Origin of the sequence: Streptomyces sp. NPDC057099 (assembly GCF_042671245.1) — a bacterium.
Taxonomy (GTDB): domain Bacteria; phylum Actinomycetota; class Actinomycetes; order Streptomycetales; family Streptomycetaceae; genus Streptomyces; species Streptomyces purpurascens.
In genome coordinates this window covers 397593-512935 of the sequence record NZ_JBHUTX010000002.1, presented here as the reverse complement: position 1 = coordinate 512935, position 115343 = coordinate 397593, and the positions used below count along the sequence as shown (strand labels likewise).

Annotated in this window: 99 protein-coding genes and 1 pseudogene (2 of these 100 cut by a window edge); 68 read left to right on the top strand and 32 right to left on the bottom strand. The window is 71.9% G+C overall.

Annotated elements, in window-relative coordinates; translation table 11 throughout:
* The 7 genes from argG to ACFT4A_RS04655 form a co-directional block, all read left to right on the top strand.
* A protein-coding gene (gene argG / locus ACFT4A_RS04685; RefSeq protein WP_382825931.1) for an argininosuccinate synthase crosses the window boundary here: on the top strand, positions 1-1200 show its 3' portion. 255 nt of this gene lie to the left of the window's left edge; 1200 of the gene's 1455 nt are visible here — the last part of the coding sequence; its start codon lies off the left edge, out of view; it ends in the stop codon at positions 1198-1200.
* A 197-nt stretch (positions 1201-1397) separates the two neighbouring features.
* A complete protein-coding gene (locus tag ACFT4A_RS04680) occupies positions 1398-1787 on the top strand; it encodes a DUF4333 domain-containing protein (RefSeq protein ID WP_382825929.1) in 390 nt (129 codons plus the stop codon).
* Positions 1788-1825: 38 nt separating this feature from the next.
* Positions 1826-2584, top strand: coding sequence for an ATP-binding cassette domain-containing protein (locus tag ACFT4A_RS04675; RefSeq protein ID WP_382825928.1), 759 nt, complete (start codon positions 1826-1828; stop codon positions 2582-2584).
* Positions 2585-2727: 143 nt separating this feature from the next.
* A complete protein-coding gene (locus ACFT4A_RS04670; protein ID WP_382825926.1) occupies positions 2728-3051 on the top strand; it encodes a hypothetical protein in 324 nt (107 codons plus the stop codon).
* 51 nt (positions 3052-3102) lie between these two features.
* On the top strand, positions 3103-3927 hold the full coding sequence (locus ACFT4A_RS04665; protein WP_382825925.1) for a hypothetical protein: 825 nt from the start codon (positions 3103-3105) through the stop codon (positions 3925-3927).
* On the top strand, positions 3834-4493 hold the full coding sequence (locus ACFT4A_RS04660; protein WP_382825965.1) for a DUF1775 domain-containing protein: 660 nt from the start codon (positions 3834-3836) through the stop codon (positions 4491-4493). The genes ACFT4A_RS04665 and ACFT4A_RS04660 overlap by 94 nt, the downstream gene beginning before the upstream one ends.
* Positions 4494-4577: 84 nt before the next feature.
* The gene (locus tag ACFT4A_RS04655) at positions 4578-5222 is read left to right on the top strand and encodes a TetR/AcrR family transcriptional regulator (RefSeq protein ID WP_382825923.1); all 645 of its coding nucleotides are present in this window, start codon (positions 4578-4580) and stop codon (positions 5220-5222) included.
* A gap of 56 nt (positions 5223-5278) precedes the next feature.
* On the opposite strand, the gene pntB is transcribed toward ACFT4A_RS04655, so the two are convergent.
* Both pntB and ACFT4A_RS04645 read right to left on the bottom strand, forming a co-directional pair.
* On the bottom strand, positions 5279-6712 hold the full coding sequence (gene pntB, locus ACFT4A_RS04650; RefSeq protein ID WP_382825921.1) for a Re/Si-specific NAD(P)(+) transhydrogenase subunit beta: 1434 nt from the start codon (positions 6710-6712) through the stop codon (positions 5279-5281).
* A 6-nt stretch (positions 6713-6718) separates the two neighbouring features.
* Entirely contained in the window at positions 6719-8275 is a 1557-nt protein-coding gene (locus tag ACFT4A_RS04645) for a Re/Si-specific NAD(P)(+) transhydrogenase subunit alpha (RefSeq protein ID WP_382825919.1), read from the bottom strand.
* 314 nt (positions 8276-8589) lie between these two features.
* On the opposite strand from ACFT4A_RS04645, the gene ACFT4A_RS04640 reads away from it, so the two are divergent.
* Positions 8590-10119, top strand: coding sequence for an MFS transporter (locus tag ACFT4A_RS04640; protein ID WP_382825963.1), 1530 nt, complete (start codon positions 8590-8592; stop codon positions 10117-10119).
* Between the two features lie 6 nt (positions 10120-10125).
* Here ACFT4A_RS04640 and ACFT4A_RS04635 read toward each other — a convergent pair whose 3' ends face one another.
* Positions 10126-10602: a VOC family protein gene (locus ACFT4A_RS04635; protein ID WP_382825917.1), complete on the bottom strand. Its 477-nt coding sequence runs from the start codon at positions 10600-10602 to the stop codon at positions 10126-10128.
* A gap of 137 nt (positions 10603-10739) precedes the next feature.
* Here ACFT4A_RS04635 and ACFT4A_RS04630 point away from each other — a divergent pair, with 137 nt between their 5' ends.
* The 6 genes and pseudogenes from ACFT4A_RS04630 to ACFT4A_RS04605 all read left to right on the top strand — a co-directional run bounded on the left by ACFT4A_RS04630 (position 10740) and on the right by ACFT4A_RS04605 (position 14367).
* Positions 10740-10970, top strand: coding sequence for a hypothetical protein (locus tag ACFT4A_RS04630; RefSeq protein ID WP_382825915.1), 231 nt, complete (start codon positions 10740-10742; stop codon positions 10968-10970).
* Positions 10930-11298 (top strand): hypothetical protein, encoded by a 369-nt coding sequence (locus ACFT4A_RS04625; protein ID WP_382825914.1) that lies wholly within the window; start codon positions 10930-10932, stop codon positions 11296-11298. Before ACFT4A_RS04630 ends, ACFT4A_RS04625 begins: the two co-directional genes overlap by 41 nt.
* An 84-nt stretch (positions 11299-11382) precedes the next feature.
* Positions 11383-11482, top strand: a pseudogene (locus ACFT4A_RS04620) (RICIN domain-containing protein); the annotation flags it as partial.
* A 52-nt stretch (positions 11483-11534) separates the two neighbouring features.
* Positions 11535-12944, top strand: coding sequence for a family 43 glycosylhydrolase (locus ACFT4A_RS04615; protein ID WP_382825962.1), 1410 nt, complete (start codon positions 11535-11537; stop codon positions 12942-12944).
* A gap of 62 nt (positions 12945-13006) precedes the next feature.
* Positions 13007-13933: a polysaccharide pyruvyl transferase family protein gene (locus ACFT4A_RS04610; RefSeq protein ID WP_382825912.1), complete on the top strand. Its 927-nt coding sequence runs from the start codon at positions 13007-13009 to the stop codon at positions 13931-13933.
* A 113-nt stretch (positions 13934-14046) separates the two neighbouring features.
* The gene (locus tag ACFT4A_RS04605) at positions 14047-14367 is read left to right on the top strand and encodes a DUF3040 domain-containing protein (protein WP_382825910.1); all 321 of its coding nucleotides are present in this window, start codon (positions 14047-14049) and stop codon (positions 14365-14367) included.
* Positions 14368-14380: 13 nt separating this feature from the next.
* On the opposite strand, the gene ACFT4A_RS04600 is transcribed toward ACFT4A_RS04605, so the two are convergent.
* A complete protein-coding gene (locus ACFT4A_RS04600) occupies positions 14381-14968 on the bottom strand; it encodes a D-glycero-alpha-D-manno-heptose-1,7-bisphosphate 7-phosphatase (protein WP_382825909.1) in 588 nt (195 codons plus the stop codon).
* Positions 14965-15966 (bottom strand): glycosyltransferase family 2 protein, encoded by a 1002-nt coding sequence (locus ACFT4A_RS04595; RefSeq protein ID WP_382825907.1) that lies wholly within the window; start codon positions 15964-15966, stop codon positions 14965-14967. Before ACFT4A_RS04595 ends, ACFT4A_RS04600 begins: the two co-directional genes overlap by 4 nt.
* Positions 15967-16187: 221 nt before the next feature.
* Here ACFT4A_RS04595 and ACFT4A_RS04590 point away from each other — a divergent pair, with 221 nt between their 5' ends.
* From ACFT4A_RS04590 to ACFT4A_RS04580, 3 genes are all read left to right on the top strand, one after another.
* The gene (locus ACFT4A_RS04590; protein ID WP_382825905.1) at positions 16188-16628 is read left to right on the top strand and encodes an SRPBCC family protein; all 441 of its coding nucleotides are present in this window, start codon (positions 16188-16190) and stop codon (positions 16626-16628) included.
* Between the two features lie 72 nt (positions 16629-16700).
* Positions 16701-17507 carry a helix-turn-helix domain-containing protein gene (locus tag ACFT4A_RS04585; protein WP_382825903.1) on the top strand — a complete coding sequence of 269 codons (807 nt, stop codon included), beginning with the start codon at positions 16701-16703 and terminating at the stop codon, positions 17505-17507.
* Between the two features lie 102 nt (positions 17508-17609).
* Positions 17610-18584 (top strand): methyltransferase, encoded by a 975-nt coding sequence (locus ACFT4A_RS04580; protein ID WP_382825961.1) that lies wholly within the window; start codon positions 17610-17612, stop codon positions 18582-18584.
* A gap of 12 nt (positions 18585-18596) precedes the next feature.
* On the opposite strand, the gene ACFT4A_RS04575 is transcribed toward ACFT4A_RS04580, so the two are convergent.
* The 5 genes from ACFT4A_RS04575 to ACFT4A_RS04555 all read right to left on the bottom strand — a co-directional run bounded on the left by ACFT4A_RS04575 (position 18597) and on the right by ACFT4A_RS04555 (position 25277).
* Complete coding sequence (locus ACFT4A_RS04575) at positions 18597-19748, bottom strand: XdhC family protein (RefSeq protein WP_382825901.1); 1152 nt, start codon at positions 19746-19748, stop codon at positions 18597-18599.
* A 43-nt stretch (positions 19749-19791) separates the two neighbouring features.
* Entirely contained in the window at positions 19792-21249 is a 1458-nt protein-coding gene (locus ACFT4A_RS04570) for an NCS2 family permease (protein WP_382825900.1), read from the bottom strand.
* A 121-nt stretch (positions 21250-21370) separates the two neighbouring features.
* Positions 21371-23803, bottom strand: coding sequence for a xanthine dehydrogenase family protein molybdopterin-binding subunit (locus ACFT4A_RS04565; protein ID WP_382825899.1), 2433 nt, complete (start codon positions 23801-23803; stop codon positions 21371-21373).
* A 2-nt stretch (positions 23804-23805) separates the two neighbouring features.
* Complete coding sequence (locus ACFT4A_RS04560; protein WP_382825897.1) at positions 23806-24387, bottom strand: (2Fe-2S)-binding protein; 582 nt, start codon at positions 24385-24387, stop codon at positions 23806-23808.
* Positions 24387-25277, bottom strand: coding sequence for an FAD binding domain-containing protein (locus ACFT4A_RS04555; RefSeq protein WP_382825895.1), 891 nt, complete (start codon positions 25275-25277; stop codon positions 24387-24389). Before ACFT4A_RS04555 ends, ACFT4A_RS04560 begins: the two co-directional genes overlap by 1 nt.
* A gap of 378 nt (positions 25278-25655) precedes the next feature.
* Here ACFT4A_RS04555 and ACFT4A_RS04550 point away from each other — a divergent pair, with 378 nt between their 5' ends.
* Positions 25656-27332 (top strand): PucR family transcriptional regulator, encoded by a 1677-nt coding sequence (locus ACFT4A_RS04550; protein WP_382825894.1) that lies wholly within the window; start codon positions 25656-25658, stop codon positions 27330-27332.
* 164 nt (positions 27333-27496) lie between these two features.
* Positions 27497-28261 (top strand): hypothetical protein, encoded by a 765-nt coding sequence (locus tag ACFT4A_RS04545; protein ID WP_382825892.1) that lies wholly within the window; start codon positions 27497-27499, stop codon positions 28259-28261.
* 107 nt (positions 28262-28368) lie between these two features.
* On the opposite strand, the gene ACFT4A_RS04540 is transcribed toward ACFT4A_RS04545, so the two are convergent.
* Positions 28369-29193, bottom strand: a complete 825-nt coding sequence (locus ACFT4A_RS04540; RefSeq protein WP_382825890.1) for a GntR family transcriptional regulator — start codon at positions 29191-29193, stop codon at positions 28369-28371.
* A 111-nt stretch (positions 29194-29304) separates the two neighbouring features.
* On the opposite strand from ACFT4A_RS04540, the gene ACFT4A_RS04535 reads away from it, so the two are divergent.
* Complete coding sequence (locus ACFT4A_RS04535) at positions 29305-30156, top strand: (2Fe-2S)-binding protein (protein ID WP_382825888.1); 852 nt, start codon at positions 29305-29307, stop codon at positions 30154-30156.
* A 271-nt stretch (positions 30157-30427) separates the two neighbouring features.
* Positions 30428-31468, top strand: a complete 1041-nt coding sequence (locus tag ACFT4A_RS04530) for a DUF2637 domain-containing protein (protein WP_215117730.1) — start codon at positions 30428-30430, stop codon at positions 31466-31468.
* A 70-nt stretch (positions 31469-31538) separates the two neighbouring features.
* Here ACFT4A_RS04530 and ACFT4A_RS04525 read toward each other — a convergent pair whose 3' ends face one another.
* Positions 31539-32021 carry an ATP-binding protein gene (locus tag ACFT4A_RS04525; protein WP_382825885.1) on the bottom strand — a complete coding sequence of 161 codons (483 nt, stop codon included), beginning with the start codon at positions 32019-32021 and terminating at the stop codon, positions 31539-31541.
* Positions 32022-32451: 430 nt separating this feature from the next.
* On the bottom strand, positions 32452-33075 hold the full coding sequence (locus ACFT4A_RS04520) for a hypothetical protein (RefSeq protein ID WP_382825883.1): 624 nt from the start codon (positions 33073-33075) through the stop codon (positions 32452-32454).
* A 231-nt stretch (positions 33076-33306) separates the two neighbouring features.
* On the opposite strand from ACFT4A_RS04520, the gene ACFT4A_RS04515 reads away from it, so the two are divergent.
* Positions 33307-34581, top strand: a complete 1275-nt coding sequence (locus tag ACFT4A_RS04515) for a helix-turn-helix domain-containing protein (protein WP_382825882.1) — start codon at positions 33307-33309, stop codon at positions 34579-34581.
* A gap of 6 nt (positions 34582-34587) precedes the next feature.
* Here ACFT4A_RS04515 and ACFT4A_RS04510 read toward each other — a convergent pair whose 3' ends face one another.
* Together ACFT4A_RS04510 and ACFT4A_RS04505 are read right to left on the bottom strand one after the other, a co-directional pair.
* Entirely contained in the window at positions 34588-36330 is a 1743-nt protein-coding gene (locus tag ACFT4A_RS04510; RefSeq protein ID WP_382825881.1) for a pyruvate dehydrogenase, read from the bottom strand.
* Positions 36331-36396: 66 nt separating this feature from the next.
* Positions 36397-37347, bottom strand: coding sequence for a protein phosphatase 2C domain-containing protein (locus tag ACFT4A_RS04505; protein WP_382825880.1), 951 nt, complete (start codon positions 37345-37347; stop codon positions 36397-36399).
* Positions 37348-37864: 517 nt separating this feature from the next.
* On the opposite strand from ACFT4A_RS04505, the gene ACFT4A_RS04500 reads away from it, so the two are divergent.
* The gene (locus ACFT4A_RS04500; RefSeq protein WP_382825878.1) at positions 37865-38173 is read left to right on the top strand and encodes a hypothetical protein; all 309 of its coding nucleotides are present in this window, start codon (positions 37865-37867) and stop codon (positions 38171-38173) included.
* 239 nt (positions 38174-38412) lie between these two features.
* Positions 38413-38895 carry a DUF456 domain-containing protein gene (locus ACFT4A_RS04495; protein WP_382825876.1) on the top strand — a complete coding sequence of 161 codons (483 nt, stop codon included), beginning with the start codon at positions 38413-38415 and terminating at the stop codon, positions 38893-38895.
* 21 nt (positions 38896-38916) lie between these two features.
* Here ACFT4A_RS04495 and ACFT4A_RS04490 read toward each other — a convergent pair whose 3' ends face one another.
* The 4 genes from ACFT4A_RS04490 to ACFT4A_RS04475 form a co-directional block, all read right to left on the bottom strand.
* Positions 38917-39402 (bottom strand): methylated-DNA--[protein]-cysteine S-methyltransferase, encoded by a 486-nt coding sequence (locus ACFT4A_RS04490; RefSeq protein ID WP_382825875.1) that lies wholly within the window; start codon positions 39400-39402, stop codon positions 38917-38919.
* Entirely contained in the window at positions 39402-40817 is a 1416-nt protein-coding gene (locus ACFT4A_RS04485) for a bifunctional transcriptional activator/DNA repair enzyme AdaA (RefSeq protein ID WP_382825873.1), read from the bottom strand. Before ACFT4A_RS04485 ends, ACFT4A_RS04490 begins: the two co-directional genes overlap by 1 nt.
* A 76-nt stretch (positions 40818-40893) precedes the next feature.
* The gene (locus tag ACFT4A_RS04480; RefSeq protein WP_382825871.1) at positions 40894-44073 is read right to left on the bottom strand and encodes a lantibiotic dehydratase; all 3180 of its coding nucleotides are present in this window, start codon (positions 44071-44073) and stop codon (positions 40894-40896) included.
* 35 nt (positions 44074-44108) lie between these two features.
* Positions 44109-44399, bottom strand: coding sequence for a hypothetical protein (locus ACFT4A_RS04475; RefSeq protein WP_382825869.1), 291 nt, complete (start codon positions 44397-44399; stop codon positions 44109-44111).
* Between the two features lie 147 nt (positions 44400-44546).
* Between ACFT4A_RS04475 and ACFT4A_RS04470 the strand changes: the two genes are divergently transcribed.
* The gene (locus tag ACFT4A_RS04470; protein WP_382825867.1) at positions 44547-47423 is read left to right on the top strand and encodes a BTAD domain-containing putative transcriptional regulator; all 2877 of its coding nucleotides are present in this window, start codon (positions 44547-44549) and stop codon (positions 47421-47423) included.
* Here ACFT4A_RS04470 and ACFT4A_RS04465 read toward each other — a convergent pair.
* From ACFT4A_RS04465 to ACFT4A_RS04445, 5 genes are all read right to left on the bottom strand, one after another.
* Positions 47411-47848, bottom strand: coding sequence for a hypothetical protein (locus tag ACFT4A_RS04465; RefSeq protein ID WP_382825866.1), 438 nt, complete (start codon positions 47846-47848; stop codon positions 47411-47413). The two genes, ACFT4A_RS04470 and ACFT4A_RS04465, sit on opposite strands and share 13 nt — an antisense overlap.
* A gap of 77 nt (positions 47849-47925) precedes the next feature.
* Entirely contained in the window at positions 47926-49032 is a 1107-nt protein-coding gene (rsgA, locus tag ACFT4A_RS04460; protein WP_382825864.1) for a ribosome small subunit-dependent GTPase A, read from the bottom strand.
* Positions 49033-49237: 205 nt separating this feature from the next.
* Entirely contained in the window at positions 49238-50731 is a 1494-nt protein-coding gene (locus ACFT4A_RS04455; protein ID WP_382825862.1) for a cellulose binding domain-containing protein, read from the bottom strand.
* A 233-nt stretch (positions 50732-50964) separates the two neighbouring features.
* Entirely contained in the window at positions 50965-52290 is a 1326-nt protein-coding gene (locus tag ACFT4A_RS04450) for a radical SAM protein (RefSeq protein WP_382825860.1), read from the bottom strand.
* 203 nt (positions 52291-52493) lie between these two features.
* The gene (locus ACFT4A_RS04445) at positions 52494-53501 is read right to left on the bottom strand and encodes a hydroxyacid dehydrogenase (RefSeq protein WP_382825859.1); all 1008 of its coding nucleotides are present in this window, start codon (positions 53499-53501) and stop codon (positions 52494-52496) included.
* 172 nt (positions 53502-53673) lie between these two features.
* Here ACFT4A_RS04445 and ACFT4A_RS04440 point away from each other — a divergent pair, with 172 nt between their 5' ends.
* The 9 genes from ACFT4A_RS04440 (at position 53674) to ACFT4A_RS04400 (ending at position 65426) form a co-directional block, all read left to right on the top strand.
* Entirely contained in the window at positions 53674-54930 is a 1257-nt protein-coding gene (locus ACFT4A_RS04440; protein ID WP_382825857.1) for a D-arabinono-1,4-lactone oxidase, read from the top strand.
* 235 nt (positions 54931-55165) lie between these two features.
* Entirely contained in the window at positions 55166-56413 is a 1248-nt protein-coding gene (locus ACFT4A_RS04435) for an ROK family transcriptional regulator (protein ID WP_382825855.1), read from the top strand.
* A 221-nt stretch (positions 56414-56634) separates the two neighbouring features.
* Positions 56635-57900: an ABC transporter substrate-binding protein gene (locus ACFT4A_RS04430; RefSeq protein WP_382825853.1), complete on the top strand. Its 1266-nt coding sequence runs from the start codon at positions 56635-56637 to the stop codon at positions 57898-57900.
* 20 nt (positions 57901-57920) lie between these two features.
* Positions 57921-58886 carry a carbohydrate ABC transporter permease gene (locus ACFT4A_RS04425; protein WP_382825851.1) on the top strand — a complete coding sequence of 322 codons (966 nt, stop codon included), beginning with the start codon at positions 57921-57923 and terminating at the stop codon, positions 58884-58886.
* Positions 58883-59779 (top strand): carbohydrate ABC transporter permease, encoded by an 897-nt coding sequence (locus ACFT4A_RS04420; RefSeq protein ID WP_382825849.1) that lies wholly within the window; start codon positions 58883-58885, stop codon positions 59777-59779. The genes ACFT4A_RS04425 and ACFT4A_RS04420 overlap by 4 nt, the downstream gene beginning before the upstream one ends.
* A 12-nt stretch (positions 59780-59791) precedes the next feature.
* Complete coding sequence (locus tag ACFT4A_RS04415; RefSeq protein ID WP_382825847.1) at positions 59792-62659, top strand: glycoside hydrolase family 2 TIM barrel-domain containing protein; 2868 nt, start codon at positions 59792-59794, stop codon at positions 62657-62659.
* Positions 62660-62817: 158 nt separating this feature from the next.
* Positions 62818-63813, top strand: a complete 996-nt coding sequence (locus ACFT4A_RS04410) for an ATP-binding cassette domain-containing protein (protein WP_382825960.1) — start codon at positions 62818-62820, stop codon at positions 63811-63813.
* Between the two features lies 1 nt (position 63814).
* Positions 63815-64618, top strand: coding sequence for an ABC-2 family transporter protein (locus ACFT4A_RS04405; RefSeq protein ID WP_382825846.1), 804 nt, complete (start codon positions 63815-63817; stop codon positions 64616-64618).
* Between the two features lies 1 nt (position 64619).
* Positions 64620-65426 carry an ABC transporter permease gene (locus ACFT4A_RS04400; protein WP_382825844.1) on the top strand — a complete coding sequence of 269 codons (807 nt, stop codon included), beginning with the start codon at positions 64620-64622 and terminating at the stop codon, positions 65424-65426.
* On the opposite strand, the gene ACFT4A_RS04395 is transcribed toward ACFT4A_RS04400, so the two are convergent.
* Complete coding sequence (locus tag ACFT4A_RS04395; RefSeq protein WP_382825842.1) at positions 65416-66735, bottom strand: MFS transporter; 1320 nt, start codon at positions 66733-66735, stop codon at positions 65416-65418. The genes ACFT4A_RS04400 and ACFT4A_RS04395 overlap by 11 nt on opposite strands.
* A 99-nt stretch (positions 66736-66834) precedes the next feature.
* On the opposite strand from ACFT4A_RS04395, the gene ACFT4A_RS04390 reads away from it, so the two are divergent.
* From ACFT4A_RS04390 to ACFT4A_RS04380, 3 genes are all read left to right on the top strand, one after another.
* Complete coding sequence (locus tag ACFT4A_RS04390) at positions 66835-67908, top strand: endo-1,4-beta-xylanase (protein ID WP_382825840.1); 1074 nt, start codon at positions 66835-66837, stop codon at positions 67906-67908.
* 50 nt (positions 67909-67958) lie between these two features.
* Positions 67959-68582: a hypothetical protein gene (locus tag ACFT4A_RS04385; RefSeq protein WP_382825838.1), complete on the top strand. Its 624-nt coding sequence runs from the start codon at positions 67959-67961 to the stop codon at positions 68580-68582.
* A gap of 129 nt (positions 68583-68711) precedes the next feature.
* Positions 68712-70031, top strand: a complete 1320-nt coding sequence (locus tag ACFT4A_RS04380) for a jacalin-like lectin (protein WP_382825836.1) — start codon at positions 68712-68714, stop codon at positions 70029-70031.
* A 24-nt stretch (positions 70032-70055) separates the two neighbouring features.
* Here the strand turns inward: ACFT4A_RS04380 and ACFT4A_RS04375 are convergent, their stop codons facing one another.
* Both ACFT4A_RS04375 and ACFT4A_RS04370 read right to left on the bottom strand, forming a co-directional pair.
* Entirely contained in the window at positions 70056-71060 is a 1005-nt protein-coding gene (locus ACFT4A_RS04375; RefSeq protein ID WP_382825835.1) for a ketopantoate reductase family protein, read from the bottom strand.
* 21 nt (positions 71061-71081) lie between these two features.
* Positions 71082-72353: an acetyl-CoA carboxylase biotin carboxylase subunit family protein gene (locus tag ACFT4A_RS04370; RefSeq protein WP_382825833.1), complete on the bottom strand. Its 1272-nt coding sequence runs from the start codon at positions 72351-72353 to the stop codon at positions 71082-71084.
* A gap of 354 nt (positions 72354-72707) precedes the next feature.
* Between ACFT4A_RS04370 and ACFT4A_RS04365 the strand changes: the two genes are divergently transcribed.
* From ACFT4A_RS04365 to ACFT4A_RS04230, 28 genes are all read left to right on the top strand, one after another.
* Positions 72708-74087 (top strand): LLM class flavin-dependent oxidoreductase, encoded by a 1380-nt coding sequence (locus ACFT4A_RS04365; protein WP_382825832.1) that lies wholly within the window; start codon positions 72708-72710, stop codon positions 74085-74087.
* Between the two features lie 9 nt (positions 74088-74096).
* Entirely contained in the window at positions 74097-75266 is a 1170-nt protein-coding gene (locus ACFT4A_RS04360; RefSeq protein WP_382825831.1) for a pyridoxal phosphate-dependent aminotransferase, read from the top strand.
* The gene (locus ACFT4A_RS04355; RefSeq protein WP_382825829.1) at positions 75256-76230 is read left to right on the top strand and encodes a 3-methyl-2-oxobutanoate hydroxymethyltransferase; all 975 of its coding nucleotides are present in this window, start codon (positions 75256-75258) and stop codon (positions 76228-76230) included. Before ACFT4A_RS04360 ends, ACFT4A_RS04355 begins: the two co-directional genes overlap by 11 nt.
* Positions 76227-77552: a diaminobutyrate--2-oxoglutarate transaminase gene (ectB, locus tag ACFT4A_RS04350; RefSeq protein ID WP_382825828.1), complete on the top strand. Its 1326-nt coding sequence runs from the start codon at positions 76227-76229 to the stop codon at positions 77550-77552. Before ACFT4A_RS04355 ends, ectB begins: the two co-directional genes overlap by 4 nt.
* On the top strand, positions 77549-78517 hold the full coding sequence (locus ACFT4A_RS04345; protein WP_382825826.1) for a diiron oxygenase: 969 nt from the start codon (positions 77549-77551) through the stop codon (positions 78515-78517). Before ectB ends, ACFT4A_RS04345 begins: the two co-directional genes overlap by 4 nt.
* A gap of 1 nt (position 78518) precedes the next feature.
* The gene (locus ACFT4A_RS04340; RefSeq protein WP_382825824.1) at positions 78519-79748 is read left to right on the top strand and encodes an MFS transporter; all 1230 of its coding nucleotides are present in this window, start codon (positions 78519-78521) and stop codon (positions 79746-79748) included.
* A complete protein-coding gene (locus ACFT4A_RS04335) occupies positions 79741-80478 on the top strand; it encodes a TSUP family transporter (RefSeq protein WP_382825822.1) in 738 nt (245 codons plus the stop codon). Before ACFT4A_RS04340 ends, ACFT4A_RS04335 begins: the two co-directional genes overlap by 8 nt.
* Before the next feature lie 48 nt (positions 80479-80526).
* Complete coding sequence (locus ACFT4A_RS04330; protein WP_382825821.1) at positions 80527-81399, top strand: NAD(P)-dependent oxidoreductase; 873 nt, start codon at positions 80527-80529, stop codon at positions 81397-81399.
* Positions 81396-82688 (top strand): ATP-grasp domain-containing protein, encoded by a 1293-nt coding sequence (locus ACFT4A_RS04325; protein WP_382825819.1) that lies wholly within the window; start codon positions 81396-81398, stop codon positions 82686-82688. Before ACFT4A_RS04330 ends, ACFT4A_RS04325 begins: the two co-directional genes overlap by 4 nt.
* Positions 82689-82692: 4 nt before the next feature.
* Complete coding sequence (locus tag ACFT4A_RS04320; protein WP_382825818.1) at positions 82693-83250, top strand: pyridoxamine 5'-phosphate oxidase family protein; 558 nt, start codon at positions 82693-82695, stop codon at positions 83248-83250.
* A gap of 170 nt (positions 83251-83420) precedes the next feature.
* Positions 83421-84146 (top strand): sensor histidine kinase, encoded by a 726-nt coding sequence (locus ACFT4A_RS04315; RefSeq protein ID WP_382825817.1) that lies wholly within the window; start codon positions 83421-83423, stop codon positions 84144-84146.
* A gap of 20 nt (positions 84147-84166) precedes the next feature.
* Positions 84167-84844, top strand: coding sequence for a response regulator (locus tag ACFT4A_RS04310; protein ID WP_382825816.1), 678 nt, complete (start codon positions 84167-84169; stop codon positions 84842-84844).
* A complete protein-coding gene (locus ACFT4A_RS04305) occupies positions 84844-85809 on the top strand; it encodes a hypothetical protein (protein WP_382825814.1) in 966 nt (321 codons plus the stop codon). The genes ACFT4A_RS04310 and ACFT4A_RS04305 overlap by 1 nt, the downstream gene beginning before the upstream one ends.
* Positions 85810-85851: 42 nt before the next feature.
* Positions 85852-87078, top strand: coding sequence for an MFS transporter (locus ACFT4A_RS04300; protein ID WP_382825812.1), 1227 nt, complete (start codon positions 85852-85854; stop codon positions 87076-87078).
* Between the two features lie 65 nt (positions 87079-87143).
* Positions 87144-89789 carry a WD40/YVTN/BNR-like repeat-containing protein gene (locus ACFT4A_RS04295; protein ID WP_382825810.1) on the top strand — a complete coding sequence of 882 codons (2646 nt, stop codon included), beginning with the start codon at positions 87144-87146 and terminating at the stop codon, positions 89787-89789.
* A 44-nt stretch (positions 89790-89833) separates the two neighbouring features.
* Complete coding sequence (locus tag ACFT4A_RS04290; RefSeq protein ID WP_382825809.1) at positions 89834-90448, top strand: RraA family protein; 615 nt, start codon at positions 89834-89836, stop codon at positions 90446-90448.
* Between the two features lie 220 nt (positions 90449-90668).
* On the top strand, positions 90669-92234 hold the full coding sequence (locus ACFT4A_RS04285) for an amino acid adenylation domain-containing protein (protein ID WP_382825808.1): 1566 nt from the start codon (positions 90669-90671) through the stop codon (positions 92232-92234).
* Positions 92235-92274: 40 nt separating this feature from the next.
* Positions 92275-93684 (top strand): citrate/2-methylcitrate synthase, encoded by a 1410-nt coding sequence (locus ACFT4A_RS04280; RefSeq protein ID WP_382825806.1) that lies wholly within the window; start codon positions 92275-92277, stop codon positions 93682-93684.
* The gene (gene acnA, locus ACFT4A_RS04275; protein ID WP_382825804.1) at positions 93681-96227 is read left to right on the top strand and encodes an aconitate hydratase AcnA; all 2547 of its coding nucleotides are present in this window, start codon (positions 93681-93683) and stop codon (positions 96225-96227) included. The genes ACFT4A_RS04280 and acnA overlap by 4 nt, the downstream gene beginning before the upstream one ends.
* On the top strand, positions 96224-97603 hold the full coding sequence (locus ACFT4A_RS04270; RefSeq protein WP_382825802.1) for a DUF6025 family protein: 1380 nt from the start codon (positions 96224-96226) through the stop codon (positions 97601-97603). The genes acnA and ACFT4A_RS04270 overlap by 4 nt, the downstream gene beginning before the upstream one ends.
* Positions 97600-98607 (top strand): mandelate racemase/muconate lactonizing enzyme family protein, encoded by a 1008-nt coding sequence (locus ACFT4A_RS04265; protein WP_382825801.1) that lies wholly within the window; start codon positions 97600-97602, stop codon positions 98605-98607. The genes ACFT4A_RS04270 and ACFT4A_RS04265 overlap by 4 nt, the downstream gene beginning before the upstream one ends.
* A 1-nt stretch (position 98608) precedes the next feature.
* Positions 98609-99568 carry a D-2-hydroxyacid dehydrogenase family protein gene (locus tag ACFT4A_RS04260; RefSeq protein WP_382825799.1) on the top strand — a complete coding sequence of 320 codons (960 nt, stop codon included), beginning with the start codon at positions 98609-98611 and terminating at the stop codon, positions 99566-99568.
* Positions 99569-99631: 63 nt separating this feature from the next.
* Positions 99632-100987 (top strand): LLM class flavin-dependent oxidoreductase, encoded by a 1356-nt coding sequence (locus tag ACFT4A_RS04255; RefSeq protein WP_382825797.1) that lies wholly within the window; start codon positions 99632-99634, stop codon positions 100985-100987.
* The gene (locus ACFT4A_RS04250) at positions 100984-101496 is read left to right on the top strand and encodes a flavin reductase family protein (protein ID WP_382825795.1); all 513 of its coding nucleotides are present in this window, start codon (positions 100984-100986) and stop codon (positions 101494-101496) included. Before ACFT4A_RS04255 ends, ACFT4A_RS04250 begins: the two co-directional genes overlap by 4 nt.
* A gap of 3 nt (positions 101497-101499) precedes the next feature.
* On the top strand, positions 101500-102732 hold the full coding sequence (locus ACFT4A_RS04245) for an acetyl-CoA carboxylase biotin carboxylase subunit family protein (protein WP_382825794.1): 1233 nt from the start codon (positions 101500-101502) through the stop codon (positions 102730-102732).
* 64 nt (positions 102733-102796) lie between these two features.
* A complete protein-coding gene (locus ACFT4A_RS04240; RefSeq protein WP_382825792.1) occupies positions 102797-104053 on the top strand; it encodes an ATP-grasp domain-containing protein in 1257 nt (418 codons plus the stop codon).
* A 208-nt stretch (positions 104054-104261) separates the two neighbouring features.
* Positions 104262-104852 (top strand): TetR/AcrR family transcriptional regulator, encoded by a 591-nt coding sequence (locus ACFT4A_RS04235; RefSeq protein WP_382825791.1) that lies wholly within the window; start codon positions 104262-104264, stop codon positions 104850-104852.
* The gene (locus tag ACFT4A_RS04230; RefSeq protein WP_382825789.1) at positions 104845-105819 is read left to right on the top strand and encodes a phosphotransferase enzyme family protein; all 975 of its coding nucleotides are present in this window, start codon (positions 104845-104847) and stop codon (positions 105817-105819) included. The genes ACFT4A_RS04235 and ACFT4A_RS04230 overlap by 8 nt, the downstream gene beginning before the upstream one ends.
* Here ACFT4A_RS04230 and ACFT4A_RS04225 read toward each other — a convergent pair.
* Complete coding sequence (locus ACFT4A_RS04225) at positions 105816-106577, bottom strand: isocitrate lyase/phosphoenolpyruvate mutase family protein (RefSeq protein WP_382825787.1); 762 nt, start codon at positions 106575-106577, stop codon at positions 105816-105818. The two genes, ACFT4A_RS04230 and ACFT4A_RS04225, sit on opposite strands and share 4 nt — an antisense overlap.
* Before the next feature lie 95 nt (positions 106578-106672).
* Between ACFT4A_RS04225 and ACFT4A_RS04220 the strand changes: the two genes are divergently transcribed.
* Complete coding sequence (locus ACFT4A_RS04220) at positions 106673-106825, top strand: hypothetical protein (RefSeq protein WP_382825785.1); 153 nt, start codon at positions 106673-106675, stop codon at positions 106823-106825.
* Between the two features lie 13 nt (positions 106826-106838).
* Here the strand turns inward: ACFT4A_RS04220 and ACFT4A_RS04215 are convergent, their stop codons facing one another.
* Complete coding sequence (locus ACFT4A_RS04215) at positions 106839-108185, bottom strand: RNA-guided endonuclease InsQ/TnpB family protein (protein WP_382825783.1); 1347 nt, start codon at positions 108183-108185, stop codon at positions 106839-106841.
* A 770-nt stretch (positions 108186-108955) separates the two neighbouring features.
* On the opposite strand from ACFT4A_RS04215, the gene ACFT4A_RS04210 reads away from it, so the two are divergent.
* Entirely contained in the window at positions 108956-109276 is a 321-nt protein-coding gene (locus ACFT4A_RS04210; RefSeq protein WP_382825781.1) for a hypothetical protein, read from the top strand.
* Here ACFT4A_RS04210 and ACFT4A_RS04205 read toward each other — a convergent pair.
* Positions 109266-110963, bottom strand: a complete 1698-nt coding sequence (locus ACFT4A_RS04205) for a DUF2264 domain-containing protein (RefSeq protein ID WP_382825779.1) — start codon at positions 110961-110963, stop codon at positions 109266-109268. The genes ACFT4A_RS04210 and ACFT4A_RS04205 overlap by 11 nt on opposite strands.
* A gap of 117 nt (positions 110964-111080) precedes the next feature.
* On the bottom strand, positions 111081-112124 hold the full coding sequence (locus tag ACFT4A_RS04200) for a rhamnogalacturonan acetylesterase (protein WP_382825777.1): 1044 nt from the start codon (positions 112122-112124) through the stop codon (positions 111081-111083).
* A 189-nt stretch (positions 112125-112313) separates the two neighbouring features.
* Between ACFT4A_RS04200 and ACFT4A_RS04195 the strand changes: the two genes are divergently transcribed.
* Positions 112314-113981: a rhamnogalacturonan lyase B N-terminal domain-containing protein gene (locus ACFT4A_RS04195; RefSeq protein WP_382825775.1), complete on the top strand. Its 1668-nt coding sequence runs from the start codon at positions 112314-112316 to the stop codon at positions 113979-113981.
* A 15-nt stretch (positions 113982-113996) separates the two neighbouring features.
* On the opposite strand, the gene ACFT4A_RS04190 is transcribed toward ACFT4A_RS04195, so the two are convergent.
* Positions 113997-115343, bottom strand: the 3' portion of a protein-coding gene (locus ACFT4A_RS04190) for an RICIN domain-containing protein (RefSeq protein ID WP_382825773.1). Its footprint extends 66 nt past the window's final position; the window shows 1347 of its 1413 coding nt (coding positions 67-1413); its start codon lies beyond the right edge, outside the window; the stop codon is at positions 113997-113999.

Sequence of the window (115343 nt, the reverse complement as noted above, 5' to 3'; positions counted from 1 at the left end):
ACCTGCGGCGCGTTCCACATCCGCTCGGGCGGGCGGGCGTACTTCAACACCACGCCCCTGGGCCGTGCCGTCACGGGCACGCTCCTGGTCCGGGCGATGCTCGAGGACAACGTCCAGATCTGGGGCGACGGCTCGACCTTCAAGGGCAACGACATCGAGCGGTTCTACCGCTACGGCCTGCTCGCCAACCCGCACCTCAGGATCTACAAGCCCTGGCTGGACGCCGCGTTCGTGACCGAGCTCGGCGGCCGCAAGGAGATGTCCGAGTGGCTGCTCGCCCACGGGCTGCCCTACCGGGACAGCACGGAGAAGGCGTACTCCACCGACGCCAACATCTGGGGCGCCACCCACGAGGCCAAGACCCTGGAGCACCTGGACACCGGCGTGGAGACCGTCGAGCCGATCATGGGCGTCCGGTTCTGGGACCCCGAGGTCGAGATCACCACCGAGGACGTGACGATCGGCTTCGCCGAGGGCCGCCCCGTGACGATCAACGGCAAGGAGTTCGCCTCCCCCGTCGACCTGGTCATGGAGGCCAACGCCATCGGCGGCCGGCACGGCCTGGGCATGTCGGACCAGATCGAGAACCGGATCATCGAGGCCAAGAGCCGCGGCATCTACGAGGCGCCCGGCATGGCCCTGCTGTACACCGCCTACGAGCGGCTGGTCAACGCGATCCACAACGAGGACACCCTCGCGCAGTACCACGCCGAGGGACGGCGGCTCGGCCGGCTGATGTACGAGGGCCGCTGGCTGGACCCGCAGGCGCTGATGATCCGCGAGTCGCTGCAGCGCTGGGTGGGCGCGGCCGTCACCGGCGAGGTGACGCTGCGGCTGCGGCGCGGTGAGGACTACTCGATCCTCGACACGACCGGCCCGGCGTTCAGCTACCACCCGGACAAGCTGTCGATGGAGCGCACCGAGGACTCGGCCTTCGGCCCGGTGGACCGGATCGGCCAGCTCACCATGCGCAACCTCGACATCGCCGACTCGCGCGCCAAGCTGGAGCAGTACGCGGGCATCGGCCTGATCGGCACCGGCAGCCCCACCATCGGCGCCTCGCAGGCGGCCGCGACCGGGCTCATCGGCACCATGCCGGAGCTGCCCGAGGGCGGCGCCGAGGCCATCGCCTCCCGCGGCGAGGTCTCCGAGGAGGACGCGTGGCTGGACCGCGCGGCCATGGACTCCGGCACGGACTGACCAGACCGGCAGCACGCAAGGGCCGGCTCGACACCGTTCGGTGTCGGGCCGGCCCTTTCGCATCGGCCGAACGGCCGAGGGCCCGTGCTGCCATGCTCCCGGGGTCCGGCCGAACGGCCGAGGCGCGTGCCCGCGCTTCCGGACGAGAGTGGAGCAACTTCCTCTACCGGACCCTGACCCCGAACCAGGAGCACGAGATGCAGCGCGGATTCCTCGTCGGTGCCGTCGGCGGTGTGACCGCCGTGGCCGCCGTGGGCGGTCTCGTCACCTGGCAGCTGGCCTCGAAGGACGTTCAGCACACCACGATCGACACCATCCCCCGCACGTTCTACGTGAAGGTGGACGGCCACCTGGCCGTGGAGCGGACCATCCTCGAGGCCCGTATCGACGGCTGGTACCACCCGCTGCCGTGGGTCGGGAAGGACATCCACGACGTGTCCTGCCCGGCCCATCTGAAGGCGGTCGCCGGTGCGACGGAAACCTGCACGGCCCGGGCCGATGGCGGGCGGATCTCGATCCCCGTACGCGTGATCAAGGTGGAGGGAGACCCCGCGACACCGCGGGTCACCTGGAAGTTCGAGCGCTGAACCGTTTCGCTGACACCCACCCGGGAGCACACCGCGTCATGAGCGTCGTCCTGGCCGGTCACGGCCTCACCAAGAAGTACGGTTCCACCACCGCGCTGGCCGGCGTGGACGTCGAGGTCGCCGAGCGCGACTCGCTGGCCATCATGGGCCCGTCCGGCTCGGGCAAGTCCACCCTCCTGCACACCCTGGCCGGGATCATCAGGCGGGCGGGCGTCGAGGCGACCGTCCGTACGGTGGACGACGGCGGCTTCGACACCGTGCTGCTCGGCAACACCGGTGTGGTCGCCCGGGTCCCGGGCGGGTCCGAGCGGAGCGACGCGGCCGTCACCGCCCTGGCACCCGTCGGGCAGGGGCGCTTCCCGGTCTCGCAGGACTATGTGTCCGCACCGGACGAGACCATCACCGACCGCGTCGCCACGGTCAGCACCGCCACCCTGCTCCTGAGCTTCCTCGTGGCGACGGCCTCCGCCGGCCTGACCGCCGCCGCGGGCGTCCTGGACCGGCGCCGCGTCTACGGTCTGCTGCGGCTGTCCGGCACCCCGCTGAGGGTGCTGGACCGGGCCCGGGTCCGTGAGACGGTCCTGCCCCTGGTGGTCCTGGCCGGAGGCACCACCGCGATGGGCGTGTTCGGCGGCTACCAGCTCAACCAGGCGGCCGACGCCACCGTCGACAGCTCCGGCGCGCTCCAGCTCGCCGTCTGCGTGACCGCCGGAGCGCTGGCCATGCTCGCCGCGATCGGGGGCAGCAGGCCCCTGCTGCGCAGGGTGACGGCGAACCCGGCGCAGACGGCGGACTGACGAGGCGAGAGGCCACGACCGGCCCGCGGCATGACTTCCACACGCCCCGCCGGTGCTCCCACGCCCCCTCGGCAGCGGCCTCCGCCCGCACACCCTCATGCCAGTCTGTAGCTGACTGATTACTCAACGTCAGGAGCTGTCTCATGAGCATCAAGCACGCCACCGTGACGACCACGGCCCTGCTCACGCTGCTGGGCACTCTGTTCTCCGCGACGGCGACCGCCGCGGCGCCGCCCCAGGGGGACTTCACGGCCAGAGGCGTGAAGATTCACACCGGCTACAGCACCACGTCCTCCGTGCGAGGGCACGGCAATCCCGGCGACGGCTACACGTGGATGGGCGGGCAGAGCAACGCGGAGAGCGTGCCCTGCCCGGACGGCTCGGTGAAGGACCACTGGACGTACGTCCACAACAACCGGACCGGGGTCGAGGGCTACGTCTCCGACTGCTTCATCAGGGAGTACTGACCTCCCGCTACCCGTCTGAACAGCCCTTCCGTACCCGACGTATACGACGGGGTGAGCGTCGGTGCGAGTGTGCGGGCGGGCATGTTCGCCCTCGTCGGCAGCGTGCTCGCGGCTCTCGGGCATCACACCGTCGCCGAGGGCACGGTGCCCTGGCGGCTCGTCGCCGGGTTCGGCCTGGTGCAGTTCGCGGCCGTCCGGCCCGTCGCCCGCCGTCGACTCTCCCTGCCCACCGTGGCCGCGGCCACCCTCGCGGCGCAGGGGGTCCTGCACGCCGGACTGACCCTCGCGGGCGGCGCCCACGCCACCGGGGCGGGTCATGCCGGGCATCAGGGGACGGGTGGCGGCGACGGGCACACCTGGCACCAGGTCTCGGCCGGTATGACGGCCGCCCATGTCGTCGCCGCGCTGGCGGCGGGCTGGCTGCTGCACCGGGCCGACGCCGCGCTGACGGCCGCGTTCGCCGCCGTCCGCACCGTGCGGCGCGTCGCCGCCGCCGTCATGGCCCGCGTACGGCAGGCCCTGCTGCCCGGCGGCGGCGCCGGTGGCGCGCCGCCCGTCGTGCCGCTGCTCGGCCGCTTCGACCCGCCGTCCGCCCCACGGACACGAACGCTGGACCACGCGCTGGTGCGCAGGGGTCCGCCGGGACGTCTTCACGTCCCGGTCGTCCCCTCATCCGGGCCGCGGCTTCGCCGTGCCCGGCCGCACCAGCAAGGAGTTCCCGCATGTCCACGTACCACTACGCCTGTGCCGTACGGCGCGTCGCCGTCGTCGGCGCGGCCGTCATCACCCTCGCCCTCACCGCGGCCGGAACGGCCTCGGCCCATGCCGAGGTCGAGGCCGACAAGCCGCAGGCCCTGGCCGAGAACGTCACCCTGACGTTCGTCTCCGAGGCAGAGTCCGACGCGGCGGGCTTCACCCGGCTCCGGGTCGTCCTGCCCAAAGGCATCGCACCCGCCGACGTGACACTCGCCGAGGCGCCCGAGGGCTGGAAGCTGAAGCCCGGCGGCGACGGATACACCATCGGCGGCCCGGCCCTCGATACGGGCGTGGACGCCGAGCACAAGATCAAGGTACGGCGGCTCCCCGATGCCGCGGAACTGGCCTTCAAGACGGTCGAGACCTACAGCGACGGCGAGGTCTCCCGCTGGATCGAACTGCCGAAGGGCGACACGGAACCGGCCCAGCCCGCGCCCGTTCTGAAGCTGAAGGCGGCGGCGCCGGGCGCGAAGCCCACCGCCTCCAGCCCCCGCCCCAGCTCCAGCCCCGCCTCTCCCGAGGCCTCGGCTCCGGCTCCCTCCGAGGTCTCGCCCGCCGGCGACACCACCGCGGCCGAGGGCGACGGTCCGTCGCCGGGCCTGGTCGCGGGCGGCGCGCTGGTGGCCCTGCTCGGCGTCGGAGGCGGCGCGTGGTGGCTGGTGAAGCGCCGCACCAGCACCTCCTGAAGAAGTTGAACGTCTTTAGGGTGGAGCTGTGAAAGGGGCCTTCGAGGATCTCGGAGGCCCCGCACCAGCGGGAGAGGCAGACACATGACCAGGCCGCAGACGGCACGCAGGAAGCGTGCGAACGGGGTGGAGTCGCGTCAGCGGATCCTCGACGCGACGGTGGAGATCGCCGGCGAGCGAGGCTACGAGGGCACCTCCATCGCCGCCGTCAGCGCCAAGTGCGGACTGCCCGCCAGCTCGATCTACTGGCACTTCAAGGACAAGGACGACCTCATCGCCGCCGTCATCGAGCGCAGCTTCGAGACCTGGCTGCGGGCCGTCGAACTGCCCGGTGAGGAGACCGGCACACCCCTGGAACGCCTCACCACCATGGCGGCGAACATCGCCAGGTCCCTGGTCGACGCACCCGACTTCCCGCGCCTGGGACTGATGCTCGCGCTGGAGCGACGGCCCGTGGAACCCCGGGGCCGCACGGTCTTCCTCCAGGTCCGCGAGATCGCCGCCCGGCGGATCGCCGAGACGCTCGGGGCCCTCTTCCCGGACCTGGAGGAGGAATCCGTCCGCACCCTCACCACCTACACCGTCGCCGGTGCCGACGGCCTGTTCGTGCACCACCAGGTCCACGGCGAGGCCGTGGACCTGGTGGCGATGCTCGAACTGCACGCACGGTTCGTGTACGAGGCGGCGGGCCGCCTGTCGGCGGAGGCAGGGCAGGCTCGGCGACCGTAAAGGGCCGCCGGTAGACAGCTGTGCCCCGCCGGACCTCGCCGGCGGGGCACCGTTGTTCACCGCGTGGTGCCGGCCATCTCCGGGACCGGCGCGTCGAGGGCGTCCAGGCCGCGCAGGATGTCCTCCACCCGCTGCTTGGCGTCGCCGAAGAGCATCTGGGTGTTCTCCCGGAAGAACAGCGGGTTCTGCACTCCGGCGTATCCGGCGGCCATCGACCGCTTGAAGACGACCACGTTGGCCGCCTCCCACACGTGCAGCACCGGCATGCCGGCGATGGGGCTCGACGGGTTGTCGGTGGCGGCCGGGTTGACGGTGTCGTTGGCGCCGATGACCAGGACGACCGAGGTGGCGGCGAAGTCGTCGTTGATCTCGTCCATTTCGAGGACGACGTCGTAGGGCACGTTCGCCTCGGCGAGCAGCACGTTCATGTGCCCGGGCAGCCGGCCGGCGACGGGGTGGATGCCGAAGCGCACCTCGACGCCCCGCTCGCGCAGCTTGCGCGCCAGCTCGGCGACCGGGTACTGGGCCTGGGCGACCGCCATGCCGTAACCCGGGGTGATGATCACCGAGGAGGCGTCGCGCAGGAGTTCCGCGGTCTCCTCGGCGTTGATCTCCCGGTGTTCGCCCTGCTCGCCCTCGTCGGCGGCGGCCGCCGGGGCTCCGAAGCCGCCCGCGATCACCGAGATGAAGGAGCGGTTCATCGCCTTGCACATGATGTACGACAGGTAGGCACCGGAGGAGCCGACCAGCGCGCCGGTGACGATCAGCAGGTTGTTGGCGAGCAGGAAGCCCGAGGCCGCCGCCGCCCAGCCGGAGTAGCTGTTCAGCATGGAGACGACCACCGGCATGTCCCCGCCGCCGATGGAGGCGACCAGGTGCGCGCCGAGGGCGAGCGCGACCACGGTGACGGCGATGAGCAGGCCGATGTTCGGCTGGGCCACGAACGCGACGGTGAGCGCGACGAAGGCGACCAGGGCACCCACGTTGAGGATGTGCTTGCCGGGCAGCGTCAGCGGGTTCGACTTGATCCGCGCGGACAGCTTCAGATACGCGACGACCGAGCCGGTGAAGGTGACGGCGCCGATGAACACCCCGATGAACACCTCGGCGTGATGGATGCCCAGCAGCGAACCGCTGAGCCCGGGATCGACGTCGAGGTAGCCGTTCCAGCCGACGAACGTGGCGGCGAGGCCGACCAGGCTGTGCATGATGGCGATCAGCTCCGGCATGCCGGTCATCTCGACGACCCGGGCCCGCCACAGTCCGATGCCCGCGCCGACGGCCGTGGCGACGGCGATCAGCACGAGACCGGTGGCGGTGATGCTCCGGGAGGCGAGACCGACGGTGGCGGCCAGGGCGATGACCATGCCCGCGATGCCCCAGACGACTCCCGAGCGGGAGGTCCGGTGCTGCGAGAGGCCGGCCAGGCTGAGGATGAACAGCAGCGCGGCGACGACGTAGGCGGCCTCTGCGGCCGTGACTGTGGTCATCCGTGATCAGCCCTTCGAGAACATGCCGAGCATGCGGCGGGTGACGGCGAATCCGCCGAAGATGTTGATGCTCGCCAGCAGGATCGCGGCGAACGACAGCACGGTGACAGCCGTGTGCCCCTGCCCGATCTGCAGCAGCGCGCCGACCACCACGATCCCGGAGATGGCGTTGGTGACCGACATCAGCGGGGTGTGCAGCGCGTGGTGCACATGGCCGATGACGTAGAAACCGATGACGATCGCCAGGACGAACACCGTGAAGTGGCCGATGAGTTCACTCGGCGAGAAGGCCGTCACCAGGAAGAGGGCGAGCGCTCCGGCACCGACGAGGGCGTACGGCGCCCACGCGGGCCGGGCGGGCTTCGCCGGGGCCTCCGAGGGCACGGCCACGGGTTCCGGGGCCTGTGCCGGGGCGGGCGCGGCGGACACCTGGACCGGGGGCGGGGGCCAGGTCTTCTCACCCTCGCGGACCACGGTCATCGCCCGCTGCACCACGTCGTCGAAGTCGAGGACGAGCCGGCCGTCCTTGCCCGGGGTGAGCAGCTTCATCAGGTTGACGATGTTGGTGCCGTACAGCTGCGACGCCTGCGCGGGGAGCCTGCCGGGCAGGTCGGTGTAGCCGATGATCGTCACGTCGTTGTCGGTGACGACGGCCTTCCCGGCGACCGTGCCCTCGACGTTGCCGCCCTGGGCCGCGGCCATGTCGACGATGACGCTGCCGGGCTTCATGCGCGCGACGTCCTCGGCGGTGACCAGCCGGGGCGCGGGGCGGCCCGGGATGAGCGCGGTGGTGATGATGATGTCGACGTCGGCGGCCTGCTCGGCGTACAGCCGCGCGGCGAGCTGGTTGTAGTCGTCGGAGGTGGCCTTGGCGTAGCCGTCGGTGCTCACCTCCTGCTCGGCGCTCACCGTCAGGAACTCGCCGCCCAGCGAGCGGACCTGCTCGGCGACTTCGGGCCGCGGGTCGGTGGCCCGGACCACGGCGCCGAGGCTGCGGGCCGCGCCGACGGCCGCGAGTCCGGCCACACCGGCGCCGGCCACCAGCACCTTGGCGGGCGGCACCTTGCCCGCGGCGGTCACCTGGCCGGTGAAGAACCGTCCGAAGGCGTGCGCGGCCTCGACCACCGCCCGGTATCCGGCGATGTTCGCCATCGAGCTGAGCACGTCCAGGGACTGGGCGCGCGAAATGCGCGGCACGGCGTCCATGGCGAGCACGGTGATCGGCCGCCGCGTCAGTTCCTCGACCAGTTCGGGGTTGAACGCGGGGCTGATGAGCGCGATCAGGGTCGCCCCGTCGCGCAGCCGGCCGATCTCCTCGCTCGAGGGGCCGTTGACCTTCAGTACGATCTCCGCCGACCACGGGTCCCCGAGGCGGGCTCCCGCCTCCTCGTAGGCCGTGTCGAAGAAGCGGGACGAGGCTCCCGCTCCCGGTTCGACCACCACGTCGTATCCGAGCGCGACAAGTCTCCCCACGGTGGCCGGCGTCGCCGCCACCCTGGTCTCGCCCGCAGTGGACTCGGCGGGTACGCCGATCCGCTGGGGTTCCGGTTCCGCTGGGGCCATCGTCTGCCTCTCTCGTCGTTTTCTCGTCGTTCGGCTGCCTGTCCTCCTTGGTGCCCGCATCCTGCACCTTCGACGCGGCAACTGTGGCGGACCGTGGTCACATGGCCGAGGAGGTCGTCCTCACACCGCCCAGGGGTTGCCGCCGGACGCGTTTGGGGGTAATGAAGTGGCGCGCGGGGCCGGAGTTGCCTTGTGATGCGCCATGACACGGCCCGGCGCAGACTGAGGGCGTGAGCAGCACGCGCCCGGGGCGCGGCGAGGCCTCGCCCCCCTCCCGATCAGCGCCGCAGCAGCAGACTGTGGCGCTGGCGGCGATGATGTTCGCCGTCGCCATGACCTTCATCGACCAGACCATCGTGTCGATCGCGGCTCCGGACATCGTCCGCGAGCTGAACCTGTCGTCCTCCGGCATGCAGTGGGTGGTGAACGCCTATCTGCTGGCCCTCGCGGCGTTCTTCGCCCTCGGCGGGCGCCTCGCGGACCTCTACGGGCCACGCCGGATCGTCGTGATCGGCACGGTGGTGTTCGTCGTGTCGTCGGTGCTGTGCGGCTGTGTCCCCGAGGGCAGCGCGGCGCAGACCTGGATGATCGTGTTCCGCGCCACCCAGGGGTTCGGGGCGGCACTGCTCTTCCCCGCGGCTCTGGCCGTGGTGGTGGCGGTGTTCCCGGTCGAGAGACGCGGTCGCGCCCTCGCCCTGTTCTTCGGTGTCTCCGGCGCGCTGACCGCGCTCGGCCCGCTGCTGGGCGGCTGGCTCACCAACTGGACCTGGCGCGCCGTCTTCTGGGTCAACGTGCCCGTGGCGATCGTGGCGCTGGTCCTCACCGCGCTGGCGCACATCGCCGACCGGCGGCGGTCCGGCACGCTGGACGTCCGTGGGGCCGCCCTGATCGCGGTCGGCATGGGGCTGAGCGTCCTCGGCTTCCAGCAGGCCTGGTCCTGGGGCTGGGACTCCTGGGCGACCTGGCTCTGCATCGCGGGCGGCCTCGCGGTGCTCTACGGCTTCGTCCGGTTCGAGCGCGACGTGGAGCATCCGCTGATCGACCTGCGGGTCTTCAAGGACAGGGCGTTCGCCGTGGACGCGGCGGTGCTGTTCTTCTCGATGCTCGCCTTCGTCCCGCTGTTCTTCTTCACCTCGGTGTACGCCCAGGTGTCCCTGAGCGCCTCGCCGAACCAGGCGGCCCTGTTCCTGCTGTACTTCTTCATCGGCTTCGCGATCGCCTCGCAGTGGGGCGGCCGGATCCTCGACAAGCGGGGCGCACGCCCGGCGCTGAAGCTGGGCACGGTGGTGGGCTGTGTCGGGTTCGCCCTGTGGGCGAACAAGCTCACCGACCTGTCCATGCACGACCAGTGGCCGTACGCGGCCCTCGCCGGAGCCGGTATCGGCTTCATCCTCGCGCCGGCCTCCACGGACGCCGTCAACCGGTCCATCGGCGCCTCGTACGGCGAGGTCACCGGCATCACCCAGACGGTGCGCAACTACGCGGCGAGCGTGGGACTGGCCGTCTACGGCACGATCCTGACGCACGTGACGACCGACAAGGTGGTGCAGACCCTGCAGTCCCGGGGCATGTCCACGGACGACGCGAACACCGTGGCCCGTGACATCACCGAGTCGATCACGGGCAGCGGCGACTCCCAGCCGCCCACCGGCACCGGTCCCGCCGCCGAGGCCACCCGGGACGCGATGAGCGCCATCCGCATGGACTTCGCCGAGGCCAACCAGTGGGTGTTCTACGGCATGGCCATCGCCCTGGGCATCGGATACCTGTGCGCCCTGCGGCACCCGGGCGGCCGGCCGACCTCGGACGCGACGGTGGAGGAACCGGTCGGGCAGGCCCGCTGAGGGTCGTCAGGTGAACAGGTCGGTCGTCCGCGCCTGGATCTCCTCCGGCGTCAGCTCCTCGATCGGCTGGGAGATCATCCAGAGATGGCCGAACGGGTCGGCGAGACGGCCGCCGCGCTGCCCGTAGTGCTGGTCGGCGACGGGGTACACCACCGTCGCCCCGCCCCGCAGCATGGCCTCGGCGACGGCGTCGGCGTCGGACACGTCGAGTGCCATGATCACCGGGGAGCCACCGAGGGAGGGCGGCGCCGGGTCGCCGTCGTCGGCGTCCTTGACCGCGATCACGGTGCCGCCGAGACGCAGCATGGCGTGCACGATCCTGCCCTCGGGGTCGGTGTACCGCTCGATCTCCTCGGCGGCGAGCGCGGTCCGGTAGAAGTCGATCGCCCGGGGGCCGTCGGAGACCACGAGCCGGGCGTAGAGCCGGGTGACGGCCGGGGTGTCGGATGGGGTGTCGGATGGGGTGTCGGGTGTGTTCGTCATGCCTTCACGATCGCGGGTCCCGGGGTCCGTGGATTGCGGGAAGCGGCCGTCCGGGCGGGGCCGTCACCCGCCGAGCGGAACGTGGTGGCGCTCCGGCGGCATGGTCTCCTTGCAGTCCGTACGCGATCACGCCCGAGGTGGAGACCTCGATGGAACCCGGCGCCGCCCTCGATCCGCTGGACCTGAAGCTGCTCGGCGTCTCGGACCAGACCGTCGCGCGGCGTTACCGGGGGCTGCGCACCCGCGCGCGGCCGAGGGTGCTCGGCGTGACCGACGAGAACCGTCTCGGCCGCAGCAGCTGGATCGCGGCTGCGCTGCACCCGGGACGTGGCCGAGCAGCTCGCGGGCGCGCTCGCCCGTCGCCCTGACACCTCGTACGTCAGCCTGAACTCCGGCGGCACGGAGGTGATGTGCACGATGAAGCCGCGCAGCCGGGAGGCCCGCGACGAGCTCCCCTTCGACCGGCTCCAGCGCACCCCGCGGGTCACCTCGGTCAACGCCCACTGCGTCCCGCACGCCTTCTACGGCGGCGCCCTCGGCTGGCTCAACAAGGCCGACGCCCTCTCCCCCGACGAGGAGGCGGCACTGCGCCCGCCGCCCGTCGCGACGGCCACGGGCCCGGTCGCCCTAAACATCCTCGCCGCGACCCTGCACCGCATCAAGCAGCTCTCCTACGAACCGAGACCGAACCGTTGACGGAGGCACGGGCCCCACTTATCTTCTGACCGACTTCATGGCCGGATTCACGAACTGCGTTCGAAATTACGGACATTGGACACCGACGTGGCGAACTGCCGGTACCGCGGACGACACCGACGTACGGCAGTGGACGTGGCTGAACAACAACTGCCAGCAGTGGCGCCTCGTCCCCGCGACCTGACGTGGACTGGAGAACTCCCTTGAGACGCAACGCCGTTCGCCTGCTCCTGGCGATGCTGGTCGCCCTCGCACCCTGCCTCGCGGGCGCGCCCGCGCACGCCGCCGTGCCCGACTCGCCCGCCGTCACGTACACCAACCCGATCGCGGAGAAGCGGGCCGACCCGCACATCGTCAAACACACCGACGGCTACTACTACTTCACCGCGACCGTCCCCGAGTACGACCGCATCGTGCTGCGCCGGGCGACCACGATCCAGGGGCTGAGGACGGCCCCCGAGACCACCATCTGGACCAAGCACGCCAGTGGTGTGATGGGGGCCCACATCTGGGCGCCGGAGATCCACTTCATCGACGGCAAGTGGTACGTGTACTTCGCGGCGGGCGCCAGCAATGACGTGTGGGCGATCCGGATGTACGTCCTGGAGGGCACGGGCGCCAACCCGCTCACCGCCGGCTGGACCGAGAAGGGCCAGATCAGGACCCAGTGGGAGAGCTTCTCCCTGGACGCCACCACCTTCGTCGTGAATGGCGTGCGCTACCTGGCGTGGGCGCAGCGCGACCCCGCCGTGAACAACAACACCGACATCTACCTGGCGAGGATGGCCAACCCCTGGACGATCACCGGCACTCCGGTGATGCTGTCGCGGCCCACCCACTCCTGGGAGACCGTCGGCTACAAGGTCAACGAGGGCCCGGCGGTCGTCCAGCGCGGCGGCAAGGTGTTCATGACGTACTCCGCCAGCGCCACCGACAGCAACTACTGCCTGGGCATGCTCACCGCCTCCGCGAGCGCGAACCTGCTCAGCCAGGCGTCCTGGTCCAAGAGCCCCACCCCGGTGTTCGCCGGCAGCGCCGCGACCAGCCAGTACGGTCCGGGCCACAACTCCTTCACCGTCTCCGAGGACGGCAAGAGCGACGTCCTCGTGTACCACGACCGCAGCTACAAGGACATCAGCGGCGACCCGCTGAACGACCCCAACCGCCGCACCCGCGTGCAGAAGGTGTACTGGAAGGCCGACGGCACGCCGGACTTCGGGATCCCCGTGGCCGACGGGGTCACCCCGCAGCGCTTGTCGTCGTACCACTTCGCGGACCGCTTCGTCCGGCACTGGGAGTACCGCGCCCGCATCGAGGCCGGTGTCTCCCCGCTCGCCGACTCGCAGTTCCGCGTCGTCGGCGGTCTGACCGGCAGCGGCACGGTCTCGCTGGAGTCGGCCAACTTCCCCGGCTACTACCTGCGGCACAGGAACTTCGAGGTGTGGCTGGAGAGGAACGACGGCAGCGCGGGGTTCGCCTCCGACGCCGCCTTCCACCGGCGCGCCGGGCTCGCCGACTCGGCAGGGGTGTCGTTCGAGTCGTACAACTACCCGGGGCGATACGTCCGCCACGGGGAGTACCTGCTGAACGTGCAGACGGTGAGCACGGCGACCGACCGGGCGGACGCCACCTTCTACACCCAGTGACGGCAGGTTAAATGCGCGTAATGCCCTGATTGTGTTCCCGGTGGGAGGGGCACTCAGGGCATGTGCGCATACAAGACGGCGAACGACCGCGCAGGGTTCTGCTGGCCGGGTGGTTCAGCTTCCGGGACAGGGAGGCGACCGCCGGGGACGTGCTGGCCCTGCGCCGGGTGGAGGACGTGCTGCGGGGGACGGGCATCCCCTACGACGTCGCCTGGAGTCCGGGTTTCCGTCCGGAGGCCCTGCATCTGGAGCGGCTGTGGCCCGAGGACTACACCCACCTGGTGTTCGTGTGCGGCCCCTTGCACGGGCCGCAGGTCGAGGAGCTGCACCGGCGGTTCGCGCACTGTGTGCGGATCGCCGTGGGCACTTCGGTGATCGACCCCGGCAGCACAGCCGTGACCGGCTTCCACCGGGTACTGCCGCGGGACGCTCCCGACCGTGAGCCGGTGGAGGATCTGGCGGCCCGCGCCCCGGACGTGCCTGCCCGGCCCGTCGTCGGGGTGATCCTCGCGCACGGGCAGCACGAGTACGGGCAGCTGAGGCGGCACGGGCAGGTGGCCGAGGAGGTGACGCGGTGGCTGGCCGGGAAGGACTGCGGCAGGCTGGAACTGGAGACGCGGCTCGACGCGCACGACTGGCATCTGAGTGCGACGCCGGCGCAGCTCCAGTCCGTGCTGGCCCGGATGGACCTCGTCGTCACGGACCGGCTGCACGGGCTGGTGATCGCGCTGCGGGTCGGCACGCCGGTGCTGGCCGTCGATCCGGTCGCGGGCGGCTCCAAGCTGACCGCGCAGGCCCGTGCCTGCGGCTGGCCCGCGCTGGTGGCCGCCGAGCGGCTGGACGTGCGGCAGTTGGACCGCTGGTGGGACTGGTGCCTGACCGGCGGCCGGGTGACCGCACGGCAGATCCGCGACGGATTCCGCGAGGGCACCGTGCCCGACAGCGCGGACCGGCTCGTCGAGGCGCTGGCACGGCCGGTCGCCGGTTAGCTCCGTGACCTCACGGGGCATCCGCATCTACGTTCCCCGCTGAACTTCCCCGCTTCCCCCGCCGCACGTCCCCCCGGGAGGAGAGACGGTCCGGCCGACCGGAAGGAGAAAGCGTGTCCATCGGCCGACTTCCCGATCACGAGCAGCGCATCCTCGACGAGATGGAACGCGCCCTGCGCCGCGACCGCCGCCTCGACCGCCGGCTGCGCACCCTGCGGGTGCGCCGTCGCCCCGACCCCGCCCTCGTCCTGGCCCGCCTGGCCGGCTACCGCCCCCGCGTCTGGACCGCGATGGTCCTGTTCGCGGTGTCGGTCGGCCTGTTGGTGGCCGGGATCGTCACCTCCGAACCAGGGGTGATCTGGGCGTTCGCCGCCCTGTGCCCCCTGACCCTGTACGCGACGTTCCGGCTGATGTGCCGGTGGTGCGGGACCTGAGCGTCCGCCGCCCCTAACCGGGATCGGCCGTGAAGGCCTGCCGGATGGGGCGTTCGTCGGCGAGGACACGGCCCTTGGGCGGTCCGTCGAGGAGCGCGCGGGCGGCGGTCAGCAGGTCCGGGGCGACGTGGTCCGCGCGTACGGTCTCGTCGGGGCGGGTCCGCGCGGTCGGGACGAGGACGCCACGGCAGCCCGCCCGGTGTGCGGCCTCCGCGTCGGCTCCGGTGTCGCCGATGACGACGAGGTCGGCGGGCCGGGCGCAGATCCGCCCGGCCGCCCACAGCACCAGGCCGGGCCGGGGTGTGCGGCAGTGGCAGCCGTCGTCGGGACCGTGCGGGCAGACGGCGAACACGTCGAAGGGGCCGAGGAGTTCGTCGACGCGGTGATCGACGCGGCGCACATCGGCGTCGGTGAGCCGCCCGCGCGCGACGCCGGGCTGATGGGTGAAGACACCGGTGCGGATGCCGCGCTCGCGCAGCAGGGCGAGCGCCTCCCGGGCGCCTTCGACGGGGCGTACGCGGCCGGGGTCGGCGTTGTCGGGGACGTCCTCGACGAGCGTGCCGTCGCGGTCCAGCAGCACGGCCGTCACCTGACGCCTCACGAGGTCACCTCGTCCTGCCAGGCGGGGGCGTGGCGGTGGCGCCAGGCGCCGGTCAGCCGGTGCCAGGTCGCGGCGGGCGGGATGAGCACGCTGGTCGCCATCATGGTCGTCACCTCGTGGCGGGTGCGCGGGCCGAGCGCGATACGGGTCCGGGCGAACTCCGCCGTGCCGGCCGCCCAGCCGAGCGCGCAGGCCGTCGCGGCCCGTCCGTGCCCGGCGGCGGCGAGGGCGCACGCGGCGACACCCGCGGTCGTGATCGCCGCGTGGGTGCGGATCCGGCCGCGCGGCGCGACGGCCTTGTCCCACCAGTCGGGCCCGTGCAGATGCCGCATGAGGGCGTCGTCGGCGTTGCCGCGCTGCTGGCGCACCGAGACCCAGCGGGAGGCGGGGTGCACGGGGTGCCGTGTGGTGCGGCGGCCCTGCCGGATGCGCCAGCCCGAGTCGAGTACGCGCAGCGCGAGGTCGGCGTCCTCGCGGAAGGCACGCCGGAAGCGTTCGTCGAAGCCGCCGACCTGCTTGAGCGCCTCCGTGCGGTACGCCATGTCGGAGGTGATCCAGTGGGCGCGGGCGAGTCCGGCCGTGCCGCGTTCCCAGTCGGTGGGGCGGCGTTCGCCGGGCAGCGGGACGGCGATGACGCCCTGGACGCCCGCGATGTCGGGCGACGCCTCGGCCAGGTCCTCGGCGAGCTGATCGCACCAGTGGGGCCCGACCTGCACATCGTCGTCGAGGAACACGGTCCACGGCGCCGTCACGGCCCGCAGTCCGGTGTTGCGGGCGGCGGCGGGCCCACGACCACCGCCGCCCAGCACTGTGGTGCGCCCCCGCAGGTCGCCCAGCACGCTCAACGGGTGCTCCAGTTCCCCTGGGCCCGGGTCGGTCCGGTCGTCGACGAGGACGATCTCACCGGGCCGCGGCCCGGTCGCGGCGGCGAGCGCCGCGAGACAGTCGGCGAGGGTGTCCCGTACGAGAGTCGGGATCACGACGGCGTACGAGGTCATACGGCTGTGCTCCGTCCCGGGCGGCGTGCGGGGCCTTAGGAGCTGGCGAGTGCCGCGATGCGACCTTCTCAAACACCAGGTCAGCCCCGTCGGGAGTCTTCCGGGCCACTATGAACCGCGCGTATACCCGCCCCCGTGCGGCCCCGGGTCCGGTATGGGCCGAGTGGGTGAGCCGTACCCGAGCGGGCCGCTGGACAGCGTGGGTTCCCTACGATCGGGACGTGGCGAACATCCTGCTCGAACGGACGGTCCCGCTCCCCCTCGACGAGGCGTGGCGGCGGATCACGGAGTGGCGGCGGCACGGGGACGGGGTGCCTTTGACGCGGGTCGGCCCGGTCCCGGCCGGTCCGACCCGCGTCGGCACGGTCGTCCTGGCCCGCACGGGCGTCGGACCGCTGTCCTTCGACGACCCGATGGAGGTCACGGTGTGGGAACCCCCGGAGAACGGGGCCCAGGGGATGTGCCGTCTGGAGAAGCGGGGCCGTGTGGTGCTGGGCTGGGCGGAACTGCAGGTCCGGCCGGGACCCGGCGGCCGTGCCCGCGTGGTGTGGCGCGAGGAGATCCGCATCCGGCTGCTGCCCTCGCTCTTCGACGGCGTGGTGGCGAGCTCGGCACGGTATGTGTTCGGCCGTGCGCTGAACCGCCTGCTGAGACAGGCGTGAGGGGCGCCGGGAGCGCTTCCGTCCGGAACTTTCGTCCAAGACAGACGCCCGGATGTCGGCGACCGTGGAGACATGCGCAGCTACGAAGCGGAGACCGAGCCCGGCTGGGACGTCGTCCTCCCCCGCGGTGACCTGTCGCTCGGCGGTGTCCGGATGGCCGGGTTCCGTGAGCGGGCCGCCGGTGGGCTGGACTTGCGGGTGCTGCCTCAGCCCGCGGTGATCGTCGTCATCGGGCTCGGGGACGAACCGTTCTCCGTCGAGGGCGCCACCGGGCACCGGCCGTTGCGGAGCCTCGTCGCCGCGCTGTCGCCCGGCCCGGCCCGGATCCGCGGTGCCGGTGTCGAGTGCGTCGAGATGAGCCTGTCGCCCCGGACCGCGTATGCGCTGCTGGGTGTCTCGCCGCGCGAGCTGGACGGATCCGTCACCGGGCTCGAGGACCTCTGGGGGCGGGAGGGGCGACGGCTGCGGGAGCGGATGGCCGAGACCTCCGTCTGGGAGCACCGTCTCGCGCTCGTGGACGAGTTCCTCGCGGGGCGGGCCGCGCGGGCACCGGCGATGGCGCCCGAGGTCGCCGCCGTCTGGGAGACCATCGTGGCCCGGCGGGGCCGGGTACGGGTCGAGGACCTGGCGGCCTCCTGCGGCTGGAGCCGCAAGCGGCTGTGGTCCCGGTTCGGAGACCAGATCGGCCTCACCCCGAAGCGCGCCGCCATGCTGGTCCGCTTCGACCACGCCGCCCGGGCACTCGGCGCCGGCATCAACGCCGCCGACGTCGCTCTGGCGTGCGGGTATGCCGACCAGCCCCATCTCCACCGCGACGTCCTGGCCTTCGCGGGCTGCACGCCCACCGCCCTGGCCGGCCGCACCGCATCCGCAGGCTGACCGGCCCCCACCACCCAGGAGGAAGATCCCGTGGCGAACACCCACGTTCTCGCGCCCGACCTGACCGACCGTGACCTGCTCGTACGGCTCGTCTTCGGCAGCATGGCCGCCCAGACCGTCCGTGCGGCCGTCCGGCTGAGGATCGTCGAGCTGATCGGCGACACACCGCGTCCGGCCGCCGACGTGGCCGCCGACGCGGGAAGCGCGCCCCAGCCGATGACCCGGCTGCTGCGCGCTCTGGCCGGCCTCGGACTGCTCGAGGAGCACGCCCCCGGCACCTTCGCGGTGACCCCCGCGGGCGCCCTCCTCGACTCCAACCGCCCGGACTCGCTGACCTCCTTCGTGCGGATGTTCACCGAGCCGGCGATCATCCGCGCCTGGGAGCACCTGGACGACAGCGTCCGTACCGGCGATGTCGCGTTCGACGCCGTCTTCGGCACGGACTTCTTCAGCCATCTCGCCGGGCAGCCCGAGCTGTCCACGATGTTCAACGCGGCGATGAGCCAGGCCACCGCGGAGACCGCCGCCGCGCTGCCGGGCGCCTTCGACTTCGGCCGGTTCGGCTCGGTCACGGACGTCGGCGGCGGGGACGGCACGCTCCTGGCCGGCCTCCTCGCCGCGTTCCCCGGTCTCAAGGGTGTCGTGTACGACACGGCCGAGGGACTGGCCCAGGGGCAGGAGACCCTGGGCCGGCACGGGCTCACGGAACGCTGCTCCCTGGCAGCAGGGGACTTCTTCCGCTCGGTTCCCAGGGGCTCGGACCTCTATCTGATGAAGAGCATCCTGCACGACTGGCCGGACGACCGGGCGGTCACGATCCTGCGCCACTGCCGCGCGGCGCTGCCTCCCGGCGGACGCGTCCTGATCCTGGAACCCGTGCTGCCCGAGGCCGTCGGGACCGACGGTGACGGGGGCACGTATCTCAGCGACCTCAACATGCTGGTGAACGTGGGCGGCAGGGAACGCACCCGCCAGGACTTCGAGGACCTGTGCCACGCCGCCGGGCTGTCCCTCGTCACGGTCACCCCACTGCCGGAGGCGGAACCGTTCTCGCTCCTGGAGGCCGAGGCGCGCTAGCCGCCGAGGACCTCAGGCCACCGTCCCGATCCGCCCCACCGCCCGTGGCTCCGGCTCGTGGTGGATCGGGGTGTGGGCCCCGGTGAGGGAGACCCCGCTGCCTCCGCGCCGCCCGGCGACGATCTCCGAGGCGATGGACAGGGCCGTCTCCTCGGGGGTGCGGGCTCCGAGGTCCAGGCCGATCGGTGAGTGGAGTCGGCTCAACTCCATTTCGGTGACGCCGACTTCGCGCAGGCGGGCGTTGCGGTCCAGGTGGGTGCGCCGGGAGCCCATGGCGCCGACGTACGCCACCGGCAGGCGCAGCGCCAGTCGCAGCAGGGGCACGTCGAACTTGGCGTCGTGGGTCAGCACGCACAGGACCGTGCGGGCGTCGGTGTCGGTGCCCTCCAGGTAGCGGTGGGGCCAGTCGACGACGATCTCGTCGGCCTCCGGGAAGCGCGTCCGGGTCGCGAAGACGGGGCGTGCGTCGCACACCGTGACGTGGTAGCCGAGGAACTTGCCCATGCGGACCAGTGCCGACGCGAAGTCGATCGCGCCGAAGACGATCATGCGGGGCGCCGGGACCGAGGACTCGACCAGGACCGTGAGCGGTGCTCCGCAGCGTGAGCCCCTCTCCCCGATCTCCAGGGTGCCGGTGCGGCCGGCGTCCAGGAAGGCGCCCGCCTCGGCGGCGACCGTGCGGTCCAGTTCCGGATGGGCGCCGAAGCCGCCGTCGTAGGACCCGTCGGGGCGGACCAGCAGGGCCCGGCCCGTCAGTTCGGGTGGGCCCGACACGATCCGTGCCATCGCCGCCGCCTGACCGGAGGCGGCGGCGGTGAGCGCGGACGCGACCACCGGCCGGGCCGGATCGGCGGCCCGTACCGGGGTGACCAGGATGTCGATGACGCCGCCGCAGGTCAGGCCCACGGCGAAGGCGTCGTCGTCGCTGTAGCCGAAGCGCTCCAGGACGGTCTCGCCGTCCCGCAGCGCCTGTGCGCACAGTTCGTAGACCGCGCCCTCCACGCAGCCGCCGGAGACCGAGCCGATCGCCGTGCCCTCGGCGTCCACCGCGAGCGCGGCGCCGGGCTGCCGGGGCGCGCTGCCGCCGACGGCCACCACGGTGGCCACGGCGAAGTCACGGCCCTGCCCGACCCACCGGTTCAGCTCCTCGGCGATGTCCAGCATCTGTCTCGGTCTCCTTAAGGCTGCGAGGCGGGTGCGCCGGGCGTCAGTGGACGCCCAGCCAACTCTCGATCGGGTTGAGGGCGAAGTACACGAGGAACACCGCCGTGAGGATCCACATGAAGGCGCCGATCTCGCGCGCCTTGCCCTGGGCGGTCTTGATGGCGACGTAGGAGATGACGCCCGCGGCGACACCGGTGGTGATGGTGTACGTGAACGGCATCAGGACGACCGTCAGGAACACCGGGACGGCGGTGGCCCGGTCGGCCCAGTCCACGTGTCGGGCGTTCATCAGCATCATCGCGCCGATGACGACGAGGGCGGCGGACGCGACCTCCTGCGGCACGATCGCGGTGAGCGGCGTGAAGAACAGACAGGCCGCGAAGAAGGCGCCGGTGACGACCGAGGCGAGGCCCGTGCGCGCGCCCTCCCCGACACCCGTAGCGGACTCGATGAACACCGTCTGGCCCGAGCCGCCGGACACGCCTCCGATCGCGCCGCCGGCCCCGTCGATGAACAGCGCCTTGGACAGGCCCGGCATCCGGCCCTTGTCGTCGGCCAGCTTCGCCTCGGTGCCGACGCCGATGATGGTCGCCATCGCGTCGAAGAACCCGGCGAGCACCAGCGTGAAGACGATCATGCCGACGGTCATCGCGCCGACCTCGCCCCAGCCGCCGAACTCCACGTCCCCGAAGAGCGAGAAGTCGGGCATGGACACCGCGCTGCCGTGCAGTTCGGGTGCCCCGGCCGCCCACTGCTTGGGGTCGACGACACCGGCCGCGTTCAGGATCGCGGCGACGACGGTGCCGCCGACGATGCCGATGAGGATGGCGCCCGGGATGTTCCGGGCCTGGAGCATGAAGATCAGCAGCAGGGTGCCGGCGAAGAGCAGGACCGGCCAGCCGGCCAGTTCGCCCGCCGGGCCGAGCGTGACGGGAGTGGCCTTCCCCTGGTGCACGAAGCCGGACTTGTAGAAGCCGATGAGGGCGATGAACAGGCCGATGCCCATGGTGATGGCGTGCTTGAGCGCGAGCGGGATCGCGTTCATGATCATCTCGCGCAGGCCGGTGACGACCAGCAGCATGATGATCACGCCGTACATCACGCACATGCCCATCGCCTGCGGCCAGGTCATCTCGGGCGCGACCTGGGAGGCGAGGACTCCGGAGACGGACAGGCCCGCGGCGAGGGCGAGCGGCACCTTGCCGACGAACCCCATCAGCAGCGTGGTGAGGGCCGCCGCGAACGCGGTCGCGGTGATCAGGCCCTGCTGCGCGAGGGTGTCCCCCACCGCGTCCTTGCCGGACAGGATCAGGGGATTGAGCAGGAGGATGTACGCCATCGCCATGAAGGTGGTGATGCCGCCGCGCACCTCACGCGCGACCGTCGATCCTCTTCCGGATATGTGGAAGTACCGGTCGAGCCAGGACCGTCCGGCCGGGACGCGGGTGCCTTCGCCCGCGTCCTCGGCTGTGGTCCTCGGCTCTACTGACTGCTGGGTCATGTGGGCCTACTCCCAAGTTTCATAGGGGGTTGGGATGCACGACCCGGGGGACGGCCCGAGACGAACGAAAGGGGACCGGGGGACACACGGGGACGCGGTCCCCCGGACGGGACTCTCCTGCTCAGGCCTCGGAGAGTGACGTACCCGTGAGGTGCTCGGGCCGTACCGGAGTCCGGTTCAGCTCGAGCCCGGTCGCGTTCCGGATGGCCGCGAGGACCGCCGGCGTCGACGACAGGGTGGGTGCTTCGCCGATGCCGCGCAGCCCGTACGGGGCGTGCTCGTCGGCGAGTTCGAGGACGTCGACCGGGATGGTCGGCGTGTCGAGGATGGTCGGGATCAGGTAGTCGGTGAAGGACGGGTTCTTCACCTTCGCCGTCTTCGGGTCGACGACGATCTCCTCCATGACCGCCATGCCCAGGCCCTGTGTCGTGCCGCCCTGGATCTGGCCGAGCACGGACAGCGGGTTGAGCGCCTTGCCGACGTCCTGGGCGCAGCCCAGCTCGATGACCTTGACCAGCCCGAGTTCGGTGTCGACCTCGACGACGGCGCGGTGGGCGGCGAAGGAGTACTGCACATGCCCGTTGCCCTGCCCGGTGCGCAGGTCGAAGGCCTCGGTCGGCCGGTGCCGCCACTCCTCCTCGACCTCGACGGTCTCGCCCTCCAGGACGTCGGCCAGGCCGGAGAGGACCTCACCGCCGTCGGTGACGACCTTGCCGCCCTCCAGCAGCAGTTCGGCCGTGGCCCACGCCGGGTGATACGACCCGAACTTGCGGCGCCCGATCTCCAGGACCTTCTCGCGGACGATCTCACAGGCGTTCTTCACGGCGCCGCCGGTGACGTACGTCTGCCGGGAGGCGGACGTCGAACCGGCGCTGCCCACCTGGGTGTCGGCCGGGTTGATGGTCACCTGGGTGACGCCCAGCTCGGTCCGGGCGATCTGCGCGTGCACGGTGACACCGCCCTGGCCGACCTCGGCCATGGCCGTGTGGACGGTGACCACGGGCTCGCCGCCCACGACCTCCATCCGCACCTTCGCGGTCGAGTAGTCGTCGAACCCCTCGGAGAAGCCCACGTTCTTGATGCCGACCGCGTAGCCGACCCCGCGTACGACGCCTTCCCCGTGCGTGGTGTTGGACAGGCCGCCCGGCAGCTGCCGTACGTCGGCGCCCTCGCTGGACTCCCACTGGCGCTCCGGCGGCATCGGCATCGTCTTGACACGGCGCAGGAGTTCGGCGACCGGGGCCGGGGAGTCGACGGGCTGGCCCGTCGGCAGAAGCGTGCCCTGCTCCATGGCGTTGAGCTGCCGGAACTCCACCGGGTCCATGCCGAGCTTCTTCGCCACCTTGTCCATCTGCGCCTCGTAGGCGAAGCACGCCTGGACCGCGCCGAAGCCGCGCATGGCGCCGCAGGGCGGGTTGTTGGTGTAGAGGGCGATGGCCTCGATGTCCACGTCCTCGATCACGTACGGGCCGACGGACAGCGAGGAGGCGTTGCCGACGACCGCCGGGGAGGCGGAGGCGTACGCGCCGCCGTCCAGGACGATCCGGCACTTCATGTGGGTGAGCTTGCCGTCGCGCGTGGCCCCGTGCTCGTAGTACAGCTTCGCCGGGTGGCGGTGGACGTGCCCGAAGAAGGACTCGAAACGGTTGTAGACGATCTTGACGGGCTTGCCCGTGCGCAGTGCCAGCAGGCAGGCGTGGATCTGCATCGACAGGTCCTCGCGCCCTCCGAACGCGCCGCCGACGCCGGACAGCGTCATCCGCACCTTGTCCTCGGGCAGCCCGAGCACGGGCGCGATCTGGCGCAGATCGCTGTGCAGCCACTGGGTGGCGATGTAGAGGTGGACGCCGCCGTCCTCCTCCGGCACGGCGAGGCCGGACTCGGGGCCGAGGAAGGCCTGGTCCTGCATGCCGAAGGTGTACTCGCCCTCGACGATGACGTCGGCCCGCTGCCGTGCGGCTTCCACGTCACCGCGGATGATCGGCTGGCGGTGGACGATGTTCGGGTGCCCGACGTGCCCGGCGATGGGGGTCCCCCCGGTCGAACCAAGTTGAGACTGGGGGAGGTCGTCGCGGCCCTCGTGGACGAGGATCGCGTCCGGCGCGGTCGCGGAGGCCTCGTCGGTGATGACGGGCAGTTCGCGGTAGTCGACCTTGATCTTCGCGGCGGCGCGGCGGGCCGTCTCCGGATGATCGGCGGCGACGATCGCGACCGGCTCTCCGTGGTGGCGGACCTTGCCGTGGGCGAGGACCGGGGTGTCCTGGATCTCCAGTCCGTAGTTCTTCACCTCGGTGGGCAGGTCGTCGTACGTCATGACGGCGTAGACACCCGCCATGGCCAGCGCCTCGCTCGTGTCGATGGACACGATCTCGGCGTGCGCGACGGTCGACCGGAGGATCTGGCCCCACAGCATGTCCTCGTGCCACATGTCGGACGAGTACGCGAACTCGCCGGTGACCTTGAGGGTGCCGTCCGGGCGGAGCGTGGACTCGCCGATGCCGCCCTTGGTCCGGGAGCCCTGGGTGATCTTCGTGGGTGCGCCGTTGGTGGGCATGCTCAGACCGCCTCTCCCTGCCGGGCGGCCGCCAGGCGGACCGCGTCCATGATCTTCTCGTAGCCGGTGCAGCGGCACAGGTTGCCCGACAGTGCCTCGCGGATGTCCGCGTCGGACGGGTTGGGGTTCCGCTCCAGCATCTCGTCGGCGGCGACCAGCAGTCCGGGCGTGCAGAAGCCGCACTGGACGGCGCCGGCGTCGATGAACGCCTGCTGGATCGGGGAGAGTTCGGTGCCCTCGCCGGTCTGCGAGTCACTGCCCTTGGCCTGCCACCCCTGGGCGTCCTGCACGGACGTACCGCAGGCCCTGGTCGCGCAACCACCCTCCGCCCGCTGCTTGGCGAAGTCCGCGAGCCCCTCGACGGTGACGACCTCGCGGCCCTCCGCCTGCCCGGCGGCCACCAGGCACGAGCACACCGGCACCCCGTCGAGCCGGACCGTGCAGGAGCCGCACTCGCCCTGCTCGCAGGCGTTCTTCGACCCGGGAAGGCCCATGCGCTCCCGCAGCACGTACAGCAGGGACTCGCCCTCCCAGACGTCGTCGGCTTCCTGCGGACGGCCGTTGACCGTGAAGTTGACGCGCATTACGCAGCTCCCTCCGTCAGGCGGCGGGCGCCGCGGTAGGACTCCCAGGTCCAGGTCAGCGTGCGGCGGGCCATGACGCCGACGGCGTGGCGGCGGTAGCTCGCGGTGCCCCGGACGTCGTCGATCGGGTTGCAGGCGGCGGAGCACAGGTCCGCGAACTGCTTGGCGACCGACGGGGTGACGATCTTCCCGTTGTCCCAGAAGCCGCCCTCCTCCAGAGCGGCGTTCAGGAACTCCTCGGCGGTCTTGGCCCGAATGGGCGTCGGGGCGGCCGAGCCGATACCCGTCCGCACGGTCCGCGTCTCGGGATGCAGCGCCAGCCCGAACGCGCATACGGCGATGACCATCGCGTTCCTGGTCCCCACCTTGGAGAACTGCTGCGGCCCGTCGGCCTTCTTCACATGCACGGCCCGGATCAGCTCATCGGCCGCCAGCGCGTTGCGCTTCACGCCCTTGTAGAACTCGTCGATCGGGATGCGGCGCGACCCGCGCACCGACTCGACCTCCACCTCGGCACCCGCGGCGAGCAGGGCGGGGTGGGCGTCGCCGGCCGGGGAGGCGGTGCCGAGGTTGCCGCCGACGCCGCCGCGGTTGCGGATCTGCGGGGAGGCGACGGTGTGCGAGGCGAGGGCAAGACCCGGCAGTTCGGCGCGCAGGTTCTCCATGATCTGCGTGTACGGCACGGAGGCACCCAGCCGTACGCTCTCCTCGCCGACCTCCCACTCGGAGAGATCGCCGACGCGGTTCAGGTCCATGAGGTACTCGGGCCGGCGGTGGTCGAAGTTGATCTCGACCATCACGTCGGTGCCACCCGCAATCGGCACAGCTGTGGGGTGCTCGGCTTTCGCGGCGAGCGCCTCCTCCCAGCTGGCGGGGCGAAGGAAGTCCATGACCGGCTCTCTTCTCCGTCTTCTCGTGGGGCGTTCAGATTGAGCCAATCCGTGTGCGGCGGTCCCGGCTCGTTCATGTGCTGTTTACGCGTAGTGGTCTCAGTACACAGCGCGGTACTCCGACGGGGTCAGTCACGGAAACCATGAAGGAGTTGGCTGGCCAGGACGGGCATCTTGTAGATTCGTATGAACGGAGGCCATCAGAAACCTCCTCGTTCTCCTGTGGAAACGCGCGACACAGCCGCGTGACCTGGGACACAGCCGGGACAACGGTTCGGGGCCGGTGAACATCGCTCACCAGCCCGACGAACAGACGTTCACCCCGCACCCCACCAAGATCCACCACTGATTTCGAGACAAAGAACGGCGGCGACGAGAATGCGGCTGCGCGCACTGCTGGACACCGACGCGCTGGGCCTCAAGCTGCTCGGCGGCGAGGAAGAGCTGGACCGCACGGTGCGCGGCGTGATGACCACCGACCTGCGCGACCCCAGCCGCTACCTCTCCGGCGGCGAACTGGTGCTCACGGGCCTGGCCTGGCGCCATGACGCCGAGGACTCGGAGCCCTTCGTGCGGATCCTGGTGCAGCAGGGCGTGACGGCCCTCGCCGCGGGCGAGGCCGAGCTCGGGGACGTCCCGGCCGACCTGGTCACGGCCTGCGCCCGGCACCGTCTCCCCCTCTTCGCGGTGCACGAGTCGGTGGCGTTCGCGACGATCACCGAGCACGTCGTACGGCAGGTCTCGGGCGAGCGCGCCGGAGACCTCGCGGCGGTGGTCGACCGCCACCGCCGGATGATGACCTCGGGCCCGGCGGGCGGCGGCCCGGACGTGGTCCTGGACCTGCTCGGCTCGGACCTGGACCTGCGGGCCTGGGTCCTCGCCCCCACCGGCCGGCTGATCGCGGGCTCGAAGGCCGCGGGCCCCGCCGCGCTGCCCGCCGAGACCTGCGGACGACTGGCGGCGGAACACCTGACCGCCACCCGCACGGGCCGCCGCGCCCCGCACCGCGTCCTCCTGGGCGGCACCACCTATTCCCTGTTCCCGATCCGCTCGACGGGCCGCTCTTCGCAGACCGCCCGCGATGCCCGCGAGACCCTGCTGTCCGACTGGCTGCTGGCCGTCGAGGCGGACGCCGGGGACTGGGCCGAGGAGCGGCTCGACCTGCTGCACGGCGTCACCCAGCTGATCGCGGTCGAGCGGGACCGCCGCGACGCGGCCCGCACGGTCCGCCGCCGTCTCGCCCAGGAGGTGCTGGAGCTGGTCCAGACGGGCGCGGCGCCCGCCGAGATCGCCGCCCGTCTGCGTGTGGCCGCGCCGGTGCTGCTGCCCGGCCTCGGGGCCGCGCCGCACTGGCAGGTGGTCGTGGCCCGCGTCGACTGGGACGGGGACGAGATCGAGGGCGGCCCGGTGGCCCAGGCGCTGCTGGAGGAGATCCTCGTCGACCCCCTGTCGTCGGGCCCGGAGCACTCGGACCGCATCGCCGTCGCCCACACCGGCGACGAGGCCATCGCCCTGGTCCCCCTCCCCGCCGTCGCAGCGGAGCACGACGGCTCCGAGAGCGGCGTCCTCGCCGACGCGCTCCTCGCATCCGTACGGGACCCCCTCACGGCGGGTCTCGACGGCGACGGGCAGCTCACCCTCGGGGTCAGCGCGGCCGTGCACTCGGCGGAGGGCCTGCGCGGCGCCCTGGAGGAGGCCCGCCACGCCCGCCGGGTGGCGGCGGCCCGCCCGGGCCGGGTCTGCGCGGCGGGCCACCAGGAACTGGCCTCGCACGTCCTCCTGCTCCCCTTCGTCCCGGACGACGTCCGCCGCGCCTTCACGGCCCGCCTCCTGGACCCCCTCCGGGACTACGACCGCCGCCACCGAGCCGAGCTGATCCCCACCCTGGAGGCCTTCCTCGACTGCGACGGCTCCTGGACCCGCTGCGCCGGCCGTCTCCACCTGCACGTCAACACGCTGCGCTACCGGGTCGGACGGATCGAGCAGTTGACGGGACGTGACCTGTCGCGCCTCGAGGACAAGCTGGATTTCTTCCTGGCCCTGCGCATGAGCTGAGACAAGGGGTGTCCCGTCCCAAACACGGGACGCCCCTGAGTCCCACGACTTTGTGAAATCCTTCACCCACCCCCTTGGCCCGGCCCCGCGATTCGTGCTGAGATGCCGCCACCACTCAACAGCTCGATGGCGTGCTCGGGGAGGGCAACGTGGCGCATACCGCCATGTCTGGTAACGGAACGACCCCTGGTGACGATCCCCTCCAGACCGCGGTATGGCGGCTGCGCTCACGCGGGTGCTGGGCCGACGCGGCCGCCCTGCTGCTGCCGGACACACCCGCGGCGGCGCTCCAACGTGCGTCGTTGCTGGTGGAACGGTGTCTGTACACCGAGCGGGGCTGGGAGGAGGCCGAGGACGCGCTGCGCACGGCCGAGGCGCTGGCCCACACCGACGACGAGCGGGGCGCGGCCGCTTGTGAACGCGGTTACTTGGCCTACGCCTCGACGCTGCTCGTGGTCCGGGACCGGGCCGACGAGGCGCGGGCCGCGCTGGGGCGGGCGGCCGCGCTGATCCCTCCGGGGGTGTCGCAGCGGGCCCTGCTGGACTTCCGGCGTGGTCTGCTGGCGGAGAACCTGACGAGTGCTCCGCAGGCGGCTCGGGCGGCGTACCGCCGTGCGCACGCCGGGGCCACGGCGCACGGCAATCCGCTGCTGCTGTCGTTCACGTGGCGCCATCTGGCCGGACTCGCCCTGCGGGACGGGGAGTTGGTGGAGGCCCGACACGGTTTCGCGGAGTCGCTGCGGATCCGGGAGGAGCTGGGGTATCTCGTCGGTACGGCCCCCGCGCTGGTGTCCCTTGCCGACACGGAGACCGAACCGGAGGCGTCCCGCCTGCGCGAGGAGGCCCGGCGCTTGTTCCGCCTGCTCGGAGGCGTACCGACCTGGCTGGCCCGACAGTTGGCCCCGCTGCCACCGGCGGCGACAGCTTGAGCACGTCACGAAATACCCGGCGCCGCCGCTGAGGCCGGGTGGGCCCGCAGCCCGGCGCAGCGGGGGCGGCTCGCGGCTCAGCCGGTACGCGCCCGCACCCGCCCCCCTCAGCCCGCGCCCGTGAAGTGCTCCCCCACCAGCACCCGCACCACATCCAGATCCCGGGCGATCAACGCGTCCAGCAGCGCCGTGTGTTCATGCGCGTCCGCCACCAGTTCGGCCCGGCCCCGACCACCCGGCCCGCCACCGACCAGCGGCCACTGGGCCCGCCGGTGCAGGTCCTCCGCGATCTGGACCAGCTGCTCGTTGCCGGAGAGGGACAGGACGGCCCGGTGGAACACCCGGTCGGAATCCGCGTAGGTCGCGCGGCAGCCGGAGGACGCCGCGCGGACCGTCGCCTCGGCGAGGGGCCGCAGTTCGGCCCAGCGCTCGGCGGGAACGGTACGGGCCAGCTTCAGCATCACCGGGACCTCGATCAGGGACCGGACCTCGGCCAGTTCCGCCAGTTCCCGCGCCCCCCGCTCGACCACCCGGAACCCACGGTTCGGCACGACCTCGACGGCGCCCTCGATGGCCAGCTGCTGCATCGCCTCGCGCACCGGCGTGGCCGACACCCCGAACCGCTCGCCCAGCACCGGCGCCGAGTACACCTCACCGGGCCTCAGATCCCCGGCCACCAGCGCGGCCCGCAGCGCGTCCACGATCTGCCCGCGCACGGAGGACCGCTGAATGACGGTCCTGGGCCGCGGAAGGGCCGGCTCACCGTGCGTGTGCTCACCGCGCACCGCCCCATCGGCCCCAGGCCCGTCGGCCCCAGCCGCCCCAGTCGCCCCGGCCTGCCGCGGCACACGGGCCTGCCCGGCCTGCACAGCCGACCAGGGCTCCCCCTGCTTCAAGGGTCCTCCTCCGGACGTATCGGTACTTGGGGTCATTACGGCGGGTTGTTACTCGTCCGTCAAGCACCATAAGCGCCCCGAGCGCCAGTTCAAATCCCAGGGATCTTGAGTTAGGTTAGGCTTACCTCTGAGTAGATCGGTGATCCCATGCCCGAGCCCCGTTCGGCCGTCTCCGGCGCCTACGCCCGTCTGGCCGAGGTTCTCCCCGGGCTCGCCGTCACCGAACTCACCCCCGAGGACGAAACCCCGCACGGCGGCGCCTGGGCCGCGGCCACCGACCTCGCGGCCGCCGGCCCCGCCCTCGACGCCTTCCTGTCCTGGGACGAGGACCAGATACAGCGGGACTACGGCCAGGAGGCCCGCCCCGACGTCGTCGCCAGCTTCGGCCTGCACCGCTACGCCTGGCCCGCCTGCCTGCTGATCACCGTCCCCTGGTTCCTGAACCGCCGCGTGCCTCACTACCCGGTGACGCACGTCTCGTACGACCGCACCGCCCCCGGCCACCCCGTCGGCCGGATGGCCGTCCGCCCGGCCGGCTTCGCCTGCCTGCCCGACGACGAGGCCGCCACGCTGCCCGGCGCCCGGGTCGTCCCGGACGAGGAGGCGCTGCGGGCCGAGGTGCGGTCGGCGGTCGCCGAGCACCTGGAGCCGGTCCTGACCGGTTTCGGACCCCGGATGCGGCGTCGCGGCCGGGCCCTGTGGGGCATGGCGACCGACGAGATCGTCGAGGGGCTCTGGTACATCGCCCAGCTGTTCGGCGAGATCGAGGAACGGCGCGCGATGCGCGAGCTGGAGCTGCTCCTGCCGGGCGCGACGAAGCCGTACGTGGGCACGGCGGCGTTCCGCGAGCTGACCGGCCCCGGCGGCGAGCCGCTGCGCACCCGGGACCGCGCGAGCTGCTGCATGTTCTACACGCTGCGCCCGCAGGACACCTGCGCCACCTGCCCGCGCACCTGCGACGCCGACCGGGTCACCAAGCTGCTGGCCACCGCCGGCTGAGCCACACTCAGAAACAGCCGGCTCCTCCCCTGTCTCCCGTCTCATAAGATCATCGCGGTACCTCACAGGAGCTTTCCGGAGAACCACCCGTACGGGTAGTCTTGTTCGAACTCAACTCCCGCCCCTCACGCGGCAGTTCGAGCAGAACGCCGCCCCGAACTCTCCCTTGCACTTCCTTGGCGGCCTCTTGCCCCGAAACCCCCTGAGGGCCGTTGGGATTGGGCCACTATGGCGGGCGTTACGCCCTATCCCAATGCAAGGGACCACCCAGATGAAACTGACCGACATATCGCTGAACTGGCTGCTTCCGGGCGCCGTGCTTCTCCTGGGCATGCTGGCGGCGATAGCGGTTCTCGCGCGCGGCAAGCGCTCCTCGGTCAAGGACACGAGCGCGGACGATTCCTGGGAGCGCAGCGAAGAACGCCGCAGACGCAAGGAGGCCCTCTACGGCACCGTCTCCTACGTCCTCCTCTTCTGCTGCGCGGCCGTGGCCGCCGCGCTCTCCTTCCACGGCCTGGTCGGCTTCGGCGAGCAGAACCTCGGCCTCAGCGGCGGCTGGCAGTACCTCGTCCCGTTCGGCCTGGACGGCGCCGCGATGTTCTGCTCCGTGCTGGCGGTGCGCGAGGCCAGCCACGGTGACGCGGCCCTCGGCTCCCGGATACTCGTCTGGACGTTCGCCTTCGCCGCGGCCTGGTTCAACTGGGTGCACGCGCCCAGGGGCATCGGCCACGCGGGTGCCCCCCACTTCTTCGCCGGCATGTCCCTGTCGGCGGCGGTGCTCTTCGACCGCGCGCTGAAGCAGACCCGCCGCGCCGCCCTGCGGGAGCAGGGCCTGGTGCCGCGCCCGCTGCCGCAGATCCGTATCGTGCGCTGGCTGCGGGCTCCCCGGGAGACGTACAGCGCCTGGTCGCTGATGCTCCTGGAGGGTGTGCGCAGCCTCGACGAGGCGGTCGACGAGGTACGCGACGACAAGCGCAAGAAGGACGAGGCGCGGCAGCGGCGCCGCGACCAGCAGCGCGTGGAGCGGGCCCAGTTGAAGGCGATCAGCCGCGGTCACCGCGGGCACTTCGGCCGCGGCGGCGGCCGGCAGCTGGAGGTGCAGGTGGAGCGCGGCTCCTCGCAGGTCTCCGCGGAGCCTGCCATATCCGCGCCGGAGCCGCTGCCCGTCCGCTCGCGTCCCTCCCTGCAGCCCGCTCGCAAAGGAGCTGACCCCGTGACCGTCGACCTCACCGCCGAGGACGACACCATGGCACTGCCGCGTCTGGACTCCCTGGAGCGCAAGCTCAAGGACCTGGAACAGCAGTTCGGCTAGGGGGACCGAACAGGCCCGGGAAGGGGGCGTGGCCTGCGGGCCGCGCCCCCTTCCCGTTCACGCTTCCCGTTCACGCCGCCTCGGCCTCCAGCTCGAACCAGACGGCCTTGCCCACTCCGTGCGGCCTGACGCCCCAGGCGTCGGCGAGGGACTGTACGAGGAACAGTCCCCTGCCGTTCGTACCGTCGTCGGCGATCGGTACGCGCAGCCGGGGTCTGCGGGCCACGAAGTCCCGTACCTCCACCCGCAGTCCACGCGGTCCGACCGTGGCCGTCAGGAGCGCGTCGTGATCGGTGTGGACGATCGCGTTGGTGACGAGTTCGCTGGTGAGCAGTTCCGCTACGTCCGATCGCCCGGTCCTCCCCCACTGCCCGAGCATGTCCCGCAGGGCCCTGCGGGCTTCCGGCACGGCCCGCAGGTCCGCCCGCCCGAGTCTGCGCCTCAGTTGAGGCACGGGCATCTGCTCCGTGTCGTCGTCGGTCTTGTCGTCCGCCGTCTTCGCCGAGAAGGCCCCGATCGTTATGGGACCGCCTCCTCGTGCCTGCCTCTCCATGACCCCCGCCCGCGTGCCGATGTCGGTTCCCCTCCTGCCTCGAACACGTTCACGGGGATCCATGCCCGATCGGACACGCGGCAGTCATGTCGAGTCGTCAACGACCGGGTGTTCGGCCAATCGGACGGGACCGGCGGGGCCGGCTGCGGGCCGCTGAGCGGTACGGCGGTGACGGGGAGGGGAACAAGAGGGTAGCCGGTACGGGCCCTCGTACAGATCGTGACCGCAGGAGATCGGCCGAAGTACCGAGGGCCGGCTGCCGATCCTTGCGTACGCGACGAAGGAGTGGGGCAGCCGGCCCCCGTGCGCGGCGGTCCGGTGAAGTTGGCCGAACTACGACGGTCTCCCCCGGGCCCTTGACCGGAACAGGGCCGTCCTCCCCACCCCCGTGGCGGGAGGACGGCCCTGGTTCTCTCCGGTGGTCGCGCGGTCAGTACAGCTTCTTGACGGCGGTGGTCGTCGTCTTCTTGAAGGCGGCCACGGGGGCGTCACCGAAGTCGCCCATCTGACCCCACTGCACGACGGTGACGGTCCGGCCGTCCTGTCCGACGGACAGCAGCGCGATGTCCGTGGCCCCCCAGGAGGTCTCGGTGTGCAGTCCGCGGACGTGGGCGCCCTCCTCGACCGGCAGCGAGCCGTAGTCCCGGCCCTCGGCCTGGATGTCCGGGTCGGACTGCTCGATGCGGTCGGCGCAGGTGCGGATCAGGTCGTCGTAGTGCTTCGCCAGGGCCTTGGCCAGGGCGGCTGTGCTGGTCACGACGGTCAACTGCACGGCGCCGGTGTCCAGGTCGGTCCGGAACTCCCGGTGCCGGTAGTCGTAGGAGGGCACGCCCTCCGTGCTCACGCAGAAGCCGAGTGCCTCCGGGAACCCTTCGGTGACCGGCCCGGCGGTCCAGGACGACGTCGGGTGCGGCGGCAGCTCGGACGCCGACAGGAACTTAGGCGCGGCGGCCTTCGGCGCGGCGCCGGCGGCCGGTGCCGTGAGGACCGTGCCCGCCGCGAGGGCGGCGACGGTGAGTGCGGTGAGAGCGCTCGTTCGGATGCGCATGGACATGGGTGTTCCCCCGTGGATGAGTGCGTGGACGTGGATGCCGCGGCGAGGCCGGCTGGTCGGCCCGGGCCTGGTCGGTGCGGCGCCTTGAGCATCAGCGGTCACAGCCGGCGGGCGCAACAGCCCGCGGCCGATCGGCCGGGGTGGAACCATCCCAGCCCGTCTGACGTGCAGGTACACGGGTGCCTGGGATGCCGTCCCGGGCCGGGTGGGACCTTACGGGGGCGGGGAATCGTGTCGGCACAGGAAGACGTGGACGACGTCGGGGAGTTCGCGGCGCAGCTGAGAGCGCTGAAGGAGCGCACGGATCGCAGTTACGGTTCGCTGGCCCGCCGTCTGGCCATGAACACCTCGACCCTGCACCGCTATTGCGCGGGCGAGGCGGTCCCGGTCGACTTCGCCCCCGTGGAGCGATTCGCCGCGCTCTGCGGGGCGACCCCGGAGGAACGCCTGGAGCTCCACCGCCGCTGGCTCCTGGCGGTGGCGGCACGCCGGCGGCCTCGTACGGCGACCGCGGTGGAGGAGGCGGCCCCTGCCGAGGAGGAAGCGAGCACCCCGGCTCCGGACCCGGACCCGCTCCCCCGCCGCCCCTGGTACCGCCACCGGCGCGTCGCGGTCGGACTGGCCGCCGCCTGTGCGTTGCTCGCGACGCTCGGGAGTCTGTCCGCGCTGCCGGACGGACGGCGCCCCGCCGCCGAGCGTGCCCGTACGGCCGGACCCGCCGCGTCCGGCACGACGGAAGCCAAGGCGCCGGACCGAAGCAGCACGTCGCCCACCCCGAGCGGCTCCCCCACCACCAAGCGGCCTTCCGCCACCCCGAAGAGCGAGAAGAAGCCCTCCCCCGCCCCCTCCGCCCGGACCACCACCTCGCCGCCCGGCGGGAAGAAGCCCGCGCTGCCCCTCACCTGGTCCGCCGACTCACAGGCGTGGAAGCTCGGCTGCGGTCACGACTACGTCATCGCCAAGCCGCCGCGGCAGGTGCCCCCGCCTCCGGCCCCGCAGGACGCCGGGACCTGGGCGGCGACGCAGGGCGCGGTGCACGGCGGCGAGACGCTCGTGGAACTGTCGGTGCAGGGGCGGACCGACACGGCCGTCGTGCTGAACGCGCTGCGCGTGCGCGTGGTGGGGCGCGCGGCCCCCGCCCAGGGCAACGCCTACGCCATGGACCAGGGCTGCGGCGGCGCGGTCACCCCGCGCTTCTTCGACGTGAACCTGGACAAGGACCGCCCCATCGCCCATGCGGTCGCCGGGAGCGACACCGGCGTGCCGATCCCGGCGGTGCGCATGCCGTACCGCGTCTCGGCCGAGGACCCCGAGGTGCTGCTGATCACCGCACGGACCGTGACGTGCGACTGCCGCTGGTACCTGGAGCTGGACTGGTCCTCCCAGGGCCGCAAGGGCACGGTCCGCATCGACGACGCCGGCCGGCCGTTCCGCACCAGCGGCATCAAGGGCTTGCCCCAGTACACGTACGACACCTTGGCCCGCCGGTGGACACCGGACGGCTGACCGCGCTCAGGGCCGGGGCACGTTGCGCAGGTTGGAGCGGGCCATCTGGAGCATCCGGCCGACCCCGCCGTCCAGCACCATCTTGGAGGCGGACAGGGCGAAGCCGGTCACCATCTCGGCCTTGATCTTCGGCGGGATGGACAGCGCGTTGGGGTCGGTGACGACGTCGACGAGGGCCGGGCCCTTGTGCTTGAAGGCGTCCTTGAGGGCGCCGGCGAGTTCCTTGGGCTTCTCGACCCGTACGCCGTACGCGCCGCAGGCCCGGGCGACGGCGGCGAAGTCGGGGTTCTTGTTGGCGGTGCCGTAGGACGGCAGCCCGGCGACCAGCATCTCCAACTCGACCATGCCGAGGCTGGAGTTGTTGAAGAGGACGACCTTGACCGGGAGGTCGTACTGGACCAGCGTCAGGAAGTCGCCCATCAGCATGGAGAATCCGCCGTCGCCGGACATCGACACGACCTGCCGCTTGCGGTCGGTGAACTGGGCGCCGATCGCCATGGGCAGCGCGTTCGCCATCGAGCCGTGGGAGAAGGAACCGATGACGCGGCGGCGGCCGTTGGGCGTGATGTAGCGGGCCGCCCAGACGTTGCACATGCCGGTGTCGACGGTGAACACGGCGTCGTCGGAGGCCACTTCGTCCAGTACGGACGCGACGTACTCGGGGTGGACCGGCGTGTGCTTCTCCACTTTGCGGGTGTACGCCTTCACCACCCCCTCCAGCGCGTCGGCGTGCTTCTTCAGCATCCGGTCGAGGAAGCGGCGGTTCTGCTTCTCCTTCACCCGGGGGATCAGACAGCGCAGCGTCTCTCGTACGTCGCCCCACACCGCGAGGTCCAGTTTCGAGCGGCGGCCGAGGTGTTCGGGCCGGACGTCGACCTGGGCGATCTTCACGTCGTCGGGGAGGAAGGCGTTGTAGGGGAAGTCGGTGCCGAGCAGGATCAGCAGGTCGCACTCGTGGGTGGCCTCGTAGGCGGCGCCGTAGCCGAGGAGCCCGCTCATGCCCACGTCGTACGGGTTGTCGTACTGGATCCATTCCTTGCCGCGCAGGGCGTGCCCGACCGGGGACTTGACCTTCCCGGCGAACTCCATGACCTCGGCGTGCGCGCCCGCGGTGCCGCTGCCGCAGAAGAGGGTGACCTTGCCGGCCTCGTCGATCATCCTCACGAGCCGGTCGATCTCCTCGTCACCCGGGCGGACCGTCGGCCGGGAGGTGACGAGGGCGGTCTCGGCGGCCTTCTCCGGGGCGGGCTCGTCGGCGATGTCGCCGGGCAGGGAGACCACGCTGACGCCGCTGCGGCCGACGGCGTTCTGGATGGCGGTCTGGAGCAGCCGGGGCATCTGCTTCGGGGTGGAGATCAGCTCGCTGTAGTGGCTGCACTCGGCGAACAGCCGGTCGGGGTGGGTCTCCTGGAAGAAGTTGAGGCCGATCTCGCTGGAGGGGATGTGGGAGGCGAGGGCGAGGACGGGCGCCATGGAGCGGTGGGCGTCGTACAGGCCGTTGATGAGGTGGAGGTTGCCCGGGCCGCAGGAGCCGGCGCAGGCGGCGAGCCCGCCGGTGATCTGGGCCTCGGCACTCGCGGCGAAGGCGGCGGTCTCCTCGTGCCGGACGTGGATCCAGTCGATGGCGGAGTTGCGTCGGACGGCGTCGACGACCGGGTTCAGGCTGTCGCCGACGACTCCGTAGAGGCGTTTGACTCCGGCGCGGGTCAGGATGTCGACGAACTGTTCCGCGACGTTCTGTTTGGCCATGGCTCTCGTGTGCCCCTTCGGTCTCCAGGGATCCCTCCGGGTTCCATCAAGTCACAGGGTGCGCGCTCACGCCTCCCACACGGCGGCGGCCGTACGGTCGTCCGCGTAGCCCTTGACCCGCACCTGGGAGTCCGCGAGGAACGCGGCGAGGCCGGGCGGGTCGGGGCGGGACCACCGCTCGGCGAGGTAGTCGCCCAGTTCGGGTTCGCCGCGCAGCGGGTCGGCGAGGCCGCCGCTGCACAGCAGGAGCGTGTCACCCGGGCGGGCGATGGAGGTACGGAAGCGGAAGGGCTCGCGGGGTGGCTCGGGGGCCGGTTCGTAGGGGCTGGGCGGGGTCGGGATGCCCAGGTCCATGGTGAACCGGTCGCCCTCGGGCGTCTCGGAAGGCGGCGAGCCGAACCCCATCACGGGCTCGCCCTTGATCTCGGCGATCTGCGGTTCGATGTCCTGCCACTCACCGTCCCGCAGCCGGAACAGCCCGCCCGGTCCGACGCCGAAGAAGACGCGTGTACGGCACTCCGGGTCGGCCGACAGCAGCAGGCAGCGCAGGCCGGCGGCGTACTCCTCCGGGTCGACGCCCTGTTCGGCCGCGCTGGCGCGGAGTTTGCCGAGACTGCGGTCGGTGAGGCGGTGCAGTCCTGACTTGAGGTCACCGCGGCGGCCGTCCCGTATGTCCGCGACGAGCCGGGCGTGACTGCGCCCGACGGCCCGCCCGATCCAGTGACAGGCCTCGGCGGCGGCCCGGTGCGCCCCAGGCGTGGCACGGGCCCCGGTCGCCATCGCCACCAGCAGCAGCGCGTGCTCGCCCGTGCCGAAGCGCGCGGTCAGCAACGAGTCGCGCCGCGGCTCCCCCCGGTACCGCGCGGAGTCCCCCCGCACGGACACGGCCCGCAACGTACAGGCCCCGTACCGGGCCCCGTCGAGCACGGTGTCCGCGACCAGGTCGTCGAGATCATCGGGGTCGGCCGCCGGAAGCGCGATGGGCTCGGCGTCGTAGGTGGGCGGCCCGGACCCCACGTACCCACGGGGCCGTGGGGAGGGCGCGGGGCGCTCGATCCGGGGGGCGGGTTGGTCGGAGAGGCCATGCGGCGGGTGCGGCGGGGCGGCCGGACGAGGCGGGGCGAGCGCCGGGTCGGCTGGGCGGGGCGGCGCGGCCGGTGCATCGGCTGGGCGGGGCGGCGCCGAGGGACGTTCGGCGGGGCGGGGTGGCGCGGCCGGTGGGTCGACCGGGGCGGGGAGGGTCCCGCTGGGCTCGGCGGCCGGGAAGGCGGCCCTGCCGGACCCGGTGGCGGGTGCCCCGGGGCGGCCGGACTCGGCCCCCGGAACCGCGGTCCCACCGGAGCCGGCCCCCGGAGCCCCGGCCCCGCCGGAGCCAGTCCCCTGAGACCCGGCCCCACCGGAGCGAGTTCCCGGAGACCCCATCCCTCCGGGCTCGGCAGCGGGAGAGGCGGGCTCGGTGGGGCGGAATTCCGGGCTGGGCCAGGTGGGTGGGGTCGTGGGGAGAGGTGGAGGGGCCGGTGAGGTCGCGTCGGCCGTGGGGGGTCGGTCATCCGGTTCCTGCCCGGACCGGCCCGGCGGCTTCACGGTGGCCGGGAAGGTCACCGGGTCCGTGAGCCGGGCCGACGGCGGCTCCCAGGGCGCGCGGCGCGGTGTGTCCGTGACGTCGGCGGCGCCTGCCCGGGGTGCCGGGACCACCGGATCGGAGGCGCGCCGCTCGTCCGCCCGGTCCCGGACCGCCCCCGCCGCCGAGGCGAAGCGGTCGTCCAGGGAATCCGGGGCGGGTGCGGGGCCCGTGTCGTCGGTGGAGTCGTCGTACAACTGCCTCCACCAGTCGTCGTCCTGACCGGTGGGCCTTCCCCCCTGCTGGCTCATGCCCCTAATTGTCCACCGCACGGCCGGGATGAAAACGGGGCTTCCGGAAAAACCGGCCCGTCCCGGCACGGTGAAACGGCGGCGCGAGTGATCCCTAGAACGGCCATGCGATATGGGCAGACGACGGGCCCCGGGCGGCTGACCTGCGGGTCCTGACCACGGCCACGCTCCTGACCTGCGACTTCTCACGGATTCCGGCAGGCTGGTCAGATGGGAGTGTGGGACCTCCTGCTGGTCGGGCTGGTCATCCTGCTCGGTCTGTGCGGAGTGCTGCTGCCCGCGGTGCCCGGGTCGTTGCTGGTGTGGGCCGCGGTCATGTGGTGGGCGCTGAAGGATCCCCAGCCCGTCGCGTGGTGGACCCTGGTGGGTGCCACGGTCCTGATGTTCCTCTCCCAGGGCGTGCGCTGGGCCCTGCCGCCCCGGCAGCTCCGGGCGAGCGGCACCAACCGCCGCATGCTGGCCTGGGCCGGAGCCGGATCCACCCTCGGTTTCGTCCTGCTCCCCGTGCTCGGCGCGATCCCCGGATTTCTGGCCGGTATCTACCTCTGTGAACGCCGCCGCCTCGGCCGCCACGGCGACGCGGTCGCCGCCCTGCGCACGGTGATGCGCTCGGGCGGCTCCAGCATCCTGACCGAACTGTTCACCTGCCAGCTGATCGCGGCGGCCTGGATCGGCGCGGTCCTCTGGGGCTGACACCACCCCGACGAGGCGGACCTAGAGCACACCCTCGTGCGTGAGCAGCCGTACCTTGCGGTCCAGGCCGCCCGCGTACCCGGTGAGCGTGCCGTCGGCGCCGATCACCCGGTGGCACGGCCGGACCACCAGCAGCGGATTGGCGCCGATCGCCCCGCCGACGGCCCGTACGGCCGCCCTGGGCGCTCCGATCCGCGCGGCGATCTCGCCGTAGGTCGCGGTCGAGCCGTAGGGGATGTCGTCCAGCGCGGCCCAGACCTTCTCCCGGAAGGCCGTGCCCTCGGTGCGCCACGGCAGCCGGAACTCCTTCAGCTCCCCGGCGAAGTAGGCGGCGAGCTGCTCCTCGGCCGCCCGGAAGGGCCCGGGGTCCTGCCGCCAGTCGTCCAGCACCACGCGTCCGCCCTTCTGCCCGGGCACGGACAGCGAGGTCAGCTCGCCGGTCGGGGCGGCGGTCAGGAGCAGCGGCCCGAGGGGGCCGTCCGCGGTCGTCCAGTACGTCGTGGTCATCACAACTCCCACTCCCCTGCTGCGCGCAGGTGGTTCAAGGCGTACGAGCGCCAGGGGCGCCAGCTGTCGGGGACGTCGAGGCCGGGCGGGGCCACGTCCGGGTCGCCGAGGGCGCGGGTGCGGATCTCGGCGATGGTACGGGCGTCCAGGCCGGGCACGGCACGCAGGGCGTCCTGCGCGTCGTCCCGGTCGGCGCCCGGGTCGAGGCGTACGGCGTGGTCGGCGAGAGCGGCGGTGAGCGCGCCGAGGGTGCCGCCGGGCTCGGCCCCGGCGAGGACGGCCGGCTCGGGGAAGAGGTGGGTGAGGCTGCCGCAGGGGGCGTCGAGCGCCTTGCCGTACCGCAGCACGAGCCGCTGCGCCTCCGTCCGGCCGGTCAGCGCGCGGACCGCGAGTTCCTCCGGGTCGGCGGTGCCCGGCGAGCGCAGCCCGGGCCGGGCGGCGACCAGGGGCACGAGCCGTGGGTCGGCGGCGAGGCGCTCGTCGACGGCGTAGGGGTCGGCGTCGAGGTCGAACAGTCGCCGCAGCCGCTGGACGGCGGTGGTCAGGTCGCGGGGGTCGGTGAGGTGCAGCCGGGCGTCGAGCCAGCCGCCGGGGTGGGCGCCGAGCCCGGCGCGGGCGGTGCCGGGGCGCTCGTCGACGGCGACGATGCCGGTGCCGTAGGGCAGGCGAAGGGTGCGCCGGTACGTGCGCGCGCCGGGCGGGCCGCTCACCTCCTCGACGCCGGGTACGGCCTCGCGTTCCAGCAGGTCGAAGACGGGTCCTGCCTGGTAGGGGCCGCGGTGGGCGAGCCGCAGCGGGATGCCTGCGTTCGGGGTGCCCGTACGGCGGTTCCGGCCGCCCTTCGGGACGGCGGCGGCGCGCAGCTGGCTCGGGGTGGAGGCGTAGACGGCCCGGATGGTGTCGTTGAACTGCCGCACGCTGGCGAAGCCCGACGCGAATCCGATCTCGGTGACCGGCAGCCCGGTGGTCTGGAGCAGCACGCGCGCGGTGTGGGCCCGCTGGGCCCGGGCGAGGGCGACCGGCCCGGCGCCGAGTTCGGCGGTGAGCTGCCGCTGCACCTGCCGTGCGCTGTAGCCGAGCCGTGCGGCGAGACCGGCGACGCCCTCCCGGTCGACCACGCCGTCGGTGATCAGTCGCATGGCCCGGCCCACCACGTCCGCGCGGACGTTCCACTCGGCGGAGCCGGGCACGGCGTCCGGCCGGCACCGCCGGCAGGCCCGGAAGCCCGAGCTCTGCGCGGCGGCGGCCGTGGCGAAGAACCGTACGTTGGCCCGCTTCGGGGTGACCGCCGGGCAGCTCGGCCGGCAGTAGATGCCGGTCGTCTCGACGGCGAAGAAGAACACGCCGTCGAACCGGGCGTCGCGGCTGCGTACGGCCTCGTACCTGGTGTCCTCGTCCGTTACCTGGTCTCTCACATGTCCAGTCTCCGCTGTGGGCCGGACTGCCGCTGGCGGAAATCGGACAGGGCGTTTCGGGTGCCGGGCCGCCGTCTCATGGAGCGGCCCGCGCCTCGCGGCGGGCGAGGTGGGCCGCCACGGCACCGCGGGCGACGGCGGCCACCCGGCCCTCGGACCAGGGCGTGGGGTCGGCGGTCAGCCGGTTGTGGTGCATGTGCAGCAGGGAGGCCAGTACAGGGTCGGCGTCGGTGTCGGCAGGCGTCTCGGCCAGGCACTGGCGCAGGCTGTCGGCGGCGGCCGCCCGGGTCTGCCAGGCGGCCAGCAGCGGCGCCGCCCAGGTCTCCTCGCACAGGGCCGCGAAGTCACCGAACGGGTCGACGAGCCGCAGCGCCTCGGCACGGTGGTCGCGGAAGGCACGGTGGTGTTCGTCGCGGGGCGTGACCGCGAGCAGGCGCCGGGCGCGCTCGGCCGGGGTGCCCGGGACGAGGTGCCAGGCGAGATGGGCGCGGCCGGCCGCCGTGAGCGGCAGCGGCTCGGCCGGTGGCCGGGCGTGGTCGAGGAGGCGGAGTTGCGCGAGGGCCGCCGCGCTGTCGGCGTGGAACACCCGTTCCGCCGCCTCCATGGTCCGGGCGGTGCCTCCGTACCGCTCCGTCTCCGGGTCGTAGGTGTCCAGGACCAGCCGGCCGACGAGCCGCTGCCTCCGCAGGTCCGCCGCCAGGTCGTGGAGCGCGGGGAGGATCTCGCCGTACAGCGTCCGGGGATCGCCGTGCAGGCGCAGCCGCAGATGGGGGTCCGGGTCGGCGTACCGGACGAAGAACCAGCGGTCCGCCTCGGGCGGCAGGGCGTCCAGCAGCTCCGGCAGGTGACGGGCGAGGACCGTGTCCTGGAGCGGGCCGGGGCAGTACAGCTTGGCGTAGAGCCATGAGCCGCCCGGCAGGCCGCGGGCGGGGTCGTCGCCGCGACGGACGGACGGACGCCGAGTGACAGCGAGGGCGGCCGGGGCCGGGGTGGCGGCGGAGGGCGCGCGGCGCAGCAACGGTACGGAGATCTCGGCCGCGTGCGTGCCGTGCGGGCCCGTGAGCCAGCCCGTGCCGTCTCCGGTCAGGTCGGGCCGCTCGTGCAGCGGGGTGTCGGGGTCGCGCCGCAGTTCCTCGCGCAGCAGCCGGGCGTCCGCCGTGCGGGACAGGTCCAGCGGCAGCAGGCGGTCACCGCTGCCGGCCTCGACCACGTCGGGCACCCGCAGCCGGCGCCGCCACGCCCCGAGCGCCTCCGACCAGGCGGTGAACCCCGTGCGGTGGTCCAGGACATCGGCGTCCCGGACCAGCCACCGGGACCGGCACAGGACGGTCCGGCCGTGGCGTACGGCGGGCAGCCAGGGCCAGTCTCTCGCCGTCCCCCAGTCCCAGCCGAGCAAGGGCCGGACGTGGTCGATGCTCAGCAGATGCAGCAGGCGTACGTGCGCGGGCGCCAGCAGCCTGGTGTCGAGCATGTGGAAGGTGCCCGCGGCGACCTCCTGCCCGCCGTGCCGGAGCGACACCAGCCGCAGCCGGTCCGGCTCGCCGACCACGGCCAGGTCGTCGAGTGCGAGGTGCCCCGGGTCCGAGCCCTCCCCGAAGGTGCCGGTTGCCACGGTGTGTTCGACCCAGCGGGGTGTGCGGACGACGTTTCCGGCGCGGGGCAGGGCCGGGCGGAAGACCAACTGGACGGGGAGGATCGGACCGTTCGGCGAGGCGGCACCGGCGAGCGCCGTGGGCGCCGTCCCGGCGAGCTGCCGACCTGCCTCGGGCAGCAGGTGGGCGAAGCGTGCCGCGAGGGAGCCGGCGGGCCACGTGCCGGTGAGATGGGCGGATACGACAAGAGTGAACTCCCCTGCCTTGAGTGCCTGTTCGGACGGCGTGAGGAGCTGGAAGACCAGCTCGGTCGAGGGCGGAGGGACGCCGGAGTCGTCGCCGAGGGCGTGCAGGTCCCGGTCGCTCAGGACGATCTCGCGCGCACCGGACGCGGTCGCCTCCTGGGCCAGGGCCGTCAGGACACGGTCCCGGGCACCTGCGCGTGTCGTCGCGTCGGGCAGCGGAGGGCCGAGCCCGCCGACCGGATCGAGGAGCTCGGGCACCGGTACCGCCCGTGCGAGGCCGTACCGTTCGAGGAAGTCGCGATGGTAGGAGGCGAGCGGACGCGTCGTCCCGGTGACCGGCGGGCCGAGGCGCCACAACAGGTCCGCCGCGCGCCGCGCCTCCTCGGCGACCGCGTACGGCAGGGTGATGTCCGCGTCGAGTGCGGTGTCCACGGCGAGGCAGTGGGGGCGCTGGGTCAGGGCGCCCATGCGGTCCTCGGCCGCGCGCAGCGCGAGCAGCCCCTGGCCCGGACGGTGTTCGGCGTAGTCGGCGAGTGCGGCGGCCACCCCCGCGAGCCGCCGTGCCTCGCCCGTCGCGGCCGGGACTCCCGCCAGGCGTCCGGTCACCTGCGCCAGCGGATCCGCCGCTCCGGGCGGCGGTGACAGGTCCGTCAGGAGGAAGCCGAGAGTGACGAGTTCCGTGACCAGTTCCTCGATCGCACCGGCGGGTGCGGCGGGCATCCGGGCCCGGAGATGTTCCGTGAGCGCGGCGTGGGTCACGGGCCTGTGGGCGTGCTCGTAGGCCGCCGCCACAGCCGCCGTCCAGCGCACCGACACCTCACGCGGTTCCTCCGCCTGCGCGGGCCCGGGCCCGGCTTCCGGCGCGGCGGGCGCGTACGGCAGGACCAGGCGGTCGCCGCGCCGCACGCACAGGCCGTTGGCCGACAGGCGCAGTCCGGCCAGGATCGCCGGGTCCCGCTCCCAGCGCCGCGTCAGACAGGCCAGCCACTCGGCGTCGGGGCGGGCCGACTTGGCGTGTGCCGAGCCGAGCCGTACCCGGGCGGTGTCGCCGAACCGGATCGGTGCGACGCCCGCCAGCAGGCCGAACGGTGTGGGCCGGCCGGCCATCCGCGCCCGGTAGCGCAGCACCGCCCGCCAGGTGCGGCGCAGCGCGGACAGGGACACGTCCCCGCCCGCGCGCACGGACTCCAGCCGCCGGCCGAGGGACGGGCTGGACAGGGCCAGGGCCTCTAGCAGCAGCGGATCGTCGGTCAGTTCCGTGACAGCCGCGCGCAGCGCCTTGGCCTCGTCCGTCGCGTCGGTCTCGTCCGTCTCGTCGCCCGGATCCGGTGCGGCCGGTGCCCGCAGCGTGCCGACGGGGAGCAGCGGGGAGCGCAGCAGGGCCGTACCGAGGTGGCCGAAGACCGGGTCGGACGGCATCCGCGTCCGACCCGGTTCCGAAGGGCCGTTCCGGGTCATGGCGTCGGGAACGGCAGCGTGCCGTGCTGGGTCGCCTGCCGGGCGGCACCGGACCAGGGGTGCAGGGTGCCGCTCGTCAGCCGCCCGACGGCACCCGACCACGGGTGCATGGTGTGGCTGGTCAGTTGCCCGACGGCACCGGACCGCGGGTGCAGGGTCGTCGAGGTCGTCGCCTGCCGGGCGGCTCCCGACCACGGGTTCAGGGTGCCGCCGCTCGTCAGCGCGGCGGCGTGCCCCTCCCCCGCGCCGGTCTGCCGCGTGTCGAGGTCGAACGGATCGTCGTGCACGGTGTTCCCCTCTCGGATCGTCGGTTCGTCGGATCGTCAGTCGTCGTCGACTCGTCCACCGTCACCCCACCCGCTCTCGGCCCGGTCACATCCGGCTCTCACCGCCGCCGCCCCACGAGAGTCACCCTGTGTAGCATCATGAACGCGATGGGTGCGCGCTACGAGTTCATGGTGCTGGGGCCGCTGGAGATCCGGCGGGACGGGGTGCCCGTGCCGCTCGGCGCGGCGCGGCTGCGGGCCCTGCTGGCCGCGCTGCTGGTGGACGCCGGACGGACCGTGCCGGTGGAGTGCCTCGCCCGCCGGGTGTGGGGCGATCGGCAGCCCGCCCGTGTCCCCAACGCCCTGCAGAACTACGTGCTGCGGCTGCGCCGCGCTCTCGGCCGAGACCTGCTCCTGACCCGCCCGTCGGGCTATCTGCTCGATGTCGCCCCGCAGGACGTGGACCTGCACCGCTTCACGGCACTGGTCCGGCACGGCCGTACGGCGCTGGAGGCGGGGCGGCCGGCCGAGGCGTCCGGCCCCCTGCACGAGGCCGTCCGGCTCTGGCGGGGCGACCCGCTGCCCGATCTGCCGGCCGAGTCACTGCGGGAGGTGCTGCCCGCCCTGGGCGAGGCCCTGCTCGACGCCCTGGAACTGCGAATCGACGCCGATCTGGCGCTGGGCCGGCACGCGCGGGTGCTGTCCGAACTGCGCGCCCTCGCCGGGGCACACCCGTTGCGTGAACGCTTTCACGAGCAGCGGATGCTGGCCCTGCACCGCAGCGGACGGCAGGGCGAGGCCCTCGACTGCTACCGGGAGGCGGCGGACACCCTGGCCCGGGAACTGGGCGTGGACCCCGGGGCCGGGCTGCGTGACGCGCACCGCCGGGTGCTGGCCGGTGACGACGCGCCGGCCGCCTTCGCCGGCCGGGACCGGACCGCGGGCCGGCTGCCCGCCGAGACCACGTCGTTCGTCGGCCGCGCCAGGGAACTCGACCACGTGGCCGACCTGTTGACGCGGGCCCGGATGGTGACCCTGACCGGTGTCGGCGGGGTCGGCAAGACCCGGCTGGCGCTGCGCGCCGCGACCCGGTCGGCCCCCGGCTTCCCGGACGGGGTGTGGCTCGCGGACCTGGCGCCGCTGACCGATCCGGGCCTGCTGGACCGGGCGGTGGCGGAGTCGCTCGGTCTGCGCAACCACTCCAGCCGGCCCGTGGCGGACGCGGTGACCGAGCATCTGCGCGACCGGCGGCTGCTGTTGGTCCTGGACAACTGCGAGCACCTGGTGGCACCGGTCGCCGCCCTGGTGCTGCGGCTGCTGCGGTGGGCGCCGGAGCTGACCGTGCTGGCCACCAGCCGGGAGCGGCTGGCCGTCCCGGGAGAGCACGTCGTCGTGGTCCCCGGCCTCACCCTGCCCGAGCGGGCCGACGACACCGGCTGCGAGGCGCTGCGGCTGCTCGCCGACCGAGCCGCGGCGTCGGCGCCCGGCTTCCGCGTCACGGAGGCGAACTACGCCGCCGTGGCCGAGCTGTGCCATCGCCTGGACGGCATCCCGCTCGCCGTCGAGCTGGCCGCCGTACGGCTGAACACCCTGGCCGCCGGGGAGATCCTGGACCGGCTCGACGACCGCTTCCGGCTGCTGGCCGCGCCCCGGGGCGGCGGCCCGGACGACCGGCGGCGCACCCTGCGCCAGGTCATCGACTGGAGTCACGACCTGTGCACCGAGGCCGAGCGGCTGCTGTGGAGCCGGCTCTCCGTCTTCACCGGCGGCTTCGACCTCGACGCCGCCGAGGCGGTCTGCACGGGCGGGGCACTCGCCCCCGGAGACGTCCGTGATCTGCTGGCGGCACTGGTCGACAAGTCGATCGTGTACGCCGGCCATGCGGGACCGCGGGTCAGATACCGGCTGCTGGAGACGATCCGCCAGTACGGCCGGGACCGGCTCGACGAACGCGGTGATGTGGCGGCGGTGCGGCTGCGCCATGTCCGCCACTACCGGGACCTCGCCGCCCGGGCCGCCGCCGGGTGGTGCGGGCCGCGGGAGGTGGACTGGCTCACCCGGCTCCGCCTCGACCTGCCCAACATCCGTTCGGCCCTCGACCTGTGCGCGTCCGTTGCGGACCTGACCGGCACGGGCCTGGACATCGCGGTCGACCTGGGCCGCACCCGGTGCTGGTTCTTCAGCAGCACCCTCGGGGAGGGCCGGCACTGGCTGGAGCGGCTGCTCGCCCGCGCGGACGGCACCATCCGGCCGGACCAGGACGTCGCCGCCCGCGCGATGACGGCGTGGGTCGCCCTCTGCCAGGGCGACCGGACGGGCGTACGGGCCTTCCTGGACGCGTGCCGGCCGGCCGGAGCCGCCCCTGCGACCCACCCCGCGGTCCGGTTCGTCGAGGGCGCCTGCGCGCTGCTCGTCGACGGCGACACCACGGCCGTCGACCGGCTCGCCAAGGCCCGCGAGGCGTTCCGGGCCGCCGGACAACCGGGGGACACTCACATGGCCACCATGATGTGGGCCATGGCCGCCGCCTTCCTGGGCCCCCGCGACACCGCCCTGGCCACCCGCGAGGTGTATGTCGCCGAGGCCGAGGCGTCCGGCGCCGAATGGGCCGGGAGCTGGGCGACCTGGTGTGCGGGGGTCGCCGAGCTGCGGTACGGCGATCCGGTGCGGGCGCTGCCCCGGCTGCGGGACGCCCTGGACCGGCAGCGGGCGGTCGGCGACGACTGGGGGCCGGTGTGGGGAGTGGAGAGCCTGGCGTGGGCGACGGCCGCCGTCGCCCGGCCCGGCCCGGCGGCCACGCTGCTCGGCGCCGCCGAAGGGCTGCGCCGGGACATGGGGGTGGACCTGACCGGCCTGCTGCCCTTCCACACCGCGCACCTGTCCGCGGAACTGCGTGTCCGGGAGGAACTCGGCGACGAAGCCTACGTCGTGGCGCACGACGCAGGCTTCACGGCGGCCGACCGGGTGGCCCTGGCTCTGGAACTCACCTCGGAGAAGAGACCGGACGGTCTTCCAGAGCGACCGGACGGTCTCTACGGGACGTAGAACTCGGTGTCGTAGTACCAGTCGTCGACACCGTTGAGCCGCAGCCGGCCGGCGACCACGAAGATCGACTCGTTGCCGACGTACTTGGTCGGCGCGAGGCATCCGCGGGTGAAGCCGGCGTTGAGCGTGGAGCCGGCGCAGTCCACGTTGCTGCCGAAGTTGCCGCTCACCGCACCGCTGATCGACACCGCCACGCTCGCCGCGTTCTGCACGACCAGGACGGCCTGCCCGTACCTGCTGCCGTTGATGACGGCGCAGACCTTGAACTTGACGTTGTCGGAGACCTTGTGGGTCTTGTAGCCACCGCAGTGCCAGGTGGAGTCGGTGCTCACCGCCTGCCAGTTCTGCGCGGCGCCGGCCGGCGCGGCGGTGACCGCGAGGACACCCGCCGCGGCCGCCGCCACACCCAGAGCTCTGAAACGCATATCGCCATCCCCCTCGATACGAACACTTGACCGCCCGTCAGGCGGCCGCTGATCATATCCGGCCGATGGCGGCGCGCCTACGAACGCCAGTGTGATCCGCGCTTGGCCTCCATCGCCGCCCGTCCGATCGCCCCCTTCCGCTTCCAGTCCTTGCGGATCTCCGCCCGGAGCCGGGCGTCGGTCTTGGCGACGATGCGCTGGTTCTCCCGCAGGAGCTTGCGGTAACTGTCCAGCCGGCGCTCCGGCAGCTCACCGGTGTCGATGGCGGCCAGCACCGCGCAGCCCGGCTCCGCCTCGTGGGCGCAGTCGTGGAAGCGGCACCGCTCGGCCAGTTCCTCGATCTCGGAGAACACCTGCCCGACGCCGCTCTCGGCGTCCCAGAGTCCGACGCCCCGCAGCCCGGGGGTGTCGATCAGGACACCGCCGCCGGGCAGTGCGAGCAGGTTGCGGGTGGTCGTGGTGTGCCGGCCCTTGCCGTCGGCGTCCCGGGTGGCCTGGACGGTCATGACGTCCTCGCCGAGCAGCGCGTTGGCGAGGGTCGACTTGCCCGCGCCGGACTGCCCGAGCAGCACGGACGTACCACCGGCGACGATCGCCGCGAGCACGTCGAGCCCGTCCCCGTCGAGCGAGCTGACGGGCACCACCGGCACGCCGGGCGCGCTGGTCTCCACGTCCTGGACGAGATGGGAGAGGGTGACGGCGTCCGGCACGAGGTCGGCCTTGGACAGGACGACGACGGGCTGCGCCCCGGACTCCCAGGCGAGCGCGAGGAACCGTTCGACGCGGCCGAGGTCGAGCTCGACCGCGAGGGACACGGCGACGATGGCGTGGTCGACGTTGGCCGCGAGGATCTGCCCCTCGGACCGCTTGGAGGAGGTGGAGCGGACGAACGCGGTACGGCGCGGCAGGTACGCGCGGACGTAGCGCGGGTTCCCGCCGGGTTCGACGGCGACCCAGTCGCCGGTGCAGACGACCCGCATCGGGTCGTGCGGCGTGACGAACGCGGTGTCGGCCCGCAGGATGCCGTCGGCGGTGACGACATCGCACTGGCCGCGGTCGACCCGGATCACGCGTCCGGGCAGCAGACCTTCGGTGTCGTAGGGGGCGAACTCGGCCGCCCATGCCTCGTCCCAGCCGTAGGGAGCGAGCGCGGAGGAAACGGATGAAGCAGAGCTGGAGGTCAAGGGTGACCCTTTCCAAGGTCGGCCCCCGGCCCGACGGTCGGTCGGATCAGCCGGCGGCCATGGAGGTGGACTTGATGAACTGGATGCGGGCAGCGCTCATCGCAATGACAGCCATCGGTCAACACCTCCTCGTCCTTGGACTCTTCGGCCCTCTCGGGCTTCTCGTGGAACCGCCGTAACGCTATCCCGTCACGGCGGAGTCGCGTCAACCGGTTTTCGCGCAGTCCTCGCCGTTGAGCTCGAAGTCGTACGGCGGGGAGTTCTTGCCGCGCCAGGAGGCGAGGAAGCCGAAGGCCAGGTCGTCGCCCGCCTGGACCGACTTGTTGTAGTCGGCGGCGGTGGCGGTGACGCGGGAGCCGTTCTGGGAGACGGAGGCGTCCCACATCTGGCCGACCTGCTGGCCGTTCCGGAAGGACCAGGAGACGCGCCAGGAGTCGAGGGCCTCGTTGGTGGTGACGGTGACGGTGGCCTGGAAGCCGTCGGGCCACTGGTTGACCAGGTCGTACTCGACCCGGCAGGTGGGGTCCTCGCTCTCGCGCTCCTCCGGGCGTTCGGTGGGAGAGGAGGTGCCCTGCGGTTCGGTCCGGCTGTCGCCGCTCTCCGGTTTGCCGGGCTTCTGCGACTTCCCCGTGTTCTCGGTGGCCTTGCCGGCCGGCTTCGAGGTCGCGGGAGGCAGGGAGGGGACGGACGGCACGGACAAGTCGGGGTCGGCCACCGGCTGACGGCCGGCGTCGCCGCGCGCGCCGAGGTCGTCGCCGCTGCCGCCGAAGGGCATCATCGAGACGCCGAGCGCCAGGGCGGAGACCAGGACGGCGGCGACGAGGAGGCCGTTGCGGGCGACGCGTGCCTTCTGCGCGCCCTCCTCCGATTCTCCGGGCGGCAGTTCCGCCCGGCCGGGACGGCCGACGCCGAGCCGCACCTCGGCGGCGCGGCGGCGGCGCTCCAGGTACGCGAGCCCGCCCCAGCCGATCACCCCGCCGGCCAGCGCCCCGGGCAGTCCTCCGCCGTGCAGGCGCAGACAGGCGGCGGCCTCGGCGCACTGCACACAGGTGGCGAGGTGCCGGGAGAGGTCGCCGGGGGCGTCGGCGGCGGGGGCGCGGGTGACGGCGTCCAGCAGCCGGGCGTAGCTGCGGCACCGGGCGTCCATCGGCGTGTCGAGGTGGTTGCGGTGGCAGCGGTCCCGGAACAGGGTGCGCACCTGCTGGAGTTCGTCGTCGGCGGTGGCCGGGTCGAGGCCCAGGCGGCGGGCGACCAGGGACAGCGGCAGGGCCTCCACCTCGGCCAGCCACAGCAGTTCCGCGTCCGCCTGCTGCAGGTCGCGCAGTCCGCGCAGGGCGAGCGGGCGCTGCAGAGGCGGTCCGGTGTAGCGGGCGGCCTTGTCCGAGTTGAGCCACAGCCGCAGGTCGGGGTCGAGTTTGTGGCCCTGCCCCGCCTCCTCCCAGTCCGTGGCCGTGGTGCGTACGGCGGTCAGCAGCAGGGGTATGCGGGGCAGCCGGGCGGGACGGCGCCCGGAGGTGCGGACCGGGCCGGCGTCGGCGGCGCGTGCCTCACGTATGCCGTGTGCGAACGCCTCGCGGCCCAGCTGTGCGGCGGCCGTGGAACCGGACGTGCACAGGTCGGCGTACGCGAGGACCGCGTCCCAGCACTCGGAGAACAGCGCGGCCTCGGAGGCGTCCTGAGGGGTCGGCAGGTCGGGCATGAGTCTCCTGCATCCACAAGCGAGGTCAACTCACCATGTTGGCAAAGGAGTTGGGGGGAACCTCGGGGCAGAGGACGAGTTTTTCACGCTCTCGACACAACTGACAAGCCGCGTATTCAAATCCTGACGCGGCCGACTCCGGAAGTAGATACGCACGGAACGCCGAAACGTCTCGATGGCGGCCCGAATCACATCGGGCCGCCATCGAGGCGCGGCAGGTCAGGAGTCCGGCGTCAGATCTCCACCGGCTCGTCCGCGGGCAGGCTGTCCATGAAGGAGCTGACCGAGAAGACCGCGTTGCCGGCGCCGGGGGGACCGTAGCCGGGGGGCGAGGAGAGACCGAAGTCCTCCATCGTCTGCCGGTACGCCTGGAGCAGACGGATGTGGTACTCCAGGGGCGCGCCCTGCGGGTTGGCCTTGCCGAGCGGGGTCGTGGGCTCGGGGCACCAGGTGGTGAAGCGGGGCGTGATGCCGTGGGACATGAAGAAGCGCAGGCCCTCGGTGGTGGAGTCGATGGCCTCGTCGACGGTCTTGAACCCGAAGGGCTCGGCCATCTCCACGCCTGCCACGAAGTTGGGGATGACGTTGCGCGCGCCGAAGATGTCCGCCGAGTCGAGGATGCGCTTGTGCCACTCGTCGCGGCCGACGTAGCGCTCCTTGCCCGGGCAGTACATCTTGAAGAGGTACTCGTCCCACACCTCGTAGTTGGGGTGGTAGATCTGCACGCCGTAGTCCTTGAACCGCTGGACGTCGTCCTTCGGCAGCGCCTGGGCGACGACCTTGCCGATCCAGCGGCCCGGGAAGTGCTCCTCGATGGCCTTGGCGTACCGCCCGTAGAAGTCCGCCTCGTCCAGACCCTGGACCTTCGACGTGATCGCGCCGCCGGTGAGCGTGTACGCGGTGGACACCTTCGCGGTGTCGTACTTGTCGATGATCTCGAGCGCCTCGAGGACTTCGTCGACGTCCTTCACGCCCGTGTACGGGCGGCCCGCCGCCTTGTGCTGGCGCCAGTTGTGGTTGATGTCGCAGTACTGGCACTCCTCCTTGGCGCCGAAGTACTGGCAGACGCGGAACGCGGTCAGGTAGATCAGGTAACCCCACTGGATGGTCGGGGCGACCTCCATGACCGACTTCCCGTTGGCGAGGGTGTGCCGGTAGTACTCGGGCATCGGCGGCACGCCGACGTCGGAGATCCGCTTGCCGTCGAGGTAGAGGCCGAGCACGCCGTCCTCGTTCGCGGCGACGCGGTAGGGCGAGGCGGGGTTCACCCGGACCGAGACGACGGTCCGCCGCAGGTCGTACGGGCCGCCGGTGAGGATGATCTCCTCGGGCGGGCGGCGCAGCGCTGCCTCGCCCAGCTCGGGCAGGGTGCCGTGGTCGAAGGAGAAGATGAAGTACGACTTCGGCTTGACCTCGCCACCCTCGTTGTCACTGAGCGCGGACGGGTCGAAAGCCACTCCGCCCCGAAGCAGGTCCTCCTTGAAGACGGCCTCCCGCGGGACGTGCGGGAATCGCTCCATCAGATCCTCGACCAGCGCGGTACGGCTGCCGCTGCTCATCCCGTCTCTCCTCCCGACTCGGACGTACGACTCCTCACGGTATGCCCACGGCTGCGCGCGAGCGGTACCGGGTCCCCTCGGAGCGGGGGTGCTACCCCACCCGGCGGTGCGCACGGCGGCCGAGCCTCGTCAGCTGATCCGATTCAGGCGAAGTGTCCCGTACGTCAGTGAATGCCCGGCCCGGCCGCCCACGGAGCTGACCCTCACGCCTCCCGTTCCAGTGCCGCCAGCTCGACCCCATAGGCCGGTTTCCCTCCGGCCACCAGCCGTTCCGCCTCCTCCGTGACCGCCAGGCCGAGGCGGGCCAGTTCGTTGCCCTGGGAGCCGGCGAGGTGGGGGGTGATGAAGGCGCCGGGGAGGTCGTAGAGGGGGGAGTCGGTGGGGAGGGGTTCGGGGTCGGTGACGTCGAGGATGGCGGTGAGGCGCTCGGCGCGCAGTTCCGTCACCAGGGCGTCGTGGTCGACGAGCGCGCCGCGCGCGGTGTTGACGAGGACCGCCCCGTCGGGCATCAGGGCCAGCTCGCGGCGGCCGATCAGGTGGTGGGTCTCGGGTGTCTCGGGGGCGTGGACGGTGACGATGTCGGAGGTGCGCAGGAGATCGTCCAGCGGCAGCAGGGGGACGCCCAGCGCGGCGGCCTCCGCCTCGTCGACGTACGGATCGGTGAGGGCGGGCCGCAGATCGAAGGGGCGGAGCAGTTCGAGGACGCGGCGGCCGATGCGGGAGGCGCCGATGACGCCGACGCGGCGGCCGTGGTTGCCGATGCCGGGGACGATGCCCCAGCCGGAGGAGGTGCGGGACGTGCGCATCCGGTCGCGCGCGGCGAGGACGTCCTTCCCGGCGAGCAGGATCATGGCGAGGGTGTACTCGGCGACCGGCAGCGCGTTGGCGACGGCGGCCGAGGAGACGGCGATGCCCCGCTGCCAGAGCCCGGGGGTCGCGAAGGACTTCACCGAGCCGGCCGAGTGCAGCACGGCACGCAGCCGGGGAGCCGCGTCGAGGACCGTCGAGCCGAGCCGAGGGCAGCCCCAGCCCGTCACCAGGATCTCGGTCCGGGCCAGCACGTCGAGCACCCCCGGGTCGGTGAAGTCCCGCGCCACGAGGGCGGGATCGATGTCCACGGACTCCCGCAGCCGCGCCAGCACCTCGGGCGGGAAGACCAGCGGCACGTTCTCGGCGGCCATGGCGAACAGTGCCTGAGGGCGCTGGCTCAAGGAGGTGACCTTCCGGATCGACGGCGGAACGGCGGAGCTGATGCGACAGAAAACGCTCTCTACGACATCCCCACGGTAGGCCGGGCCGGGCGGCCGGAGCAATGGACACCCGGCCGAGGTAGGTTCCGGCGGGGGCCAGCCGTCCCCACAGCCTCGGGGAAGGACGACGTGGATGACCGGGACCGTGACCAACTGGGCGGGCAACATCACCTACGCGGCCAAGGAGCTGCACCGGCCGGGCTCGCTCACCGCGCTGCGCGGGCTGGTCGCGGAGAGCGACCGGGTGCGCGTGCTGGGCAGCGGGCACTCGTTCAACGGGATCGCCGAGCCGGGCGCCGAGGGCGTCCTGCTCTCGCTGGCCGCCCTGCCGCCCGAGGTGGACGTCGACACGGCGGCCCGTACGGTCCGCGTCGGCGGCGGAGTGCGCTACGCGGAGCTGGCCCGCCGGCTGCACGGGCAGGGGCTGGCGCTGCACAACATGGCGTCCCTGCCGCACATCTCGGTGGCCGGGTCGGTCGCGACCGGCACCCACGGCTCGGGGGTCCTCAACGGCCCGCTCTCGACGGTCGTGCGCGAGGTGGAACTGGTCACGGCGGACGGCTCGACGGTGACGATCGGACGCGACGAGGAGCGGTTCGGCGGGGCCGTCACCTCGCTCGGCGCGCTCGGCGTCGTCACCGCGCTCACCCTCGACCTGGAGCCGGCCTTCGAGGTCGAGCAGCACGTGTTCACCGAACTGCCCCTGGAGGGACTGGACTCGGGGACGTTCGAGACGGTGATGGCGACGGGGTACAGCGTCAGCCTGTTCACGGACTGGCGGGCGCCGGGCTTCCGGCAGGTGTGGCTGAAGCGGCGCACCGACCAGGCGCTGCCGGCCTTCCCCTGGGCGCCTCCCGCCACCGAGAAGATGCACCCGGTGCCGGGCATGCCCGCGGTCAACTGCACCGAGCAGTTCGGTGTGCCGGGGCCGTGGCACGAGCGACTGCCGCACTTCCGGGCGGAGTTCGTCCCGAGCAGCGGGGCGGAGCTGCAGTCGGAGTATCTGCTGCCGCGCGGGCACGCCGTGGAGATGCTGCGCGCGCTCGACGGGATCCGGGACACGGTCGCCCCGGTGCTGCAGACCTGTGAGGTGCGCACGGTCGCCGGTGACGACCAGTGGCTGAGCCCGTCCCACGGCCGGGACACCGTCGCGGCGCACTTCACCTGGGTCGAGGACACGCGGGCGGTGCTGCCGGTGGTGCGGCGGGTCGAGCAGGCGCTGGAGCCCTTCGGGGCGCGGCCGCACTGGGGCAAGGTGTTCACCGTGCCCGGGTCCGTCCTGGGCGGGCTGTATCCGCGGCTGGACGACTTCCGCGCGCTGACGCGGGAGCTGGACCCGGAGGGCAAGTTCGCCAACGCCTTCGTGCGGGAGGTGCTGGCGACGGCCTAGGTCGCCGCCCTCTGACACGCCCCCTCCTGACACGCCCCCTCGGCGCGCCTCGCCCGCGCGCTGAGGCATCATGAACGAGCCACGGCCGGCCGCCACCGGTCCCACCAGGAGCGCACTTTATAAAGCCCCTTTCCAAACCCCTTGTCGAAAGTCCCGCCAGCCCATAGCCTTGCGCCGCGCCGGTGCCGACGTCGACCCCGGCCAGGGCCGGTCTGGGAAGGAATGGGGCACCCCGGTGAAGCGCACATCACGCGACATCCGCACCGCGAACCGCTATGAGGTGCTGCGCCAGATCATCGCGGAGTCACCCACCTCCCGGCAGGAGCTGGCGGCCGCGACCGGCCTCAGCCTCGCCACGGTGGCCACCCTCGTGGGCGAGCTGCTCGACCTCCGCATGATCACGGAGGTCGGCTTCGAGGACTCGGCCGGCGGCCGGCCCCGGGGCCTGGTGGCGGTCAACGCCTCGGGCGGCGCGCTGATCGGCGTCGACATCGCCGAGACGTACGTCCATGTCGAGCTGTTCGACCTGGGGCTGAACGTGCTGGCCCGCGCCGAGGAGGACGTCCGCGCGAGCGAGAGCCTGCCCGAGCAGGTGGTCGGCCATGTGGCCACCGCCGTCGGCTCGGTCGTCACCCAGGCCGGCATCGAGGGCGCCCGGGTCCTCGGGGTCGGGGTGAGCGTGCCGGGGCAGGTGGACCGCGCCACCGGCATCTCGGAGTACGCGCCCAACTGGGACTGGCACGACGTACCGCTGCTGGACCTGCTCACCGAGCACATCGCCTACCCGCTCTACCTGGACAACCCGCTGCGCGCCAGCGCGGTCGCCGAGCTGTGGTTCGGGGCCGCGCGCGGGGCCGGGACCGCCGTGGTGGTCAACCTCGGCACCGGCGTGGGCGCCGGGCTCGTCCTGGGCGGCGGGCTGCACCGCGGGGTGAGCAACAGCGCCGGTGAGTGGGGCCACACCACGATGGTGCTGGACGGGCGGCTGTGCCGCTGCGGCAACCACGGCTGTGTGGAGACGTACGTCGGCGCGCGCGGGATCATGCTGAATCTGCGGGAGATCGGCCCCGACAGCGCGCTGCTGCACGCGGACGACCAGACGGCGACCATCGACGCACTGGCCCGCGGCATCGCGGCGGACGACCCGGTGGCACGCCGGGCCGTGCACGAGACCGCCCGCTATCTGGGGGCCGGCGTCGCGGACCTGGTGAACCTGTTCAACCCCGAGATCGTCGTGCTGAGCAGTTGGGTCGCCCGCACCCTGGGCGAACCGCTGCTGCACGAGGTGCGCGAGGCCGTGACCCGGCACGCGCTGCCGCGGCCGCTGGCCGCCACCGAGATCGTCCTCTCCCCGATCCCCACCGACCCGGTGTGCCTGGGCGCGGCGACGTTCGCGCTGGAGGGCGCGCTGCAGACCGTCGGGCAGAAGAACGGCAAACGCACCACCCTCGTGAGGAGCCGTACCGCCACCCCACCGTCGTAGCGGCGGAAGCAACTCCTCCGCTCCCCCCGCATGTTCGAAATCGCGAACCGGACACAACGCTTCGCACAGACTTCGTCCAACCCCTTGCCGAAGCCTTAGTCGAAGCTCTAGCGTCCCGCACCGCACCTCTCTTTGAGCCATCTGGCGCGGGCCCCCGGGCCCGTGAGCCATCAGGCAGTGAGCCGAAGAGCCGCAGCCGCACTCGAGACAAGGACGTCAGCATGTCGGCATCGAGCAACATGAACTGGGACCGCCGCAACGTACTGCGGGCCGCGATGGGCCTGGCCGCCGCCGGCGGACTCGCCGCGTGCGGCAGCAACACCGGGCGGGGCGGTGGGTCCGGGTCGGGCACCAACCTGGTGCAGATGTTCCACGCGTACGGCGAGGCGGGCACCGAGCAGGCCATCAAGCGGTACGCGAAGGCGTACAAGGACGCCAACGTGACCACGCAGTGGATCACCAGCGCTGACTTCGAGAGCAAGCTCTTCTCGGCCCTGCTCACCAAGAACGCGCCCGACCTCTTCGAGTTCCACCCGCAGATCCAGATGGTCAAGAGCGGCCAGGTGGCGGACCTGACCGACATCATCGATCCGGTCAAGGACGACTTCAACCCGGCCGACATCAAGTCGCACACGGTCGACGGGAAGATATACGGCGTCCGGATGATCGACGACCCGCAGTTCTTCTTCTACCGCAAGTCGATGCTGGAGAAGGCCAAGGTCGAGGTGCCGACCACGCTCGACGAGCTGATGGAGGCCGCCGCCAAGCTCACCACGGGCAAGGTCAAGGGCCTGTACATGGGCAACGACCTGCACAGCGTCAATGACACGTTGATCTGGTCGGCCGGCGCCCAGCACCTCACCGAGAAGAACGAAATCGCGTATCACACGGACGGCGTCATCGAGGGCCTGAAGAAGATGCGCAAGCTGTTCACCAGCGGCGATCTGCTCCTCGGCGCCCCGACCGAGTCCTGGGACCCCTCTTCGTTCAACCAGGGCCTGTGTGCCATCCAGTTCTGCGGGATGTGGGCGATGCCGGCGATCCAGGACGCGCTCGGCGACGACTGGGGTGTCTTCCCCTTCCCGAAGGTCACGGACTCCGGCAAGCCGTCGGTCTACAACGGCGGCTGGTCGATGTTCGTCAACGCCAAGGGCAAGAACGTCGACGCGGCCAAGGAATACGTCAAGTGGCTGTGGATCGACAAGAAGGACTACCAGGAGGACTGGGCCACCTCCTACGGCTTCCACATCCCGCCGCGCGCCTCGCTCGCCAAGACGGCCGACAAGCTCAAGTCGGGCAACGCCGCCGAGGGTGTGCGGCTCTTCAACGAGTTCGGGCACTTCGACAACATCGGCTGGACCCAGGCCATGCGCACCGCCTTCGAGGACGTCTTCGCCAACAGCGTCCGCAAGAACATGGACCCGGAGGCCGCCCTCGACAAGTGCGACACGGCCGTCAACCGCGAGCTCAAGAAGCTGTTCGGATAGGCCGCGGGACGGACCACGACATGTCGACGACCACCAAGCTCGACCTCGCGAGCCCCGCCTCGGCGAAGGCCTCTTCGGCCAAGCCGCGGCGGGGTCTGCGGGGCAGCCCCACCGTCAACTTCTGGCTTTTCACCGGGCCGTTCCTGATCGGTCTGGCGATCTTCGTCTACACGCCGATCCTCTGGAGCCTGTGGCTCAGCTTCTTCGAGGCCCGCTTCACCGTCACGCCCGACAAGTTCGTCGGCTTCGACAACTACGTGTACATGCTGACGAACGACGACTTCGTCGGCTCGCTCGGCACCTTCACCGCCTTCGCCGCGTTCATCGTGCCCACCACCTGGGCGCTCTCGCTGGGGCTCGCCCTGCTGGTGAACCGGATGCGCTTCATGCGGGCCTTCTTCCGGTCGGTCTTCTTCCTGCCGACCGCGGTCAGCTATGTCGCCGCTTCGCTGATCTGGAAGATGTCCATCTTCAGCGGCGTCCGCTTCGGCCTGATGAACACGGTCCTCGGCTGGTTCGGCATCGAGAACATCGCCTGGCTGATCGACCCCAACCCGCCCTGGTACTGGCTGGTCATCGTGACCGCCCGGCTGTGGCTGCAGTCCGGCTTCTACATGATCCTGTTCATCGCGGCGCTGCAGAACATCCCGGACGAGCTGTACGAGGCCGCAGCCATCGACGGCGCCAAGCCGGGCTGGCAGACTTTCCGGTACATCACCCTGCCCCAACTGCGCGCGACGTCCACGGCGGTGATCCTGCTGCTGCTCATCGCCGCTTACCAGGCCTTCGACGAGTTCTTCAACCTGCTGTCGAAGACCACCTGGGGCCGACCGCCTCTCGTCGAGCTGTACTACAAAGCCCTGGGCGAGAGCCAGGACTACGGCGCCGGCAGCGCGGGCGCACTCATCCTGACCGTGCTGATCTGTGCCGTGACTCTGCTCCAGGGCAAGATCATGGGCTTTGGAAGGGGTGACGAGTCCAAGTGACCACCACCATGCCCAAGGTGCGGAAATCCGCGCCGACGCCGGACGCACCGAGCCGGGTCAGGCGCAGTGGCGGCGTGATGAGCTCCACCGGGCTCTACATTGCCACGGCCATCGCCGCTCTCCTCTTCCTGGTTCCGTTCTACATCCTCGTCCGCAACGCCCTCTCCACCGACGCCGAGATCACCGGAGAGAACTGGAAGATCTTCCCCACGGACATCCAGTGGGGCAATCTCAGCGAGCTCTTCACCGACGAGACGGTCCCCTTCGCCCAGTCCCTGTGGAACTCGGCGGTCGTGGCCACCCTGCACACCGTGGGCGTCCTGCTGGTGTGCTCCCTCGCGGGCTACGGTCTGGCCCGCATCCCGTACAAGCACGCCAACAAGGTGTTCTACGCCGTTCTCGGCACCCTGATGGTTCCGACCGCGGTCACCTTCGTACCGAGCTTCGTGCTGGTCTCCTCGCTCGGCTGGGTGGACACCTACCGAGGCCTCATCATTCCGGGCCTGTTCAGTGGTTTCACCTGCTTCCTCTTCCGGCAGTACTTCCTGGGATTCCCCAAGGAGCTGGAGGAGGCGGCGCGCATGGACGGACTGGGCTACTGGGGTGCGTACTGGCGTGTCGTCGTACCCAACTCGCTGAACTTCTTTGCGGCGATGGCGACCATCACCTTCATCAACGGCTGGAACGCGTTCCTGTGGCCGCTGGTCATCGGCCAGGACCCGAGTTCGTGGACCGTCCAGGTCGCACTCTCCAGCTACATGACCAACCAGACCGTCGTCTTCCACCTGATCTTCATGGCCACGGCCATTTCCATCCTGCCCCTGGTGTTCGTCTTCCTCTTCCTCCAGCGCTGGCTGGTGCAGGGGATCGCCCAGACCGGCATCAAGGGCTGAGCTAGGAGACCGATGTCTTTCCGCACCACCGTCGACTACGTCGAGGACGTCTCCCCGGGCAGCGGTGCCCTTCCGGCCCGCGCCTGGTACGCGGCCTCGGACGCCGCTTCCCTGTCGCTGAACGGCAGCTGGCGCTTCCGGCTGTCGGCCACCGTCGACGCCGAGGACGACTCGTTCGCCGAGGAGGGCTACGACGCCCGGGGCTGGGCCGAGGTCACGGTCCCCGGGCACTGGGTCCTCCAGGGCGACGGGGCGTTCGGGTCCCCGATCTACACCAACCACCTCTATCCCTTCCCGGTGGACCCGCCGCACGTCCCGACCGAGAACCCGACCGGTGACCATCTGCGCGTCTTCGACCTGCCGACCGACTGGCCGTCGGACGGCGGGGCGGTGCTGCGGTTCGACGGCGTCGAGTCCTGCGCCCGCCTCTGGCTGAACGGCACGGAGCTCGGCGAGTTCAAGGGCTCCCGGCTGGCGCACGAGTTCGCGGTGGGGCACCTGCTGAAGCCGGGCGGCAACGTCCTGGCGGTGCGGGTGCACCAGTGGTCGGCGGGCTCGTACCTGGAGGACCAGGACCAGTGGTGGCTGCCGGGCATCTTCCGTGACGTGACGCTGCTGCACCGCCCGGCGGGCAGCGTGGGCGACTTCTTCGTGCACGCCTCGTACGACCACACCACCGGCGAGGGCACCCTGCGGGTCGACTCCGACGTCGAGGGGCGGGTGACCGTCCCCGAGCTGGACATCGATGTCGCGACGGGTGAGCCGGTGACGGTCGCGGTCGAGCCGTGGACCGCCGAGACGCCGAAGCTGTACGACGGTGTGCTGGCCACCGAGGGTGAGCGGGTACCGCTGCGGATCGGCTTCCGGACCGTCGTCCTCGAGGACGGGCTCATCAAGGTCAACGGCAAGGCCGTCCTCTTCAAGGGCGTCAACCGGCACGAGTGGCACCCGGAGCAGGGCCGTGCCCTCGACCTGGAGACCATGCGCGAGGACGTGCTGCTGATGAAGCGGCACAACCTCAACGCCGTGCGCACCTCGCACTACCCGCCGCACCCGGCCTTCCTGGACCTGTGCGACGAGTACGGCCTGTGGGTCATCGACGAGTGCGACCTGGAGACCCACGGCTTCACCGAGCAGGACTGGCGGGACAACCCGGTCGACGACGACCGCTGGACCCCGGCCCTGCTGGACCGCGCGGAGCGGATGGTCGAGCGGGACAAGAACCACCCGTCGGTGGTGTTCTGGTCGCTGGGCAACGAGGCCGGCACCGGGCGCGGGCTCACCGCGATGGCCGAGTGGATCCACGACCGCGACCCCGAGCGGCTCGTGCACTACGAGGGCGACTGGAACTGCCGCGACACGGACGTGTACTCGCGGATGTACGCCTTCCACGACGAGGTCGACAAGATCGGGCGGCGGCTCGACGGCGGTACCGGAAAGCGCCGTGAGCTCCCCTTCATCCAGTGCGAGTACGGTCACGCGATGGGCAACGGCCCGGGCGGGCTCGCCGACTACCAGGAGCTGTTCGAGAAGCACGAGCGGCTCCAGGGCGGGTTCATCTGGGAGTGGATCGACCACGGCGTCAAGCACGCCGAGCTGGGCTACGCCTACGGCGGTGACTTCGGCGAGGAGCTGCACGACGGCAACTTCGTCTGCGACGGGCTGGTCTTCCCGGACCGGACGCCGTCGCCGGGCCTGATCGAGTACAAGAAGGTCATCGAGCCGGTCCGTATCGAGGGCGACGGCACCGACGGCACCGTGCGGATCACCAACAAGCAGGACTTCGCGGACCTGTCCGCGCTGGCCTTCGAGTGGTCGTGCCAGGTGGACGGCGAGACCGTCGAGTCGGGCCCGCTGGCGGTGCCGGTGCTCGCGCCGGGCGAGTCGGCCGAGGTGAAGCTGCCGGAGCCGCCCGCGGACGGCCGGGGCGGCGAGCGCCAGTGGACGGTGCGGGCGCTGCTCGCCGAGGACACGGTCTGGGGCCCGAAGGACCATGTCGTGGCCTGGGGCCAGTTCGCCGTGGGGGCACGGCCGCTGCCGTCCTTCCCGGCGAGCGACCGGCCCGTGGCCGACACGGACCGGATCACCCTCGGCCCCGCCGAGTTCGACCCCCGCACCGGCGCCCTGCGCTCCATCGGCGGGGTCACGGTCGGCGCGGCACCGAAGCTGGACGTGTGGCGGGCGCCGACCGACAACGACGACGGCGCGGAATGGCAGACCGACACCCGCTACGGGATGCTGTGGCGCACCCTCGGCCTGCACCGCATGCGGCACCGCCTGGTCTCGGTCGAGGCCGGCGACGACGCGCTGACGGTCCGCACCCGGGTGGCGCCCGCCGCCCGCGAGGTCGGTCTGGACACGGTGTACCGCTGGACGTCCGACGGCGAGCGGCTGCGGCTGACCGTGTCCGTGACCCCCACGGGCGACTGGACGGTGCCCCTGCCCCGGCTCGGTGTCCGCTTCGGACTGGATCGGGCCGACCGGGTGGAGTGGTTCGGCGGCGGTCCGGGCGAGGCGTACCCGGACACCAGGACGGCGTCGATGGTGGGCCGCTGGCAGTCGACGGTGGACGGGCTGCAGACGCCGTACGTCCGTCCGCAGGAGAACGGTGCCCGTGCCGATGTCCGCTGGGTGGAGCTGGGCGGGCTGCGGATCGAGGGCGACCCGGAGTTCTGGTTCACCGCGCGGCGCTGGACGACCGAGCAGCTGGAGGCGGCCCGGCACCGCACCGACCTCTCGGCCGGCGACACGGTGTGGGTCAACCTCGACCACGGGCAGCACGGCATCGGCTCGCAGTCGTGCGGCCCGGGTCCGCTGCCGCGGTACTTCCTGAAGGCGGAGCCGGTGGAGTTCTCGTTCGTGTTCTCGACCACCGGGTGACTCGACCGACGGGTGAGAAGAACACCAGGTAAGAAATCGTTTAATCGATTGACCAATTGATCGACATTCCGACAGTGTCGGGACGTCATCCGCGGCCGGTCGGCCCTAGAAGCCGACCGGCCGCACCTGTCTTCACCGCAAGGAAGTGGGTGGGTCGATTGAGTGTCTCCATCGAGGTCCGCGGACTGTCCCGGACCTTTCACACCACCGTCCGCCGCCCCGGATTCCTGGGCGCCGTCCGCTCACTGGTCAACCCCGAGCGGGTGGCCAAGCACGCCGTCGCCGACATCACCTTCGACGTGGCCCCGGGCGAACTCCTCGCCCTGCTCGGCCCGAACGGCGCCGGGAAGTCCACCACCATCAAGATGCTGACCGGCATCCTCACGCCCACCTCCGGCGAGGCCCGGGTCGCGGGCGTCGTTCCGTACCGGGAGCGGGAACGCAACGCCCGCAACGTCGGCGCGGTGTTCGGGCAGCGCACCCAGCTGTGGTGGGACCTGCCGGTGCGCGAGTCGTTCGCGATCCTGCGCGACATCTACGAGGTGCCGAAGGCCGAGCACGCCGCCCGGCTGAAGGAGTTCGACGAGATCCTGGACCTGTCGTCCTTCTGGGACACCCGGGTCCGCCATCTCTCCCTCGGCCAGCGGGTGCGCAGCGACCTGGCCGCCGCCCTGCTGCACGATCCGCCGGTCGTCTTCCTCGACGAGCCGACCATCGGCATGGACGTGGTGGTCAAGGAGCAGGTGCGGGAGTTCCTGCGCCACCAGGTGGAGCAGCGCGGCCGTACGGTCCTGCTGACCACGCACGACATGACGGAGGTCGAGCGGCTCGCCGAGCGGGTGGTGCTGGTCAACCACGGCCGGCTGATGCTGGACGGCACCCTCGACGAGATCCGCCGGAAGTTCGGCTCCACCTGGCAGGTGCGGGCCACCCTCGCCGACCCGCACGCCGAGGTCCTGCCGCCGCCCGGGATCACCCTGCTGCGGCACAACGGCGCGCAGGTCGTCTTCGGCCCGGACGGGGCGGACGCGCCCACGGTCCACCAGGCGCTCAAGGCGGTGATCGAGCGGTACGAGGTGACCGACATCGCCCTGGACGAGGCGGACCTGGAAGACGTGATGCGGGCCGCGTACGTGCATGCCGGGGAGGTCTGACATGGCCGTGCTGCACGCCTGGCGCGCCGCCCGCGTCACCCCGCTGGGCGAGCTGAACGCCCCGCCCAGGATGACGGCGGTCGCGCTCCGGCTGGCCGTGCAGGTGGTGCTGGTCTGGTCGCTGTGGCGCGGCCTGTACGCGCACTCCGGCACGACCGCCGGCCTGAGCCGCGACCAGGCCGTCACCTACGCCGTGCTGGCCGTACTGGCGTCCCGGCTGCGGGAGCTGGACCAGTACACGGGCCGGGACACGGTCCTCCAGCACATGCACTTCGGCACCATCGTCTACTGGTATCTGCGCCCGCTGCCGCCGCAGCGCTACTACGCCCTGCGGGCCGCCGGCGAGCAGCTGTACGGGCTCGCGTGGGCGCTGACCGGGTTTGTGGTCTGTCTGGCCGCCGGGCTCGTCGAGCCGCCCCGCTCGGCAGCCGTGGCCGGGGTGTTCGTGCTCAGCATGCTGCTGGGCCAGTGGGTCCTGTACTACGTCATGCTCACGCTCGACCAGTTGTGCTTCTGGACGATCCGCAACAACGCGGCGATGCTCATCCTGCTGTTCGCGCAGAACCTGCTGTCCGGGGTGTACGCGCCGCTGTGGTTCTTCCCTGACTGGTTCGTGACGATGAGCGCCTTCCTGCCCTTCCAGGCCACGCTGAGCGTGCCGCTGTCGCTGTACGTGGGGCGGATCCCCCTGTCCGACGCGGCCTTCCAGCTCTCCGTGCAGGCCGCCTGGGTGGTGGCGCTGGCGTTGTTCACCCGGCTGCTGTGGCGGCGGGCCGCCCGGCGCGTGATCTCGCAGGGAGGCTGAGATGTCGTTGAAGGCTCTGCGGATCGTGTGGCGGGTCACCGCGCTCAACTTCCGCGCGCAGATGGAGTACCGCACCGAGTTCCTGCTGATGATCGCGATCGGGGCGATCTGGCAGGTGTCGGTGATCGTGTTCGCCACGGTGCTGCTGACCCGGTTCGCCGGGATGGGCGGCTGGGACAGCTCGGACGTGCTGCTGATCCCGGCGACGCGCATGCTGGCGCACGGTCTGTTCGTACTGCTCCTGGGGCGGGTGCACTTCGCGGGCCGGCAGATCCAGGAGGGCCGCATCGACATCTACCTGATGCGTCCCATGCCGGTGCACCGGCAGATCCAGCTGGCCTACTTCCCCACCAACGCCATCGGGGACCTGACCGTCGCGGCGGGCCTGATGGTGGGCGCGCTGTCCCGCAGCGACCTGGACTGGACGGCGGGCCGGATCGGCTATCTGATCGCGGCCGTGCTGGGCGGCATGCTGCTGGAGGCGGCCCTGTTCACGGTCGTGGCCAGTGCGGCGCTGCGTTTCCCGGCGGCGGACTACTGGGGCCGCTGGCTGGAGGAACTCCTCGGCACGTTCGGCAGCTACCCGCTGAACGTGCTGCCCAGGGCGGTGGGAGGCTTCCTGACCTACGGCCTCCCGCTCGCGTTCGTCGCCTTCTTCCCGGCGGCGGTGCTGACCGGCCACGGGCACACGACCGGTGTGCCGTACTGGCTGGCGGCGGCCTCACCGCTGCTCGGGCTGCTGGCGTATCTGGGGGCGCGGCTGCTGTGGCGGTGGAGTCTGCGGCACTACAGCGGGGTCAACGGCTGACGGTCCGGCCCGACCCGCGGATCGGGGTGAACAGGGCGCACACGGCGAGCAGGACGCAGGTCGCTCCGGCGGCCAGGGCGACCGGCGTCGTGCCCTGCTCCTCCGCCGCCCAGGTCAGCACGGCGGCACCGATCGGTGCCGCCGCGTAGTGCAGGGTCCAGAACGCGGAGGTGACCCGGCCCAGGAGGTGTTCCGGGGTCACCTCCTGGCGGAGCGACATCGAGCAGGTTCCTCCCATGGCGGCGCAGCCCAGGAAGGCGGCGCACAGGGCCGCGACCACGGGCACGTCACGGGCCCAGCCGAGACCGGCGAAGGCGAGCCCGCACACCGCGACCGAGCCGGTCCACGTCAGCCCGAAGCCGAGGCGGCGGCGGATCCGGGCCACGAGCAGGGCTCCGGCGATGGTGCCGAGCGCGCCGGCGGCCATGACGGTGCCGACCGTGCCGTCATCCTGGCCGAGGTCGTGCTTGAGGTGGTAGATGACCAGGTCGTGGATCCCGAGGGTGAGGAAGCTGAAGACGAACAGCAGGACGGTGAGCGAGCGCAGCACGGGGTGGCCGTAGAGGAAGGCGATGCCGGTGCGCAGGTCCTGCCACAGTCCGGTGCGCTTGCCCGGCCGGTCGTCCGGGGCGCGCCTGCGGAACCGTACGAAGAACAGGAGGGTCGCCGACACCCCGAAGCTGGCCGCGTTCACGCCGACGGCCGCGGCCGGCCCGGACCAGGCGGCGACCAGCCCCGCGCACAGCGGCCCCAGCACCCCCGCCGCGGCGGCCGTGGCGTTCAACCGGCCGTTGGCCTCGGTGAGTTGCCCGGTGCCGACCAGGCCGCGTACGACGGTGACGTAGCCGACCGCGAACAGCATGCCGACGGCCTCGCACAGCGGCAGCACCGCGTACAGCAGCCAGACCTGCGGGCCGAACAGCCACACCAGCGGGATCACCCCGTACAGCCCCATGCGCACGAGGTCGCAGGTGATGAGCAGCCGGCGCCGGTCCACGCGGTCCACCACCGCCCCGGCGAACACGGCGGCGAGGACCGACGCCGCCCCGCCCACCGCGGTCAGCAACCCCATCCGCGCGACCGAACCGGTGGCCTCAAGGACCAGCAGCGGCAGGGCGATCAGGGCGAAGGAGTCGCCGAGGACGGAGAGGGTCTGCGCGGTCCAGAAGATCCCGAAGTCCCGCTGCCGCCACAGGGGGCGGGTGCCGCGACGGGTGCCGCTGCGGGTGCCGGGTAAGCCGTCGTCGCCGGCGTCCGAGGGCGCGCCGTCGCCGGGCTCGTCCTCGCGCCGTGCCGCCTCGTGTGTCATGCGCTCTCCCCCGTCGCCGATGCACGGCAACCTTACGGTCCTTCGCGGCGACCGGGGGATGTCGCACCCGCATCCCCACCCCCCCCCACTGGAGGAGCCATGCCGCACACCCCCGACAGGCGCCGCTCCCTTCGCCCCCTCACGCTCGCCGCCGCGGGCGCCCTGCTCGCCACGGCCACGGCCACGCTCCCGCAGCTCACTCCCGACGCCTCCGCCGCCACCACGCTGCGCGGCTACGCCGACGCGCGCGGCGCGCGGATCGGCGCGGCGGTCGCCGACGGGCCGCTGCGCACCGAGCCGGCCTACACCACCGTCCTGAACCGGGAGTTCAACTCGGTGACGGCGGAGAACGCCATGAAGTGGGACGCGCTGGAGCCCAGCCGGAACAGCTACAACTGGGCCGCCGCCGACCGGCTGGTCAACCACGCCGCCGCCCACAACCAGGGCGTACGCGGCCACACCCTGGTCTGGCACAACCAGAATCCGTCCTGGCTGGCCAACGGCAACTTCTCGGCGTCCGAGCTCAACACGATCCTCAAGAAGCACATCGACACCACCCTCGGCCGCTACAAGGGCAAGATCTACGCCTGGGACGTCGTCAACGAGGCGTTCAACGAGGACGGCTCGATGCGCAACTCGCTCTGGCAGAGCAAGCTGGGCAGCGGCTACATCGCCAACGCGCTGCGCTGGGCCCACGCCGCCGACCCGAGCGCCAAGCTGTACATCAACGACTACAACATCGAGGCGGACAACGCGAAGAGCGACGGCCTGTACAACCTGGCGCGGCAACTCCTCGCGCAGGGCGTGCCGTTGCACGGCATCGGCTTCCAGGCCCATTTCGTCGTCGGCCAGCTGCCGTCCTCGATGAAGGCGAACCTGAAGCGCTTCTCCGACCTCGGTCTGGAGGTGTCGATCACCGAACTCGACGTCCGCATCCCGCTGCCGGCGTCCTCCGCGGAACTGGCCCAGCAGTCCACGGACTACAAGACGGCCACGGAGAACTGTCTGGGCGTGCCGCGCTGCGCGGGCGTCACGGTGTGGGGCCTCACCGACAAGTACTCCTGGGTGCCGGGCACGTTCAGCGGCTACGGGGCGGCTCTGCCGTACAACGAGAGCTATGGGGCGAAGCCGGCGTACCAGGGGCTCTCCGACGGGCTCAATCCGCAGGCATAGGCGGGAGAGTCGATTCCGGCGGGCGGTGCGGGCGGAGTAGCGTCCGCACCGTGAGCGACACCATGGCGGCCTTCACCGCACGGGCGGCCGAGGATCCCGCGGTCGTGGGTCCGGTCCTCAGCGGCTCCCAGGTCCACGAGGGCATGACGACCGTCCACTCCGACCACGACCTGCATGTCATCGTCGGGGACGACACCGCTTCGCCCCTCACCGAACTGGACGGATTCCGCTCGGCCCACCTCGACCTCGTGGTCATCCCGCTGGCGGAGTTCCGCACCCGCGGCATGCCCGGCCGCCCCGACCACTTCGCGCGCTACTCCTACGTCAACCAGACCTACCGCTCCCTGAAGAGCTACCGCGACGGCCACCCGGCCATGGGCCATCTGGACGCCGCCGAGTCGGTTCCGTACGCCCTGGAGGTGCTCTTCGCGCTGCACCGCCGCGTCCGGCCGTACAACAAGTACCTGCGGTGGGAGCTGGAGCGCAGCCCCCTGGGTGACCGGCGGTGGGGCGTGGACCGGCTGCTGCCCGTCGTGGAGCGGCTGCTCGCCGACGGCGACCCGGGCACGCAGCGCGCGCTCTTCACCGACGTCGAGGAGGCGGCACGGAAGGCCGGGCACGGCGAGGTCCTCGGCTCCTGGGGCGCGGACCTGGAGCTGCTGCGTCACCCCTGAAGCGCCGGGGCGTCTCCCACTGTTTTCCCGACTTCCCTTGCGTATCAGGGGTGTTGGGCTCCAACCTGAGCACCGTTCAACTTTCTTCTCCCCTCCGCTCCCTCCCCTCCCCGACCGGAGACACCCCCCATGAAGAGACTGATCGGCACCCTCATGGCCGCCGCCCTGGGCATCACGGGCCTGGCCACCACCGCCGCGACACCCGCCGTCGCCGCGGACTCCGGGTCGTTCAACGTCCTCACGTACAACGTCGCGGGCCTCCCCGAGGGCCTGAGCTCCGGCAGTCCGGAGAAGAACACCCCGCTGATCTCCCCCCGCCTCGGGGCGTACGACATCGTCAATGTGCAGGAGGACTTCAACTACCACGCGGCCCTGTACGCGGGCGACGACCACGCCCACCGCACCGCGACCAGCGGCGGTGTCCCCTTCGGCGACGGCCTCAACACCCTCTCGGACCATCCCTTCGAGGACTTCGAGCGGGTGAAGTGGAACAACTGCACCGGCACCAACTGCCTCACCCCCAAGGGCTTCTCACTGGCGCGGGTACGGCTCGCCGAGGGCGTCTTCCTGGACCTCTACAACGTGCACACGAACGCCGACGCCACCGACGACGCGCTCGCCGCCCGCCGGGCCAACGTCGAGCAGCTCTCCGATTTCATCCAGGCGAACTCCGCGGGCAACGCGGTGATCGTCATGGGCGACACGAACACGCGGTACACGCGCTCCGGCGACAACATCCGCACGCTCCTGAGCGAGAACGGCCTCACCGACGCGTGGGTCCAGCGGGTGAAGGGCGGGACACCCCCGGCCCAGGGCAGTGACGCGCTCGTCTGCCCCACGACGGCGCCCACGAACGACTGCGAGGTCGTGGACAAGGTCCTCTACCGCGGCAGCAAGCTGCTCAGCCTGAACGCGACCCGCTACAGCAACGAGTGGGCGTCCTTCCTCGACCCGGCCGGCGCCAACCTCTCCGACCACTTCCCGCACACGGTCGACTTCTCCTACACGCTCGACCCCTCCCTGCGCGCGAGCGACTTCTTCGGCGGCCCGCACGGCAGGGCCTTCAACGACGCGGACGACCTGCCGGCCAACCCGGCCCCGCGCACGCTGACCCTGCGCGGCAACGCCCGCCTGGACGCGGTGTCCCTCACCCACGACGGCGGTACGACGCTCAGCCACGGCGGCACGGGCGGTACGGCGACGTCCCTGACCCTCGCCTCCGGTGAGCACCTGACCTCCGTGAAGCTCACGCAGGGCCAGAAGGACGGCCGTACACGCCTGTTCTCGGCGGCGTTCACGACCGACAAGGGCCGCACCCTGTCCACCGGTACGGCCACGTCCGACGCGAAGACCTTCACGGCGCCCGCCGGCCGGCAGATCGTGGGCTTCACGGGGCGGGCGGGAGCCGAGGTCGACAAGCTGGGTGTGGTGTACGCGCCGATCCGCTGAGACCCCTGCGACGCTCTTTCCCCCTCAGGCAGTGACGCCTTCGGCGATGCGCCCGCTCAGTTCCCCGGCCGTCAGGCCGCCCGGTTCCCGCCCCTGGGACACGCTCTCCCGGGCGGCCTGCTGAAGGGCCGCGTTCACCGGGGTGGGCACGCCGTGCTCCCGGCCGAGCAGCACGATCTCGCCGTTGAGGTAGTCCGTCTCGATCGATCCCGCGCCCCGCGCCAGGCTCTGCCAGGACGAGCCGCGCGTGGGCTCGCCGGCGATCGGCTGCGGGTCGACCGTCCCGCTGCGCAGCCCGGTGATCTCGGCCCCGCTCGCGGCGGCGATGCCCGCGGCGTCGAGGGCCGCGGCCCCCTCGGCCTTCGCCCGGGCGACCAGGTCCCGCGCGGCGGCGTCCGAGGCGGAGCCGCACACGGCCTCGACCACGTTGGCGAGGTTCCCGAGGAGCTTTCCGTACTTCCAGCGCATCACGTCCGTCACCACCGGAGCCAGGAAGTGGGCTTTCTCCAGGTCGTCCGCGATCCGCCGGGCGGTCTCGTCCGAGCCCGTCCCGTACCGGCCGATGACCAGGGCGCCGGTGTACGGGGCGCAGGGCGCGACGACCTCACCGGGGTTCAGGTGGGTGCTGGGCAGGACGACGCACATGCCGTACACCTCGTGGAAGCGGCGCAGGGCCAGGCGCTCGTTCTCCACTCCGTTCTGGGCGCACACCAGCGGCAGCCGTTCGCCCGCCGTGCCCCCGCCCGCCACCGGCCGTGCGGCCCAGGCGTCCAGGGCAGACACGCTGTCCTGGGTCTTGACGGCGAGGACGAGCACGTCGTCCTCGCGCAGCTCGACGTCCTCGGGCCCTGCCACGACGGGCGTGTCGAGGGTGAGCGTGCCGGTGGGGACGGTGAGCCGCAGCCCGTTGTCGCGCAGCGCCTCGAAGTGCGCGCCGCGCGCGACCAGGACGACGGACCGGCCGCTTTCGTGCAACCGCCCCCCGATCGAACCGCCGATGGCTCCGGACCCGATGAAGATGTAGCGCATTCCGCTCCCTGGCTCTCCGCTTCAGGCGTCGTACGGGTCGTACAGGGCTGTACGGCTCGAAGCGGGCTCGAACTGCTGTCGGTCGAGGGCCTCGTGGTCGTCTTCGCCGTGGTCTCCCGTCCACCGCACCCCCGTGGCGTACCACCGGGCGAGTTCCTGCGCCCGCCGCTCGACCTCATGGTCGTCGGCACCGGTCAGGACGTAACCCGCCACGTACACACCGGACTTCACTCCCCCCTGGTACGCCGTTCCCACCGTACCCCGCAGGCGTTCCTCCACCACGAAGGGCGGGGGATCCGCGGGCAGGGCGGCGAGCGTGCCCCGCTCGGGATAGAAGACGACCCAGCCCGCGCTCTGTCCGGGCGCGACGCCGTGCACCCCGGCTTCGATCGGACTCTGGGGGGCGGCCTGGGCCCGGAACCACTGCTCGTCGAGGTCGAAGCCGGTGGCCGCGCGGATGGCGGGAGCGGTCAGCGCGCCGCCGGTCCGGCTGCCGATCTCGCACAGCACGAGTCGGTCGTCGGGCGTGTGGAAGACCTCCAGGTGGAAGGTGGTGCAGTCGGGGGTGGGCAGCGCGTCGAGGACCTTGCGCGCATAGCCGATGAGCCGGTCCGTCATCGGGTCGTCGCGGGTGAGCTGCGCCGACCCCAGATAGGTGCCGTCGCGGAAGGAGAGGCAGTCGTTGAGGTAGCGCGAGACGAACGAGGCCACCGGGGCGCCCGCCACCACCAGCCCGTCCACCACGTACATCGGGCCCTCCACGAACCGCTCCACCTGAGCGTGTTCGGGCAGGCCCGCAGCGAGGAGCCGGGCCAGATCCGCGGGGCCGCGCAGCACGTGCGTGGCGGTGGAACCGGAACCGAAGGCCGGCTTCACCACCACGGGGTAGCCGTGCTCGCGGACGAAGCCGAAGAGGTCGAAGGCCACGCGCACCGGGGCGAATTGCGGTACCTCGAGGCCGCTGCGGCGCACCAGGGTCTTCATGCGGACCTTGTCGCGGAACGCGAGGGCGCTGGCGAAGTCCTGGCCCGGCACGCCGAGCAGCTCCCGCAGCCGCGCGGCGCGCAGCAGGTCGCCCTCCATGCGGGCGAGCACGGCGCCGGGCGGCACTCGCTCGGCGAGGTCGAGGGCCGCCCGCTCCGCGTGGCCGCCCCGGTGGTAGCCGGGAACACAAACGGCGCCCGGGACATGCCGGTACTGCGGGAATTTGGCCTCGGAGACCAAGAGGTGCGGCCGTACGCCCGTATCGCCGGCCCACTTGTCGTACGGAGTGTCCGCATAGTCGCTGTCCACAAAAGTCAGAACACTCCGTTCTGCTCCGGTTTTCATCAGCACCTCCCAGGGTTCCTGAAAAGCACGCACCCGGCCGCGCGCGGCCTCAAGGCTAGGGGTGTGAGCGCAGCTCAGGCCCGTCCTGACACATAGCCTCGCTTTACCTCGGAAAGATTGTTCTGCTCATTCTGGCCGCGGCATCCACACCGTGATCGGCCCAGGTACCGGGCGCCACCACGCAGTGGTCAAAAGAAGCAGAAGGAGTTTTCCGAGGTAAATCCACAGTGCACGCAGAACCGTGTCCCGCCCCGGCCCCTGTTTTAGTGTCCCTCTCGATCCGAAGCACCTCGCCTGCAAGGACACCGGAGACCTGCCATGGGCGGAACACGCCGTACGCTCCGTCTGGGAGCCTTCCTGCTGACTCCTGGCTACCACGTGGCCTCCTGGCGGCACCCCACGGCCCGCGCGGACGGCGGCCTGGACTTCGCCCACTACCGCGAGCTCCTGCGCACCGCCGAGCGCGGCAGGTTCGACATGTTCTTCGTCGCCGACGGAGTGGGCATCCGCACCCCGTACCGCGACGCCGACGAGCTGAGCCGCTGGGGCCGCTTCCTCCAGTTCGACCCGCTGACGCTGCTGTCCGCGCTCGCCGTGCACACCACGCACATCGGTCTCGCCGCGACCGCCTCGACGACCTACAACGAACCGTTCCACATCGCGCGGAAGTTCGCCTCGATCGACCACCTCAGCGCCGGCCGGGCCGCCTGGAACATCGTCACCTCGGTGACGGACGCCGAGGCGAGGAACTTCAACCGCGACTCCCAGCCCGACCACGCGTCGCGCTACGGCCGGGCCAGGGAGTTCATGGAGGTCGTCACCGGCCTGTGGGACAGCTGGGACGACGACGCGTTCGGGTACGACAAGGAGTCCGGGCGCTACTTCGAGCCCGGCGGAATGCACGTACTGGACCACAAGGGCGAGCACTTCTCGGTGCGCGGGCCGCTCAACGTGGCCCGCCCGCCCCAGGGTTACCCCGTCCTCATCCAGGCGGGCGCCTCCGCGGACGGCCAGGACTTCGCCGCCCGCTGGGCCGAGGTCGTGTTCACCGCCGCGCAGACCCTGGACGAGGCCCGGACGTTCTACCGCGGGATGAAGCGGCAGGCCGCCGCCTACGGGCGCGACCCCGGTCAGATGAAGGTGATGCCCGGCCTCTTCCCGGTGGTCGCCCCCACGCGCGCGCAGGCCGAGGACAAGTACGCCGCCCTCCAGGAGCTGGTCGACCCGGTCGTCGGACTGGGGCTGCTCACCCAGCTCCTCGGCGACGTCGACATCTCGGGCAGCCCGTTGGACGGACCGCTGCCCGAACTGCCGTCCACCCAGGGCAGCACGAGCCGTCAGCAGCTCGTCTACGACAAGGCGCGCCGCGAGGGCCTGACGATCAAGGAGCTGTACCGGTCGCTGACCGGCGGCCGCGGGCACCGCATCGTCATCGGGACGCCCCAGGACGTCGCCGACCTCATGGAGGAGTGGTTCACCGGCGAGGCCGCCGACGGCTTCAACGTCATGCCGCCGGTGCTCCCCGAGGGCCTGGACGACTTCGTCGACCTCGTGGTGCCCGAACTGCAGCGCCGGGGCCTGTTCCGCACCGAGTACGAGAGCACCACGCTGCGCGGAAACCTCGGCATCGACCGGCCCGCCCGGGGTGCCGCCGCCGAACTCCCGCTCAGCACCGGCCCGTCACGAGTCCAGGAGTGAGCACACCTCATGCCGTCCTTCGGTAGAACCCTCAGCGAGATACCCCCCTCCCCGCTGGTGACCGTCGACCGGCTGCTGCGCGCCGGCGCGCACGCCGAACCGGTGCCGCTGCAGCAGGGCAAGACCGTCTTCGAGCCGTGCGCGCGGCCGGGCACCTGGGAGCGCGCGGAGTTCGGGATCGCGGCCCACGAGCACGCGCCGCCCGCCGGAGTCCCCGCGCTGCGCTCGGCGTTCGCCGACGCGGCGAGCCGACGCCGGGGCACCGCGGTCGACCCCGGGCAGGTCCTGGTCACGAGCGGCGCCACCCATGCCATCGCGGTGACCCTGCACGCGATCCTGAGCCCGGGCGACGAGGTCCTCATCCTGTCCCCGCAGTGGCTGTTCGCGACCGGCCTGGTGTGGGCGGCCGGCGGGACGCCGCGCGAGGTGCCGGTCTTCCTGGAGCTGAGCGATGACCCCGGCTTCGACTTCATCGCGGCGATCGAGCGTGCCGTGGGGCCGCGCACCCGGGCGGTCTACTTCAACAACCCCAACAATCCGACGGGCTTCCGCCTGGACGAGCGGGCCCTGGGGGCGCTCGCCGAGCTGGCCGCACGGCACGACCTGTGGCTGATCGCCGACAACGCCTACGAGAACTACGACTTCTCCGACGGCGGCTTCCTCGACACGGCGACCGTCCCCGGCGCGGCCGAGCGCACCTTCTCGGTGCACAGTTGCAGCAAGACGTACGCGATGCCCGGCACCCGCGTGGGCCATCTGATCTCGCCGCCCGGCGCGGAGGAGATCCTCACCAAGTGGTCGCTGCACACGCTGTACTCGGTGTCCACGGCCGCGCAGTACACCGCGTTCCGTGCGCTGGCCACACCGCCCGACGAGCTCGAGCGGCGCCGGGCGAGGGCGGAGCGGGCGTGGCAGCTGGCCGACGCCGCACTGGAGATCCCGCACACCCGCGTCACGGGCGGGCTCTACACCTTCCTCGACCTGAGCCGCTACGGCGACGGCGCGCAGTTCGTGCGCCGCTGCGCCGAGGCGGGGGTCGGACTCGCACCGGGCCTGGTGTTCGGCGGTCACTGCGACGGCTGGGCCAGGCTCTGCTTCACCGCGGCACCCGAAGAGGCGGTCGCGGACGCCATCGGCCGTATCAACAAGATCTACTGGGAGGGCGGCCTTGACCGTTGACACCACCGTGGCCAGGCCGGCGGCGGCTTCCGCGCTGGCTCCGTATCTGCACCGGTACGACAGCCCGGCACAGCTCGGACTCAAGATCAACGCGTATCGGGGCTACGAGGTGGAGGGTCTCGCCGAGGCGCTGCGCGCACCGGACCTGCACGGCGCCCCCGTCGAGTGCGTGATGGTCGGCGACTCGTACTTCATGACGCACCTGGGCCGCGGCGGCACCACGCTGTCCGGCGCCGACGAGCAGGAGTGGGGCCTCGCGACCCTGACCGGCCTGGTGGCCGAGGTGCGCAAGGCGCTGGACACCGAGTTCCCCGCGGACAGACGGCCGTTCCTGCTGGCCGATCTGCCGGACGGGACGACCCGCAGCACCGCCGCGGCCCGGGCCGCAGCCGACCGGTTCGCCGCGGCCGGCGCGGACGCGGTCAAGATCGAGGCGGCGGGCGAGGGCGAGTTCGCCTGCGTCGAGGCGGTGGCCGCGACCGGCACACCCACGCTGGCGCACCTCGGGTACACCCCGCAGAGCGGCGGCCTGGCCCGGCACGGCGACGCCCTGGACGGCGCGCTGGCGCTCTTCGCGCAGGCCCGCCGGGCCCGGGACGCGGGCGGCTGCGGACTGATCGTCGAGATGGTCAGCGAGGCCGTGAACCAGACGCTGAGCCGGCCCCACCCCGAAGGCCTCCCGCTGTACTCGGTGTTCAGCGGCCGGGCCCGCTGGGGCGGCCAGAGCCTCAACCTGTGGGACGCCGTCGTACGCCCCGTGCCCGGCGGCCGGTACTTCCCGCCGACTCCGGTGATCGACGCGGCCGAGGTGCCCGACCGCTACACCCCGGACCTGATCGCCGACCGCATGCGCGAGCTGCTGCGGCTCAGCCTCGCCGGCTGGTTCCCGCTCTCCCCGCGCACCGCGATGACCCCCCGTGAGACGGCCGAGATCACCGGCATCGACCCTTGGAGTGCCTCATGACCACCGCCGAACCGGTCACCGTGGAACCGGCCGCCCCCGGGTCGGACACGGCTGTCTTCGACGAGCTCGAATCGGCCGTACGCACCTACTGCCGGCGCTTCCCCGCCGTCTTCACGCGGGCGTCCGGACACCGCATGTGGGACGCGGACGGCCGGGAGTACATCGACTTCCTGTCGGGCGCCGGCGCGCTGAACTACGGGCACAACCCGCCCGGCGTCCGCGCCGCCCTCATCGACTACCTGCTGGCCGACGGCCCGGTCCACGGCCTCGATCTGCACACGGGCGCCAAGGCCGCGTTCCTGCACCGCTTCCGCGAGGTGGTGCTCGCCCCGCGCGGGCTCGACCACCGGGTGCAGTTCACCGGGCCGACCGGCACCAACGCCGTCGAGGCGGCGTTCAAGACGGCCCGCCGGGTCACCGGGCGCACCGACATCGTCGCCTTCACCGGCGGCTTCCACGGCCTGTCGCTCGGCGCGCTCGCCGCGTCCGCCACCTCGTTCAAGCGCGGCGCGGCCGGGGTGCCGCTCGGCCATGTCACGCGCATGCCGTACGAGGGCTACGCGGGCGACGGCGTGGACACGATCGACTACCTCACCCGGATGCTCGACGACCCGGGCAGCGGCATCGACCTGCCCGCGGCCTTCGTGGTGGAGACCGTGCAGGGCGAGGGCGGCCTCACGGCGGCGAGCGCGCCCTGGCTGCGCAGGCTCGCGGAAGTGGCGCGCGAGCGGGGCATCCTGCTGATCGTCGACGACATCCAGGCCGGGTGCGGGCGCACCGGTACCTTCTTCAGCTTCGAAGAGGCGGGGATCGTCCCCGACCTGATCTGCCTGTCCAAGTCCATCAGCGGCTTCGGCCTGCCCATGGCCCTCGTCCTGGTCCGCCCCGAGTTCGACCAGCTGGGCCCGGGCGAGCACAGCGGCACCTTCCGCGGCAACAACCTCGCCTTCGTCACCGCCACGGCCTGCCTGGAGCGCTGGGCGGAGCCGGAGTTCGCCGCGGGGGTGCGGCGCAACGCCGCCGCGCTGGAGGCCCGGCTCGACGAACTGGCGGCCCGGTTCTCGCACCTCGGCTGCACCGTGCTCGGCCGCGGCCTGATCCGCGGGCTCGGCTTCACCGACCCGGCGCTCGCGGACCGGGTGTCACGGGCCGCCTTCACGCGGGGGCTCCTGGTGGAGACGTCCGGCGCCCGCGGCCAGGTCCTCAAGATCATGCCGCCGATCGTGGCGGAGGCCGAAGAGCTCGCGCCCGGTCTCGCCCTCCTGGCCGACGCCATCGCGTCGGCCGCCCATGACGACGTATCCGAAGGGGACCTGACGTGAGCATCGCCGAGCACGAGCAGACCGTCGAGGGCGACCACGCACACGGCATCGACGAGAGCGTGCTGCGCCGGATCGCCGACTCCTGGCCGCGGCGCGCCACGATCCGCACCGATCTGGACCGGATATCGGAGCCGGAGGAGTACGACGAGCACCTGCCGGACTACCCGGAGCACCTGCTGCCGTTCGCCGAGCACCCGCTGTACCTCGCGGCCACGCCCGAGCAGCGCCAGAAGGTCCTCACCATGGCCTGGCTGGTCTACAACGAGCGGGTCATCGCGGCCGAGGAGTACGTCGCCAACCCGACCTTCGCCATGATCATGCACGGCGCCTTCCCCGGTGCCGACGGCATCCACCTCAAGCGGGCCGTCCAGCAGACGCACGTGGACGAGGTCTGGCACACGTACATGCACATGATCGCGATGCAGCGCACCCGCGAGATCCGGCAGGTCACCGACGAGCCCGCCTATCCGCACACGGTCACCTACCGCCGGCTCCTGGAGGCCGACGCGAAGCTGCCGGAGCGCTGGGAGCGCGACCTGCTGAAGCTGGTGTGGACGACCGTCTCGGAGATCAGCGTCAACGCCTATCTGGAGCTGCTCTCCCGGGACAAGACCGTCCAGCCGCTGCACTCCCTCGTGCCCCGGCTGCACGCCCGCGACGAGTCCGCGCACTCCTCCGTGATGGTCGAGGTCGCCAAGGCGCTGTACGTGCACATGAACGCCGAACAGCGCCGTGCCTTCGCCGACGCGCTGCCCAAGGCGCTGCACGCCTTCGTGGAGCAGGACTTCGCGGTGTGGCCCGGCATTCTGCGGGCGGCGGGGTTCGAGCAGGCCGACGAGATCGTCGAGGACTGCCGCCGCCAGGCCGGCACCGGCCTGCTGGTGCGCGACTTCTCCGGGGTACGGCGCATCGTGCGCGAGATGGAGCTCGAGGACCAGGTCGACTTCGACTTCGGGGCCGAGTGACGTGAAGCTCACCGCGGGCGGCCGCCGGCTCGCCGTCGCCGCGCTCGTCCAGTCGCTCGGCATCGGCCTGTTCATGGCGAGCTCCATGGCCTACTTCACCCGGCAGGTGGACCTCTCGGCGAACCAGGTGGCCTCCGGGCTCGCCCTCGCCGGTGTCGTGGCCCTCGGGATCTCGCTGCTCGGCGGGGTCCTCGCCGACCGGTACGGGGCGCGGCGGGTGCTCGCCGCCGTGTACCTGGGGCGTGGGGTGTGCTGTGGGGCGTACGTCTTCGTCTCGGACTTCTGGCAGTTCATGGCGGTGACGCTGTGCGCGGTGGCGTGCGACCGGGCGGGGCCTCCGGTGCTCCAGGCGCTGGTCGCCGTGGCCGTGCCCGAGCGCCAGGAGCGCACCCGGCTGCTCGCCGTGGTCAATGTCGTACGCAACTGCGGGCTCGGGGTCGGCGCGATGGCGGCCGGCGTCGCGCTCGTCAGCGACACCCAGGCCGCCTACCGGGTCACACTGGCCGTCATCGGGCTCGCCTTCCTGGGCGGTGCGGTGCTGGTGCTGCGGGTGCCCGAGCCGGCCGCGCCGAAGGCCGGGGCCGCCCCGGACCGGGCCGGGGAACGGCCGGTCAGAAGCCGGGTGCTGCCCGACGGGCGCTATCTGGCGCTGACGGGGCTCAACTTCGTGCTGTTCTTCTTCGACACGATGCTGCTGATCGCGATGCCCGTGTGGGTCCTGGAGCACACGGACGCCCCGCGGGTCACCGTGTCCGTGCTGTTCACCCTGAACACCCTGCTCGTGGTGGTTCTTCAGATCCCGGTCAGCAGGCTGGCGACCGGCCAGCGGCGCACCACCCGGATGCTGACGTGGACGGGTGCCGTGCTCGCGGTGAGCAGCCTGTGCTTCGCCGCGTCCGGCTCCGTCGCGGGCGGCCTCGCGGTGGCGTGGCTGGTCACCGCCGTGGTGCTGCTGTCCCTGGCCGAGGTCATCGCCAACTCCGCCGTATGGGACCTGTCCATCGCCCTGGCCCCCGAGGAGCAGCGCGGACGCTATCTGTCCGTCTTCAATCTGAGTGTGGCCGGACAGCGGGTCCTCGGTCCCGTGATGGTCACCGGGCTGCTGCTCGGTTCGGGGCCGCTCGGCTGGGTCGTGGCCGCGGCGGTGCTCGTGGTGGCCGGCGGCGCGGCCGAGCGGGTCGCCCGCTCGGCCGGTGAGCGCATGAGCGCCAGGGTGCCCGTCGATGCCTGAACTGCCCGTCTTGGTCTGCGCGTCCGTCGCGGTGTTCCTCGGCGCGCTGGTCCAGGGCAGCGTGGGAGTGGGGCTCGCCCTGGTGTCGGCGCCGGTGGTGCAGATCGCCGCGCCGCGGCTCATGCCGGGGTCGCTGCTCCTGGTCGCCGCCGTCCTGGCCGTGCTCGGGGCGGCCCGGGAGATCGCCCACACCGACTGGCACGGCGTCTCCTGGGCGCTGGCCGGGCGGATCGCGGGCACGGCGGCGGCTTCGTACGTGATCCTCGTGGTCTCGGGGCCGACCCTCGATCTGCTCTCGGCGGGCATCACGCTGGGCGTCGTCTCGCTCCTCGCCTCCGACCCGGCCCGGCTTCCCCGGAACCGGGGCACACTGCTCGCCTCCGGCGCCGTGGCGGGCCTCACCGGGACGACGTCGTCGATCGGCGGGCCGTTCATCGCGCTCGTCTACCACCGGGAGCCCGGGCCCACGGTCCGCGGCACCCTCGGGGTCTTCTTCACGGCCGGGGCGCTGCTCTCGCTCGGCTCCCTCACCGCCGTCGGCCGCCTGCCACGCGAGCAACTGGTCTTCGGGGCGCTGCTGTTGCCGGCCGTGGTGGCCGGATTCGCGCTGTCGGGGCCGGTCCGGCGGCATGTCGACGGCGGCCGGATGCGCCGCGCGGTGCTCGCCCTCGCGGTGGCCGCCGCACTTGTCCTGATCGTCCGGGGGCTGGTGGCCGCCGGCACGCCATGAGCGCGTCCGCCGGACGCGCGAGCACATGTACCGAGAAAGGAACGGATCATGCGGGTGGGATGTGCGGGACTGGGGTCCATGGGCGGCGGGATGTGCCGTCGGCTCGCGGAGCGCGGGTTCGACGTGGTCGCGTACGACGTCGATACGAGCGCCGCTGCGGCGGCCGGCGCCCACCCGGGCGTGCGGACTGCGGCGGGCGTCGCGGACCTGGCCGCGCCGGTGGTGGTCACCATGCTCCCCGACGGCGCGGCCGTGCGGCAGGTGGCCGAGGAGCTGCTCCCGCACCTCGCCGCCGGCTCCCTGATCATCGACACGGGTTCCTCGGCACCCGGTGACACGCTGGCACTGGGCACAGCGGCCGCCGCGTACGGGGTGTCCGTGGTGGACGCGCCGGTCTCCGGCTCCCCGGCCGCCGCGCGGGCGGGTGAGCTGACGCTGATGGCCGCGGGGGAACCCGGGGCGGTGGAGCGGGCGGAGCGGGTGCTCGGCGCGCTCGGCACGGTGTACCGGGTGGGTCCGGCGGGCGCGGGACACGCGCTGAAGGCGCTCAACAACCTGCTCTCCGCGGTCAATCTCGCCGTGGTCGCCGAAGTCATGCTCGCCGGGCGGGCGTTCGGCCTCGAACCCGCGGTGATGCTGGAGGTGATCAACGCCTCCACCGGCCGCAACCACGCCTCGCAGACGAAACTCCCCGACCATGTGCTGTCCGGTACTTTCGACTCGGGCTTCGCGCTGCGCCTGATGCTCAAGGACATCCGCATCGGCACGTCGTTGCTCGACTCCGCGGGCGGCCCCGCCTCCTTCGGCCACGCCTGCCAGGAGCTGTGGGAGAAGGCGCACGAAGAACTGCCGGCGGGCGCCGACAACGTCGAGGTCGTGCGCTGGCTGGAGAACGCATCGGGACGGGAGTTGCGCGCATGACGCAGGAGAACGCACCGCGGATCGCGGTCATCGGCGGCCAGGTCGCCGCCCTGAGGAAGGCACGGCAGGCCGGCTTCGACATCGTCTGGGTGCACGGGCCGCACGAACTCGACAGGTCGGGCCTGGAGCTGGTGGCCGAGGCCCACCTCACGGACTACCGCGACCCGCGGGCCGTCGCCGATCTCCTCGCCGCCGTGCACCGGCACCGGCCGCTGGCCCGGGTCGTCTCGATGATCGAGGACGGTCTGGAGTCGGCGGCGGCCGCGACCACGGCGCTCGGCCTTCCCGGCACCGGCCTCGACACCGTCCGCGTGTTGCAGGACAAGCTGGCCTTCCGGGAGCTGCTCGCCGACCGCGGCATCGAAGGGGTCGCCGCCCGGCTGGGACACGACGAGGCCGACATCCGCGCCTTCGTCGCCGAGTTCGGACCCACGGTGATCAAGCCCAGGTACGGATCCGGCAGCCTCGGCGTGCGGCTGGTGCACGGCCCCGGCGAGGTCGCCGAAGTGGCTGCCTGGGCAGCGGAGTTCGGGCTGCACACATTCGTGATGGAGGAGTATCTGCGGGGCCCCGAGTTCAGCGTGGAGGCGTTCAGCTTCGCGGGCGAGCACGTGGTCGTCGCGTACACGGCCAAGGAGAAGCTGGACTCCTTCGTCGAGGTCGGGCACGTGCAGCCGGCGGGCCTCGACGCGGACGAGACGGCCCGGATCGCGTCGCTGGTCACCAGGATGCTGGACGCTGTGGGCATCGAGGACGGCCCCTCGCACACCGAGGTGATCGTCACCCCCGACGGCCCCCGCCTGGTGGAGTCCCACAACCGGCGTGGCGGCGACCGGATCGCCGATCTGGTCGACGAGGTGTACGGGACCGACATCGACGCGCTGGCCTTCCTCTGGTACGCGGGCCGCACCGCGCCCATCACGCCGGGCCCGGCCAGGGGCGGCGGCGCCATCCGCTTCCTGACCGCCGAGCCGGGCGTCGTCGAGTCCGTCACCGGAGCCGACGAGGTGCGCGCCGATCCGCGGGTGGTGGCCCTTCAGCTCTCCGTCGAGCCCGGGGCCACGGTGGCCCCCATCGCCTGGTCGTACGACAGGTCCGGGCTGCTCATCGTGCGCGGCGAATCGGCCGATGACGCGCGCGCCCGGGCCCGTCGGCTGGCCGACCGGATCACCATCAAGACCCGGCCCGGCACGGAGCCGGGCGCTCCCCGCTCCATCGCGGCCGTGGCCCCCCGGCCCGAACGGCTGCTCGGCACCATGCCTTCGAGTCCCGAGAAGTCGGAGAGGTAACCCCATGGGCAAGCTCTACGAGGGGCTGACCCCCGCGCTGCGTGACTTCATCGCCCAGGCACCCCTGTACTTCGCGGCCACCGCGCCTCTGTCCGCGGACGGGCATGTCAACGTCTCCCCCAAGGGCGGCATGGACACCTTCGCCGTCCTCGACGACACGACGGTGGCCTACCTGGACCTCATAGGTTCCGGAGCCGAGACCATCGCGCATGTGCGGGAGAGCGGCCGGATCACCTTGATGTTCTGCTCGTTCACCCGCCGCCCCAAGATCCTCCGGCTGTACGGCACCGCCCGCTGCGTCTTCCCCGACGCCCCCGAATGGGACGTCCTGATCGGCCACTTCGGCAAGCATCCGATCCCGCGGTCCGTCATGGTCGTCTCGCTGACCCGCATCACCGACTCCTGCGGATTCACGGTGCCGGAGATGGACCTGGTCCGCGAGCGCGACCTCCAGGACCAGTGGGGCATGCGCAAATCGGACCGGGAACTCGAGGACTACATGCGGCAGAAGAACTCCACCAGCATCGACGGCCTGCCGGCCCGCCCGCACCAGGAATCGTAGGACGACGGCCTCAGGAGCGATTTCCGGACGGGCATGGTCGGGCAGTGGCTCAAACTAAGTGGCGTGGGCAGGTGCCTTGTTGCTTGGATTCCCGGCGTGACTTCTGCCCATTTTGACAACAAGCCCGAGCGGGTATCGCCGCACACCCTCACCGAGCGAAGTGCCCGCCCGTGAGACACCACATCGGCCGTTCGTCGATGCCCTTGGAGGGCATACCTTCGGACGTACCGGACGTTCCGCACTTCGCCGACGCACACGTCCGGCGGCACGAGCGGCGCAACGCACTCCACACACTGCAGGGGCTGATGGAACTCGCCCGGCACGCCGGGGACCGACCGGCGCCGGGCACCTCACCGACGAGCCTTCCGCTCGCCGAGGTCGGCGAGATCGTGCAGCGGGTCGGCAACTCCCTGATCCGCGCCCAGCTGGTCGGGAAGCTGCTCGCCGCCTCGGAGCGCGGAGTGCGGCTGCGGCTCAGTCCCGGATCATTCCTGCCCCGCGACATCGACGGAGCCGGTGATGTCGTCACCGTCGTGGGCAACCTCATCGAGAACGCCGTCGACGCCGTCGCGGACATGTCCCGGTTCACGCCCACGGTGGAGGTCGCTCTCCGCCACGACCAGGGCGTCATCGAACTGAGCGTGAGCGACAACGGGACGGGCGTCGACCCGTGCCGACGGCAGTGGATCTTCGAGCGGGGCGCCTCCACCAAGCCGTCCCCCTCGCCCGCGTGGCCGCGGGGGCTGGGTCTCCCGCTGGTGCGGGCCATCGCCGAGGAGCGGGGCGGAACCATCACGGTCGGGGACCGGGAGGGCGGCGGCGCCGTGTTCACCGTACGGATGGCGGCCGTCCGCACACGCTTATGGATGTCGGTCGACAGACAAAAGTCGCGCTGACAATCGAAACCGGGGGAACCATGTTCAATGTGCTCGTCGTTGACGACGACTTCTATGTGGCGAAGATCAACGCCCATTATGTGTCGAACGTGCCAGGATTCCGGGTGGCCGGAATCGTGCACAGCGCCGCTCCGGCCCTCGCGGCCGTCGAGCGCGGCGGTATCGACCTGATCCTTCTCGACCAGTTCCTGCCGAACGAGAGCGGACTGTCCCTCACACGTCGCCTCCGGCAGATGTGCCATGACGTCGACGTCATCATGGTCACGGCAGACCGCCGGCCCACGTCGGTCCACGAGGCCCTGCGCGCCGGGGCCCTCTACTACCTCGCCAAGCCGTTCACCAGTGACGGCCTGCGCAGCAAGCTGGAGGCCTACGCCCAGCTGCGCGGCAACATCGACGAGGGCACGGAGATGGACCAGGCCCGCATCGACCGGACGTTCGGCGCCCTGCGCACCAAAGAGGCCGAGCACGCCATACCCAAGGGGTACTCGGAACGCACCGCCGAGCTGATCCTGCGCATCGTCGCGAAGTACGGGGCCGAACGGCAGGTTTCCGCCCAGGACGTGTCCGAGCAGGCGCGGATCAGCCGGTCGACCGCCCAGCGATACCTCAAGTACCTGGCCGGGAACGGCAAGTTGCGGCTCACCCTGCGCTATGGCGACAGCGGGCGGCCTCAGCACCTGTACTCCGGTCTCTGATGGCGGGGTACGGCAGCGGTGTGGCGCCCTGGTTCCAGCAGTGCGTCGTGGCCACGGGGCGGTTGCCGCTCCTGTCGTTCCTCGTCGGGCTGCTCACCGCCTTCGTGGGGATCCGGTTCAGCGTCCGGCTGATCCGGGCCGAGGTCCGCTGGTGGCCGGGAAACGTCCGGCTGGGCGGGCTCCATGTCCACCACGTGGTCTTCGGTGTGGTGCTGATGGCGGCGGCGGGCATCGCCGGGCTCGCCGTGCCGGACGGGTGGCCCGTCTGGCGCGCGGTCCTCGCGGTGGTGTTCGGGATCGGAACGGGGCTCGTCCTGGACGAGTTCGCGCTGATCCTGCACCTCGAGGACGTCTACTGGACCGAGCGCGGACGCACCTCGGTGGACGCCGTCTTCGCCGCCGTCGCCCTGAGCGGCATGATGCTGATCGGCATGCGCCCGCTCGGCCTCTGCCGCTGGGACGTTCTCAGTCGCGACGGAGCCACCGCGGTGTTCGCCGCCGAGGTGGCCGGTGCGCTCCTGCTCGCGGCGGTCACGCTGCTCAAGGGCAAGACCTGGACCGGTCTCGTGGGGATCTTCTGGCCGCCGCTGCTCGTCGTCGGCGCGCTGCGGCTCAGCCGGCCCCGGGCGCTGTGGGCACGCCGGTGGTACGGAGTCCGGCGCCCGGACAGGCAGCGGCGTGCCGAAGCACGTGAGAGCCGGTTGCGGGTGCCCCTGATGGCCGCCAAGGTGCGTGTCCAGGAGCTGCTCGCCGGGCGGCACGACCTGCCGGATCCCCGCCCCGCGCCGACGCACCGCCAGCGCTCCCCGCACTGCCCGGGCCGCGCCGGGCACGCCCGCTCACGGTCGTCGGCCGACCACAGGACCCGGCCGCGCAACGGCCGTTGGATTTACGAGAAGAACAGGCTTTCCGCCGTCAAGTCGGTTTGCGCCCACAACGGTGGCGCGTCCCCTCCCATGAACTAGCCTCCCGAACGAATTCTCAGCGATGCGACAGGAAGCCGATCCGTGCTGACCCGTGTTCTCCCCCCGCCCGGTCCCGCCCGGATGCTCACGTTCATCACCATGGTGATGAGCCTGGGGCAGGGGCTGTGGATGGCCATCAACGCGATCTACGCGGTGACCATGGTCCGTCTCACGCCGAGTCAGCTCGGCATCAGCGTGGGCATCGCGGCCGCTCTCGTCCTGGTGTCCAGCATCCCGCTCGGCCACCTCGCCGACCGGGCCGGGCCGCGCACGGTCCAGATGTGGTCGTTCCTGGCCCTGGCGCCGCTGACCGCCGCGCTGGTGTTCGTCGAGGGGTTCTGGTCGTATCTGCTCGTCACCTCCGCACAGGGCCTCGCCTACCGGGCCGGCAACAACGCCCGGAAGGCGATGATCGCGGCCAATGTCCCGAAGGGCGAGCGGGCCCGGGTCATGGCGTACATCCGGGCCGCGCTCAACGTGACCATGTCGATCGGCGCCTGCATCTCCGGCCTCGTCCTGGCCTGGGGCGAACGCGTCGGCTACCAGGGCGCCGTCCTCTTCACCGCGCTCTGCTTCCTCGTCACCGGCCTGCTCACCCTCAAGGAGGCACCGGTGCCACCGGTGCCGGCCTCGGCGGGCGCGGCCTTCGCGGTGCTGCGTGACATGCCGTTCCTGGCGTTCACCGCGCTGGACGGACTGCTCGTCACGCACGCGCTGCTGCTCGACATCGTGCTGCCGCTGTGGGTCATCAGCCACACGGACGCCCCGCGCTGGATGAGCGCGGCCATCCTGCTCGTCAACACCGCCTTCGTGGTGGCCTTCCAGACCAGGGCGGCCCGCGGCACCGACGATCCCAGGTCCGCGTCCTGGGCGAGCTTCCAGGGAGCGGGCTGTGTGGCGGCCGCCTGCCTGGTGTTCGCGACGACCGGCGGGAGCGGGATGGCGGCGGCCTGCGTCCTGCTGGTCCTGGGCGCTCTCGTGCACGCGCTCGGCGAGATCCGGCACGCGGCAGGCAGCTGGACCATCGCGTACGACCTCGCGCCCGACCACGCCCAGGGCCAGTACCAGGGCACGTACAAGATGGGCGGCGACGTCGGCAAGATGTTCGCCCCCGCCGTCTTCACCTGGCTGGTCATCGGCCACGGTGCGACCGGCTGGATCGTCCTGGCGGTGGCGTACGCCCTGCTGGGCGCCGCCATGCCGGCCGTCGTGGCCCGCGGTGTGCGCAGCCGGGCCGCCACCGCCGAAGAGGCCGCCGCCGCGGCCTGAGCCCCGGCCCGCCGTGCGCCTCGGCAAGCCCTTCCACACGCCCCTCACTCAGCGAGGTGTCACCCATGACCCGCACCATTGCCCCTCGGAGCGTCAACCTCCAAGGCGTCTGCCTGGTGGACGAGGCCCACGGCTGGGCCGTCGGCGACGGCGGCATGATCCTGGCCACCACGGACGGCGGCCTGCGCTGGCACGCGCAGGGCAGCACCGACAAGGACCTGCGCGCGGTGTGCTTCGCCGACACCGAGCGCGGCTGGACGGCGGGCCGGGACGGCGTCATCCTGCACACCACGGACGGCGGCCGGCACTGGGAGCAGCGGAGCACGGGCACGGACCGCAACCTGTACGGCATCTCCTTCGATGCCACCGGTCGCACCGGCTGGGCCGTCGGGGACAGCGGCACCGTCCTCGTCTCGACCGACGGCGGACTGACCTGGCGGCGGCAGCACTCCGACGACACGCACTTCACCCGCTGCTTCGCGCTGGACGAGAAGACCGCCTGGATCATCGGCAAACGGGGCAGCATCCACGCCACCACCGACGCGGGAGCGACCTGGGTCGTTCAGCAGAGCGAGGCCGATGCCGACCTGCGGGGCATCTACGCGGTGTCGCCCGACCTGTGCTGGGCCGTCGGCCGCATGGGCACGGTGCTGCGCTCCGAGGACGGCGGCGGCACCTGGATCCGGGCGGACAGCGGCACCGGCCTCGACCTGTACGGGCTGTGGGCGGCGCCCGACGGCCGTGAGGTCCGCACCTCCGGCGACGACGGCGTCATCCTCGCGTCCCACGACGGCGGCCGCACCTGGTCCCCGCAGTCCAGCGGCACGGCCAAGGACGTGGTGGCACTCGCGTTCATGCCCGACACCCGGCACGGCTGGATGGTCGGCGACTGCGGCCTTGTCCTCGCCACCCCGGACGGCGGTGAGACCTGGAGCCCGCAGCTCAGCGGCGTCCACAAGGACCTCGCCGGTGTGCACGGCTCGGGCGACGCCCGCTGGGCCGTCGGCCGGGACGGTCTGCTCGCGGTCACCACGGACGGCGGTGCCACCTGGCAGGTGGGCGACACGGGCAGCGGCGCACAGCTGTGGGACGTCACCTTCCTCGCCGACGCGCGGCGCGGGTGGGCCGTCGGCGACGCCGGCCTCGTCCTGGCCACGGACGACGGCGGTTCCACCTGGCACCCCCAGGACACGCCCACCGAAGTGCCGCTGCTGAGCGTCCACTTCGAGGGCGACCACGGCTGGGCGACCGGCACCGAGGGAACCGTCCTCGCCACCACCGACGCCGGCACCACCTGGCAACGGCAGGTCACGCCCACCGAAGTGCCGCTGCTGAGCGTCCACTTCGAGGGCGACCACGGCTGGGCGACCGGCACCGAGGGAACCATCCTCGCCACCACCGACGCCGGCACCACCTGGCAACGGCAGACCGCCCCGTCAAGGGCCACGCTCACCTGCGTCCACGCCGGCACCGGCGGCGCGGCACGTGTCGTCGGCCGCGCCGGCACCGTACTGACGACGAAGGACGGCGGCGTCACCTGGGAGACGCGGGACAGCGGCACCGACGTGAGCCTGTGGGGCGTCGCGTTCACCGCGTCGGGCGAGCACGGCTGGGCGGTCGGCGACGGCGGCACCGTACGGGCGACGAAGGACGGCGGCGTCACCTGGGAGGCACAGGACAGCGGCATCGCCGACAACCTGAAGGCGGTGTGGGCCCGTCCCGACGGCGCCGAGGTGTACGCGGTGGGCGACGGCAGCTCCGTCATCGCCACCGGGAACCACGGCGCGACCTGGTCCTCCCACGTGGCCAGCACCGGCCGGAATCTGTACGGCGTTCACATCTTCCCCACCGGCCGGGACGGCTGGGTGGTCGGCGACGGCGGCACCGTGCTGGCCACCCGGGCCGGACGCCGCTGGGCCCGGCAGCCCAGCGGCACGGCCGCGAACCTCTACTCGGTCTCGCCCGCCGACGACACCACCGCCTGGGCCGTCGGCCGGGCCGGAACCATTCTGGTCACGCGCGACTCCGGCATCTCCTGGCAGCACCAGGCCAGCGGCAGCAGCAAGGATCTCCTCGAGGTGCATATGCGCCCCGACGCCCGTACCGGCTGGGCCGTCGGCGACCGGGCCACCATCCTCGGCACCCGGGACGGCGGCAGCACCTGGCTGCACCAGCCGAGCCCGTACCCGGACTGTGCCCTGTGGGCGGTGGACTTCGCCGACGACCGCACCGGCTGGGCCGTGGGCACCGGCGGCACGGTCCTCGCCACCCGGGACGGCGGGGCCACCTGGGAGAAGCAGGACAGCGGCGGCACGGACGACCTGATCGACATCCACGCCGTGGACCCCGCCACGGCCTGGGCCGTCGGCCACCGGGGCACCGTCGCGCACACCCGGGACGGGGGCCGCACCTGGGAGCGCCGCGAGAGCCCCACCCGGCAGAACTTCACCGCCGTGCACTTCACGCCCGACGGCCGGACCGGCCGCGTGGTCGGCCGCAGCGACACCGTCATGACCTCGTACGACGCCGGCACGACCTGGCAGGTCGGCACCACGGGCACCGGGATGTCGCTGTGGAACGTGCGCAGTCTCTCCGCGCTCGACTCATGGATCGTCGGCGACGAGGGCATCGTGCTGTCGAGCTCCGACGGCGGTGCCACCTGGGATCGGCACTTCTACAGTCCGGAGAAGGACGCGGTCCCCGGCCGCTGACCGGTCCGCCGGCCGTGACACCACCCACCGAAACAGAGGAAGCAATGGACAACGCATTCAAGGACGTTCCTCCCACGACCCTCGCCGATCTGCTGGGCCGCGCCCAGGTCATGGACACCGGTATCCGTCCGCTGTGGAACTCGCCCCGTGTCGCGGGTCCGGCGTACACCGTGCGGTGCGAGCCCGGCGACAACCTGATGCTGCACGCCGCGATCTACCGCGCCGAGCCCGGCTCGGTCATCGTCGTGGAGTCGGGCGATGTGGACTACGCGCTGGCCGGCGGCAATGTGTGCGCCGTCGCCCAGCGCCGGGGTGTCGCGGCGTTCGTCGTCGACGGTGTCATCCGCGACCTCGGCGAGGTGCGCGAGGCGGGCTTTCCCGTCTTCTCGCGCGGTGTCATCCCGATCCCCGGCACCAAGAAGAAGGTCGGCTCGCTCGGTGAGCCGGCCCGCGTCGGGGGCGTGCTCGTGCACCCCGGCGACATCGTGGTCGCCGACGAGGAAGGCATCGTCGTGACTCCCGCCGCCCGCCGGGAGGAGATCCTCGCGGCGGCTCAGGCGAAACTGGCCAAGGAGGCCGAGGAGTCCCTCGACGCCTGGGAGGCGAACCACCGTGCCCGCATCGACAAGGCGCTGAGCGACCAGGGCTTCACCGGCTGAGCGGACCGGCTTTCCCTTGCGGCTGCGCACCCCGGAACACCGACCGGGGTGCGCAGCTGTTTCGCTTTCGGGCCCCTCGGCGATTAGCCGTGCGGCAAACGAGCAGAACGCGCTTTTCTCGGGATAGCGGTGTTTAGGGATTCAGCGCGCACAAACGAGCTGTCGGGAGGCAGCGTGACTAGCGTCGGTCGGGTCCAGTCATCGATGAGTTCGGATCGACATGACCACAGCACTGAATGTGCGCCTGGGAGCCGGCCTCCTCCACCACGCGCGCGTCCTGCCCGACAGCGTCGCTCTGACCATCGGCAGCCGCGGCTACACCTACGAGGAGGCCGCGGCCACCGCGCGACGGTGGGCCGCCCTGCTGGTCGAGGCGGCCGGCGGCCGGCCCCGCCGCGTCGGCGTGTTCGCCCACCGCAGCGAGGCCTCGTACCTGGGCGTCGCCGCCGCGCTGTGCGCCGGCGCCGCATTCGTGCCGCTGAACCGGAAGTTCCCGGCCGAGCGCACCCGGTCCATGCTCCAACGGGCCGACGTCGACGCGGTGATCGTCGACTCCGCCTCGCTGCCCGGCCTCGCCGGGATACTCCGGGACCTGCCGCGCAGCCCGGTCGTGCTGCTGCCCGACGCCGTACGCGGCCAGGCCGTCGATCTCGGGAACGACGTACGGGTACTGGACGCCATGGACCTGGCCGTGGCCGCGCCGCTGGAGCAGCTGCCGGAGGTGTCGCCCGACGACATCGCGTATCTGCTGTTCACCTCGGGCAGCACCGGCGTGCCCAAGGGCGTCCCGGTGACCCACGGCAACGTCCGGGCGTTCCTCGACGCCAACCAGGAGCGATACCGGCTCACGCCCGACGACCGGCTCACGCAGACCTTCGACCAGACCTTCGACCTGTCGGTCTTCGACCTCTTCATGGCGTGGGAGAACGGCGCGCGGGTCTGCTCGATGGAGTCCATCGAAGTCCTGGCTCCCTTCAGGTACCTGGAGCGCAACGGGATCACGGTGTGGTTCTCCGTGCCCTCCGTCGCCGCCATGCTGCGCAGGCGCGGAGTGCTGCGGCCCGCCACCATGCCCACGCTGCGCTGGAGCCTGTTCTGCGGCGAGGCACTCCCCCGCGCCACCGCCGAGGCCTGGCAGGCCGCCGCTCCGGGCTCGGTGGTCGAGAACCTGTACGGGCCGACCGAGCTCACCATCGCCTGTACGGTGCACCGCTGGGACCCGGCCACCAGCCCCGCGGCCTGCGTGCACGACAACGTGCCGATCGGCCGCCCGTACCCCGGCCTCGACTCCCTGGTGGTGGACGAGGAGTCGAACCCGGTGCCCGACGGGGAGACCGGCGAACTCTGCATGACGGGACCGCAGGTCACCCCCGGCTACTGGCAGGCCCCCGAGATCACCGCGGAGCGCTACTTCTCGCACGGCGGCCGTACCTACTACCGCACCGGAGACCTGGTCCGGCTTCAGGACGGCGAATACGTCTGCCTCGGCCGCAACGACCAGCAGGTCAAGGTCGGCGGCCACCGCGTCGAACTGGGCGAGATCGAGGCCGTGCTGCGCCGCGCGGGCGCCGTCGAGGCGGTCGCCCTGCTGTGGCCCGACGCGGACACCGTCAGCGCCGTCGTCTCGGGCGCCACGGATCCGGCCGCGCTGACCGAGGCCTGCGCCGACGCGCTGCCCGCCTACATGGTGCCGCGCTCGGTCCACGTCGTCGACGAGATGCCGGTCAACGGCAACGGCAAGACCGACCGCGGCGCGCTGCGCAGACGACTCGACGAAGGTCTCTGACCTCAAGAACGAGGTCTGCGGACCTCCAAGAAAGGGAATCGTGAGCAACGTCGACCAGCTCATAGCCCGCGCCCTGGGCATTGCCGAGGACCGTGTCACGGACGGGCTCGAATACCAGTCGATCAGGGAGTGGGACTCGCTCGGCCACGTCTCGCTGCTGGTCGCCATCGAGCAGGAGTACGGCGTCGAGATCGACGACGACCTCACACTGGGGCTCCGATCGGTGGCGGCCGTCCGCGAGTTCGCCGCGACCCGCGTCCCCGGGCGGACCGGCGGGGACGGGGGGCTCCCCGTCGCGGCCGCCGGGCAGGAGGAGCGCCGCACCGTACACCGGGGTCTGGAGGGCGTCGTCTTCGACCGGACCGCCATCACCCACATCGACGGCGCCGAGGGCGTCCTCGAATACCGCGGCTACAGCATCCACGACCTGGCCGAGCGGTCCTCCTTCGAGGAGGTCGCTCACCTGCTGGTCCACGGTGAACTCCCCGACGCCGCGGGCCTGGAGAGCTTCGCGAAGCAGCTGCGCGCCTTGCGCGCACTGCCCGAGCCCGTCCTCGCCCTGGTCCGCTCCCTCGCGCACGCGCACCCCATGGAGGCACTGCGCACCTGTGTCTCCGCGCTCGGCGCCTTCGGCCCGCGACGGGCGCCCGGCACCGACGAGAGCCATGCCGAGGCCCTGGAGACCGGTGTCTCGCTGATCGCCCGGATACCGATGATCGTCGCCGCGCACCACGCCTTCCGCACCGGCCGCGAGCCACTGCCGCCGCCGGAGGACGCCACCCACGCCGAGGCGTTCCTCACCGTGCTGCTCGGCGAGCGGCCCTCGCCGGCCGCGGTGCGCTTCATCGACAAGGGCTTCATCGTCCATGCCGACCACAGCTCCAACGCCTCCGCGTTCACCGCCCGCGTCGCCATCGGCTGCCGGGCCGGCATGACGGCCGCGATCACCGCCGCCATAGCCGCCTTCGCGGGCTCGGTGCACGGCGGTGCCGCCGAGCGCGTCGTCGGCCTCGTCGACCAGGTCGGTTCGCCCGGGAACGCGCGGGCGCACGTCGAGGCGCTCCAGAGCCGGGGCGAGCCCGTGATGGGCTTCGGCCACCGCGTCTACCGGACCGAGGATCCCCGCGTACGTCATCTGCGCTCCACCGTCGTCGAGTTGAGCGAGGAGCGCGGCGACACCACCGGCCTCGACATCCTGGACGCCGTGGCCACGGCGATGCGCCCGTACGGCCGGCACGGCGTCGCCCCCAACGTGGACCTGTACGCGGGGCTCGCCTACCGGCTGCTCGGCCTGCCGGACGACCTGGCCGTGCCGCTCTTCGTCGTCGGCCGCGCTCCCGGCTGGGTCGCCCAGGCGCTCGAACAGCAGTCCAACAACGTGCTGATCCGGCCGCTGCTCACCTATGCCGGGCCACACGGCCGGACCTACCGGAAGGCGGACGGCCGATGAGCCGTACGACATCTGCCGCGCCTTCGGCGCCCTCGCTGCCCGGCTTCGCCGAGGAGCGCGGCTTCGACCTCGGCGCCGTCCCGTACACCGGCCGTGTCCTGATCGAATCCCTGCTGCGCGGCGGCGACCCGGAGCAGGCCGCGGTTCTCGGCAAGCGCCTCGCGCTCGGAGAGGCCCCCGGCCTGGAGATGCCGTTCCGGCCCGCCCGCATCCTCGTGCAGGACTACACCGGCATCCCGCTGCTCGTCGACCTCGCCGTGCTGCGCGACCGCGTCGCCGAGCCGGGCCGGGTCAATCCCGCCCTGCCCATCGACGTGGTCGTGGACCACTCCGTGCAGGCCGACTGGGCGGGGCGTCCGGACGCGCTGCGGCTCAACGAGGCGCTGGAGATGTCCCGCAACCAGGAGCGCTACTCGTTCCTCAAGTGGGCCGAGGGCGCCTTCGACGGGCTGCGTGTCATCCCGCCGGGCCACGGCATCGTCCACCAGGTCAATCTGGAGCGGCTCGCCACGGTGGTCGCCGAAGGCCGGGACGGCGGCCTGTATCCCGACACCGTGCTCGGCACCGACAGTCACACCACCATGGTGGGCGGCCTCGGAGTGCTGGGCTGGGGCGTCGGCGGCCTGGAGGCGGAGGCGCAGATGCTGGGCCTCGCCCAGCCGATCGGCATTCCCCCCATCGTCGGCGTCCGCCTCACCGGCGCGGTCAGCCCCGGCACCTCGCCCGTCGACGTGGTGCTCGCCCTGACCCGCCGGCTGCGCGAGCGGAACGTGCGCGCGATGATGCTGGAGTTCACCGGCCCCGGGGTCGATGAACTCACCGCGCCCGACCGCTGCACCATCGCCAACATGGCTCCCGAGTACGGTGCCATGACCGCGTTCTTCCCCGTCGACGAGGAGACCCTGGACTATCTGCGGCGCACCGGCCGCACGGATTCCCACGTGGCCCGGGTGCGGGACTACTGCCTGCGCCAGCGGCTGCTGCGCGGCGGCGAGGAACCCGTCTTCGGGCGGACCATCGACTTCGACCTGGGCGAGGTCGGCCCGGGTCTCGCCGGACCGAGCCGACCCGACCAGCGGATCTCCCTCGGCGCGCTGCCCGCCTCCTTCGCGGAGCTGCACCAGGGCGAGGTCCGCGCCGAGGACGTGGTGTCCGACGGCGACCTGGTCATCGCGGCCATCACGTCCTGCACCAGCACCTCCAACCCGAAGGCGATGCTGGCCGCCGGACTGCTCGCCCGCCGGGCCGTGGAGCGCGGCCTGACCGTGCCCCCGCACGTCAAGACCAGTCTCTCGCCCGGTTCCCGCGCGGTCACCCGCTACCTGGCGGAGTCGGGGCTGCTCGGCGACCTGGAGAAGCTGGGGTTCCACGTCGCCGGATACGGCTGCATGACGTGCAACGGCGGCAGCGGCCCGCTCAACCCCGGGGTCGGTGAGGCCGTCGACCGCCTGGGGCTGACGGTGGCCGCCGTGCTCAGCGGCAACCGGAACTTCGAGTCGCGGATCCACGCCCAGGTCCGTGCGGGCTATCTGGCGTCCCCGGCCCTCGTGGTCGCCCTGGCGCTGGTCGGCACCGTCCGCGCCGACCTGGAGAACGAGCCGCTCGGCACGGACACCGAGGGCCGGCCCGTCCATCTGCGGGACCTGTGGCCGCACAACGGCGAACTGCGGGAACTGGAAGACCGGTTCGTCACTCCGCAGATGTTCGCCCACGACCAGGCGCCCGACCCGGCCTGGGAGGCGATCAGCGCCCCGGACGGCGAGGTCTTCGCCTGGGACCCGGCGTCCGCGTACATCCGGCCCCCCGCCTACGTCGACCCGGGCCCCGCTCCGGGCCCGCTGTCCGGTGCCCGCGCCCTGCTCGCGCTCGGCGACGACGTCAGCACCGACCACATCTCGCCGGTCGGCGCCATCCCCGCGGACTCCCCGGCCGGGCTTCACCTCGTCGAACGCGGGGTCCGCGACTTCAACTCCTACGGCTCACGCCGCGGCAACCACGAGGTGATGGCACGAGGCACCTTCAGCAATCCCCGGCTGCGCAACCTCCTGGTCGGCGACGGCGACAGCGGCGGTTGCACGCTGCACGTGCCGAGCGGCGAGCGGCTGCCCGTCTTCGACGCCGCCCGGCGCTACGCCGAGTCCGGCACCCCGCTGATCGTGCTGGCCGGCCGCAGCTACGGCATGGGCTCGTCCCGCGACTGGGCCGCCAAGGGGCCCTGGCTGCTCGGTGTCCGGGCGGTCCTCGCGGAGAGCTTCGAGCGCATCCACCGTGCCAACCTGTGCGCCATGGGCATCCTGCCGCTGCTGCTGCCCGCCGGGCACGGCTGGGCCGGCCTCGGCCTCACGGGCCACGAGGAGTTCGCGCTGGACCTGGACCCGGACCGGGTACGGGAGACCCGAGAGGTGCGGGTCACCGCGGGCGAGCAGGTGTTCACGGCCCGCGCCGACGTGCAGTCGGAGGGTGAGTGGGACGTCCTGCTGGGCGGCGGCACGCTGCCGTACCTGCTGCGGCAACTGCGCGAGCAGGAGGCCGTGTCCGGATGAGCGCACACATCCTCGACCGGCTCGGTCTGCGCCGGGCCGCCGAAGCCGACGCCCTCACCGCCGGGACGAAGACCTTCGTCCCGGTGCACGTCGGCACGCACGACGTGACCATCGGCGCCGTCCTGGACGCCCTGGCCGCCGACCCGGCCCTGCTGCCGCCGCGCACCGGCCACCTGGGCAACTGGGAGGACATCGCGGCCGGCCGCTCCGGGCCGATGGACTTCAACACCGCGATCTGCGGCGGCGGTCACGGCTATCCGCTGATCTACGGCTTCACCCGCACCGAGGCCGCCACCGAGGGTGGCGACGAGGCGTACCAGCCCGGTTCGCTCATCGAACGAGGCAAGCGGCACACCCTGCCCCTGCACACCTGGGACGGCGCCCGCTTCGTCCGCCGCGACCGGAGCAAGCCCCTGTTCTGCCCCCTGGTGCAGGCCGAAATGGACGGGCAGCTGGTTCCGCTGGTGGAACTCCACCGGCAGCGGATGTCGGCCCTGCCCGGCTACCCCTTCCGGCACTGGGCCGCCATCCTCACCGACCGCGCCCCGCTCGTCACCGACCTGCTCACCCTGCTCCTGGAGCAGGCGGCCGCGCAGGGCCGCAACCAGGCGTTCGCCGAGCTGATCAGCCAGGCCGTGCACCTGGACGGTGAGGTGAGCCGCTGCGACCTGCGGCCGGACGGCACCGGCTACGTACTCGACGGCCACCGCTACCCCTCGGCCCGCGCCCTGGCCGAAGCGGTCATGCTGACGGTGCGCGCGCTGGTGGAACCGGCAGACTTCTTCGCCCGGATGCGCGACCTGCCGCCGGTCCTGCCGGTGATGTCGCTCCAGCTCACCAATGTGCTGTTCGCCCTGCTCGACGTGCACCACCCGGACGCTCCGGCCGGCCCGCCCGAGAGCCCGTTCATCACCCATCTCCACTGGGGTGCCCGGGCCATGGCCGGCTGCCCGCCCCGGCGCGGCGGCTATCTGTCCCGGCGCTCCACGGTGCGCTCCCTGCGGGCCATCACCGACCCGCTGGTCCGGCACTTCGACGAGGCGGCACCGGTGGCCTTCGTGCTGTTGCCCGCCCAGGCGTTCATGCTCTGTCCGCCGAGCACGGCGCCGGACGACGTCGAGCTGCTGGCGGAACTGTTCCGCGGGGTGCGCGCCGCGGGCCCCGAGGCCGCCTACGACACCACGCTGGCCTGGCTGGACTCCCATCGCGACCGGCTCTCGGAGTACCTGCGCGGCCGCTTCAGGAGCGGCAGCGGAGTGCCGGCCGACAACACCCTGCGCGAGGCCGCGGTGCCGGTGGAGCCCGAAGGGTTCCGGGAGCTGACCTTCCGGCAGGCCTGTGGTGCGGTGGCGGCGTTCGAGGAGGTGCTGGGATGAGACTCGCCCAGCGCGAGGTCGTCATCGCTCTGCGGGAACCGTTCGTCAGCAACACCGGCGTCACCACCGAGGTGCGCCAGAGCGTCGTCGAACTGACCTGGGAGGGGCTGCGCGGGCTGGGGACCGCGCGGGGTGCCGACCCGGCCGGCCTCGCCGCCTGCGCGCCGCTGCTGGCCGGTGCCTCGCCCTTCGCGGTGCGCCGGACGCTGGACCTGCTCCCGCCGATGAGCCCCGCGACCCGGTCGGCAGTCGACATGGCCCTGCACGACCTGCTCGGCAAGGCGAGCGGGCAGCCCCTGCACCGGCTCCTCGGCCTCGACGGTCTGCCGCTCGCGCCCACGGCGCTGTCCATCGGCGCCTGCCCCGACGACGAACTCGTCCGGCAGGCACGGAAGCTGGCCGAATGGCCGATCCTCAAGCTCAAGCTCACACCCGAGGACGACGGCAGCCGCGCCGGAGTGCTCCGCTCGGTCTACGACGGACGCATCCGCGTCGACGGCAACGGCTCGTGGTCCCCCGGCCAGGCCCTTCGCGTCGCCGAAGAGCTGCACCGGCACGGCGTCGAGATCCTGGAGCAGCCTGTCGCCCCCGGTGCGCTCGACGACCTTCGGTACGTGCACGAACGCTCCCCGGTCCCCGTCTTCGCCGACGAGGACTGCGCCGGGCCCGAGGATGTTCTGCGGCTGCGCGACCGTGTCAGCGGCATCAACATCAAGCTGGCCAAGAGCGGCGGCCTGGCCGCCACGCTCGAGATGCTCAGTCTCGCCCGGGCCTGCGGACTGACGACCATGCTCGGCTGCAAGGTGGAGAGCACCCTCGGTACCACCGCCATGGCCCAGCTCGCCCCGCTCGCCGACCACCTCGACCTGGACGGGCCCGTCGGCCTGCTCCACGACCCGTTCACCGGCATGCGCGTCGACCGCGGCACCCTCACCCTGCCCACCGCGCCCGGCATCGGCGTCACCCCCGCCCACGGGACCCATGACATCCACGGAGAGGACTGACATGCGGCTGCGCTGCGCCGTGCTCGACGACTTCCAGAACATCGCCACCACCGTGGCCGACTGGAGCGCCGTCCAGGACCGGGTGGAGGTCGTCTCCTTCACCGAGCACTTCGCCGGCGAGGACGAACTGGCCCTCGCTCTCGCGGACTTCGACATCGCGGTGACCCTGCGGGAGCGCGTCCCCTTCCGCGCCGGTCTCCTCGACCGCCTGCCCCGGCTGAAGCTGCTCATCGCTTCCGGCATGCGCAACTCGGTCATCGACTACACCGCCGCCGAGCGCAACGGCGTCACGGTCTGCGGCACCGCGAGCTCCTCCACCCCGCCGGTCGAGCTGACCTGGGCGCTGCTGCTCGGTCTCGCCCGCGGCATCGTCACCGAGAACAACGCCCTGCGCACGGGCGGCCCCTGGCAGTCCACCGTCGGCGCCGACCTCCACGGCCGGCGTCTCGGCCTGCTCGGCCTGGGCAAGATCGGCAGCAGGGTGGCCCGGGTGGGTCTCGCCTTCGGCATGGAGGTGACGGCCTGGAGCGAGAACCTCACCAAGGAGCGCGCCGACGAGGCCGGCGTCCACCTGGCCCCCTCCAAGGAGGAGCTGCTGCGCGGCAGCGACTTCGTCTCGGTCCACCTCGTGCTCGGCGAACGCACCCGCGGCCTCGTCGGCGCGCCCGAGCTGGCCCTGCTCAAACCGACCGCGTACGTGATCAACACCTCCCGCTCGGCCATCGTCGACGAGGACGCCCTGCTGGCCGCGCTGCACGAGGGACGGATCGCCGGCGCCGGCGTCGACGTCTTCCACAGCGAGCCGCTGCCCGGGGACCACCCGATGCGCACCGCGCCCCGGCTCCTGGCGACCCCGCACCTCGGCTACGTCTCCCACAGCAACTACCGCTCGTACTACGGCCAGGCCGTCGAGGACATCGAGGCCTACCTGGCCGGCGAGCCGGTGCGCCGACTCGGCTGACGCCCCCCGCACGGCCCCTCGCGCCCCAACACTTCCCGTCCCACAGCCTTTGGAGAAACACCGGTGACCAGCCCGCAGCGCCGCATGATGAAACTCGGCGCCTTCCTGCCCGCGCCCGGCCACCACATAGCCGCCTGGCGCCATCCCGAGGCCCGGCCGGACGGCGGCCTCGACTTCGACTACTACCGCTCGCTGGTGCAGACCGCGGAGCGCGGCAAGTTCGACATGGTCTTCCTGTCCGACGGCGCCGGCGTGCGCACCAAGTACAAGGACGCCGACGAACTCAGCCGGCAGGGCCGCATGGTGCACTTCGAGCCGCTCACCCTGCTGTCCGCGCTCGCCGTCCACACCACCCACATCGGCCTGACGGCGACCTCCTCGACGACGTACAACGAACCCTTCACCGTCGCCCGGCAGTTCGCCTCGCTCGACCACCTCAGCGCCGGCCGCTCCGGCTGGAACGTCGTCACCTCGGCGACGGACGCCGAGGCCCGCAACTACAACCTCGACAAGCAGCCCGAGCACGCCGCCCGCTATCACCGCGCCCGCGAGTTCATGGAGGTCGTCACCGGCCTCTGGGACAGCTGGGAGGACGACGCCTTCCTGTACGACAAGGGCTCCGGGCGCTTCTTCGACCCGGGGAAACTGCACGTCCTCGGCCACCGGGGCGAGCACTTCTCGGTGCGGGGCCCGCTCAACGTGGCCCGCCCGCCGCAGGGTCATCCGGTCATCGTGCAGGCCGGCTCGTCCCCGGACGGCCAGGACTTCGCCGCCCGCTGGGCCGAGGTCGTCTTCACCGTGCAGCAGACCCTCGACCAGGCGCAGGTCTACTACCGCGGTCTGAAGAAGCAGATCGCCGACCACGGCCGCCACCCGGACGACGTCAAGATCCTGCCCGGTGCCTTCATCGTCGTGGGCCGCACCCAGGCCGAGGCCGAGGACCGGTACGAGACGCTGCAGTCGCTGGTCGACCCGGTCGTCGGCCTCGGCATGCTGTCGTACCAGCTCGGCATGGTCGACATCTCCGGGTACCCGCTGGACGGCCCGTTGCCGGAGCTGCCCGCCACGGAGGGCAGCACCAGCAAGCAGCAGATGATCTACGAACAGGCCAGACGGCAGGGCCTCACCATCCGCGAGCTGTACCTGTCCGTCGCCGCCGGCCGCGGCCACCGGTTCCTGCTGGGCACCCCCGAAACCGTCGCGGACCAGCTGGAGGAGTGGTTCGTGAACGAGGCCGCCGACGGCTTCAACATCATGCCGGACTACCATCCCGGCGGTCTCGACGCGATCGTCGACCTGCTCGTGCCCGAGTTGCAGCGCCGCGGACTCATGCGCACCGAGTACGAGGGCAGGACGCTTCGCGAGAACCTGGGCCTGCCGCGGCCGGGGTTCCGGGCGGTGTCCGGGGCCACGCGGTGAGTGCCGAGCGCCCGGTCACCGTCGAAGGGGCGGAGCTGCGGTCCGCGCTGCGGGCGCATGCCGCCGGTGTCGCCGTGCTGACCGCTGCCGATGGCGACGGACCCATGGGCGTGACCGTGACCTCCTTCACCTCGGTCAGCGCCGCCCCGGCCCTGGTCTCGGTGACGCTCGCCGACACCTCGCTCACCTGGGGCCGGATCAAGGACTGCGACCGGTTCGCCGTCCAGCTGCTCGGAGCGCACCAGGCGGATCTGGCCCTGCGTTTCGCCAGGTCCGGTGACCGGTTCGCGCCTCCCACCGCCTGGCGGCCGGGCCCGTTCGGGGTGCCGCTGCTGGAGGGCTGTCCGAGCTGGCTGATCTGCTCCCGGTACCGGCAGCTCCGGCTGGGCGACCACCATCTGCTGGTGGGCGCCGTCGAGCAGGTACGGCACGGAGCGCCGGGCGACAGCCTGGTGCATCTGCACGGAGACCTGCGTCCCGTCACCACCCCCATCCCAGCGAGGACGTGAACCATGCCCAGGATTCTGCTGCTCTCCCGCCAGCCCCTCGCCACCCGCCCGCTGCACCGGTGGCTGGACCGCACGGCGGACGACATCATCCTGCTCACGACACCCGAGGCGGTGGCGGGCGCGGAGGACGTCCTGGCCGAGCACTTCCCGATGCACCGCCTGGTGGACTCCTACCACAGCTGGTCCGCCGAGCAGGCGGCCGAGGAGGCCGCCCGCGCCTACGGGGCCGAACTCGTCGCCAGCACCAGCGAGAGCGATGTGCTCCGGGCGGCCCGGCTGCGGGCCCGCCTCGGCCTGCCGGGCCAGGACGTGGCGTCGGCGACCGCGTACCGGGACAAGGTCGTCATGAAGCGGCTGGCCCGCGCGGCAGGCGTCGGTGTGCCCGCGTTCGCCCCGGTCGACAGCCCCGCGGACCTCCTGGACTTCATCGCGGCCGAGGGCTTCCCGGTCGTGGTGAAGCCGCGCCTCGGCGCGGGCGCGGAGGGCGTGGCGATCCTGCGCGGCCCGGCGGACGTCACGGCGTTCCTGGACCGCGAGGGCTCCTCGGACGTGCCGTACCTGCCCGCCCAGTGGATGGTCGAGGGCTTCGCCACGGGGGAGTTCTTCCACGTCGACGGCATCATGCGGGACGGCCGGATCGTGCACGCCTGGCCCGGTCAGTACACCGGCGGCCTGGCGGAGCGCATCCACGACGAACTGCACATCGGCAGCGTGCTGCTGGCGCCCGAGGACCCTCGCACGGCGGTGATGCGGCGCATGGCTCAGGACGTCGTCGCGGCCCTTCCCGCCGCTCCGCATCCGCTCGCGTTCCACCTGGAGGCGTGGATCGGCCCGGACGGCGTGCCGGTTCTGTGCGAGATCGCCAGCCGCGCGGGCGGATCGCTGGTCGGCGAGCAGTACGCGCGCGTCTTCGGCGTCGGGCTGGCGCGGGAAGGGCTTCGGGCGCAGTGCGGCTCGGCTCTCGCCCTGACCGCTCAGCCCGCGGCCCCCTCGGCCGCCGTCGGCTGGGTCATCGTGCCTCCCGGGCACGGCGCCTTCGTACCACCGGCCCGGCCGTGCCCGGTTCCCGGTACGGAGATGACGCTCATGCGGGAACCCGGCGCCCAGTGCAAGGGCGTGGAGCATGTCGGGGACGGGGCGGCAAGCTTCTTCGTCCAGGCCGAGACCCCCGAGTCGGTCCGCGCACGCCTCACCGAAGCCATGGACTGGTGGCACGAGAACACCGCCTGGCAGTAAGGCCGGCCCGCCTCCTCCCCTCCCGTCCCCTCCCGTCCCCTCGCGAACAGACAGGAAAGCAACCTTGTCCGAACACGTCCTGATCGTCGGCCCAGGCCGCGACTTCCCCGCCCGTATCCGCGCTCTTCAGCCAGGCACCCGTACGACGGTGATCTGCCAGCTGGACTACATCGGCAAGGTCCGTGTCCCCGGCGAGAACGCCCGGGTCATCGGCGTGCGCGGCGATGCGCCCGAGCAGGAGTGGATCGACCTGGCGGCGGCGGTGCACGCGCTGCACCCCTTCACCCGGATCGGCACCTTCGGAGAACGGGACCAGGACCACTACGCGGTCATAGCCGAGGCCCTGGGGCTGTTCGCCCACAGCCCGGCCACGGTGTCCCTGGTCCACGACAAGGAGGCCATGCGGGTCCGTCTGCGCGAGGCAGGGGTCGACGCCACCGTCAGCGCCCGGGCCGCCGACCTCGACGAGCTGCGCGCCTTCGTACGGGAGAACGGCCTGCCCTGCGTGGTGAAGCCGATCTCCAGCTCGGGCAGCGCGGGCGTCACCAAGGTGGTGGACGAGAGCGAGCTGGCCGAGGCCTTCGCGAAGGCCGACGGCAGCTATCTCGGACTGCCGAACACCGGCGTCCTGGCCGAGGAGTTCCTCGACGGCCCGCAGTTCAGCGTCGAGGCGTTCTCCGAGCTGGGCGAGCACCAGGTCGTGACCATCACCCGCAAGTTCTCGGATCCGGAGACCTTCGTCGAACTCGGCCATGTGTCTCCCGCGGATCTTCCCGCCGGCCTGCGCGAGGAGATCCACGCGTATGTGGGCGGCGTACTCGACGCACTGGGGGTGGAGTTCGGCCCCACGCACACGGAGGTCGTGCTCGGCGACAAGGGCCCGCGGCTGATCGAGACCCACGTTCGCATGGGCGGGGATCAGATCCCGGCTCTGGCCCTCGACGTGACCGGAGTCGATGTGGACGACCTGACGGCCCGCCAGACACTGGGGGAGAAGGTGCTGCCCGGCATCCGGGCCGCTCTCGCCGAGGAGCCTCCGGCCGGCGGCTCGGCCATCTGGTTCGGCTCGCTCGACGCGGCCGGGGTGCTCGACGGCGTGTCCGGCCTCGACGAGGCCCGTGCGCTCCCGGGCGTGACCGAGGTCGCTGTGCTGGCACGCCCGGGTGCGGAGGTCGGCAGACTCGAGACATCGGAGTCCCGAGTGGCGTTTGCCCGTGCGCGGGGAGAGAGCGCCGAGGAGGCGGTGGCCGCGGCACGGGCGGCTGTGGAATCCCTCGAGTTCCGGCTGCGAGTCCCCGGGCGGCGTGGTGTGACGATATGACGTAGCGGGGCAGCGGTCGCCTGCCACGGGGGGCGGCGGTCGGTGTCGGGCCGGAGGAGGTGGCTGAGGGCCTGTTCTGATGTTCCGCCCTGGTCATGGGCGCTGCGACCGGGCCCTCAGGCTACGATCGCCCTGCGCCTGTGGGACCTTCACACCGACGCGGCATCACCGTCGTGGCCCTCATGGAGAGGTAACCCCCGAACCCCCCATGCCCAGAGCCGGCCTCACCCCCGACCGCCTCGTGGCCGCCGCAGCCGACCTCGCCGACGAGGCCGGCTTCGAGCGTGTCACCCTGTCCGCGCTGGCACGCCGCTTCGGTGTGAAGGACGCCAGCCTGTACACCCATGTCCGGAACCTCAAGGATCTGCGCACCCGCCTGGCCCTCCTCGCGGGCGGCGAGATGATCGACCGGATCGCGGCGGCGGTCGACGGGCGGGAGGCCGGGCGGGACACGCTCGCCGCCTTCGCCGGTGCCTACCGGGCCTACGCCCTCGAGCACCCCGGCCGGTACGCGGCGACGCAGTTCCCCGTCGACCAGGACCTCCTCGCCGACTCCCCCGCGATGCGCCGCACGGCCGACATCACCTACGGCATGCTCCGCGCCTACGGCCTGGAGGAACCCGACCTCACCGACGCGGTGCGCCTGCTGCGCAGCACCTTCCACGGCTACTGCGCCCTGGAGTCCAACGGCGCCTTCGGGGCACCGCGTGACGTACAGGTGTCCTGGGACCGGGCCGTCGACGCCCTGCACGCGCTGCTTCTGAACTGGCCCCGCGAGGAGAGGATCCCCGATGTATGACACAGCCGGCTCCATAGCCGAGATCTACTCGCTCGGCACCGGCCCCTGGACGATGACGCCCGTCACCCGGGGGGCTCTCGGCCAGATCTGGAGGCTCACCGGGAACGGCCGGTCCTGGGCCGTGAAGGAGCTCCTCTTCGGCTGCGACGAAGCCCAGGTACGACGCGAGGCCGCCTTACGGGACTCAGCGGAACGCCTCGGCATCGCCTCGCCCCGGCTGCACGCCGACCGGCACGGTGCGCACGTCTCCCGCCTCGACTCCCCGAGCGGCGGCTCCTGGGTGAAGCTGTACGACTGGGTCGACGGCACCCCGGCGGACGTCTCCGACCCGGACGTCCTGGACTGGTTCGGCCGGACCATGGCGCTGCTGCACCAGGCCGGGGAGGGCGCCGTCGAGACGCCGCACGACTGGTACGAGCGGTGCCCCGACGACGCCGAGTGGGAGGACCTGCTCAAGAAGGTGCGGGACGCCGGCCTGCCCTGGTCGGGCGAGCTCAGCGGCTTCGTCGCCACGTCCGCTCCCCCGCTGGCCCACTGGGTCACCCCGTCGGATTCACGCGGGCTCGTCACCTCGCACCTCGACCTCCAGCCCCAGAACGTCCTGGTCGGCCCCGACGGGCCGGTCCTCCTCGACTGGGACAACGCGGGGCCGGTCTCGGCGGAACGGGAGTTCGCGCGTGCCGTCCACGTCTGGTCGGGCGGCAACGAGGTGGACATCGAATCCGCCCGTCGGCTGGCACGGGCCTACCGCGGTGCCGGAGGCCCGGCCGTCATCACCGGCCCTGAGTCGTTCTCCATGCTCTTCGCCACCGCCCTCAACTACGTCCATGTACAGGCCGAGACGGCCGTCGACCCCACTGTGACCGATGCGCAACGCCGGTTCGCGAGCGTGCAGGCCGTCACCTTCCTGCGCGGCGTGCCGGACCTGGCCGCCGTCGCCCTGCTGGTCGCCGCGCTCGACACCTAGCGGGTCGGGGGCACGGCCACCTCGTCGTACGACGGTGTCACTCCCGTCGGCGTCCGTCCCGCCCTGATGTCCGCCACCGCCTCCAGCGCCGCGCCCAGCGCCCTCCGGTACAGCAGCGAGCCGAGGCTGATCCGGCGGACGCCGACGTCGGCGAGGTGGGCGACGGTCGGGCCGCCGGGTGAGTAGAGGACGTTGAGGGGGACGTCCACGTGGCGCACCAGGGCGGCGATCCGGCGCAGGTCGGTGAGGCCGGGGACGAACACGCCGTCCGCGCCCGCCTGTCGGTAGGCGTCGAGCCGGGTGAGCGTGTCCCTGGTGTCGCCGTCGCCGTCGCCGAGCCAGTGGGTGTCCGTGCGGGCGTTGACGAAGAGGGCGGGTGCCGCCTTCTTGACCGCGGCGATCTTCGCCGCGTGCCGGGCGACGGGCCCGAGGCCGTCCTCCAGGTTGATGCCGACCGCTCCCACGGCGTACAGCTCGCGCGCGAACTCCGCCACCTCGTCCGGGTCGTCGCTGAAGCCGCCCTCCGCGTCGACCGACAACTGGAACGGTTCGGATCCCAGGGCGAAGGCCAGTCGGAGCGTCTCCTCCCGGGTCGCCGCCACACCGTCGGGCAGTCCCGCGACCGCCGCGACGCCCAGGCTCGTGGTCGCGATCGCCGCGAAGCCCTGCCCGGCGAGGGCCCGGGCCGAGGCGTGGTCCCAGGCGTTGGGCAGGAGGAGAGGTGCGTCTCCGTGGTGCAGATCGGCGAAGGCAGTCATGGCGCCACGCTAGGACCGGCTCACTTCGGCGCACGCCGAAGCATGGCGTCCGGGTGCCGTGGCAACCTTCCCCGCCCCCACGGCAACCACAGAGCATGACAACAGCACAACCGGAAACACAGCCCCGCCGCACCACACGCCACCGCCGCGTCCGCGCGGCCCGCAAGCCCGCGATCGGCGCGCTCGCGGCGGCCACACCCGATGACGGCTTCGCGCTGCTCACCCGCGTCTCCGACAGCAACAATTGACATCCTCCCCCTATTAAGAGAGGGGGATTTCAACCCATGTGGGCTGAGGTTCACGGGCGCTCGAACGGCCGGTGGCCGTTGTCACCCCTCCGGCACCGGCTGTTCGCCGGGGGCGGGGGATCCCGCCCTGTCCTGCCGCGACGTTGATACTGGCGTTGGTGTCCGCGTTACAGGTGAAGCCGCAGGAGGAACAGACAAACTCGGCTTGGCTCTTGCGCGAGTTCTTGTCGATCCATCCGCAGGCACTGCACCGCAGACTCGTGTAGGGGGCGGGGACGTCTTCGACCCGGCCGGGAGCCTTGTGTCCGGTGCGCTGCCGCAGCAGGCCCCAGCCCTGGGCCAGGATGGCCCGGTTCAGCCCGGCTTTGGCCGCCCGGCCGTTGCTGAGGTACTGGCCGGGCTGGTCGGGGTCGGGCTTCGCCTTGACCCTGGCGGTCATCGTCTTGATGTTCAGCTTCTCGAACCGCACCAGATCGTAGGTGCGGGCGAGCATGGTGCTGGTCTTCTCGCACCAGTCCTTACGGCGGTTCGCCTCCCTGGCCTTGAGCCGGGCCACCTGCGCGTACGCAGCCGTCTTCCGCTCGCTGCCCTTCGGGGCGCGGGCGGCGCGGCGCTGGTGCTTACGGACCTGGGCGCGCTCGCGAGTGGTGAGCTGGGGGCAGTTGAGGGAGCGGCCGTCGGAGAGTGCGGCGGTGATGGTCACACCCCGGTCGATGCCGATGACCTCGCCCGTGCCCGGCTTGTCGATCGGATCGGGGATGACGGCGAACGCGATGTGCCACTGACCGTTCCTGAGGGTGACGCGAAACGTCTTCGCCGCGGGAAGCCGGGCGCCCTTGCCTTTGACGCTGAGGCGGAAGCGCACCCATCCACATCCCGGCACCTTCACCTGCGCCCACCGCCGGTTGAGCTGTTGCACGGTGACCGCGCGGCCCATGACCTGCTTGCTGGTCTTGGGGTTGATCAGCGGTCGGCCGTCCGGCTCGTACTCGGGTACACGATCATCGCCGATCACGCGGAAGCCCTCGTGCACGAACTTCTTGCGCCAGGTCGGTTCGCCGAACCCGGACGTGAAACGCGCGGCCTTGGCCCTGGCGAAGTCCTTGAGTGCCTGTGCCTGGACGGTCTGGTTCCCGGCGCGCAGCCACTCACTGGCAGCACGGGCCTCGGTGAGCTGACGGCACTGCTCCGCGAACGACGGGGCCCCGGTGCGCTTGCCGTCGGGACGGTGGTGCACCTTGTCCCGCCGCCAGTGCGCATGCTGCTCCACCGCAAGGTTCCACACATACCGGGCGTGCGCACAGTGCAGCAGCATCTGCTGCTCCTGTCCGCTCGTCGGGTACATCCGAAACCGTGCCACGCCGCGAACCTAGACCGCACATTCCCCCACCGCGCACACCATCGATCACACTCACCCGCACGAGTGACCACACCAGGCCAGCCACCGGCCGCCACCGACCTCAGGACCCTCAACTCCCCGTCACCACCACCTGTCCGTGGGGTGGCCTCAGCATCACAGGCGACGACGCCGAATCGCCCCGACGGCGATTCGGCTTCCCCTGCCCCGCTCCGCGGGAACGGGCATTCACCCCGGCCCTGAAGGACCGGGCACCCTGCCCGAAAGCAAGGTGGAAGGAGACGGCGGCGGCCGCTACCAGGGCGGCAAGGAGACCTTCCGTACGAAGCTCACGGGCACCGCGTCCAAGGACACGGCCCCGCTGCTGGACGGGCAGCTCACCTGGAACGGCAGCAAGTACGGCGCGTACTTCGTCGTGCACGGCGCGGGCGGCGCGGCCGACGGGCACTTCGGCGACAAGCTGGCGTACGTCAGCGCCAAGGGCGCGAAGCTGAGCGGCGGCTGGGGCTGGGGGTGCAGTCACAACGAGGGCATCGCGCTGCACGCCGAGAAGACCGGCGCCTCACCTCGCTCTGCTTCGACGACTGGCGCTCGGGCCTGTTCGTGTCGACGGGCATCGGCGCCCCCGACAACGCCCCGGTCGTGCAGCGCGAGCAGTGCTGGGCGGGCTACTGCGGTAGCACCTTCCCGAGCCGTAACGGCGACCTCGTCAAGTCGGGAAGGACCGCAACTCCGGCCCCGGCAAGGCGATCCGCCTGTCCGAGACAAAGGGCGTGGAACACGTCAACGTCCACCTCGCCCCGTACGGCAAGGACCGGCTGCTGCTGTCCTGGGAGTCGGTCAAGAACGCCACGTGCAAGGCGGGCACCTGCACCGGCACCTTCGCGGGCACGCATCTGCGCCTCATCGACTGGAACGGCAAGTTCCAGAGCGCGGCCAAGGTCGTCCAGGACAGGATCACGGGCGATATCGCGGTGTCCGCGGACGGCTCACTGACCTGGGCGTACGCCCCGGCCACGCCCTCCTACGCGAAGCCGCTCACCGGTGCGTCCCCGACGTCCACGACCTTGAGGATCGCCCGTCTCAAGCCGTGACGTCCACGCCCGACTCCGTCAGCCGGGCCCGCGTCACGCCGCCGTCGCTCCAGCGAATCTCCAGTGCTCCGGCATCGTCGGCGTGTACGGAGACCAACTCCTCCAGCGGGGCCGGGTCCGGCTCGGCCGTCAGTCGGGCCAGGGCGACGAACAGGGTGGCCCGCTCGCCCACGGCGCCCGTCAGGGAGTCCGTGAGGCCGATCGCCGGCAGGAGTTCCGCCCTCAGCCCCTCCCCCGTCGGCCAGCCGGTGACCCGTACCGCCGTCCCGGGCTCCGCGCCCGCCACCAGATGCGCCCGGACCTCCACGGCCCCGCGCGCCAGCACGGCACTCGTCACCCGCGCTCCCCCGCCCACCGTGTGCCGTGAGGCCGCCCAGCCCTCGCCGACGCCCAGCGGTTCGATGCCGGTGCGGCTCGGGTCGTCGCCGACGATCACGCTGTTGTCGTACGACGAGGAAGACGACGGGGCCGGGGCCGTCACCGTCGAGTACGCCAGCCGCGTGTAGTACGGGTCGTAGCGGACGTCCTCGCTGCCGTGGTTGTGGAGGCGGACCACGCCGTCCGAACGGGTCGACTGGAGAAGCCAGTTGGGCGGTCCGACGGGAGTGACGGCGTCGGCGCGCTCGGCCGGGCCGGGTTCCTCCGCCGCCGTCCACACCTCGTGGTCCGCGGGGAGCAGCAGGCCGAGGAAGCCCTTGCTCGCCCAGTACGGGGAGGCCGGGCCCGAGTAGCCCTGGAGGACGGACGCGTCGGGGCCGTGCCAGCCCAGGGACAGCAGGCCCTTGTCGTCCACCGCGCCCCGGTCGAGGAAGTACCGAAGCGCTCCGGAGGCCAGGCGCCGGGTCTCCCCGGGCGACAGGGGCGTACGGCCGGTCAGCGCGCCCAGCCACAGGGGGGCCGTCGTCGCGAAGCGGTACGTCAGGGAACGCCCCTGGTGCATCGGGGCGCCGTCGCCGCCGAACAGCCGGGCGTAGTCCAAGAGGTGGCGCGAGAGCCGGTCGCCGTAGAGGTCCAGCAGGCGCTCGTCCTGCTCCAGCCAGGCGTGCAGCACCGGGTAGAGGTGCATCGCCCAGCCGTTGTAGTAGTCGAACTTGCGGCCGTCGCCGTCGGTGTACCAGCCGTCACCCAGGTACCACCGCTCGATGCGTTCCAGGCCGCGGTCGATCGCCGCGCGGGACGCCTCCGGCTCGTGGCCGATCTCGGCCAGGAAGCCGCCCACGGTGACCGGGAACAGCTCCCAGTTGCAGGGCCACGCCTCGGCGGTGAGGGCGTCGCCGAGCCAGGCGGCCGTCCGCTGCCGTACGCCGTCGTCCAGCCGGTCCCACAGCAGGTCCCGGGTCAGGCGCAGGGCGAGCGCGATCGACGCCGCCTCCACCAGGGGCTGGCTGCGGTCCTCGATGCGGGGCCAGACACCCGAGACACCGGCGGCGAGGCCGGTGGCGTAGCGCTCCAGGGCCTTCTCGTCGCGGCGGAAGGCGGCCAGCAGCAGGGTGCGGGCGTAGCCCTCCAGGCCGTCGGAGAGGCGTCCCGACCAGCTGGTCCGCTCGCCGGGCAGGTGGTACAGCGCACGGTCCTCGGTCGCGTACGGCTCGACGGCGGTGAGCAGGGCGTCGGCCGCCGCCTCCCAGTGGGCGCGGGTGTAGCCGGTGAACGCGGACGTCGTGCCGTCGGCCGGAGGCAGGTGCATCGGTTCTCTTTCGTGCGCGGGTTCGTGTTCGTGCGCGGTTCGTGCTCAGACGCTGGGATCGGACGGAACGGGTCGGACCTGGAGCGCCCCGGTTCCGGTCGGGGCGCCCCAGGGGCTCTATCCCACCCGCACTGTGCCCTTCGGCACCAGATGCCGGGTGACGAGTTCGTCGCGGACGAGGCCCGCGTAGGCCGTGGCACCGCGCACGGAGGTGTGCGTGTTGTCCCGCGCCTCGTTGTAGAGGTACAGCGCCTTGGAGCCCTCCACGCCCAGGGACTCCACGAGCGCCTTCGTCTTCGCGGTGAGGTCGATCAGCGGGACGTTCCGCGCGGCGGCGACGGAGCGGGTGACCGCCGGGTGGTCGACACCGAGGCCGTTGACCAGGAGGGCGGTTCCGTTGTTCAGCGTGCCGTCCGCGTTGAACCAGCGTCGCACGATGGGAGTGACAAGGACCGGCTGTCCGCCCCGCGCCCGGACGCCGTCCACCAGGGTCTCCAGGTTGGCCCGGTAGGTGGCCTCGTCCGTGGTCTTGTCGTTGTGGGCGAGCTGGACCAGGACCAGATCGCCGGGGCGGATCAGGGGCCGCACGGTGGCCCACAGCTTCGGGTTCCCCAGATAGGAGACCGTACTCTCCCCGGAATCGGCGTAGTTGGCGACGGACACGCCCTCGCGGAGGTACTGGGGCAGCTGCTGGCCCCAGCCGGAGTACGGGTCGCCGGACTGGTCGCAGACGGTGGAGTCGCCGACGAGGAAGATCTGGCGGGTGTGCCGGGCGGGGGTGACCCTGATGTCGGCGAGAGCGGGTGCGGAACCGCCGATCCGCAGGTCGAGGCCGGGGGTTCCCTCGGGGCCGGTGGGCTCGCCCTCGGGCGTGCGGACGTTCACGGTGAAGCTGCGGGTGACGTGCTTGCCCGCGGGGGCGGCCGTCTCGGGGAGCAGGGCACGGCGGGTCTCGCCGCTGACGCTGGTGGCGGACGCGGATTCTCCGCCGAGCACGACCCGCACGTCGTACGTGCCGGGCGGGACGTCGAAGTGGCAGGTGCCGGCGGCGCACTGCGCCAGGCCCGGGGACGGGCGGCCGGAGTGCGCCTGCGCCGGTACGGACGGCAACGCGCTCCCCAGAGCCAACGCCGCCACGACGGCGATGCTGAAACGTCTCACTCGCGGCTCCTCTCAGCGGACGACAAGACCTGGAGGTGGACCGTACCGCTCCGGACAAGCGCTTTCTAGACCCCGAGCAGCATTCACGAGATGGACAACTTCACATGACCGAAAGCCCTTTCGCGAAATCGATTCAACTGTCACCCTCACTCCCACCCGAACTCCCCCCACCTCCCGAGGAGGCCCCCCATGTCCGGATCCGCGCACAGACCGGTCGGCCGCCGCACCTTCGTCCTCGCCGCCACCGCCGCGGCCGCCGGCACGGCCCTCACCGGCACGGCACACGCCGCCGCCTTCGGCTGGAGCGACGACGGCTCGAACTACGTCGTCGACACCGGCGCCCAGCTGGTCTTCAAGGTCAGCAAGTCCACCGGCGACCTGACCTCGCTGGTCTACCGGGGCACGGAGTACCAGGGCTACGGCGGCATGAACTCGCACATCGAGTCCGGCCTCGGCGCCTCCACCGTCGGCATCAGTCAGTCCGGCTCGACGATCCTGGTCTCCGTCACGCACGGCACGCTGAAGCACTACTACGCGGCCCGCAGCGGCGAGAACAACATCTACCTGTGGACCGACAAGGCCGACACGTCCGTCTCCGCGACCCGGTACATCGTGCGGGTGAAGAAGGGAGCGTTCCTCAACGACGAGCCCGACTCGTACACCTACGCGCCCACCACCATCGAGGCCTCGGACGTGTTCCGGAAGTCCGACGGGCAGACCCGCTCGAAGCACTACTCCAAGCGGCGCGTCATGGACTACGACTACGTCGGCTGGTCCGCCGGCGGGGTCGGCCTGTGGGTCGTGCGCAGCAACCACGAGAAGGCCTCCGGCGGCCCCTTCTACCGCTCCCTGCTGCGCCACCAGAGCGCCGACGGCGGCGGCCTCTACGAGATCCTCTACTACGGCCAGAACCAGACCGAGGCCCAGCGCTTCGGCCTCCAGGGCCCGTACGTCATCGCCTTCACGGACGGCGGGGCGCCCTCCTCGGCACTGTTCCCGGGCACGCTGACCACGCCGTGGGCCGACTCGCTCGGCATCTCGGGATACGTGCCGGCGAGCGGCCGGGGCAAGGTGGCGGGCGTCGGGATATCGGGCCGGAACTCGGCGTATCCGTACACCGTCGGACTGGCCAACTCGGCCGCTCAGTACTGGGGTTCGGCGCGTTCCTCGGACGGATACTTCTCCCTCGCGGGCGTACTGCCGGGGACGTACACGCTGACCGTCTTCAAGGGCGAGCTGGCGGTGTACACGACGTCGGTGAGCGTGTCGGCGGGCGGGACGACCACGCTGAACACGATCGCCCTGCCGTCCTCCAACGACCCCGCCAACGCCGGCGCGATCTGGCGGATCGGGGACTGGAACGGCACGCCGGGCGGGTTCAAGAACGCGGACCTGATGACGTACGCGCATCCGTCGGACGTACGGGCCGCGTCCTGGACCGGGAACGTGGTGATCGGCGGCGGCGGTGAGACGGCGGCCTTCCCCTGCTACCTCTGGAAGGACGTCAACAGCGGACTGCTCGTGTACTTCAAGCTGACCGCCGCGCAGGCCGCCGCCGCGCACACCCTGCGCATCGGCGTGACGACGGCGCACGCGAACGGCCGCCCCCAGATCACGGTCAACGACACCTGGACATCCGCCATCCCCTCCCCGCCCACCCAGCCGAACACCCGGTCGCTGACCAACGGTTCCTACCGCGGCAACAACCACACGTTCACGTACAGCGTCCCGGCATCCGCCTGGAAGACGGACACGAGTCAGTACAACGTGCTCAGGATCGACGTGGTGAGCGGGTCGGGGGCGACCGGGTTCCTCAGTGCGGGGACGGCGATCGACGCGATCGACCTGCTGGCCTAGCAGCCCTCGGGGCCGTCATGTCCCGCGCGTCCACTGCTGGTTGGTTCCTCCGTTGCACGTGTACGTGATGAGGGCGGCGGAGTCGGCGGTGGACGCGCCGTTCACGTCAAGGCACTCGCCGGAGGCCCGGGACTTGACGTTCACGTACGAGCCGGTGGTGGTCAGGGACCACTGCTGGCTCGTCGCGGAGACGTCGCAGTTCTCCTGTGTGACCGTGCTCGCGTTCTCCCGCACGCACAGGGAGCTGTTGCGGACCGCCAGTTGGTAGTAGCCGCCGCCGACGGACTTGAACCAGTACTTCTGGTTGGTGCCGCCGTTGCAGTCGTACTGCTTGAGCTGGGCACCGGCCCACAGCGACTGGCTCGTCACGTCCGCGCACTTGGAGGAGTGGCGGGCGATGAGGGTGTGGTAGGTGGCGCTCGTGCCGGAGACGGTCCCGGCGGCCGTGTCGATGGTGACCTCCGGCGACCAGGACATGGACATCGTGGTCGAGTTGGAGAAGGTCAGCGGCAGCCACACGTACCGCGAGTCGTTGACGGTCCCGCCGAAGGAGTTGCCCCAGCGGTCGCCGAGGTAGAGGTACGAGGTGCCCGAGGTGCCCTGCACGGGCAGGACGAACGCGGTCTGCGAGCCGTAGGTCGTCGAGTCGCCGATGTTCTTCATGGCCGACCAGGGTCCGCCGATGCTCGTGGCCGTGGCGTACTGCTGCTGGTTGGGGTTCCAGCCCGTGGCGCCCGAGGTCAGCATGAAGTACACGCCGTTCCGCTTGAACAGGGCGGGGGCCTCGCGGTGGCCGCCGGGCCAGGGGTTGGCGACCAGGCTCGCGATGCCGGTGTAGTCGGCGGTGAGACGGTAGATCTGGAGGTCGTAGTTCTCGCGGGCGGCCGAGATCATGTACCCGGCGCCGTCGGTGTCGACGAAGACCGTGATGTCCCGGGACATGTGCTGGCCGAGCGGCCGGAAGCTGCCCTTCCAGGTGTAGTTCCCGTCGACGGTGTCGGAGACGGCGACGGCGGCGCGGGCCTCGCTGTAGTCGGTGCCGTTCTCCTTGTGCATCCACATCACGAACTTGCCGGTGGACGCGTTGTACATGACCTTGGGCCGCTCGATGTTGGCGGTGGCGAGCTCCGGGTCACTGGCCTCGGTGAGGACGTGGTTGCGGAACTCCCAGTTCTTCAAATCGGTCGAGCGGTAGGCGTCGACGTACCGGAAGGTGTTGTCGGCGTTGCGGTGCTCGCCGAACCAGTAGTAGTAGGAGCCCACTTTGAGGACTCCGCCGCCGTGCGCATGGACGGGCTTGCCGGAGGTGTCCGTGAACTGGGTGCCGTTGGTGATCGTCTGCGGCGCGGCCTGGGCGGGGCC

Coding starts and splice junctions, on each gene's coding strand:
- ACFT4A_RS04470 (WP_382825867.1), top strand. CDS start 44,547: ATGGGTGCGCGCTACGAGTTCATGGTGCTGGGGCCGCTGGAGATCCGG.
- ACFT4A_RS04480 (WP_382825871.1), bottom strand. CDS start 44,073: ATGCCGTCCGACCCGGTCTTCGGCCACCTCGGTACGGCCCTGCTGCGC.
- ACFT4A_RS04245 (WP_382825794.1), top strand. CDS start 101,500: ATGCCCAGGATTCTGCTGCTCTCCCGCCAGCCCCTCGCCACCCGCCCG.
- ACFT4A_RS04395 (WP_382825842.1), bottom strand. CDS start 66,735: ATGACACACGAGGCGGCACGGCGCGAGGACGAGCCCGGCGACGGCGCG.
- ACFT4A_RS04220 (WP_382825785.1), top strand. CDS start 106,673: ATGACAACAGCACAACCGGAAACACAGCCCCGCCGCACCACACGCCAC.
- ACFT4A_RS04305 (WP_382825814.1), top strand. CDS start 84,844: ATGGCGGGGTACGGCAGCGGTGTGGCGCCCTGGTTCCAGCAGTGCGTC.
- ACFT4A_RS04640 (WP_382825963.1), top strand. CDS start 8,590: ATGATGTTCGCCGTCGCCATGACCTTCATCGACCAGACCATCGTGTCG.
- ACFT4A_RS04570 (WP_382825900.1), bottom strand. CDS start 21,249: ATGACCCAGCAGTCAGTAGAGCCGAGGACCACAGCCGAGGACGCGGGC.
- ACFT4A_RS04545 (WP_382825892.1), top strand. CDS start 27,497: ATGTCTGGTAACGGAACGACCCCTGGTGACGATCCCCTCCAGACCGCG.
- ACFT4A_RS04225 (WP_382825787.1), bottom strand. CDS start 106,577: ATGACTGCCTTCGCCGATCTGCACCACGGAGACGCACCTCTCCTCCTG.
- ACFT4A_RS04285 (WP_382825808.1), top strand. CDS start 90,669: ATGACCACAGCACTGAATGTGCGCCTGGGAGCCGGCCTCCTCCACCAC.
- acnA (WP_382825804.1), top strand. CDS start 93,681: ATGAGCCGTACGACATCTGCCGCGCCTTCGGCGCCCTCGCTGCCCGGC.
- ACFT4A_RS04675 (WP_382825928.1), top strand. CDS start 1,826: ATGAGCGTCGTCCTGGCCGGTCACGGCCTCACCAAGAAGTACGGTTCC.
- ACFT4A_RS04195 (WP_382825775.1), top strand. CDS start 112,314: ATGTCCGGATCCGCGCACAGACCGGTCGGCCGCCGCACCTTCGTCCTC.
- ACFT4A_RS04530 (WP_215117730.1), top strand. CDS start 30,428: ATGAAACTGACCGACATATCGCTGAACTGGCTGCTTCCGGGCGCCGTG.
- ACFT4A_RS04415 (WP_382825847.1), top strand. CDS start 59,792: ATGTCTTTCCGCACCACCGTCGACTACGTCGAGGACGTCTCCCCGGGC.
- ACFT4A_RS04655 (WP_382825923.1), top strand. CDS start 4,578: ATGACCAGGCCGCAGACGGCACGCAGGAAGCGTGCGAACGGGGTGGAG.
- ACFT4A_RS04390 (WP_382825840.1), top strand. CDS start 66,835: ATGCCGCACACCCCCGACAGGCGCCGCTCCCTTCGCCCCCTCACGCTC.
- ACFT4A_RS04400 (WP_382825844.1), top strand. CDS start 64,620: ATGTCGTTGAAGGCTCTGCGGATCGTGTGGCGGGTCACCGCGCTCAAC.
- ACFT4A_RS04375 (WP_382825835.1), bottom strand. CDS start 71,060: ATGCGCTACATCTTCATCGGGTCCGGAGCCATCGGCGGTTCGATCGGG.
- ACFT4A_RS04430 (WP_382825853.1), top strand. CDS start 56,635: ATGTCGGCATCGAGCAACATGAACTGGGACCGCCGCAACGTACTGCGG.
- ACFT4A_RS04405 (WP_382825846.1), top strand. CDS start 63,815: ATGGCCGTGCTGCACGCCTGGCGCGCCGCCCGCGTCACCCCGCTGGGC.
- ACFT4A_RS04670 (WP_382825926.1), top strand. CDS start 2,728: ATGAGCATCAAGCACGCCACCGTGACGACCACGGCCCTGCTCACGCTG.
- ACFT4A_RS04535 (WP_382825888.1), top strand. CDS start 29,305: ATGCCCGAGCCCCGTTCGGCCGTCTCCGGCGCCTACGCCCGTCTGGCC.
- ACFT4A_RS04615 (WP_382825962.1), top strand. CDS start 11,535: ATGCTGGTCGCCCTCGCACCCTGCCTCGCGGGCGCGCCCGCGCACGCC.
- ACFT4A_RS04555 (WP_382825895.1), bottom strand. CDS start 25,277: ATGGACTTCCTTCGCCCCGCCAGCTGGGAGGAGGCGCTCGCCGCGAAA.
- ACFT4A_RS04575 (WP_382825901.1), bottom strand. CDS start 19,748: ATGCTGGACATCGCCGAGGAGCTGAACCGGTGGGTCGGGCAGGGCCGT.
- ACFT4A_RS04230 (WP_382825789.1), top strand. CDS start 104,845: ATGTATGACACAGCCGGCTCCATAGCCGAGATCTACTCGCTCGGCACC.
- ACFT4A_RS04565 (WP_382825899.1), bottom strand. CDS start 23,803: ATGCCCACCAACGGCGCACCCACGAAGATCACCCAGGGCTCCCGGACC.
- ACFT4A_RS04490 (WP_382825875.1), bottom strand. CDS start 39,402: ATGACCACGACGTACTGGACGACCGCGGACGGCCCCCTCGGGCCGCTG.
- ACFT4A_RS04495 (WP_382825876.1), top strand. CDS start 38,413: ATGGGAGTGTGGGACCTCCTGCTGGTCGGGCTGGTCATCCTGCTCGGT.
- ACFT4A_RS04520 (WP_382825883.1), bottom strand. CDS start 33,075: ATGTCCATGCGCATCCGAACGAGCGCTCTCACCGCACTCACCGTCGCC.
- ACFT4A_RS04450 (WP_382825860.1), bottom strand. CDS start 52,290: ATGAGCAGCGGCAGCCGTACCGCGCTGGTCGAGGATCTGATGGAGCGA.
- ACFT4A_RS04510 (WP_382825881.1), bottom strand. CDS start 36,330: ATGGCCAAACAGAACGTCGCGGAACAGTTCGTCGACATCCTGACCCGC.
- ACFT4A_RS04335 (WP_382825822.1), top strand. CDS start 79,741: ATGCCTGAACTGCCCGTCTTGGTCTGCGCGTCCGTCGCGGTGTTCCTC.
- ACFT4A_RS04260 (WP_382825799.1), top strand. CDS start 98,609: ATGCGGCTGCGCTGCGCCGTGCTCGACGACTTCCAGAACATCGCCACC.
- ACFT4A_RS04265 (WP_382825801.1), top strand. CDS start 97,600: ATGAGACTCGCCCAGCGCGAGGTCGTCATCGCTCTGCGGGAACCGTTC.
- ACFT4A_RS04295 (WP_382825810.1), top strand. CDS start 87,144: ATGACCCGCACCATTGCCCCTCGGAGCGTCAACCTCCAAGGCGTCTGC.
- ACFT4A_RS04425 (WP_382825851.1), top strand. CDS start 57,921: ATGTCGACGACCACCAAGCTCGACCTCGCGAGCCCCGCCTCGGCGAAG.
- ACFT4A_RS04440 (WP_382825857.1), top strand. CDS start 53,674: ATGACCGGGACCGTGACCAACTGGGCGGGCAACATCACCTACGCGGCC.
- ACFT4A_RS04455 (WP_382825862.1), bottom strand. CDS start 50,731: ATGCCCGACCTGCCGACCCCTCAGGACGCCTCCGAGGCCGCGCTGTTC.
- ACFT4A_RS04235 (WP_382825791.1), top strand. CDS start 104,262: ATGCCCAGAGCCGGCCTCACCCCCGACCGCCTCGTGGCCGCCGCAGCC.
- ACFT4A_RS04330 (WP_382825821.1), top strand. CDS start 80,527: ATGCGGGTGGGATGTGCGGGACTGGGGTCCATGGGCGGCGGGATGTGC.
- ACFT4A_RS04525 (WP_382825885.1), bottom strand. CDS start 32,021: ATGGAGAGGCAGGCACGAGGAGGCGGTCCCATAACGATCGGGGCCTTC.
- ACFT4A_RS04205 (WP_382825779.1), bottom strand. CDS start 110,963: ATGCACCTGCCTCCGGCCGACGGCACGACGTCCGCGTTCACCGGCTAC.
- ACFT4A_RS04585 (WP_382825903.1), top strand. CDS start 16,701: ATGCGCAGCTACGAAGCGGAGACCGAGCCCGGCTGGGACGTCGTCCTC.
- pntB (WP_382825921.1), bottom strand. CDS start 6,712: ATGACCACAGTCACGGCCGCAGAGGCCGCCTACGTCGTCGCCGCGCTG.
- ACFT4A_RS04365 (WP_382825832.1), top strand. CDS start 72,708: ATGGGCGGAACACGCCGTACGCTCCGTCTGGGAGCCTTCCTGCTGACT.
- ACFT4A_RS04270 (WP_382825802.1), top strand. CDS start 96,224: ATGAGCGCACACATCCTCGACCGGCTCGGTCTGCGCCGGGCCGCCGAA.
- ACFT4A_RS04645 (WP_382825919.1), bottom strand. CDS start 8,275: ATGGCCCCAGCGGAACCGGAACCCCAGCGGATCGGCGTACCCGCCGAG.
- ACFT4A_RS04465 (WP_382825866.1), bottom strand. CDS start 47,848: ATGCGTTTCAGAGCTCTGGGTGTGGCGGCGGCCGCGGCGGGTGTCCTC.
- ACFT4A_RS04580 (WP_382825961.1), top strand. CDS start 17,610: ATGGCCGCCCAGACCGTCCGTGCGGCCGTCCGGCTGAGGATCGTCGAG.
- ACFT4A_RS04360 (WP_382825831.1), top strand. CDS start 74,097: ATGCCGTCCTTCGGTAGAACCCTCAGCGAGATACCCCCCTCCCCGCTG.
- ACFT4A_RS04380 (WP_382825836.1), top strand. CDS start 68,712: ATGAAGAGACTGATCGGCACCCTCATGGCCGCCGCCCTGGGCATCACG.
- ACFT4A_RS04290 (WP_382825809.1), top strand. CDS start 89,834: ATGGACAACGCATTCAAGGACGTTCCTCCCACGACCCTCGCCGATCTG.
- ACFT4A_RS04540 (WP_382825890.1), bottom strand. CDS start 29,193: ATGACCCCAAGTACCGATACGTCCGGAGGAGGACCCTTGAAGCAGGGG.
- ACFT4A_RS04320 (WP_382825818.1), top strand. CDS start 82,693: ATGGGCAAGCTCTACGAGGGGCTGACCCCCGCGCTGCGTGACTTCATC.
- ACFT4A_RS04680 (WP_382825929.1), top strand. CDS start 1,398: ATGCAGCGCGGATTCCTCGTCGGTGCCGTCGGCGGTGTGACCGCCGTG.
- ACFT4A_RS04325 (WP_382825819.1), top strand. CDS start 81,396: ATGACGCAGGAGAACGCACCGCGGATCGCGGTCATCGGCGGCCAGGTC.
- ACFT4A_RS04310 (WP_382825816.1), top strand. CDS start 84,167: ATGTTCAATGTGCTCGTCGTTGACGACGACTTCTATGTGGCGAAGATC.
- ACFT4A_RS04595 (WP_382825907.1), bottom strand. CDS start 15,966: ATGACCTCGTACGCCGTCGTGATCCCGACTCTCGTACGGGACACCCTC.
- ACFT4A_RS04635 (WP_382825917.1), bottom strand. CDS start 10,602: ATGACGAACACACCCGACACCCCATCCGACACCCCATCCGACACCCCG.
- ectB (WP_382825828.1), top strand. CDS start 76,227: ATGACCACCGCCGAACCGGTCACCGTGGAACCGGCCGCCCCCGGGTCG.
- ACFT4A_RS04550 (WP_382825894.1), top strand. CDS start 25,656: ATGCGGCTGCGCGCACTGCTGGACACCGACGCGCTGGGCCTCAAGCTG.
- ACFT4A_RS04560 (WP_382825897.1), bottom strand. CDS start 24,387: ATGCGCGTCAACTTCACGGTCAACGGCCGTCCGCAGGAAGCCGACGAC.